Source organism: Cytobacillus massiliigabonensis (assembly GCF_900199725.1).
Lineage (GTDB): Bacteria > Bacillota > Bacilli > Bacillales > Cytobacillaceae > Cytobacillus > Cytobacillus massiliigabonensis.
In genome coordinates this window covers 1,819,275-1,934,617 of sequence record NZ_LT904904.1, presented here as the reverse complement: position 1 = coordinate 1,934,617, position 115,343 = coordinate 1,819,275, and the positions used below count along the sequence as shown (strand labels likewise).

Here is a 115,343-nt window from a genome sequence, read left to right as displayed (position 1 = left end):
GATTGAATAATCGCTTCCATTGCTAGAATTAAAGAAACGGTTCCACCCTTCATATCAGTTGAACCACGGCCATATAACTTCCCATCCTCCAGCAAGCCGCTGAAGGGATCATGCTGCCAATCCTTCCGGTCCCCTTCAGGCACAACGTCAATATGGCCATTTAATATGATGGAACGCCCGCCGCCAGTTCCTTTTAATACACCAACAACATTTGGATTTCCTGTAAAGTCTTTTCGGTCCGAACAAAAAACAGGATGCTTAAACAGAACATCCTCGCCAATTTCCCAAATATCTAATGAAAGTCCGAGCTTTCGGCATTTTTCTATAATAATTGCCTGTGCTTTGCTCTCATTCCCTCTTATGCTCCCTTCCTGCACGAGGCGCTGCAGAAAGCGTACTCCTTTTTGGCGATTTCCACGCAGCCATTCTCTTAAACTTTTTTCTTCCTGCATGACAACACTCCTTTTTTCATCCGTGGTAGAAATGTACTCTACCAGTGAATATTACAGCCCGTTTTTGTCCTAATGTCTTCAAATGAATACGGTGAAAATATTTCTTTTAAGTGTAAGCCATCAGTTGTAATTTCGAATACACCCATTTCTGTAATAATTAAATCGACACATCTTGCTGATGTTAAAGGGAGAGAACATTCTTTCACAATTTTGGGTTTCCCATGCTTATCAACATGATTCATCAATACAATGACTTTTTTTGCTTTTTGAGCAAGCTCCATGGCTCCACCCATTCCCGGCACTTTTTTTCCGGGAACGATCCAATTGGCAAGATCTCCTTTTTCGCTAACTTCCAATGACCCAAGAATCGTCATATCTACTCTCCCTCTGCGGATCATTCCAAAAGAAATCGCACTATCGCAATAAGAAGCTCCTGGTACAACTGTTACAGGAAAACCGCCAGCATTACATAGATTTTCATCCTCATCCCCCTTTTTCGGACTTGGACCCATCCCTGTAATCCCATTTTCCGCATGAAACATGACATTAATATAATCTGGTAAATGGTTAGGTACTAGTGAAGGAATACCAATCCCTAGATTTACAACCATCCCATTCTTTATTTCCTCGGCAGCTCTTCTTGCTATTTGATTCCGGACATCTATTCCCAAGCCCATGTCCAATTCACCCCTTTTGAAGAAACGATATAATCTACAAACACACCTGGGGTTGTAATTTCATCAGGTTCTAAGCTCCCTAGCGGAACAATTTCTTCCACTTCGGCAATGGTGATATTCCCAGCCATGGCAACTAAAGGATTGGTATTTCGTGCACTTTTGTCATAAATTAAGTTCCCATATGGATCTGCTTTTTTTGCAAAAATAATAGAAACATCACCCGTCAAAGCGGTTTCAACTAAGTATTCCTTTCCTTCCACTAGCAGTTTTTGTTTTCCGCCCGCAACCATATCATTATCCATGCCGATATCTGATAAAATCGCTCCCAATCCTACTCCCCCAGCACGAATTCTTTCTGCTAAAATTCCTTGGGGTGAAAATTCAACTTCCAGTTTGCCTTCAGTCATTAATTGCCCTGCAACAGGGTTTGAGCCTATATGAGAAGCGATAATTTTAATAGCTCTGCCTTCACTTACTATCTTGCCAATGCCGATATGTGGAAATCCGGTATCATTTCCTATTAGTGTTAATTTTTTTACTCCTTTTTCAAGGATGCCATCAATGATCGTTGGTGGCGATCCAATGCCCCCAAAGCCGCCAAAAATAATCGTCATTCCATCTTGAAAGTTCTCCATTGCTTGTTCCATCGTGATGATTTTATTAAAGGAGTTTTCCATTATGCATCATCCTCTTTTATTAAATAGTTTGCTGTGAATAATTGAAGTGTTTCATGTAGCCGCATCACTAATTCATCTATTTCTGGAATCGTTATCGTTAGAGGAGGAGCAATTAAGATAGCATCTCCGTTCACTCCATCTATCCCTGCACCTGCCGGATAAAGGATTATCCCGCATTTTTCCGCTTGCCCAATGAACTTTTGTGTGAATAGAAATGAGCGTGGAAATGGAGTTTTATTCGCTTGATTTTCCACAAATTCCAGACCAATCATCAGTCCTTTTCCACGAATATCTCCGATGAACGGATACTTCTTCTGAAGCTCAGCTAGTTTTTCAAAGATATACTTGCTTTTCTCGTCAATCTCTTTCATAATTTCGTTTTTATCCAAATATTCCAAGACTGCAAGCGATACAGCACACGATTGCGGATTTGCACTCAATGTATGCCCGCTCATGACAACCTTTGATCCTTGTAAAATAGGTTCCATAATTCGTTCGCTTACCAATGCAGCTGCAATCGGGGCATACCCAGCACCCATTCCTTTTCCAAGTGCGACAATATCAGGCTCAATGTCCCAATGCTCACAGGCAAGCATCGGTCCAGTCCGGCCGAACCCTGTCATTACCTCATCAGCGATGAAAAGAATGTTGTTTTTTTCACAAATCTCTTTGATCACCTTATAGTAATCTTTCGGAGGAGTGATCGCCCCGCCAGAAGCACCAATAATCGGTTCAGCAATAAATGCTGCAATTTGTTCTGCACCTATTCGTTTGATGACGGTATCAAGCTCCTGAGCACAAACATACCCGCATTCTGGTGCCTCACGATTGTAAGGGCATCTGTAGCAATATGGCGGGTGAATAACTGGGAAGTCTTCAAGAAGCGGGATGAATCTTGCTCTTCTGCCGGTATGCCCAGACATAGAGAGAGCTCCAAGCGTGATGCCGTGATAACTCATCCAGCGCGATAGAACTTTATTTTTTGTGTAAACTCCCTTTTCCTGCCAATATTGGATAGCGATTTTCATTGCTGTTTCTGTAGCTTCTGAACCGCTATTCACAAAAAAACTCCAATTTAAATCACCAATTGACAACTCAGCAATCTTTTTTGCAAGATTCTCTGCAGCTTCACTTGTAAACTGTGATCGATAGACAAAGGAAACCCGCTTCGCTTGTTCATGCATCGCCTCAATAATTTCTTCTACACCATGACCAATATTCGCAGTAATCGCTCCCGATGATGCATCCAAGTATTCCTTTCCAGTTTTGTCGTACAAGTAGACTCCTTTTCCATAATCAATGACGGGATAAATCGTTTCGAGCATTGGCTTAATTAAATTTGTTTGCGTCATAAACTCCCTCCATCCAGTTTAAGCAAGTCCAGTGCAATAATTTTCAGCTAATAAAGTATATGAAAGGATTGTCTGATTCTTTCATGGAGAATTTGAAATTCCAGTATTCTACTTATTAAAAAAATAAAAAACTGCCTCCTGAAAGGAGACAGCATCCAAGTTTTTTATTTACCAAGCACCGTAACAGCTTGCACCGATGATGATTAGCAGAATAAACAACACAACAATCAAGGCAAAACCGCCAGAGAATCCACAATTTCCTCCATAAGCACCGCCTACGGGATATCCGTAACCTGAAAAACATGGATCAATACCGCAACCACCATATCCATATTGCATCTTCATTCACTCCTCATAAATTATAGGGCATTTTCCATATTAAATTATGTTGTAGGTGCTTGACCTGTACGGGTATTAGCCCATTTATAAAGAAAAGTTCAAATTCCAATTATCAGACGGACTTTTCTATGTACAAAAATAACCTCTTCATCAAGAAGAGGCAGTGTGTTTAAAACTTATACTTTTTTATATTTCTGCTTCAAACCGCTACTGATACTTTTCCACCGTTTTTTTTCTTCAGACTGAGCCCGCTTATCTTGCTTTCTTTCAAGATAAGCAAGTTCTTTTTGAAGCTTTTTGTAACTAGTTAAGCGATTTTGATCTAATGAGCCATTTTCAATTGCATGAATAACCGCACACCCTGGTTCATTCTCATGTGTGCAATCACGAAATTTGCATTCGTCTGCCATAGTCTCAATATCAGTGAAGCTTTCAGCAAGACCATTTTCACTGTCCCATAGCTGCAGTTCCCTCATCCCAGGAGTGTCAATCAATACTGTTCCCTGAGGCAGCAAAATCAATTCCCGATGGGTGGTAGTGTGTCTGCCCTTGTCGTCCCCTTCACGAATCGTTTGCACTTTTTGTTTTTCATCACCTAAAAGGCAGTTTGTTAAAGTGGACTTTCCTACACCAGAAGATCCTAGGAGTGCAACTGTCTTACCCGGTAATAAATACGGCTGTATATCGTCAAGACCAGTCTCTTCAACCACACTGACCGATACAACCGGAACCCCCATTGCTATTGCATCAACTTCTGCAAGCTTTTCTTCTATATTATTACATAAATCAGCTTTCGTTAAGACAATAACAGGATTTGCACCGCTCTCCCAGGAAAGAAGCAAATACCTTTCTATCCGTCTAAGGTTTAAGTCATCATTTAGCGAATTCACTAAAAAGATCGTATCTACATTCGCTGCAACGATTTGTTCTTCTGTATTTATTCCCGCTGCTTTTCTTGAGAACTTGCTTTTTCTTGGCAGAACCGCATGAATCGTTCCGCGCTTTTCCCCTGCCCTCGTTGTCAAAACAACCCAGTCTCCAACAGCAGGATAATCATCCCTTGAAGCTGCTAAAAAAGAAAATTTACCTGATACTTCACACAAAAGCTCTTCCTCTTCCGTCCAAACCCGATACATTCTTTTATGTTCAAGAGCAACCCGCCCAACAGCATAGCCGGCATCTTTATATTGCTGAAACTCTTTTTCAAAATAATCGTTAAAACCAATTGTTTGTAATTTCAATGTTTGTTCCTCCATGCTATTTAAATTAAGTACAACAAAAAAACCATAGGCAACACAGCCCATGGTTTAATAAGCATAGAAAGACAAACGTAATTCTACAAATATCAAACAGAATGGAATTGGGCTGTGCAAGAATCAATTACAATTAACGTACGAACAATTAATAATTTTTCCATTACACTTCACCCGCCTTTTCATTGATATGTTTTTATTATATGGAATTTTCAGCCATAAGTAAAGCTAAATTTTTGCTTTTTCATAAAACATGTTATTTTTGCGAAAATTACTATTTTATTTGCGAAAACCGCTGTAGATTTGCAAAGATACGATTTTTTTTTGCAAATTCTATGTTTTTTTTGCAAACTGCATTTTAGTTACGAATTCTATATCGTGACACCAACCTAGATCGTTCTGCATATGTTACTAACGTATACGACCTAGATAGGAGCGAGAGGTATGTCTCTAAATAGAAATCAGGAAAATCACTTTCAAAAAGCGGCACATTATGATTTATTAGCCAATTATTATAAATATATAGATCCTGCAATGCATATCGCTTTTTATCAGAAGCACTTAAAATATATGACACTAGCTGCTCATTCTATGCGGACGCACATGAACCTTCCTCAAAACGGGGCAGTTCATCCTGCAAAAATACGTTTCGTTCATGGCTCCAATGATGCATCAAATGTTGATATTTATGTAAATGGTTCAAGGATATTAAAGGACTTCCCATTTAAAGAAGCAAGTACCTACCTATCTCTGCCAGCTGGAAAATATCAAGTAGACATCTATCCTGCTGGGAATATGGTTTCAACCGTCTTAAGCAGAAAGATTATCGTCGGACAAGGAAAAAACTATACTTTCCTATTCAGCGGGACCGGAAAAAGTTTAAAATGGCTTGCTTTGGAAGATGAGCATCACGTGCCACACGGGGAAACAAAATTAAGATTCATTCATTTAGCGGATGATGCACCAGCTTTCGATATTGCGGTAAAGGACAGAGATGTCATTTTCCCTAATATCGCCTACCGCAAATTCACGAGCTATCTCGGACTTTCGCCAATGACCGTTGATCTTGAGGCACGAATTGCAGGATCCAAAAACGTTGTATTATCCATTCCTCACGTTCGTTTAGAACCAAACAAAGTATATTCTATCTTCTTTATTGGATCAGTTGCTGACGGGCCGGAGCTTGAAGCCATAATGTTTGAAGGATAAAAGGCATGACTGCTGTCACGCCTTTTAATCTTTTACTGGGACTAATAAAGTGAAACGTATATCGTCATTTTTTAAGTTGAATTCATCAACCTTTACTTTCACATCACTCTTTAATTTCATTTTTTGCAATGAAACATAAATTTTTTCTTCGTTCGGGTGAATAGTCACCCCTTTTGGAAGTTTATATTTATCGCCAATAAATTTTAAAACATACGAGACTGGTAATTGCAGCTGCCCAACTGATATGGACTTCTGCTGAAGAACAATGTCGCCATTATCTAAAACCTGTGGTTCGAATGTAAGCTTTAGCTGGATATCTTGACTAAAAACAGGAATCAGCCCATATAGTTCTACTTCATCATTTAAAATGACTTTATAATCAATCGCTCCTGTTAAGCCCTCTTTTTTTAGATAATGATTGATTACTTGGTTTAGATCTTGTTTATCTGTTTGAATTTTAAACGGAACATAATCGTCTGTATTTAAATTTTCTGCTATATACTTCTCCTCAGTTGCTGGCGTTTTCAATAATATGAATATAACGAGTAAAAATATTACAATTAAACTAAGCAAAAGAAAAAAAAGCTTTTTCCATTTCTGATCCTTCAATTTCCATTCTCCTTGTTTTCAGCCGTAACTGGAACAGCTGAAGGCTTTTCTAGTATCTCTATATTTATTTTATCGAAAATTCGGTTAGCGATTAATTCATATCCATGATCGTTTGGATGGAAATAATCTGTATGCAGGATTTCTTCCCCTTCATCATAGAAAAGATCTGCAATCTCCACAAAATAAGTATTAGGGTATTCCATTAATACGTTTTTACTTGCATGATTCCACTCTTCAATAATTACATTAATTTCCCTTACATCTGCAAACCACTTAAAAAACGGGTTATACAGCCCAACTAATATGATTTTGCTATTCGGATTTTCGTTGCGGACCGCAGTCAATGCTCCGTGCAAATTATCTTCATATATTCTTCTTTGCGCACTAAAGACTTTGAGATTTAAGTTAGAGAAATTCTCCCGTACAACTTTCATTACATCATTGCCCCCTATAGTTACAATGACATAATCTGCTTCTTTCACAGCTTCCCTTACCTCGCTTGATGCAAGCTTTTTTAAGAGCTGATCCGATCGATTTCCCCTAATTCCGAAGTTGTCAAATAAAGCATCATTAATCGATTTGTCTTTTTCAAGCAATGCCTCTAGATATGGCACATAACCGCCACGTTTTGTAGTATCTCCAACACCTTGTGTTAATGAATCACCAACAGAAACTATTTTAATATCCTGAGGAATAAATTCTTCAGGAACATTTTCCTTGATCATTAATGCTACTTCTTTATGCTGATTTAGTTTTTCCTTTATAACTGAATTAGGATTGCATGAAGCCAAAAACAGTAAACTAAGTAGAATGAATGGCATAATCTTTCTCATTTTATCACCCGGCTTTTTAGAAAAGTGAAGCATCTAGCTGTAGGGCTATTTGACACTTAGTATTGATATTATAACACGTAAAATAGATTACATAACGCTCCAAACCTATTTGATCGTATGTAAATATTGACTAAGAAAAGGATCAAGAAAAAATAGACCTATCGTGTAGGTCTATTGCAATGTCTTTATATCATCAATAATTTCCTCATATGGAACTTCTTTATCACCGGTATATAGCTGTTGAATTTTTCCTTCTTGGTTAACTAAATAAAAATATGATTGATGAATGACAGTATCACTATTTTCAGGCTTTTGTACAATTGTTTTGAAATTTTCCATCGCAAATGCTTCTATATCCTTTTGTGCATATCCAGTAAGAAAATGCCAATTTTTTAAATCTGCATTAAATTGCTTGCTATATTCTGCTAACACTTCTGGTTTATCTACAACTGGGTCTATACTAAAGGAAACAAATTCAATATTTTCAATGTCTTCTTTTTTCGCCATTTCTTGCAATTTGCTCATATTAAAAGTCATTGGCTGACAAATATCTGGGCAGGCTGTATAGATAAAATCTGCAACCCACACTTTTCCTTCTAAATCTGCTAATCCAAAAGATTTATTATTTTGATCTGTGTAAGTAAAATCTGGTACTGGCCAGTTTTTAGCGTCCTTTAATTCCCCTTTGCCACATGCTGAAAGGAGTAGTACGGTTAAAATGCTTATGATTGTCAGTATTCGTATTTTCATTATTGTTATCCGCTCCTATCCATATACGAACCTATTTTAGCAGACGTATAAGAAAGAAGGAAGAAAAATCGGTGACAAACTTGTGAACTAAACTTTTGACTACCCTTTTTATGATAATTTCCCATTATGATTTTTCATGACATCAAAAAAGGATCTAATAAAGGACCGATAATTAAACTGTACGGCAACTTTATGAATTTTAAAATCTTTAGATTCTAAATCAGGAGCTTTTCTGAAATCGCCAATACTTTGCCCGAAAGCAATTCCTTGATCAACTACCACTTGAACAGGGGCTTCCTGATAGACAACATCTGCCTCATCAAATAAAGCCCATAAAGTAAATACATCATGTAATGGGCTACCGCTAATACCTGGATTTGTTTTTTGATAAAATTCATAATAATAATCAACCATCGGTTTTACAATCAATCCCGTTTTGTTCTGAGTTTTTTCATAATGCTGATGAAGGGTATTTATAATAGACGGTGTAATAATGGCAGACATTGTCACATTCAACGGGAGGATATGAAGCTTTTTCGGTGACTCATTAATCAGAATTTTCACTGCATAAGGATCCCCATAAAAATTTGCCTCTGCTACCGGAGTTACATTTCCTGGAAAGTTAAATGCTCCACCCATAATATAGAAATCAGTAATTTTCTTCATTAGATTTGGATACAAAATAAATGCCGTGGCTAATGAAGACAATCTGCCTATATTAACAATTATCAAATTGTTTTCATATTCTTCAATCAATGGAACAATTTCATTAAAGTTTTCAAATAAATCTGGATTCACTTCCATTTGTGGATCAATAGGACCGAGACCCTCGAATCCATGTACTTCAGGATAGTAGACTGGTCTTTCCCCCGTCAGAGGGAGTACAGCTCCTCCAAATGTTGGAATCGTCTTTACTCCCGTGACATTCTGCAAAAACGCCGCGTTTCTCAAAGCATCTTTCCTGGAAACATTTCCATAATCAGCTACAATGCCTACCACATTTATTTCATCAGAAAACAGAGCAAATATCGCAGCAACAATATCATCAATCCCAAAATCACTGAATATAAGGACATTTTTCATTTTTACGCCACCCACCTCCTATTCATAAACATATTCAGGAAGGAGGAAGAAATGGCAATATTTTCATTACTTCATTCTTCAGCTAATGGGATAAAAATTTTAAATGTAGTTCCGATGCCAACTTCGCTTTCCACCGCTATCTTTCCTTTCATTCTTTCTATAATCTGATAGCATACCATCATTCCGATGCCTGTCCCTTTCTCCTTTAATGAATAAAAGGGTGTACCTAATCTTTCCAATTCAGCTTTTGACATACCTATGCCGGTGTCACTAATTTTAAACACACCATATCCATTTTCCTTATAAACAGATAGATTTAAATTGCCACCGTCTTTCATAGCTTCAATGCCATTTTTTAATATGTTTATGAGGACTTGCCTTAATTCACTTGGATTACTCTTTATGTATACCCCATGGTTTAGACTGATCTCAATCGAAATATTCTTCGACATCATTGCATATGAGTTCATTAAATCCATTACCCTAGAAGCAAACTCACCTGCATCCACCAATTCCATATGTTCAATATCAGGCTTAGCCAAGGATAAGTAATCATTAATAATCGTTTCTGCCCTATGCATCTCTTCAATCATCAGTCTAATATACATTCGTTCTTCTTCACTCATCTGTTCTTTTGCCAAGAAAATTTGCAAAAACCCTTTCACAACAGTCATTGGATTTCTAATTTCATGAGCAACTGAGGCAGCCAGCTGTCCAATCGCATTCATTTTTTCTGCACGCTGGAGCTCACGCTGGATTTTTGTTCTATGCAGAATTTGTTCCATTTCATCAATAGCCTCTTCAAATCTATGCAATGGAGCCATATTTTTATTCCCAGTTCCAAATTGTTCAGTCGTTGCTGATAAACGGTCAAAAAGTTGTGAGAGCTGATTCGTCATTGCATTAAATCGTTCGACCAATATTCCTAAATCTGACTGGTCAGCCGTCTTTAATTTCACTTCAAAATTTCCTTTACTAACTTCGTTAAACCCAGAAATTATTTCATTCACAGGATTCAGAAATTTCCTTAAGCCTCTCTTCAATACGAAATAATAAATAATTATAAGAACAAAAAAGATTCCGATAAGATAAAGGGTAATATTCTTTTGGTATTCACTTAGGATGGCAGCATTAATATCCATTGCTAAAATAGCAGCCACTTTGCCATTATGATCTGAAATTGGCACAAAAGAGGTAATCCAAAGACCTAATTCATCCCGATACAGCGGACTAGAAACAATCTTCTCATTTTGTATAGCTTCATTGAACGATTTTAAAAATGTTCCATCAACTTTCAAGGAAGAGAGCGACTTCACGCCCTTTTTTTCGTAGTCTTCTGAGCTAACAAGAACAAATAACTCTCCAGCAGCAGAAACTTCTGGTGCAAGTAAGAAAGCGTTTGAATATGGAGCATTTTCATTGACAAGAGATATGCTATACTTCAAGGATTGAAAAGAAGGATGATCAAGACTTCTTTCCGCTTTTACATTTTTTAAGTCATCGATATTAAGGATTGTCCCCCATAATGTTGACATTTCAACAACGCGAAACCGGAGCTGCTTTTCCATTTGCTTCGTTTGAAGCAATAGACTAATTCCGGCTGTCGAAATAACTAGAATTAAGCTTACAAAAAAGGAGAATAACAAAATTTTTCTGAATAAAGGCAAGTTGTTTAATTGTTCCTTCATTATTCGTTCACCGAGTCCTTTTTCCACTTTATAAACTTTCCATTCGACAGAGGTTTACATAAATCCTCTAAAAACACAAAATTTTACGATTTAAGCACAATTATGTTTTTCAAGATTATTTAGGCTGTTTTTTAATCAATCAGCAATTTTAATTATGCTATGATGTTATTGAAGTGAATAATAAAGAGAAAATAGGTGATTATATGAAAAAAAATATATTTGCATATTTCCTAACTTTTACAACTATCTTCGTTTTACTATCGGCCTGTTCTTCAACTGAGGAGGAAACGAAAGCAAAGAAGGATCAGAACAAGCATTCCTTTCATGCAGAAAATGGTGATTTACGCGAAATGACTGCTTCTATTTCAAAACCGCCAAAATTTCTAGAAGGTCAACATGAACAAATTCAAATGGTTTATAGTGCTGTTGGAGAATACCAAGATCTTTTAGAGAATATTCCATGTTATTGTGGATGTGGCGATTCAGCTGCACATAAGGATAATTATGATTGTTTTATTCATGAAAACAAAGAAAATGGCGAAGTCGTATGGGATGATCATGGAACCCGATGCGGCACATGTCTTGATACAGCAGCAAAAAGCATTAACATGTTAAACGAAGGGAAATCAATAAAAGACATTCGTCAATATATTGATGATACCTACAAAGATGGGTATGCAGAACCTACACCTACTCCATTTCCAGGTTAAAAAGTCTGAGCAATTTGCTCAGACTTTTTTTATTAGCTAAAAAAAAGTACCGGCAAATCTGCCGGTACTCAAAAACTTATGCATTATTTTTTAGTTCTGGAGTCTTAAATAGTTTCTGATAATCAGGCCATTTTAACACTCTCTTTAAATACTCTCGATATGAGTAAATTTTGTTCTCTTTTTGAACCCCATAAATTGATGTTATGAAGGCTTGCAAACGGACTTGAATCATGAAATAATAAGGGCTATTTTTGTTTAATACAGGAATTTCTGTGATCTTTACCTTCTGTCCAACCGCATTTTTGAACTCTAGGCTTTTGAATAGCAAAATATCAATCCTCTTTTTCACCCGTTTGTCTATATTATACCCTAATTCCCGATCAAAAACTGTCTATTTATGGGGACAAAAAAATTTTTAGTTCTCGTCCAGTATTTCAAATTCGTTGTTTTCTTCCCATTCCTTTTCTTTTTTCAGCTTACGTTTGTAAACAATTTTTGATAAATTAATACTTATTTCATACAAGAACAGCAAAGGAATTGCAACAAGAACATCTGACATAAAATCTGGCGGAGAAATAACAATTGAAATAACTATTAAAATAAAATACGCATATTTTCTTATCTTTTGTAGGGCATACGGATTAATTACACCGAGAGATGTCAAGAACATAATCACTACCGGCAATTCAAAAAGAATTCCGAACGGAATCGTCATATGCATGATAAAACGGAAATACTTATCGGCAGTAAAATTAGTCTCTAGCATCTGTCCGCCCAATTCAACTAGAAAACCTAGCACTGTTGGAAAAATGACAAAATATCCGAAACAAAGTCCAATGATAAATAATATAAACAAGGCGGGTACATATGAAAGAGAGATTTTCCTTTCAATCGGTTTTAATGCTGGCTTGACAAACAACCAGATTTGCAATGCTAAAATTGGAATAGTTCCTGCAATTGCAATGACAGAGGCAATCATAAAGTAAACCCAAACAATATCACTTGGACCAAGAACAATTAATTTTACATCGAGATCCCGAACAAACCATTGATAAATATCTTTGACATATATAAACCCGACTACAAAAAAGACTAAAAAAGCACCAACTGTTATAATTAGTCTTTTTCTTAATTCATCTAAATGATCAACTAAATTTAATTCTTTATCTGCCATATTTTTCTCCTGCCAATTTGAAGTAAAGTTCTATTTAACGATGAAAAACACGATAAAAAAAGGGCAAGATATTTAATCCTGCACCTTATTTAACCGTTTTTTTCTTATCGTCATCTTCAAATTCTTCCATGACATCACTTGTTAATTCACGCGTGGATTTTTTAAACTCTCTTAACGTCTGCCCAAATGCACGACCAATTTCAGGCAATTTTTTTGGACCAAAAATAATTAATGCTAATACAAGAATTAATATTAATCCAGGAATACCGATGTTTGATAGCATAAAACATCCTCCTTAGTGTGCTTACTAGTCATTCTAGTATCATTATAGTGGTTTTAGTGATGCTTGTGGGAAAAGAATAAAAAAGTTCATATTTAGTTCACATTAAAAACCTATTTTTAAAATATGTGACTTTTTTCATTTCTATCTGGAATAATTTATATTTCTTTTCTAAAGCCGTTAATGAACCACCACTGCTACATGTACTATATTACTCCTAATACACCTATATTAGCAAATGGAAAAGGTTACTGTCCTTATTTATCTCCTTGTAAGCAAACCCCTTTTTATCCATCCGCTCAATTAAGCTATTGTAATCTCTCTTATTCTTCAATTCAATTCCCACTAATGCTGGGCCATTTTCTTTATTATTTTTTTTCGTATATTCAAAACGGATGATATCATCTGATTTTCCGAGCACTTCATCGAGAAATTCTCTTAATGCTCCCGCCCTCTGCGGAAAATTCACAATAAAATAACGCAATAATCCTTCATATAATAATGACCGTTCCTTCATTTCCTGCATCCGCTCAATATCATTATTTCCACCGCTTACTACACATACTATATTTTTCCCTATGATTTTCTCTTTATACAAATCGAGTGCTGATATTGGCAAAGCACCTGCTGGTTCAGCCACAATCGCGTGTTCATTATACAGCTCCAGAATCGTTGTACAAACCTTTCCCTCAGGAACGAGTAAAACATCATCAACCAATTCAGAACAGATATCAAAGGTTTTTGATCCTACACATTTCACCGCTGCCCCATCTACAAACTTATCAATTTCATCTAATACAGTAACTGACTTATTTTGCAAAGATGTGAGCATTGATGGTGCTCCAGCTGGTTCAACACCAATAATTTTTGTCTTTGGGGATATGCTTTTTACATACGTACTGATTCCTGCTACTAGTCCGCCGCCGCCAATGCTTGCAAAAACGTAATCAACAGGCTCCTCACAATCATTCAAAAGCTCAACAGCAACCGTTCCTTGACCAGCAATTACTTTTTCATTGTCAAATGGATGGATAAATGCACACTGTTCTTCCTCAGCACATTTAATTGCCTGTTCATACGAATCGTCAAAAGTATCTCCGACAAGAATAATTTCGACAAATTCTCTGCCAAACATTTCAACTTGTAATACTTTTTGTTTAGGCGTTGTTGCTGGCATAAAAATTTTTCCGCGAACACCTAAATGACGGCAAGCATAGGCGACTCCTTGTGCATGATTGCCAGCACTTGCACAAACAACCCCATTTATAACCTCTGCTTCATTTAATGATTTTACTGAGTAGTAGGCTCCTCTAAGTTTAAAAGATCGCACATGCTGTAAATCTTCCCTCTTTAGATAAACATTACAGCTGTATTTTTCTGAAAGGCGTTCATTTTTTTGCAAAGGAGTATGGGCAACAATATCCTTCAATTGCTGGTATGCAATCAAAATCTCCTCTAATTGCACCCATTTTTTCTTTATTATCTTTTGTTCCATCTGTCACCCTCATTTCTCTTCCGATATTAATTTGTTCATTATACCATGTGAGTTTTTGATTTCAATCATATAATTTAAAAATTTTTATTTTTCCGATATTTAACCGAATAGAAAAGAAGGATTTTTACATATACTAATCGAAAGTTAAGAAAAAAAGATTTCTATTATTTCTCGGGAGGTGGAAAGGTGGAGTTTTCATTATGCAGTCTCGACTGTGCACTGCCGGTGGAAGTAACATTGGATGAGGATAATGGGCGGTATATGGTTCGCAAGAGTGATTCAAGTGGGGAATTTTTCAACACTCCACACGAATTAATCCAATGGGTAAAAAGTAATTTTTCTCCTGAGGAATTTTGTGATCCAAATGAGTTTCAAAACATGGTGAATGTGTTAACAGATTATTTGATCAATCCCACTTACTAACACACTTGTTCAAAAGTAAAAGGGTATGAAACTGCTATAGTTTCATACCCTATTTTTTGTTATATATTTTGCACTTTTGGAAAACAATGAATACTAATTTGTCGGAACTTGCGGCTACTTCAGACAGCTTTAGTCTCTTAAGCTCGATTTTGTCGTACCTGTGGCTACTTCGGACTACTTTTGCTCTTTCAAGCTCAATCTTGTCGGAACCTAAGTTGCTTCGAGAATCGATTTGAAAAGCCATTGTATAGTATCAATTTCATTGTATCTTCAGACACACTTTAAGTAGTTTTAGACTCTTACGAAGCCTTTTTCTCGTTCTTAAAGCTATCAATAATAATATTTCTTACGTCTGCAGCAACATCCTTCATGTCCTTTTCACGAATTAGCTGAGGGTCAATTGGCTGGCAAATATTAATTTGAACATTCGCCGGCCGAACAAGCCGGTTATTCTTTTCAAATATATCTGCGGTCCCTCTTATCCCAATCGGAACGATTGGTACCCCTGCGTCCTTCGCTAATCGCAGTCCTCCAGCTTTGAAATCACCAATAGGTCCGCCCTTGCTTCTCGTTCCTTCTGGAAAAATTACGATAGAATGACCGTTCTTTAGTTTTGCTACTCCATCCCGAATAGACTGTACCGCGCTTCTCCGATCTTTACGATCAATAAAGACACAATTCATTACTTCCATCCATGATGAAATAATCGGGGCCTTTTTTACTTCTACCTTTGAAATAAAGCCAAATGGTTTATCGATAAACGCTAATAAAACTGGAATATCGAAATCACCTTCATGATTGCAAACGAACACAACTGGACCTTCAGGCAAAAATTCCTGCCCCTTCACTTCCACCGTTGAACCAGTTATTTTCATGATTGTCCTTGACCATTTACTCGGTAATCGATGAATGAGCCGATCCCTTTCAGCAACTGGCATTTCGGGACGCAGCTTCTTCACTTTTGCTAGTGTCGGCAAACTATAAATTAAATAGCTGATCATATATACTACAAATGCGATTAATCGAATCATTCTGTTCCTCCCAATCTATCTCAACCTTACCATTATATAATAGATAGGCTATTTTAACTAGAAATAACAAAAAAGCTGCTCACATAAGAGCAGCTTTTAAATACTATTTTCTTCTATAAATCATAAATTCATAATCATATGGGTTATTCTCATCTTTAATGCCTTTTTCTCGAGATAGCAAGGACCATTCTTCCAAATTTAGTGCTGGAAAAAAGGTATCTCCTTCAAATTCATCGTATATTCGAGTTAAATAAAGCTTGTCCGCATCAGGCAGAATGAGTTTAAATATCTCCGCCCCGCCGATCACAAAAATTTCTTCATCTTTTTGCTGGCTATACTCAAGAAGGGCTTCAACTGAATTTAAGGCGGTACATCCTTCACATGTGAATTCAGGATTGCGAGTGATGACGATGTTTTCTCTTCCTGGAAGCGGGCGCCCAATGGAATCCCATGTTTTTCTTCCCATAGCAATTGAATGTCCCATCGTTGTTCTTTTAAAAAACTTTAAATCTTCTGGAAGATGCCATGGAAGCTGATTATTAAAACCAATAACACGATTATTATCCATTGCCCACATAAGTGAAATCATACACTTACCACTCCTTTAATATGTGGATGTGGATCATATTCTTCGAGAACAAAGTCTTCAAATTGAAAGCCAAATAGATCCTTCACTTCTGAATTTATTTTCAATTTCGGCAGTTCACGTGGCTCACGGCTTAACTGAAGCTCTATTTGTTCGAGATGATTTAAATAGATATGTGTATCACCAAATGTATGAATGAATTCACCAGGTTCTAAATCACAAACCTGTGCAATCATATGTGTAAGCAAGGCATATGAAGCGGTATTAAATGGCACACCAAGAAATACATCTGCTGAACGCTGATAAAGCTGGCATGATAGCTTCCCGTCGGCTACATAAAATTGGAACATACAGTGGCATGGCGGCAAAGCCATTTTATCAAGGTCACCGACATTCCATGCGTTTACGATCATCCGCCTTGAATCAGGATTTGTTTTTATTTGCTGTATGAGCTCACTTATCTGATCAATCGTGTTCCCGTCTGCCCCTGTCCATGAACGCCATTGATGTCCGTATACAGGACCTAGCTCACCATTTTCATCCGCCCATTCATTCCAGATTCTTACCCCATTATCTTGAAGGAATTTAACATTTGTATCCCCATTTAAAAACCAAAGCAATTCATAAATGATTGAGCGTAAATGCAATTTTTTTGTTGTCAATAGCGGAAACCCTTCCGCTAAATTAAAACGCATTTGATAGCCAAATGTACTAATCGTGCCCGTTCCTGTTCGATCTTCCTTCTTCACCCCATTTTCAAGGACATGCTTGCAAAGCTCTAAATATTGTTTCATTTCAACCCAACCTTTTATTTTCGCATTGTTTTTATTGTATCAAATTAGGAGGGGTAAAAAAATACTTTCCCCTATTTTAAGCTTTTTATGAAACGATATGTTTCAGGTGCCTTCACCTTGAGAAGATTCCTCGAATCCCCGCCAAGAAAATACATCGCAAAGGTTTCTGCAAAATACTCCTCTGGAAAGGCTAAGAAATAATCCTGCTTAGCGAATAATGACTGTTTTTCCTTCTTCCAAATCTTTAAGAATTTCTGATTATTCCGCATACCATCATAAACATAGCGGTCAATGGAATGAGCCAGCTCATGGAGTTCCAAATTTACAGAGCTATGTCCGCTTCCCTTTTCACTGAATCCAATCTTCACAAGAACTGTTTTGGAACCTCCAATGCCAGGTACATCATCCCATGTAGTTCCTCCCTTATATCCTCTTGGAATCATACCTTCAAGATGAGCCGCCGTTGGATTATCAGTTAGCCTGCCAATAAATAATTTAAGTTTAATATTTTCTTCCCCTACTTTTGATAATAAGGAAAACGGCAAATTATCTACTCTAGAAATAATTTGTGCGGCTTCACGCTCATCAAACGGATCCGTTGGCAAAAGAATGATGCTTGCTAGAACAGCTGAGGAATTAAGCACAAGTGATTTTTTTAAAGTCGAGTGATTGGGGTAATCTTTTAGCTGGATGCCGCCCATTGCTGCTTGAGAACTGCCCATTAATGCTAGAGAAATTATCAGTATAGATAAAAATAGGCTCACTTTTCGCATTTGCAGAACACCTTCTATCATTCATTGAGGTCAAGTAATTTTACTAGAATACTATTATTATATCATGTGAAATGATCTAATTGAGTTGCAGTTATCTAGAAGAATATAGGAGGCAGCCCAATCTTATCCAAAAAAAAATAGGACACAGACTACAAAGTCTGGTCCCATATTTAAGCACAAGATTTAGTTGATTAAGAGAATGAACGGACCACATCACCTAAGCCAGGTGCAGCTGTTCCAGTTCCAACCGCAGCAAACTTCCACTCATTTCCATGTCGATAAATTTCACCAACAACTAGGCATGTTTGTCCACTGTAATCATCTGTTAGGTTAAAATGGATCATTTCCTGATTATTAGCAGAGTTCACGATACGAATAAATGCATTTTGAATCATTCCGAAATGCTGCTTTCTCTTCATACAATCATAAATATTAACTACAAACACTAGTTTATGAACTTGAGAAGGTACACGGCTTAAATCAACTAGAATTTGCTCATCATCCCCGTCTCCATCTCCTGTTAAATTATCGCCAGTGTGCTGGACACTGCCATCACTGCTCTTTAAATTCCCGAAATAAATAACATCGCTGTTGCTTCTAATTTTTCCATTTTCACCAAGCATAATCACGGACGCATCACAGTCGATATTCGCACCGCCTCCGCCTCCGCCGAATAATGAGCCAAGCAGCCCTCCGCCTCCTCGGTTTTGAACAGGATCCCATCCCAAGCCTACCATAATTTTTGAAAGTCCCGGATTTCCTTTTGTAAGATCAACACGTTGTCCTTTTTGTAAGTTAATTGCCATCATTTTCACCTCATAATTTTTTTGGTTGTATATTTATGTAAACAATTGGCAAATAGCCAATTGCCCATTAACCTTGAAGCTTAATTTTTTTGAAATTATCCTGAAGCTGTTCCAGTCTTCTTGTTCCCTCTTCACGCATGCGCTTATTTTCTTCTTCAATTGCTTTAGTTTCTTGCATCCCTTTAATAATGATGTTCCATGACTCTTCAATCGTTTCAATTTTAACGCTTGGACTGCCTGCAAGTCTTGCAATGTCAGCACTTTGAGTAGAGATATTTTGTGCGTTGCGCAAAAGCATTTCATTTGTTCTGCGATCAAGCTCGTTCATTGAGTCAGCAACAAGCTTCTGCCTTTTTGCTGCAACAGCTTGAATAATTCCATTTTTGAAGATCGGAATGGTTGTTACAAATGCTGAATTAATTTTCCCGATAAGCTTCGTGTTCCCTCTTTGTAATAAGCGTATTTGGGGTGCAGTTTGTAAGGAAACCATTTTTGCCATTTCCAGATCATATACACGCTGTTCTAGTAATTCAATACCATTTCTGAGGGTATCCAGCTGCATTGATGCCATCTGGTCGCCAGCAGCTGCACGGGATTCAAGCTGGGGAAGCTGATTGGCTTTCAGCTCATCTGCCTTCATTTGCCCAGCTACCGCATATTTTTCTAGTGCTAAATAGTATTGGTAGTTCTGCTCATACATTTGGTCCAGCATGGTTGTCGATTCAACCATTTCATGTTGGTACTTTGAAATTTCTACATATATCTTGTCAATTTCATGACCCATCGTTTGATATTTTCCAAATAGCTTATCAATAAGCTTTTCACCTTTTTTGAACAGCTTTCCAAATAATCCGCCTGAAGTTTTTTCAAAATCTTTCTTATCAAACTTATCCATGATTCGACCGAGCTGCTTTAATAATTCACCTGAATCTTCGACCTTTGTTGCCCGCATATTGCCTAAAATTTGATCGGAGAAACGGGATATTTGTGTCGCTGGCTCCTTCCCGAATTCAAGGATTTGAACTTGATCCCGTTCATCGATTGAGCGTGCTAAATTTTGCACTTCTGGATCTTGACGAAGAGCAAGCTTAATTTCTGAAGCAGTCGTTTCCGTTAATTTATCTTCTGTTGGTTTTGTTAATGTAAGATCAAGATTTGTTGGCTGCATTTGATTCATTGCTTCAATCTCCTCTTAAATTTTTGAAAATGCCCTTCACTCTATTTAATAAAGTTGGTTCTTTAAATTCCTGTTCAAAAACTACATCTTCTAGCCAATGGACATCATAGACCCCTTCATCAATAAAGTTTTCTAAATCATTATGACCTGGAGGATTATACAAGACAATATCAATGCCAAATTGATTAAGTAATAATAACAAAGCTGCGTCTGTACGCGTCATCGCGCCATTAAGCTCATTATTATAAAGAACTAGCTTTGGAATGTCCTGCGAATAATCAAACTTTTGCAGCAGCTGCAAAATACTTGCAGGTATTTGCATTCCTTGAGCAAACAGAAATGATCTTTGCTCCTCAATTTCCTCATGGTAGACAGGCTTAATGTAAGGTCTTGCGCAAATATTACGTACAGCCATCGCAATCCCATTTTGAAGACCGGTTGGCAAATGCTGGTACTTCCAATAATGGGCTGCCACCATTTTTCTGGGGTCAAGTAAGCCATCATTTCCTAGCGCATTTCGATAATGAAAACGGAAATCATTGTTAACATTATTAGTAAATGGAAACCTTTGGATAAGAAGGCTGTGATCCATTTGACTGATCGTCTGTAATCGATCCCAATATTCTTTCCGGTTCCTGCTAACCCCTTGTACTTTAGCAAAAATTGCAGGAATTTTCACTTGGCCATTCTTCACCTCAAAGTTTGGCCGTACCATTGCCTTTTCCTTAATCAAAAGAAATAGTTCATCATAGGTTGTTTTCAATGTAACCGATAATGGAGTATATTCACGCAGCTGCCATGGCTTATAGAATCCCGATCCTTCATGATTTAAAATGGATTCAATTTCTCTAGAGGCTCGGTAAGCAACGGTTGATGAGCGCCTTCTCTTTTCAGCAGGGAATGGCTCAGGCTGTTTTTGTTCCGGATAATTGTGAATAAACGCATGATCTAATTCTGTATGATCACCAATGATGATGTCTTCCCCAGATGGAGAGTAAACAATGATGTCACATCCCATTTGGAATAAATAGTATAGAAAATAGTGCTGGCTTTTATTTGAATTTCCATACCATAATAATTTTGGCATCGACTTTTCAGGGTTTGCCTCATTCCATTTCTCACCAAGATGGTTAATGGTCCACTTAATGATATCGACAAGTACACGTCTTAATTCCTGACTCTTTAATCCATCCTTTTCCTGCGCAGAAAATAGTTCGAGAACAGCTATCATCGCCTCTCTTGTTTTTCTATGCAAGGAAGGAATAGCTGATTTTAGTAAAAGCTGCTCTCCATCAAGAAAAGCAACAAATCGATTAATCGATAAATTCTGTTCCCGATTAATATTCAAAACCTTTTGAATGGATTGGAATTGCTGGTTATCAATCGTTTTATCAAGCGTATCCTCACTTAACAAGATAAGTCCCGCTGTTTCTGTATGAATGAGATCGTACAGCATGTTATAGTACTCATCTTCATCTAATGGAACACCTAAAAACCGAGCAGCCACCTGACCTATATGAATCGTTCTTTGTTCAATGGCAAATCGGGGCCTCGCTTTTATTTCTTGTTTTAAAATAGAAAGCCAATTCTCATTTGAAATCGGCAATAAATGAGGTTTCATTTGACTATATGTCTCGTTCATTTAATAATCCCTTCCCTCTATGAGCGAAAGACTGTAATAAGAATATTAAAACTACTAAAATCTAACTCCAAAACAGAAATGGAGTTTAAATAAATGTAAACTTATTACCATGATACCATACGTTCCATTAAATTCTAAAACGATTCCTCCAAATATAAAAAAAAATCATTCAGGTTCGGACAGTTCAACCTACAATTCCTTATTTCCTTTCCTTTTGTCCTTTCACCTTTCATCTTGTCCATGCATATAGTTGAGTACTATGAATAGAAGGTGAGCAGCTATGAGGTTTCTTTATAGAAGGGCAAAATATCGTACACATGAATCGGATACACAATTAGTGGAGGAAGTTTTGAGTTCAGACTTTTTTATTTTCATAGATTTGTTTTTTTGGTCACTGCTAATGACCCTACTCACATTATCCCTTCATTTTTCATTGCTTGGAGCATTTATCATCTTTACAAGTTCCTACATTTTTGGAGCGGGTCTGCATTTCTGTCTAAGAAAATGGGTGAGAGAATCGCAAAATTAAGTACTTTTTTCTGTTACTGTATTTAATATACTATGTAAGATTTCTTCCCCAGCCAGAACTCCTTGATGAGCAGTAAATAAATAATTGGAACGCCCAATCCCCTCATTTTTTAATTCACCATGGGAAGGAACATATGCGTAATCACACAGTTTTAGAAAATCATTATCTAGTATGGAGTCTCCAGCCCCAAAAACGGTTTGGATTCCTTCCCGTTCTTTAATAAACTTAACCGCTTCCCCTTTACAAACAGGCTTCGGCATTAAATACAGCTTTCTTCCTTGAATGGAAATTCTCCAGCCGTTTCTGTCTGCCATTTTTTGAATTCTATTTTTTGTCTCCAAGGTTAATGGTTCCTCTAGGAGATAATAAAAAAATAGATTTTCAACCTTTTTTAATGTACCATTTATCGGCAGCCTGAACATTTCTTCCATCATTTTCTGAAATGGGACACATTCATTTTCCAGCCGCTTTTGAACGGTTTCTCTCCATTCTTGAAGGGGAAGCCCATTATAAATGATTGTTGCCCCATTTGATGTAACTGCATACTTTAAGTGAAAGGATTCAGTAAAAATAAAAACCCTTTTATACTGTTCATATGTTCTCGTTGTAACAGGAATAAATAAAAGAGAGGCAGCTAATTCTTTTAATAAACTGTATGCATTGTTTGTCATGAAGGCTACTTCTTGTGCATCCTTTAACTCAACAGCAATTAGATCACTTATCGTATGCTGCTTAAAGTCAGCAAGGGCCCGATTGGAATAGATAAGGGTGCGGTCTAAATCAGAGGCAAACATCATCATTGGCTATCACTTACCTTTTTTATTAATCCGCAGCATGTATAGCTCATATTTGGGTAGTGGACAATTTCCACATTTCTCTCCTTAGCAAGCAGCAAGATATGCCTGACATATGGACTATCTGTGTCTTTTATTAATATTTTCCAAGGTACTCTGCGCAGCAGCACTCTCGTTGTTTCTCCAACACCCGGCTTAACAAAATGAGTGGAATCAATTCCAAACTCCTTTGCCATTCGGACCACTTCATCCATCCCTTTAAAAGTAGCCTCCATTTGATTATTTAATGTCCGTTCGAAAGCCTCAAATGCCTCTCTCTGGATCATAGGAAACTCATTTGACACAATATCAATATATTCATTTGAAACATCGGCATGAATTAAGTTTTTATAATATTTAGCCCCATGGAAATCTTCTGATCCGATCAATTGGCCGTTTAATACTGTTCTGCTGACTAAGCCAGAAACAGTAGAATTTAAGCATGCACTCGGGATGAGAAAATCCTCTCTTGTTCCATAGAGTCTAGTACATTGTCCTGGGTCAGCCAAAACAGCAAGGGTATCATCAAGAACAATTCCGTACTTTTCCTTAAATACTTGACAAGCTTTTGTTAATTCTATTGATATTGCACCTTTTCCCGTCCAGCCATCTATGAATTGAATTTGTTTGCCAGGGTGATTCTTTAGAATATAATGAATGGCATTTTCGTCGATTCCTTTATCCCGAATAATTGAAACGCTATAATGCGGAAGATTTTCCTGATATTTTGCTAGAATATACCGTTTGATTAGAATACCGATTGGAGTCCCTGCACGGGCTAAAGATACGAGAACTGTGTCTTTTCCTTTTTGGTGAAAAATTTGCTCAGCAACAATCCCAGTGCATAAAGCTACCTTCTGCTTGTACTCTTCAAGTGTTTCCCTGAAAACCTGCATGTAATGATCTGGCGGCTGATACTCAATAGGCAATGTCTCACTATAATGCTGTCCTGACTGAATTTTTTTCTCCCGATGCTCAGTAGTGCCTTCCAGCTCATAACTGCTTAAATCCTTTAATAAAAAAACAACATCATTCTCATGATATGATCCAAACTGACTTTTTTTGTTTAACAATTTATTCATCCACCATACAACTCCCATTAAAGAAAACTACTTTTATTTCAGGAATATTTGCTTTCATCAGCTCCTGAAGCATTGGCTGCAGTTTGTCCATTGAAACTGCTCTTTCAAAAAATACAAATAGCTGATCATATTCATTTGGAGGAATATTATAAACAAACTGCTTAATTCCCCCATCTTCTGGGTTCGGAAAGGTAATCCCATATTGGGCTCCATACTGTTCACTTTTTTCTATATAGATTGGACTGCGAGTTGTTGACTGGTAGCTGACTCCTTGTCCCATATAGGAAGCTAGCTTCATCGGCACATACATGAATTCACCTGTCCCAAGACAAAGCACTTTTTTTCCGGTTCTTTGAGTTGATAAAAATTGACCTATTTCCTCTAGAGTTTGATCAATCTGCTTATTCGATCCTGCACTCAAACCAAAGCGTCCCGTTTCAGCTGAAAAGGGAATGTTCCTTACCGCCCCCTCTAGGGAAATAGAGGGATAATTAATTGGTGTTAATTCATGAGGAAATCGTTCATTAATATTAATAGTTGAGACTGCCGCCGTATGACATCTACTTTCCGTTCCTTCAGTTAATTGTTCTTCAATCCCAAGATTACCTGATATTTGAATGTTCCCTTTTAGCAGGCTAACAGAATGAATGATAATTCCCAGCTCTTGTTCAAGCTTTTTATACAGTTGTAAATGTTCTTCCCCGCGCCAATCCAAAATGGAGACAACTGTATATATCTTTCTCGGAAATCTGGCATGAATGGAACGAATAATATTCACATTCGTTTTTCCTGTTGTCATTTCATCATCAACAAGGATGATTTCACGATCGTTATTAAGTATCGATTCATCGACATAGCAGCGGTGAGATGTCGCATGTGAGTGCTCTTCCTCAAAAGTAATAACCGGATCGATTCCAAGAAGTTCCTCCCTTGTTGTATGGAAGAAATCTGCCTGTTTAAAAGAATGATAGAATGCATGTCCCAGTGCAGTTGCTGTTTCAGCAAAGCCAATGATGACAGGATTTACTCGTTCATCAATAAATGGATCGTCTGTATATCCTTTTGAATCATTTAAAAAGGAGAAAAGCAATTCTTCCCTGCATCCAGTCTCAATCCCTTTCACGGTTTCTATATATCGGTTTGCCAGCAATGCCCCGGTTATTAGACCTATTGTAGGATTAATTGGAATATGCTTTCCCAATACTTTACTAACAAATAGAAACGATCTTTTCTTATTAATTCTTGCAGCCATCTGAAATAGATCATCCGGTGTTAGCTCATATGGATTTTCTGTAATTTCAATATCAACTGCTAACTGGTTCAGGACTGGAAGTGTTAATTTCATTGGTAAGCAGGTCAATGTATGTGTATTCTTCATTTAGCACCCCGTATATTTCTGATTTCAAAAGTACTTTTTGCGCCCAATAATAATGAGGCTTTATTTCATTCATTTTATTTTGGAACGCACTTTTCATTACCCCGATTTCCCCATTTGCTTGACTGACAATACTTTTTGCATCTAAATATTCTTCATATGTCACTGTATTCAATGCCTGAACCGGACGAATATGTGTCGGATGAATAATAGTCTTTCCAGTTAATCCATTCGTAATATCCATAAGAATTTCCCTAATAAGACCGTCCATATGTTTATCAATTAATTTCGATCTTAAATCTATTCCATCCTGACCGAAGCGCTCACGAAACGGTGTTTGTCTTAATTGCGGCTTCAGCATTCTTTCCTTGGAAGAAAAATACTCCCATACAGGTCCAGAAATAACATACGGATGATCGGATCGTAAAAATACATTGATAATATCTGATATACAATCCCTAATAACGGCAATATCATAAACGGTTGTATCTGAATTCCTGCGGATGCCATAAAGACCGCAAAAATCAGTTGCACCAATACGAATATTTAATATATATTCCTCATACTGATCAACAAGCCTTTTAATTGAAAGAAGCTCATCTAGCCTCGTCTCTTTTTCAATTACTTTTTTTGTTTCTAAAATAGGCAAAGCATATAACTGATGACCTCTATCATTAAGCTTTTTAATTTCTTGTAAAATTGGTTCGCCATGTTCTAAAGAAAATTTTGGGATAACAATGCCTGTTAATAGATGAAGCCCTTTTTGTATATGGTTTTTCAACCGTATAAATTGATCAATATCTCTTATCCGAATAAAAATTAACGGAAGGTCATCCTCATTTAACAGGCCTTTCTCCATCTCTACACTTAAGTTATTCAGTTCCTCAATAAGAAGGCTTTCAGCTACATGTACTTCTTCGTCCCCAATCGCATCCTCTAGATCAATCACCATGGAGGTCAGTCCAGCATGTTTCTTCGAAAGCAAATCTTGATGGATGTTGGGCCTTGTTGCCGGCATGTAAAGTGTAGCACCAAGTGCATAAGCAAGAATTTCCCTCTGGGAATTCTTAGAAAAATGAAAAGGCTTTTTATAGAAAATTCGGTCATATTCTTCTTCATGAAGATCTGAAAATAATCTCATCCTACTAACTCCGTTTCAAAATAGTAAATTATTCAATAAACAAATATCTATATAAAAGATAGAATAGCATAGTATGGTCAACAATTCCCTTAAAAAGGTAAAAAGAAAGGGAGCGGACAATTGTCTGTTCCCTTTTGGTCTATCAAGTTATGCAATTTGAATTATTCTCCACTTGCCGCTTCTTTCTTTTTATTCATGAAGTGTATAATGAATGTACCCGCGAATACAACAAGTAATAGAATGAAGAAATATATATGATCAATATGGATCCCGAATACACCCAATAACATTTTAGCAGCAATGATCAAGATTAGAACATATGCCGAAGTTTCGAGTTCAGGTACTGCATCAATCAATTTTAAGAAGACGCCTGCAACTCCACGCATCATTAGTACGCCAAGCATACCTCCAAGTAACAATACCCATACTTCCTGGCTGATCCCAAAGGCAGCAAGAACACTATCAACAGAGAAGGCAATATCCATTATCTCAACAGCTGCAACTGTTCCCCAAAAAGTTCCAAATAGTCGAATGAGAATGCCGCCTTTATTAATGCCTTGTGCTTCTTCCTCTTCTTCACTATCTGCTTCTTTTTTCTTATCAATGAAATATTTAATTGATAGCCATGCAAGATATCCTGCACCTAATACTTTTACCCACCAAAGTTCGATTAGGAAGACACCAATTCCAATTGCAATAAAACGGAAAATATAAGCGCCTAATAATCCATAAAACAATGCTTTTTTCCGCTGCTTTTCAGGTAAATGCTTAACCATAACAGCAAGAACGAGTGCATTATCAGCCGATAAAAGCCCTTCCATGATAACAAGTGTTCCTATTAATCCCCAGCTGACTGGATTTGTTAAAACCTCAACCCACATTTCCCAATTAAAAAACTGGGCATAGGTATTCAATATACCTTCTAAAATCGCCATTCTTGTATGTTCCTCCTGGTTATAAATCTATAATTTTTGGGTTGAAAAGACCCGGTTCATCCGAGCCTTTTTCAACGATTTTTTTTACTTAGCCGATTTGCAGTCCAAAATCCTTCGCGAGTGCAGCAAGACCGCCTTGGTAGCCGCTTCCAATTGCGCTAAACTTCCACTCTGTATTATGTCGGTATAATTCACCTACTACAATCGCTGTTTCAATTGAAAAATCTTCGCCTAAATCATAACGAATCAGTTCTTCTCCAGAATCTTCACTCATAATTCGGACATATGAATTTGAAACTTGACCGAAGTTTTGATTGCGGCCTTCGCCGTCATGGATCGTAATTGTAAATGTAATGCGCTGAATATTGGCTGGAACATTTGCTAAGTCTACTTTTACTTGCTCATCGTCCCCGTCGCCAGCTCCAGTGCGGTTGTCTCCTGTATGTACAACAGAACCATTTCCTCCGTTCGCATTATTATAAAATACGAAGTCGCTATCAGATGTTACTTTTCCATTATCTCCTAAAAGGAAAACAGAAGAATCAAGATCGAAATCATGTCCGCCATCATATTTGTTAACATCCCAGCCAACACCTACTACCACTTTTGTCAGTCCTGGATTTGTTTTTGTTAAGTCTACCTTTTGTCCTTTTGATAAGCTAACTGCCATTTTTTTTACCTCCATTTAATAGAATACTTTTTAATACGATAGGTTTTCAAAAAGGTTTCAAAAAATATATAAAAAATCCCTTGCCAAAATTTAACTCATCCATTTTGGCGGGGTATTTTTATCCCAAAAAATAGTTCCTAGATCATGATGTGCCTGAAATTGATCATGGTACGTATGGTAATGAAAATTAAACCAATATCCTTGCTGAGGCGGCTGGTCTCTTCTTACATGAAAACGAATTATGTCTTCATTTGTTGCTTCGTTTTTGATGTGGAAAATTTTCTCAGATTGACCGCCACCAGGACGTTCACTCACTGCCAGATTGACTAATTCTTCTTCAGGGTACTGTTCCGCTACGTTTTGAATCGCTTTTTCAATATTAGGCAGAACAACTTCAGAAAATTCATTTTCAATTACAGGTTTTATTTTTGGTCCGAACTTAGCATATGACTGGTTTTCAGCCTCATGTATCATTCTCCTAATGAAATCTTCTTTATTAACATGCCCAATTGCTTCGGAACTAGAAGTCAGTGTATTTACTGAATGGTTTTCTTCATTTGTAGGTTCAATAATATCCCTTTTCGGGTTCTTATCTGTACTAGAATTATCATCAAATATAGCATGTGAAGGGGTAACTAGTCCAAATGTTAAGATAGTTACCATAACAACGAGCGATTTACGAAGCCAATTTGGCATGATTTCAGTCTCCCTTCTATTCATTAATTATCTATTTTTCCAGACTGTCTTTTTTTATAAAAATGGGAAAACTCTCTTACTCTATTATTATACTTTGTTCTTTAGAAAAATGGAAAAATCGGCTTCATTTTTTACAAAAAATATAATCCCTGAATAAATATTTATATTTGGGGAATAGTATGGAAAAAAGACCATATATCTCTATTGAATATTAGATAAACTTGCATTCGCCAAGCATTTCAGCGAATGTCTTAGTTTTTCTTATACGTTCGGAATTTACAGACATAAATTCTGATTATCAAAGGAAAGGAGAATCCCATCATGGACTGGACTGTACTCATTGTTGTTATTTCATTTATATTGCTTGGCTATTTTGTTTATTTAGCTATTGCAGAATAAACATGAGCGGAATAGAGAGCCGGCGATTCTCTATTCCATTTTTATTTTTCAATAACCCCATAATGAAATTTTGCTGTTTTCCTCATATGTACATAAAAATTGAATTTTTCAAACCGGGAACTTCGAAAATGATCCTTTAGAACAACACATTCCTTTGCCACGCGCTTAGCTTCATCAATCAATTGTTCAGTCATTTCCTCGTATATTGCAAAACGTTTTAATGCTTTTATGCCATCAGAATCAAGCGTAGGCTCTTCAAACATCGGATCAAAGTATACACAGTCATAGGATTGATCAGGAATACTTTTTAAGAAGGACAGGGAAAATGTATTAATTACCTGAATTCTCTTCATAGCTTGATCCATTTCTGAAATGCCAGATTGCCATGAATGCAGTCCATTTTTCACGATATAACCTAAATACGGATTTCCTTCTAAGCCAGTCACTTTCCCTTCTTTTCCAACGATATAGCTTGCAACGATGCTATCTGAAGCAAGCCCTAGCGTACAGTCAAGAAGTGTTTTTCCTGCTTGAAGCCTCGCTGCATCCACAAACGGATCAGACTCTCCTCTCATCAACCTCTTCACCCTAAACATGGCAGAATTAGGATGAAAAAAGAATGGTTCAGAATCTTCCATTGGATAGAGTTCCAGCTTCTCTTTCCCTACAACGATGCAATCTTCCTTCTCCACTTGCTGAATCATTTTGACCGAACGCTTCTTCCTTTGAACAAAGCGGCCACCTAAATCTTGAGCCACTCTGATCGCTTTCTTCGCCATTTCTTCATTTGTTCTGCCTGCAGTTGTAATAATCATTGAAATGTTGTCACCTTTTCTTTCGGGTTACGAAAAAACAAAAGGACGTCATTAGACATCCTCTTGTTCTTCACTTTAATTATTCGCATCAAGTGCAGCTAGCAAATTTTCCATAATTGCTTCCATCGGATGATCTTCAATATCATGACGATGGATAAAATGGACAACTTCTTTTCCTTTTAATAAAGCCATTGACGGAGAAGAAGGCTCATATCCAGCAAAATACTCTCTCATTTTTGCTGTTGCTTCTTTATCTTGCCCCGCAAATACAGTCACTAAATGATCTGGTTTCTTTTCTGTTCTTAAAACAGCTTGCGTTGCAGCTGGACGTGCAAGTCCAGCTGCACAGCCGCAAACAGAATTAACGACAACAAGCGTCGTCCCCTCAGCCTTTTCCATAAATGCTTCTACATCGTCTGCAGTAAGTAATTCATTAAATCCAGCATTTACAAGCTCTTGTCTCATCGGTTGAACCATTTGCTTCATATATTCCTCATATGCCATAGACATATTCAATCAGCCTCCATTACAACATTTGTATTGTAAGCATACTATAATCTATGGTTATTTTGCAAAAGGAAGCATTTAAACTTTCTGTTTTACTTTCTCTTCTGTCTCTTCAAAGTAATCTGTAACCGCACCCCTAGATGAACAAGAGACAAGTCTAGCGTATTTTGCCAATGTTCCTCTTGAAAGTAATGGAGGTGCGAACCAGTTTTCCTTTCTTCTGGAAAGTTCTTGATCTGTTAAATTAACAGATAATTCCTGTGCCTCACTATCAATCGTTATCAAGTCTCCATTCTCAATTAATGCGATTGGACCGCCCACTTGTGCCTCTGGCGCAATGTGCCCAATAACAAATCCGTGCGACCCTCCAGAGAAACGGCCATCAGTTAATAAGGCTACACTTTCTCCTAATCCCTTTCCTACTAAAATACCTGAAATCGATAGCATTTCAGGCATGCCCGGTCCGCCCTTTGGTCCTTCATAGCGGATTACGAGTACATCGCCAGCATGAATGTCCCCGTTCATAACTGCAGCAGTGGCTGATTCTTCATCATCGAATACTTTTGCAGGTCCAGTCATACGAGTGACTTTTAATCCCGAAACTTTAGCAACCGCCCCAGAAGGTGCAAGATTCCCCTTAAGAACAACTAGCGGTCCATTTTCTCTCAACGGCTGCTGTAGCGGGTAGATAACCTTTTGACCTTCCTTTAAGTCTGCAGCTTCTGCAAGGTTCTCAGCTAAAGTCTTGCCAGTAACTGTCAAGCAATCCCCATGAAGCAAGCCTTCGCTTAATAGCAGCTTCATTACCGCTTGTACCCCGCCAACTTCGAAAAGATCCTGCATCACATATTTTCCGCTCGGCTTTAAGTCAGCAATATGCGGAACGGTTTTCTGCAATCGATTGAAATCATCCAGTGACAGATCAACCTCTGCCGCATGAGCAATCGCCATTAAATGCAAGATCGCATTGGTTGAGCCGCCAAGTGCCATTACAACTGTTATGGCATTTTCAAAAGCCGCTTTCGTTAAAATATCACGAGGGCGAATATCCTTTTCAAGCAGTTTATAAACAGCTTTGCCTGCTTCCACACAATCATTGCGCTTTTCATCTGTTTCAGCTGGATTGGATGAACTGCCTGGCAAGCTCAGCCCAAGTGCTTCAATCGCACTTGCCATCGTGTTTGCCGTATACATTCCCCCGCAGGAGCCTGATCCTGGACAAGCGTGGCATTCGATTTTCGTTAGCTCCGCCTTATCTATCGCCCCGCCATTGAATTGTCCAACTCCCTCAAAGACGGACACAATATCAATGTCTTTATCATGCAGCTTCCCAGGCTTAATCGTTCCGCCATAGACGAAAATAGAAGGCAAATTCATTCGTGCGATCGCCATCATACATCCGGGCATATTCTTGTCACAGCCGCCGATTGCTACAAATCCGTCCAAAGATTCACCGCCTACAACTGTTTCGATAGAATCAGCTATTAAATCACGGCTTGGAAGTGAGTACCGCATTCCTTCTGTTCCCATGGAAATTCCGTCAGAAACTGTAATTGTATTAAAAATTAGCGGGGCTCCCCCAGCTTCTCTTGCCCCTTTTTTTGCTTGAACCGCAAGTTCATCAATATGTATATTACATGGTGTAACCTCACTCCAAGTACTTGCAATCCCGATCATTGGCTTTTGAAAATCCTCATCTGTAAATCCTACTGCCCTGAGCATTGCACGGTTTGGTGCCCTTTTTTCATCATCACTAATTACATGACTGCGAATTCTTAAATCTTTCGACATCGAAGATTCCCCCCAAAATAATTTCTTTTCAATATAGACCTTTTTTGATAGAATTGCAATAATTTTCACAAAATTATTTTTATTTCACACAACGAAAAACGCCATGCTGTAAAGAGCGATGGCGTTTTGAAATTATTGCATAAATATCTTCTCTTATGAAATTTAGATTCTGAGTTTGCGAAATTGATTTCGCTAATATAACTAGGATTTACATATATAATTAATTTTTTGCAAACAACCTTGTAGTTTTGCAAATATAATTATACTTTTGAAAATACTTTCTGGGTTTGCAAATATAAGCTACGTTTCGCAAAAAGTTGTTTTTTCGCATTAAATCCTATTTTTACTATTATTTCTTTCTTGATTCCGTCATTTGCTTCCAAACGGAACCTTTTGCTTCTTCGCCTTGTTCAATTCTTTCAATCGCAAGCTTGATTTGCATACTCACTTCAAATTCAGGATCATTTTCAGCTGCTTTTAATGCAGGAATGGCTTCTTCATCCCCTACTTCGTAAAGGAACATTGCCGCCCGCCAGCGCACAAGCTTGCTCGTATCCTTCAACGCCTCGATCATAGCAGGCATTGCTTCTTTAAAACCTAGATCTGATAAACAGTCACCGGCTGTTCTTCGCACTGTGACCGTTTTATCGTTCAGCGCTTTATAAAGCAGAGGAAGAACTTTTTGATCTTCAATCATACCTAAGTAAACTGTTGCCAGTCTTCTGATAGATGCTTTTTCATCTTGTAATGCTTTTTCTAAAACAGGCAGATCCTCTAGCTCTGGATCATCCATTTGTTCAAGCTTTTGATAGCGTTCCCGCCAATCTGGATGATTTAAATCCTCTAATCTAAGTTTCATAAGCTGCCTGCTATGCTGCTCCTGCACATTGTCCGGATTTATTGCCTGATCTACAAGCATTTGTAATCTGCTTTCAGGAAAGGCTGCAATTAATTCTTCAACGACATCATGACCAATTTGTTCGAAATCGCCATAACGGACTCCAACCTCAACCCACTTTCGGACTAATACGACATTATCTCCTTCGAGCTGTGCTGCTGCCAACGCCTTCATAAACACTTCAGGCAATCCGAAGCGGCGCTCCTCTGTCCCGTCAGTCAGCTTAACTTGCATTGGAATATTTTTATACTTTTGGACAAACGCTTTGATTTCACCAAAGTGTTCGTTTACCGCGGATTGGTTTTCATTTTCTGTCTCCGCATCCTCGCCGAAAGCATTTCTCACCTGCGGCAAGAGTTCCTTCCAGTCATATTTTGCATTTCTTTCTACAGCTAAGAAGTCTGCTACATGGTAAACACCCTTCACACCTTCAATCTCAAGAATATCTTGAATCACTTTAGGTGCACCTTCACGATTATCTTTTTTATAATTATTGCTTTTTCCCATTGGCAGCTCTTCATTCAGAATAACCTTCATCGTATTCGGACTTGGAGTTGGCTCAATTGCATTTATTTTCACAGTATTTCACCCTTTGCAATATTGTCACAGTAATAACTAAAATCATTTTAACATAATAAATGCTACGAATCATAAGCTGAGCTTCAAGTATTAGAAAAACCTGGCATTCACCAAGCTTTTCCACGAATGCCTTAGTTTTTCTTATGCGTTCAGAATTTATGGATATAAATTCTGATTAACCAAAAATAGCCTGCCCATAAAGGGCAGGCTGTTGTTAAATTTATTGCTCGGCTATCTCTGAAAGATAGCTCCATCTCTCTATCAAATGTTCCAATTTTTCATTAAGAGCAGCTTCTTCCTCCATTAATGCTCTTGCTTTTTCGAAATCACTGCCCGTATTGTTCATTTCTGCAGCAATTTGCTCTAAACGTGCTTCTGTATTCGTTATATTATCTTCGATTCCTTCCCATTCCCGCTGTTCATTATAGCTAAGCTTTTTCTTCTTTGGTTTATCCTGTTCTTTGTGCATGGGAGCTGCTGTTTTTATTTGCACAACAGGTTTTTCATTTTCTTTTTCAAGATATTCACTGTAATTACCAAAGAAAGAATCAATCTGTCCCTGCCCTTGCAGGACTAGAAGCTGATCGGCTACTTTGTCTAAGAAATAGCGATCATGAGATACAGTAATAACTACTCCAGGGAAATCTTCAAGATAATCCTCAAGCACTGTTAATGTTTGAGTATCCAAATTATTTGTCGGTTCATCCAGCAGAAGGACATTTGGTTCGGTCATTAAGATTTTCAATAAATACAGGCGTCGCTTCTCCCCGCCTGAAAGTTTGCGGATCGGGGTTCCGTGAGTAAAGGACGGAAAAAGAAAGCGCTCAAGCATTTGTGCTGCGGAAATTGTTTTCCCGTCTGAGGTTTCTACAACCTGTGCAGTTTCCTTTAAATACTCAATCATCCGCTTATTCTCGTTCATATCTTCGCTTTCTTGTGTGTAGTAAGCAATTTTCACTGTTTGTCCGATGATTCGTTCTCCAGAATCTAACGGAATTTTTCCAGCAAGGATATTTAGAAGCGTCGATTTTCCTGTTCCATTCTTTCCGATAATTCCAATTCGGTCTCCAGGCTTTACAAGGAGGTTGAATGAATTCAAGATGACTTGATCTTCATATTTCTTCGATGCATTTTTCAATTCAAACACTTGCTTCCCAAGTCTGCTTCCATTTAAGGACATATCTAGCTTTTCTGATTGTTTAACAGAAGCAAGCTGATCATCTAATTGATCAAAGCGCTGGATCCGGGCTTTTTGTTTGGTCGTTCTCGCTTTCGCACCCCTGCGAATCCATTCTAGCTCTCTTCGATAGAGATTTTTTCTTTTTTCTATCGTTGCTGCCTCGTTCTCTTCACGAATCGCTTTCGCTTCAAGAAAGGCGCCATAGTTTCCTTTATAGCTATACAAGTTCCCGCCATCCAGTTCAAACATCCGATTGGTTACTCGGTCAAGGAAATAACGATCATGGGTGACGAGTAAGAGGGCGCCTTGATAGCGTCCTAAGTATTCTTCAAGCCATTTAACTGACTCATAATCAAGATGGTTTGTCGGCTCATCAAGGATCAGTAAGTCAGGTGACTGAATAAGTGCTTGGGCGAGGGCAACCCTTTTCTTTTGTCCGCCCGAAAGTTCCCCGATTTTTTTATCAAAACTTTCAATACCAAGCTTCGTTAAAATCGATTTTGCATTCGTGCTTGCATCCCAGGCGTTCAATGCATCCATCTTCTTTTGCTGCTCGAATAGCTTCTCTTGTATCACCTGATTATCAGGTGATTTATTTAATTCGAGAAGGGTCTCTTCATATTCACGAAGCAAAACAAGTACTGGTGCATCACCTGCAAACACCTGTGCCAAAACAGAAAGTTCAGGATTTAATTCCGGCTGCTGGGCTGAATAAGAAATTGTGTAGTCTTTTGGAGAACTAATTTCACCAGAGTCTGGAAGATCCACTCCCGCAACAATTTTTAATAAGGAAGATTTTCCAGTTCCATTGACCCCGATTAGTCCTACCCTATCTTTTTCGGAAATCGTAAAGGAGATATCGTTAAAAAGCTCTTTTTCTCCATATGTTTTTGTTACATGTTCAACAGATAACATTTTCATGACTGACCATTCCATTCAATGTAAAATTGCTCAAGGAATTGCTCCATAAATTGATGGCGACTCTCCGCCATTTCCCGCGCTGTATCTGTATTAAGCAGACCCTTTAGCTTTAAAAGCTTCTCATAAAAATGATGGATCGTTGATGACTTTCCAGTGCGGTATTCTTTCTCTGTCATTTCTTCCCTAACTTTTATCGATGGATCGTAAAGAAGATGCCCTTTTTTACCTCCATATGCAAAGGTACGTCCAATTCCGATCGCTCCAATTGCATCTAATCGGTCTGCATCCTGAACAATCTCAGCTTCCACACTCATTAATTTCGTTTTTCTTCCGCCTTTAAAAGAGATGGAATGTATTATTTCAATAATTTTCTCTTGAACTTCTTTTTCAAGTGCTAATAATTCCAAGAAATCCGTAAGTTTCTTCTCTCCAGCCTCTTTCGATTGGTTCAGCTTTTCATCAGGAATATCATGAAGCAGTGCAGCCATTTCAATAATAAAACGGTTGCCCTTGTTTTCTTTTTCCGCTATATATAAAGCATTTTTCCTAACGCGTTCAATATGATACCAATCGTGTCCCGTACTGTCTTTACCAAGCACTTCTTTTACGAAGCTTTCTGTTCTTAAAATCATATCTTCTTTCACTAAAAGCACCATCCTTTTTCATTCCAGATTTATTTTACCATGAAGAGGGGGATTGTTTGAAAAATAAGCAAAAGAAAAAGTGCTTAATTCAGCACTTTGTACGTTTTTTTCGCGAAAACAACTAATTTATCTTCGAAATTTATATTATATCTGCGAAATTGAGTGATATATCTACGAAAATCTAAAATATATCGATTCTTCGACAAACAAGGAGGGATTTTCCATCTTAATCCAACCCGTTAAACCAATTGATCCCCAATGTATTTTCTCCTGCATGCACACCGATGGCCGCACCGAGCGGATAATGCCCGAATTTAATACCAGGAAATTCATGTATGAGTTCTTCCTTCCATTTCAGCGCTTCCTCCTCATGCAATCCATATAAAATATATGCTTCTTTCAAAGGCTTCTTTTCATGAGCATGCCGGAGCAGCTGAATAATTTTATCCTTTGCCTTTCGTTCACTTCTAGCTTTTTCTTTCACATTTAAAGACCCATCTTCAATGGAGATGATCGGCTTTACATTAAGCATGCTTCCAAGAAAAAATTGTACACCTGACATTCTGCCGCTTCTATGAAGCTGTTCTAAACTACCAATCAATACGTACGTTTCACTCGTATTGCTTAACTCTTCTAATCTTTGTTTAATCTCTTCTGGCTTAAACCCTGAATCTGCCAGCTCCACTCCTCTCTTCAAAATTCTCGTTAATGGGTAGGTTAATATCTTCGAATCAATCGTTAAAACAGGGATATCAACTAACTGTGCAGCCTGCTCGCTTGAAGAAACGGTACCGCTTAATTTACTTGAAAGCAATACAGCAATAATAATTTCGTAATGCTCTTTCAATCGATCATATAATGCTTGAAATGCCCCAATCGAAGGCTGCGATGTTTTCGGGGGAGTTTTTAACGTTTTCAACTTTTCATAGAGTTCGGTTGGTGTAATATCTATCCCTTCTGTATACTCCTTTTCATCAAGTAAAATCGTAATTGGAATCGGATATACATGAGGGTGATTGATCAATTCCTCATCAATAAATGCTGTACTATCTATAACCCATGCGATTTTTGTCAAAACCTTTACCCCTTTTCTGTTTAATTTATATGTACAAATAGGCTTTTCAAAACATCAGGAGACTGACGAAAAAATGCCAGTCTCCAGCATATATAGCTTATGATAAAAACGGCTTAATTTTTGGGAATACTTTTAAAGCTGTATTGTAAAAAACATCCTCATGATACTGTTCAGGAATTAATGCTTTAATAAATTCAATGTATGGACCAATAGGCGCTAGCGGCCAGTCAGTGCCAAACAGCAGCTTATCATATGAATCAGAGAAGACAAGTGCATGCCTTAAATGATCCAGAAACCTGCTTTCACTATGTTTTTTCAATTCCTTTTCCGTCCCGACGATTAAACCTGAAAGGTCTGCGTAAACATTGGAGTTTTTATATATAAGTTCAGCCCCTGTCAGGGTCCACGGATCACCAAAATGAGCCATCATAAAATTTACCTTGCGATGCTTTACTGCTACCTCATCAATCGTCAATGGGTGTGCATATTTTAACAGGCCTCTTTCCGAGTACGTATCCCCTGTATGGAACACAATGGGCAGATGATATTTTTGCGCTAGTGCATACACCGGTTCATACACTTCATCATATGCATAAAAAGGGTAATAGCCTAAATATATTTTAATCCCAACCGCCCGCGGATTTTGAATTTCAAGCTCTAGCTTTTCCAAAGATCGTTCACTTAAATCATATGGATTGACCCCAGGGCAATAGACCATTTTTTCAGGAATGCCCTCAGCTAAATCAATCCCCATTGGCGTTGCTGCATCATAATCCGGAAAGCCCATTCCACTCGTTTCAGTTACCCCCATCGCTATACTTAAAGCGACATGTGCCTCGCTGTATTCCTTTACAAAACCATCAAAAGAATAGTCGACAAAAGAAAGTTCTTTTGCTGTTTGGTGAAAGGATTGGATATTTGAAAAATGTACATGTGCATCGATTATCTTCATATTTTCTCCTTTAAAACACAATCCGCCGCAGATTCTCGAGGACTGATTTCGGAATTTCTCTTTGATCAAATAAGATAAAGCCCGGTTTTGTTGTATCCTTTATTTCCTGAAGAAGGATGACTTCAAACGCCTCTTTATTCATATATCCTTCAAAGATTTCATTCTCTGCTCCTTCAATATGATATAGTTTCTCTTTTCTGATCTCTGAGGAGATATAGCTTACATTCTTCAAATTTAAACCCAGTTCTTCAATACCTGCATGTATTTTATTGTCATTGAAATCGGAAATAACAGCAAGATCCTTTAATGATTCTCCTGTTAAGTAAATGTCCGTTTCCAGCGTCTCTGATAGCAATGATTTTCCGCCAGAATTAACGACCTTTACAAAATAAGCGAGAACCGGCACACCAGGTAGAAGAGCAAAATACTGTGTATAGTGAAGCCCCTTCCAAACTGGATGATTCACTATTTTCGTGTGCAGAGCAATGCTCCTCCACTGATTTCCATGTTTATCTTCAATATCCATAAACTCAGCAGTTGTGCTCTCTTTCATTAATGAAAATGTATTTAGCTGTGCAGGGGATGTTTTCATACCACCTGCCCATGGATTCCACCATCCTTTTGCCACTCTTTCGGGAAAGGAAGAATCAAACCATTCATTCTCATTATAGACAAGTGAATATAAACCAGGATAAAATTCCGGTGCCGCTTTTATTCGGATCATGCCATTATCTAATATATAAACGCCATTCCCTTCGACTATTTCAGTATAGCCATCCACTTTGCCTTTTGGAACCAGAACTAATTGATTTAAGTTTGTCTTAGTACTGTCCATTTGAATACTTCCCGTTATTAACGAAATAGGCTGTGCACCAATTACTGGGATCAGGGCTTGATAGTTTGTTCTTTCATCTGCTGATGAAATTTGAGCAAATTGCCTTAATTCGCCATTTAAGAACAGCTCTATCGGTCCATTAATAAAACTAGTACGGGAGGTCTGCAGTACTAAAGGTAGATGGTCTTTGTACACAACTGGATTATTGCTCTCTAATTTTAGCGCTTTCTCACTAAAAGATTGGGAATGCACCACATTCGGCACTTTATTTGCAAAAGCCTCCTGCTCCTGCCATGTACGAAATGCACCAATGGATAAATAACATGGTTCCAGTTGTTTACACTGTTTTGGCTTTATAGATCCCAGTTCATATTCTAAGTAAAATTGCCAGCCTTCAAAATTCGCCTTTGTTTCTGCTGGCCAACAAAAACCAATTGGCTCTCCATGATCCAGTGTAAAATACCAATTTCCCGTTAATCGTTGAGAATGAATATCTCCAAAATCAACAGCTTTAATTTTTGAGAACTCGATTACTTCTTTTTCTAGCGGGAAAAACACATGACTTTTCTCATGATAGAGTGATTGATTTATATAAAGCTCTTGTATGGTTTCTATGCTGTTATTCTCCACCTCAGCCCACTTCTTCACTATTCCATCTCCATAAAGGGCTGTATAGAGGGTAAGAATAACCCCTGCGTATTCAGCAGAATGAAAAACCATTTTAAAAATCATTGCTGAATCATCTAGATACCACTCAACAGTTGCCGGCTTTTGCTTAGAGAATTCTGTTGAATAAGGTTTACCAAGCTTCGGCACAAAAAAAGCAAAGGTCTGATTTATTTGCTGATTTCTTCCAGCCGTTATTAAGTAATCCCGTTTTCGAATATTCACCTGATAGCTGCCATTATAAACATGCCAGTAATCCTTCGTTTCCCCGCCAAATTTTTCGCCAAAGCTTTTCAGAGCCATTCCAACTAAGTTATTTTCGAAGGTAAGCTCTGAACCACTCTCTTTTTGCACTGTGATTGCTATATGAGGCTGGTAGTAGCCAAATTTCTTCACGACAGAGGGAATCGCAATCAATTTTCGCTCATTCTTTTTTAATGAAACAGAGAAAATATATTTTTCTAATTCGACATGTTCATCATGAGAAAAAACAAGTTCAAAATTAGCATCTTCCTTTAAATTATTTTCCACCTCTAGCTCGAGAACCTTTTTCTCGCCTATGAAGCTTAAATTCCCATTGGTCTTGGCAGTTAATTTGGCTGGCTGTTTTGTTTTCACTCCAAGCCTTAATTCACATTCTTCTCCATTAATCGATACATTTACAGAGAAAAACGGGTGTGTTTTCCATTCGCTTGGTTCTTCCCCTTTTTTAAAAATCACCTGATCAGAGAGCACCGCACGCTTCTCTACTAATAACTCATCCTTAAAAGCAGATACAGTTCGCTCATGATCGTTCACGTCAACTTTTAAGATTGCGGGTGCAGCTGTTTTATTTACAAATAGCAGCTCAACTTTTTGTGGCATTTCTTCGATTACTTCGTGATCAGCTAATTTTAGTTCGAGCAGATATTCATCTGTTTCAATGAGGCTAATGCCTCTTCCGCTTCGTTCAAATCTAACACGTGCACTCGTCTGTTCATCTTTCCATTCATATTCGTAAAAAGTAAAGCCATTTTCCTTCAGTCCGTCCGGTTTTACTTCTATTTCTCTTACACTTGCATCATACCAATCTACTTTTGTGAAAACTGGCTTTAATAAGGGGGTATTTACTACAGCAGGAATAAAATTCATCAGGTGGGTTGTATCATCCCGATCCTCCCAGAAAAACCCGCATTTCTTATATAAGGGAACAGCTTTAACATTCCCTGGCCAAGTATATAGATCAACTCTTGGCCAGCCGAGCTCAATTGTTTTTTCAACTGCTTTCATAACAAGCATTTTGCCGATCTTCTTGCCATGATAATCAGGTCTAACATTAAGCAAAGGGATATACAGGGAGCCTAAATCCTCCTTATATTCAGACAAGCTGCAATAGCCCACAACCTCTTCCCCATCAATAGCTAGATATAAAACAATATTTCCTGCATTCGCTTCCTTTGTTTTGACTGATTCTTCAGTATGAACTCTTGTATCCCCACCCCAGCTGTCACGGCTAAGGTTCCACATTTTCGCAATTGCAAGTGCATGTTCTTCTCTATATTCCTCGATGATAATCGTATTCGTCATTTGACTCATCCTTTTGTCCTCCCTAACTAGGTTACTTCATTCCTTTTTCTATCGATTCCTTCACCTTTTGCCAATATCTTACTCATAACCTTCTCCTCCTTTAATTTATTTGAATGTTTTCCACATTCTTCTATATCGTAAAAGCTGTTCATCGGAATGTAAAGATAATTTTGAATCTTCCACCGCCATTTGTGATAAAAAACATCCCTGAGCATGTACTCACAACCAAGCATGTAAATGTCGGTCTTCCTAATTTCACTGCACTTATTATTACTCCGTACATTAAGGATTGTTCAATTAATCAGACCGGTCATTTATTTTTTTCCACAGAAATAGCTCTGCCTAGTCGTATACAGGCAGAGCTTGAGTTGATTAAACTATGGTCCTCAATCTTTCTAGGCTAACAATCATGTAATTAACCATTTCAAGAATGTCATCCAATTGATCTTCATATACTAAGCGGTTAAAGGAAATGAACGTCTCATTCCTTACACTATTGCCTTCATCAAAAGGATTGAAGAAGGCAGATTGGCTGATTGACCGTTCAGGACCCCAAATGTCTTTAAGACATCTTTCAATCGTTTGAAAATAGGAGCGTTCATTCGGATGCATAAAAGAAAACTTCACATACAATTGGCACCCAGCAAGAAGCTCCGATTTAGCAGATGGCAAAAGCTCTGCAGCCAAATTTTCCAATCCTGCCTCCAAAATAAATGTACAAACAACACTATCGTTCTTATGGATGGAAAAAGAAACTTCGTATCTTCTGGAAAGCTTCGCTGAATTCAATAAATCATTTCGATCAATAATCGTGATTCCGCCCGTTAGATCCTCATCATATATCGCGCCTTCAATCACAACTTTCATATTATCAAATGCAGTAGGATCAAACATTTAATCGAACCTATTAAAATAATCCAATTGCATTGCCGTTCTCATCTACATCCATTTTTAGAGCGGCTGGTGATTTAGGCAAGCCAGGCATTGTCATTACATCTCCTGTTAAAGCAACGATGAATCCAGCACCAATGGAAGGTTTAAATTCACGAATCGTGATTGTAAACCCTGTTGGCCGGCCTAGCTTTGTCGGATCGTCAGATAGAGAATACTGTGTTTTTGCCATACATATTGGCAAGTGGCTCCAGCCAAAGCTATCAAAATCTTTGAGCTGTTTTTTTGCTTTTGATGAGAATTCAACTTTTTCTGCTCCGTAAACCTTTTGGGCAATCGCAAGAATTTTATTTTCAAGTGAATCGGAAAGTTCATATAACGGCTGGAAGTTAGACTCTTTCTTATCAATGACCTCTAGCAGTTTGTTTGCAAGATCTACTCCGCCTTCACCGCCTTTTTCCCATACTTCTGTTAATGATACTGAAATGCCTGCTTGATCACATAGATCCATTAAAGTGCGCACTTCTTGATCCGTATCAGTAACGAATTTATTCACGGCAACGACAAATGGCAAGCCAAAGCTTTCAATCGTTTCTATATGCTTCTTTAAGTTGGCAAATCCGATGGTTAGTGCTTGTACATCTTCCCGCCCGAGGTCAGTTTTTGGTACGCCTCCATGCATTTTTAATGCACGAATTGTCGCAACAATAACAACCGCCTCTGGTTTAATCCCAGCACTTCTAGCTTTTATATGGAGGAACTTTTCCGCACCTAAGTCAGCACCAAAGCCTCCTTCAGTAACAACAAAATCAGCAAGCTTTGAGGCTGTTTTTGTTGCTATAACGCTATTGCAGCCGTGGGCAATATTTGCAAAAGGGCCTCCATGAATAAACGCAGGCGTGTGTTCAATGGTTTGTACTAAGTTCGGTTTAACTGCTTCTTTCAACAGCATGGTTAATGCCCCCTGAACACCTAAATCAGCTACGGTAACAGGCTGTTTATCATAGTTATAGGCAATGACCATTTGCCCTAATCGCTTTTTCAAATCCTGAAGATCAGTTGATAAACACAATACCGCCATGATTTCAGAAGCTACCGTAATATCGAAACCATCTTCACGAGGAACCCCCTGCATTGGACCGCCCAAGCCGATTACTACCTTTCTTAAAGCACGATCGTTCATATCAAGAGCACGTTTCCATACAATCCGGCGCTGATCAATGCCCAGCTCGTTCCCTTGCTGGAGATGATTATCGATGAAGGCTGCCAGTGCATTATTGGCAGTCGTTATTGCATGAAGGTCCCCAGTGAAATGCAAATTTATATCCTCCATCGGCAGAACCTGGGAATAGCCACCGCCAGTTGCTCCGCCTTTCACACCCATCGTTGGTCCAAGTGATGGTTCACGCATGGCAATAATTGCTTTCTTGCCGATTTTCGTAAAGGCATCTCCTAATCCAACAGTTACAGTTGATTTCCCTTCTCCAGCGGGTGTTGGATTAATCGAAGTTACAAGGATAATTTTCCCGCTCTTCTTTGTTTCAAGCTTTTTCAATGCCTCTGTAGATAATTTTGCTTTATATTTTCCAAATAATTCGAGGTCATCCTCATAAAGGCCAATCTGTTCTGCGACCTCTGTAATTGGTTTCATAAATGATTGTTGAGCGATTTCAATGTCTGATTTGACAACAGGTTTTACATTCATAAATATCCCCCTAAGCATTCAATTATTGAAAACGTTTTCCTACTTCTACATTGTACCATCCCATGCCATATTAGTAGATAGTCAATTTTGTGATTTTTTAAACATAAGATTGCGGCAATGATTAATCGTCTTTATAATGAATTTAATTGAATTTTCTAAAAGGGGATGATGAATTGCCAATTAAAATTCCAAAGCTGCTTCCGGCAAGAGAAATATTAGAAGCAGAAAACATCTTTGTTATGGATGAGGATCGTGCATTAACACAAGATATTCGCCCGCTCAACATCCTTATTTTAAATTTAATGCCAGAGAAGGAGAAGACGGAGGCACACCTATTAAGACTGTTAGGAAACACTCCTTTGCAGGTCAACATCTCGTTTCTGAAAACAGCTTCACATGAATCTAAAAATACAAGTTCACTGCACTTGGAGCAATTCTACACAACCTTCAGTGAGATTAAGCATCGGAAATTTGATGGGATGATCATCACCGGAGCGCCGATCGAACTGCTTGCATTTGAAGAGGTAGATTATTGGCATGAGCTTACAGATATTATGGATTGGACGAAAGACCATGTAACATCGACTCTGCATATTTGCTGGGGGGCACAAGCTGCGTTGTATCATCACTTCGGTATTATGAAATATGAGCTTCCACAAAAATGTACAGGTGTTTTCTGGCATCAAATTGATGATACCTCTGAAAAATTATTAAGAGGGTTTGATGATGTCTATTTAGCACCACATTCAAGAAATACAGATATTTTTCTCGATCAGCTGCAAGCGAACACAACTGTCAAATTACTCTCTTCCTCTGAAGAAGCAGGTCCATTTATTATGTGTGCGAATGGCGGCAAGCAAATTATGATTACTGGTCATTTAGAATATGAAGCTTGCACATTAGCAGAAGAATATAGACGTGATTTGGAAAAAGGGCTAAATATTATTCCACAGCATTATTTTCCGAATAATGATCCTTCAAAAAGCCCTACGAATAAATGGCGGTCTCATGCCCATTTATTATTCTCAAATTGGCTGAATTATTATGTATACCAGGAAACGCCGTTTGAATGGGATTAATAAGAGATAGCAAAAGCCCAGAGAAAACTAATCTGGGCTTTTGTTTTTAAACTTATGATTGTTCTGAATAATATACCTCTTCAAATGGCTGTACAACAACGAATCCATTACCGGAAAATTTCATTTGTACAGATTCGCCGCTTCCTCTTCCTAAGAAGGTTTTAAAGGAAACATCTGTTACAAATTCAGGCTGGAGATTTCCTGACCATGCAACAGTAGCATTCGGATCTGTAAATACTGGATTATCTGGTGTAACCAGCAAGGTTAACGGCTCATAATGGGAAGTAATCGCAATCATTCCTTTCCCCTCCAGACGGACGTTAAATAAACCGCCTGAAAGCATGCCAGCAACCTTTCTCATTAATTTAATATCCCAATTAATTGTTGGTTCAAATGCAAGTAAATCATTGCCGTTAACAAAAATGGAATCTCCCTGCAAATTTAATATGGATATTTTTTTACCTTGGTCGGCAACATAAAGTTTCCCATTACCAGTTGCTTTCATTAAGGCTGTCCCTTCACCCGTTAATGCTTTTTTAAATAATTTTCCTAATCCGTGTTCGAGAATTCCCTCCCGTTCAAACTTTATTTTTCCGCGGTAAGAAATCATTGCACCAGCTTTTGTCCATATTTGGTTCGTAAGATTGATTTCAAGAATTCTCGGAGATTCTAGTTCAAATAACCCTTCTCCTTTATCTTGCTGCTGTGTCTGATTTACAAAATCTTCAATTGAATAGCGACTCATCGTATTACAACTCCTCTTATTTATTATTTCTTAGCATGGTAACCCACATAAACGAGAGGGCTTGCCTTAGTTCAGCAGACAATGATCCTATAGGCATTTGATCAGTCCCTCTTTTATATACTCCTAAGCTATCAACCTTGCCCCAGCTATTTTCTTCGGCAAGCCGGTCTAATTCCCAAGGCATCATCGTATTACAAATAACTTTTTCATTATATAGGCGTCGGTAACTATTTATTCTTGGGGCAGCCGTAGGACCAAGAAGGCCAATACAAGCAAGTCCTCCAGGCTTTACAATCCGCTGTATTTCCTTTATCACTTTAATCGGATCTTCTGTCCATTCAAGTGAATTAATAGCTAATACCGCATCAAAGGAATCATTTTCAAATGGCAAATGTAAAATATCTCCTTTAATAAATTGAGCTGTATTTCCTTCATTTGTTCCTCTTGCTTTATGTATCATTTCCTCTGAAACATCAATACCGGTTACTATATACCCTAATTCAGCCAGCTTAAAGGATCCATACCCATCTCCACAGCCAAGATCACAAACCGTTCCCTTAGATGTTACATACTTTGAGAAAAACGGAGCAATCTCCTTCCGGCTTCCCGATTCCCACATTTCCTTACTCATTGAATTCCATCCAGATGAACGCTCATCCCATTGTTTTTCCGCTTCTTTACTCCAATTAAATTCGCTCATTTTATCCCTCGCTTTTCCTTCACCATTTATACGTATACGAGCAAATAAAGTTTCAGATTATTATATTCGCCAATAAATGTGAATATCCCTTTGATTATAAAAAAGAAAATAGTGCAACAATGAAAATAGAGATTGAATAGACGAGTAGTTCAAACTTGACTTAGAAGGAGTTGATCATATGTTAGGAGAGCAGTTAGTTGCTGTTCATCGCAACTATCTAGGGGAAATTATTTCTTTTCAAACTTCAGAAGGAAGAATGATTTCTTACCGAAAAGCATTAAAAGAAGTGGAAGAAGGCATTATTACTGGTGTAAACATTGAAGAAGGGCAGGATGGCACTCCCTATCTTACGCCAGCATTCACGTCCTCATTTGATGAGTTGCCAAATGTATACTAAAAGGGTCCACTCATGGACCCTCTTCTATATCCTCATTGTTTCTTTGAATTTCTCTTAACGCATCAATCCTGCTTTCATCCTCTTCGAAAAATTGAACAAGGTCCCCTACCCGGTCTATCGCGTCCCAGCTTAAATGATGCTCAATTCCTTCAACATCCTCGTATATATGTTCTTCCTTCACCCCAATTAAGCGAAGAAGCTGCTCAAGTAAATCATGGCGGTATACAAGCCGCTTGCCAATCTTCTTGCCTTTTGGAGTCAAAATCAGTCCTCTGTATTTTTCATAAACAAGATATTCATCTTTATCGAGCTTTTGAACCATTTTTGTTACAGAGGAGGGATGAACGGAAAGGTTTTCTGCAATATCAGATACACGGGCATATCCTTTCTCATTAATCAATATATATATTTGTTCAATATAATCTTCCATACTAGGTGTTGGCATCCCAAACCCTCCCATTGGAACCATGCTGAAGGTCTCTGTTAGTTCCATTTTTATCAATCATTACATTTTATTAAAACAGTCAAGTAAAAGTTTACTATATTAGGGTAGGCGAGACAAGGTTATCTATTATAGAAGGAATGTGTCTATTTATTTGGAAAAATAAACTTTAGCTTCCGCTCATTATCATCCCAAGTTAATTTAGCTGAAAATGATTTGTCCTTATTTGAAAAACCCTCAATCATATCTGTCTCATTGTCTTTCAAGAGCTGTTTGACTATTTTTTGCGTGATTGATTTTCCTAAAATCTTTTTGGAGATTGTAAAATTACATTTTGTTTTGCTGTAATATGAACAGCCATAAAAACTTCCTTTGTCAACAACCTGGCCATTACATTGCTTGCATTTCCCTAATTGAGCAGGCCGTTTAAATTTAGACTTTGCTGGGGTGAAGCTACTTTTGTCCTCCTCATCAAACGCCCAATCTCCTGCGTTTTTCACAGATACTTCAATGAGGTGTAAAATCATTTTATTCGTTTGTTCCATAAATTGTTTCGGTGAAGCTTCTCCTTCCGAAATATCCTTTAATCGCTTCTCCCATTTTGCCGTCATTTCAGGGGAGGCAAGAATTTCAGATCCAATTGCACCAATTAATATTTTTGCCTTCGGTGTAGCATAAACGAGGTTCTTATTTATATCAATATACTTCCGATCTTTTAGCATGGTAATAATTCCTGCTCTTGTTGCTTCAGTACCAAGGCCCTCTGTTTTCATTAGTACTTTTTCCAATTCTTTATCCTCTATATGCTTTCCAGCCGTTTTCATCAGCGTAATAAGCTGGCCTTCCGTATACCTTTTTGGCGGCTGTGTTTTGCTTTCTTTCACTTCTGCCTTCATTACATTCCCTTTTTCACCTATTTGCAGTGAAGGGAGAAGCGGTTCCTTGTCCTTTTCAAACGGTGGTATCACCTTTCGCCAGCCCTCTTCAAGCTGAACCTTTCCTTTTGATAGGAATGCAGCCCTTCCATCGACTAAGGTGGTAACGGTTGTATACTCGGTTACTGCCTTCCCGTAATGAGCAGCAATTAGGCTCCTTGCAATTAGGTCATAAAGAGTTTTCTCATCAGGAGAAAGCTTATTCAAGTTAGGAACTTGTTCGGTTGGGATAATGGCGTAGTGATCGGTTACCTTTTTGTCATTTACGTATCGCTTATTATCCATAATTGAGCTAGTTGGCAAAGGAAAGAGTGTTTTGTATTCATCGATCATAGCTATTTTATTTAATGTTTCAGGAAACATTTCTGCTTCCCCTTGTGTAACGTGCCTTGAATCGGAACGGGGATAAGAGACCATTCCTTTTTGATACAGCTTTTGCAGCACATCGAGTGTTTTCTTTGGCGGGAATTTGAAACGGCGATTTGCCTCTGCTTGGAGAGCTGATAAGTTATAGAGCATAGGCGGAAGAAATTCCTTTTTCTCCGCCTTAACATCTGTGATCTCAGCTGCTTTTTTCTCACAAAAAGCAGCAATTTTCTCAGCAAGCTCCTTCGTCTTAATCCTTGTTTCCCCGTCCTTTTCCCATTTACCAATATATTTTTTTCCATCGATATTAAATTTAGCCTGTACCTCCCAAAAAGGCTCAGAAACAAAGCTTTGAATCTCCAATTCTCGTTTGACAATAAGTGCAAGTGTCGGTGTCTGCACTCGGCCAACTGAAAAAACATCAGAAAAGCCTTGCTGCTGAAGAAGAAGGCTATACAGCCTTGATGCATTCATCCCAACAACCCAATCTGCGCAAGCTCTTGTATATGCCTCATAATAGAGATTTCTAGTATCTGATTCATTTAATAATGAAAGGAATCCTTCCTTGATTGCTTTTGGTGTTAAAGAGGAGATCCATAACCTTTTCATCGGCAGCCTGGATTTCGTCATTCGGAGGATATTTCGAATAATCAGCTCCCCTTCTCGACCCGCATCCCCTGCGTGTATGACTTCTGTCAGAGAAGGATTGGCTAAAAGCTTTTTAATGACTGCAAACTGCTTCGTTTTATCTTTTGTTACTTCATATTCAAATTGAGAAGGAATGATTGGTAAAGTTGACAAAGACCACTTTTTCCATTGAGAATTATAATTTTCCGGTGCAACAAGCTGACAAAGATGCCCTACTGCCCATGTTACATAAGCACCTTCAGGAAAAACATCATTGGGAAAAATTTCAACAAACCCTTGATGCTTTTTTATTTTAAAAATAGAAGCAAGAGTCAGCCCCTGGTCAGGCTTCTCTGCAATAATGAGTTTCATTGTTTTGCTCACTTCCAGTTTACAAGATTAGATACTTATTTTAATTCTACTCAATTAAACAGTAAAGGACTAGGAAAAACATAGCACAAATAGAAAAGCTCCCCATTAACATAATGAGGAGCTAACACTTAATCCATTTTTAACCTATTCACCGAAAACTTCTTTGATAGCAGCCCTTTTGTTGGAGAGAAGAAGAAGACTAGTGCGAAGATGATCCCATTAACCGTAGCCATGCTTCCTGATATTGATACATCCAGCCAGCTAGCAAGGTAATATCCGATAACTGCTGCAGTCACTCCTATTAAAGCACTTAAAAGAAGCATAATACTTAATTTATCCGTTAATAAATATGCGGAGGCACCTGGTGCAATCAGCATCGCAACAACTAGGATGGCTCCTACACTATCAAAGGAAGCCACCGTTGTAATAGAAACTAATCCCATTAACAAATAATGGATTAGCAAAACTGGAATCCCAATAGCCGCAGCCATTTGTGGATCAAAGGATGTTATTTTCAGTTCTTTATAAAATAATCCAATTATAACTAGATTAATGACTAGAACTGATGATAGCATTAAGAATGCCTTCGGAAGCTCAGGAAGAAAGCCCCATTGAACGAGATCCCAGGGAACGAATGTAATTTCCCCCATAAGTGCATGATCCACATCCAAGTGAACATCATCTGCAAACACGGTAATTAATATGACGCCTACTGCAAACAGGAAGGTGAACACTACCCCTATTGAGGCATCCTCCTGTATTCCAGCTTGGTGAAGCATCTGTACCCCAACAGCAGTGAGTAAACCAACAACGGCTGCACCGATTAGCATGTAGATTCCACTCATGCTTTGACTGATAATAAATGCGAGAACAATCCCAAGCAGGACAGTATGGCTAATCGCGTCTGCAAGCATTGAGAGCTTCCGCAAAATTAAAAAGCAGCCGGTAATACCACACGTAATCCCAGCCAGGGAACCAACAATTAATATCCATCCCTCATAGCTCATGATAACCGCTCCTTTTTTCTCCCTGCAAAAGCTTATTATTTCTTAGCTGTTTATTATTTGCCATTCTTTTAATCCACTTTGTTACTAAACCCCTTTCTGGAGCAAGTAACATCGAAATAAGAAATAAGGCAGTTGCTGTTACAACGATGAATGGTCCTGTTGGAAGCCCTACACCTATCGTACTGATCAGGGTTCCTGCCATACCCGATAAAGCGCCAAATATACCAGATATAACAATCATTTTACTTAATGAATTCGTCCAGTAGCGGGCAGCAATCGCAGGCGTAATAAGGAGAGCAGCCATTAATATGACGCCTACTGCCTGGATGCCAACGACAACAGCTGCTACTAAAAGGGAGAGAAAAAGAAAATTCAGCAAGCCTGTTGGCAAACCAAGCCCTTTGGCAAATGCAGAGTCAAAGGTTAAAACTTTCAGCTCTTTAAAAAATATGGCTGTTATAAAAATTAAAATGGCTGCTGCCCCCGCCATAAGTTTCACATCATTTCCGACTAGAGAGGCAGCCTGACCGAAAATGAAATCATCTAATCCGCTCTTATTGCCGGATGGGGTTTGCGATACCTTTGTTAATAGTACAATCCCAAACCCAAAAAATACGGATAAGACTAAACAAATTGCTGCATCTTCCTTTATTATTGACGAAGAAATAATAAACTGTATGCAATAGGCTGCCAGTAACCCTGTAATGGTTGCTCCAATTAACAAGACAAATAAAGACTTTTCCCCCGAAAGCAAGAATGCAATACATATGCCTGGCAGTGCCGCATGTGCTACAGCATCCCCTATTAAACTCTGTTTTCTTAGAAGAGCAATGCTTCCAAGAACTCCGCTCGCTACTCCTAGCAGCATCGTCCCAAGCAAAACCCACTGCGTATTCGCATCAAAAAGAATCATTATTAAAAGGTCGTTCATCATCAGCACCTCATTTTTGTTCTACAACCAATTGATCTTTTTCCAGGAAAGACAATTTTCCTCCATACGTACGATGCAGATTCGAAAGTGTAAACACTTCCTCTGTAGCCCCAGCAGCAATCGTATGAACATTCAATAAAATACAATGATCAAAATATTCTTTCACCGTCTGCAGATCGTGATGAACAACAAGTACCGTTTTTCCTTGTCTTTTTAACTCATTTAATAATTCAATGATGGCTCTTTCTGTGGCTGCATCTACCCCTACAAAAGGTTCATCCATGAAATAAACCTTTGCATCCTGTGCAAGCGCACGTGCAAGGAATACCCTTTGCTGCTGTCCACCTGATAACTGGCTAATTTGTCTGTTTGCGTATTCCTCCATCCCAACTTTCTTTAAACATTCTAAGGCGATCGCGGTATCCTTTTTTCCAGGACGCTTAAACCAGCCTACATGCCCATACCGCCCCATCAATACAACATCGAGAGCATTTGTTGGAAAATCCCAGTCTACTGAACCTCTTTGGGGAACATAACCAACAACCCTATCTTTTGCGCGATATTTTTTTTCATATATCTTTATTTCCCCTGCTGCTTTAGGAATGAGTCCCAAAATAGCTTTAATGAGTGTCGACTTTCCAGCCCCATTCGGTCCGATAATTCCAATTAACTTTCCTTCAGGCACTTCGAAGCTGACATTTGATAAAACGGGCTTTTTCTGATAAGCAACTGTTAGATTTTCCACCACAACAGGCTTCATTTTACTCCCCCCTAATTAAGTGATTCTGCAATCGTCATTACATTATGTTTATACATGCCAATATAAGTACCCTCATCCGTTCCCTCTTCACCCATCGCGTCTGAGAATAATTCTCCTCCGATTTTCACTTCATGCCCCTTTTTCTTTGCCCCCTCAATGACCGCATTAATTGATCTCTCAGAAATACTTGATTCAACAAACACCGCTTTAATATTTCTCTTAACCAATGTATCTACTAAATTTTGAACATCTCCAAGACCATACTCTGAATCTGTACTTAGTCCTTGCAGCCCCATCACTTCCATATCAAATGCTTTCCCAAAGTATCCAAATGCATCATGTGCAGTAACAAGTACTCTTTGTTCATCCGGAATTCGTGCCATTTCGTTTGCAGCATATGCATGTAATTCGTCAAGCTGTTTAAAAAAGTTTTGCGAATTTTCCTCATAATAGTCCTTATTTTTAGGGTCTATTTCAATCAGACCTTTCTTCACTTCCTCAAGAGCCTGTTTCCATAAATTAATATCGAACCATACATGCGGATCATATGCATAGCTGCCACCATTTGCGGACAATAAAGATTCTTTATCGATTGCCTCTGCTATCGCATAGGTTGGTTTTGTTTTGTTTATACGCTCTAATACATCAAGCATTTTCCCTTCAAGATGTAAACCGCTGTAAAAAATAATATCTGCTTTCTCAAGCTTAGCTATATCCCCTTGTGTTGCTTTGTATAGATGCGGATCTGTACCTGGTCCCATCAAGCTATTAACAGCTACTTTATCCCCGCCAATATGTTTTGCCGCATCAGCAATCTGCCCAATCGTAGTTGTCACAATAATTTTACCGTCATCATTTCCTTCATTAGCCGTTTGTTTCGAACAAGCGCTGACAAAGATCAAAGAAACAACAAGAAATATCCCTACTATTTTTTTCATTTTTTCCCATCTCCCTTTTTATGATTTTTGTTTCAGCCTCTTAGATGAGTGTATGCACGTTTTTTACATAAGTGCACATATTTTTGATAAATACATTTATTTTATATTAAACTATAAAAGTTTCCCCGACGCAACATTTTAGGCTTGGACAAAATAAAAAAATCGGTTTTCACCGATTTTTTTTATTTCACTTATTTAATTGATTTCAATTATTGATTTCCTTTCTTTACCCATTCTGCAACTGTAACTGTACGTTTTGCCTGATGTTTAACTGCTGCCTGTACATCTTCTATCATTTTTCCGTCCTGCCCCACTGTTACACTTGTACCATAAGGATTTCCGCCCGCAGCGAATGTGACTGGATCAGTAAAACCAGGTGCAGCAACAATGGCACCCCAATGATACATGGTAGTATAGAGTGATAAAATAGTAGCCTCTTGTCCTCCATGCGGGTTTTGAGCTGAGCTCATTGCGCTGACTACTTTATTCGCAAGCTTTCCATGGAACCACAGCCCCCCTGTTGTATCGATAAAGGCTTGAACCTGTGATGCTATATTCCCAAAGCGTGTTGGCACACTGAATATAATCGCATCTGCCCACTCTAAATCATTTAAGGTTGCTTCTTGGACATCCTTGGTTGCTTCAGAATGTGCTTTCCATGCAGGATTTGATTCAATTGCTGCTTGAGGAGCTGTTTCAGGAATTTTTACTACCTTTACATCAGCACCTGCTTCTTTTGCACCTTCCTCAGCCCATTTTGCTAATTGATGATTTGTCCCTCCTGAACTATAATAGATGATTGCAAGCTTTACATTTGTCATTGTTTTTACCTCCTGATCGTTTGTTTTGCTTTATATTTTTTATAACTCAATATTTACATCCTTATTTAGTAAGCTAATCAACCCCTTATTCTAAAAACAATATCCACATATTAAATCTTGTCCTTAAAAAGAGGGATTATTCTTTATGACTGTTCCATGAAGTAATAAATAAAGTTGGTTTAGCTGGGACTACACCTTTTTCAAAAATTAAAGGAATGTTTCTTTTTTGTCCAACATGATTAGTGTCATTTTCAAATGAAAAAAATCGGCAATTCGCCGATTTTTTTCTTCTACTTCTTATATTTTTTTAGTGTTAAATTGTTTTGAATGTACCAATTATCTTCACTGACAATATTTGAAACAGTTAACATGAAGGATGGTATTTTTTCAACATTAAATACAATAATGCCTACATGATCATTCATGATTACAAAAGACTCGCCATGTGAGTATGTTTGAAGTTCACTCCCAAGCTGGAGGATTGTGCTTACAATTGCCTGTTTGATTTCTGGTTCAATTTCGATGTGTGGTGAAAATCTCAAAATCCATTCTTGACCGCCAATAGAAAATCGATACATTGCTTCACCCTCTTGCTAAAAAAGAGTATAATTAATAATAGCTATGAAAAAATTTAATAATTATGAATAAGATATAAATCTAGTAAAGAAATTAATTTTATAATATTTCGAATTTTTAATAGTTTTTTGTGAAAATCGTGTGAAACTCCTTGACTGATAGGAAAGTATCGTGTATATTAAAGGCATCATTTAACAGAATATATTTCCGCTATTTCTAGAAAATATCTGTTGTGTAGGATGTTGAGTGATAATATTCATCTAAGACACATTAAACGTGTCTTGAAAGGTTTAGGAGGAAAAGTTACATGCAAAACGGTAAAGTAAAATGGTTCAATAATGAAAAAGGTTTTGGTTTTATCGAAGTTGAAGGCGGAGACGATGTATTCGTACACTTCACAGCTATCACTGGCGAAGGCTTCAAATCATTAGAAGAAGGTCAAGAAGTTTCTTTCGAAATCGTTGAAGGCAACCGTGGACCACAAGCTGCAAACGTTGTAAAACTTTAATCTAATAAATAATCAGGCTGGCATCCATGCCAGCCTTTATTTATTTTTAAGATAATTTACTGCCAATTTCCTTAATTTTCTCGCCAACTGTACATTTTGTAATACAAAATTTATGCGCGTACAGACGGCCTTTATCAGACCTATGATGCTTATAAAGAAAACACCCATTGCAGTAATTGTTTAATAATTCCTCAACTTCATTAAATATTTGCTTTCGTTTCAATCTGCGACACCGTCCTTTCACCTCGCACAAGCTTAAATAATTTGCATTTTACTATTGATCGCTTTTCCTTCAAGTGCTTGGGTCGCAAGCTTATCTGCTTCTTTATTTTCTGTTCTCGGGATTGGAGTAAACTTCGCATCTACCTTGAGTGCTTTCAGCTTCTCCTCAATTCGGTCGAGCCAGCGGTTTAAATTTTCCTCATAGCACGGCCATTCTCCTTTTAACTGCATTAAAACACCTTGGGCATCTCCTTTAAACTCACAGGTCATATGGTGAACACCCATTTCTTCGAGCAGATTAACTGTATAATACATGGCTGCATACTCCGCTTCACTGTTATTTTCAATTTCATCAAACAGTTCATTCGCGCGAATACGGTATTTCTTTTTCCCTTGCTTAAAATAAATGACTGCCCCTAACCCCGCTTGGAAAGTCTTTTTATTAAATCCTCCATCAAAATAAATTGTCAAGTCATGCGGATCCTCTTCAATTTCCTCTAATAGCTTTTTCATTTCTTTTGTGATCCAAGTTGTGCCACGTTCGTCTTGATAAAATAAATCTGAGGCCTTTCCACTTTTTTCGAGGTCTTCACCTATTTGTAAAGCCAGCTCACCATCCAGCCATTCTGATGTAAAAATTGCTCCTTCTGTTCCTTTTAGTTTATATTTCCATTCTAATTTATATTTCATTTTTTTCAGCCTTTCTTATGATAAACTGTTAATATCGCTGATTAACGGGCAGTAAACCACATTTATGAAAGTTTATTTTTATCTTGCCCTGATATTCCTTATGATAAAAAAGAATGATGAACCTGTATTAATCATTGGAGGAGATCCTTTTGGTAGAAGTATATATAGATGGAGCAAGTGCTGGCAATCCTGGTCCAAGCGGCGCTGGCATTTTTATAAAATATGATGGCAAAGCAGAAAAATTCTCCATTCCACTTGGAGAAATGGAAAATCATGCAGCCGAATTTCATGCCTTAATTCTCGCGCTTGAAATCTGTGTCAATAATAATTATCAGGTTGTTTCATTCCGAACAGATTCCCAGGCAGTGAACAGAGCGATTGAAAAGGAATATGTAAAAAATAAAGCATATGCCCCTTTATTAGAAAAAGCTTTGGAATTAAGCAAACAGATAGATTTATTTTTCATGAAATGGGTTCCTGGCAGCGAGAACAAAGCAGCTGATGAACTTGCTCGAGCGGCTATACGATTAAACAAGACAAAGGGTGAATACTAATTTGAAAAAAAATGTCTTATTTGCAGATGGAACACTCTTGCTTGTTGCATTTATTTGGGGAGCCACATTTGTCATTGTCCAAAACGCCATTGCCTTTTTAGAACCTCATTCCTTTAATGGATTGCGATTTTTAATCGCTGCCATATTGCTCTGTGCTTGGCTTTTCATTTTTGAAAAAGACCAGCTTAAACAACTAAACTGGAAAATAATTTCCTCAGGGATCATTATTGGGATCTGGCTATTTATTGGCTATGCCTTTCAAACAATGGGGCTATTACATACTTCATCATCAAAAGCCGGATTCATCACAGGGCTAAGCGTAATATTAGTTCCATTATTTTCATTCCTTTTATTAAAAAATAAGCCGGGAATGAACGCCATCATCGGAGTATCTGTTGCAACAGTTGGGTTATATTTACTGACAATGACCGATCGGGCTGGATTAAATATTGGTGATGGACTTGTCTTTATTTGTGCAATTGGATTTGCCATGCATATTATTTTCACTGGGAAGTACAGCAGCAATTTCCCATCTTTACTATTAACAGTTATCCAAATTACAACCGTTGCCGTGCTGTCGATTGCATCCGCATTTTTTGCAGAGGATTGGAGGCAGGCGCTTAATCCTGAGATCATTTTTCAAGGGAGCGTAGTATTCGCATTAGTCATCACTTCTGTCTTTGCAACAGCCCTTGCATTTTTTGCACAAACAAGATTTCAGAAGTTCACAACACCTACAAGAGTTGCCCTTATATTTGCAATGGAGCCTGTTTTTGCAGCTGGAACTGCTTTTCTTTGGGCAAATGAACGACTTTCGTTTAGTGCAATTATTGGCTGCCTTTTCATCTTCGCCGGGATGATCTTTGCAGAAGTCCCGCTGAAAAAAAGACAGCAGCATTTAAAAAAGAAGCAGAATGAGACTGTATAATAGAAGGCGTGTTATCTGAACACGCCTTTTAAATAGAAATCAATTCCTTTTCTTTTACATATTGTATTGCTTCAGACCTTGTTTTTATTTGATTTGATACTAACATTTCCAGCAGTGAAACATAAAAGCTTCCATCAAATTTTTTTTGCGCCTTTAATGTTAATTCAATCGCTGTATTTGTTAATTCGTCTGAAGCATTTGTGTATTGTCTGCCAAATTGGATAAACCCAATTGCATCTTCTTGAAGCTGAAAGCCTTTTCCATGCAAAAACTGTATATATTCTTCCACTGTCTTCAAAGACATGTCATCCCTCTCCCCTTACTCCCAAAGCCCTATTTATTTTATCGTAAATTTTGTCAATTATCTATTATTTTTTTGTTAATTTATGCCCGATTATTCCGGAAACAACTCCTAGCAATGCTCCGCCAATTACCTCTGCAGGCTGGTGCCCAAGCATTTCTTTCAGCTTTTTTGGCTTCTCTTCTGTAAATTCAACTGTCTCATCTTTATGGATTTTCTCCATTAATTCGCCCATGCTATTCACTTTGAGTGTTAATTCCCCTGTTTGTCTTCTAATTCCCTGTGCATCATACATAACAATTAATCCATAAATAAGTGAAAGAGCAAAATCAATGGTCGGCAAACCACGTTTCAGTGCAATAAATGTAGTTAATGATGCTACTCCTGCAGAGTGAGAGCTGGGCATTCCGCCTGTTTGAAAAAACAATTCAGGACGAAATTCCCTTTTCTTTAAAAAATGGATTGGAATCTTCAACCCTTGAGCTAATCCTATACTTAATAAAGCAATGTAAACCCCTTTATTCATAATCACTTCACCTCTGCTTTTAGTGTGAAGAAAATGGAGTGATATTATTCTTTTAGGAAATACTACTACTTGCGGGATAAACTATTGGAGGGATGACAAATGAGTAATCGCAAGAACAGAAATCGGGGAACAAAGGCACCCGGAGTGACTCCACAAGGTTATGGACAGGATGCTGAATTTGCTGAAGAACCAAAAAGCAAACTAGAGAATGCAGCGAAAAAGAAAAATACGAAATAAAAATGTGCTGTCTCAATTTGAGACAGCACAATAATCTTTTATGCATATTCTTTAATATCAAGAAAACGATGGAGTCCACGGAATTCAATTTCCTCAAATTTCCCCATTACCTTGTCACGATTAAATCGGAAAAAGGCTTCATTTATATCATATTGAATAGGAACATCGCACTTGATTTCTGCAAGCTGGCGGCTTAAATGCAGCATTTCAAGATCCTGTTCGATTTTTTGCCTTTGACCCTTTGTAAGCAGCTCTAAATTAGCTAGAACTCCTTCGATATGCTCGTATTGCTGTAACAGCTTCAGAGCTGTTTTTTCTCCAATGCCCTTTACTCCTGGATAATTATCGCTCGTATCACCCATAAATGCCTTTAAGTCGATCATCTGTCTCGGAAGAATCCCCTTTTCCTGAAAAAAAGTATCCTTAGTATGGACTACATAATTCCCATAGCCTTTTTGCAATAGAGCAACGGTAATGTGTTCGTCTATCAGCTGTAAAATATCTTGATCTCCAGTTAAGATTCTAACACTTGCATCTCCTCCGACACCTTTGGCAATCGTGCCAATACAATCGTCTGCTTCATAGCCTGCCAGTCCAATATTAGGCACATCAAAGGCTTCAACCATTTCCTTCACTAGATCGAATTGCGGAATCAATTCAACTGGAGCTTCAGGACGATTTGCTTTATATCCATTATACATATCAGTCCTAAATGTTTTACTGCCCATATCCCAGCAAACAGCAACATGAGATGGTTTAAACGTGGAGATGGCGGTTAGAAAATGTTTCACAAAGCCATATACCCCATTAGTTGGAATCCCTTTAGAATTAAACATATACTGGCCTGTAACAGCAGTGGCGAAATAAGCCCTAAATAACAAAGCCATTCCGTCTACAAGCATGAATGAAGGTTTGTTTTCATTAATCAATTTATTCTCTCCCATGTCCTTTATTTCATAGAACCTATTATAACATGGGAGTCCTGCAATGAAGAATGTAAACTTTTACAACTTAGAATAGCTGTAACGGTGCTAGTAATTACTTTATTCCCGTTTCCACTTCGTTTTCATCATAAGAGATCCAGTCACTGAAACTTCCAGCGTATAGTTTTACATTGTTATAGCCTGCCATCTTTAGTGCGATAAAATTTGGTGTTGCTGTTACTCCAGACCCGCAGTAAACAATCACATGCTTATCTTTATCGATTTCTTTAAATCTTTTCTCTTGTTCTTTTATTGATTTGATATGGCCATTTTCGAAGCCTTCCGTCCAAACTTTATTTATTGCTCCCGGAATATGGCCGCACTTTTTATCAATCGGCTCTTCAATGCCTAAATAGCGTTTGTTTTCTCTTGAATCGATAATTACTGTTTCTTCATTTTTTGCTTCAACAACTGTCTTTACCTCTTCCTGTGAAGCAAATATTTCATTGTTCAATCGGACCTTAAATTCTGCCCTCATATATGTTGGAATTGATTCATTCGCTGGATAGCCAGCATCTTTCCAGGCTTTGTATCCTCCATTCAAGATATAAACCTTTTCATGACCAAGATAATTTAACAGCCACCATAGGCGTGCTGCATATGAACCCTCTCCTCCATCGTACGCGATAACAGTTGTTTCATCAGAAATTCCAGCATGGCTAAATGTTTCCTGTAAATCTTCTATAGCAGGCAAAGGATGTCTGCCGCCATGTGCAGAAATAGAACCTGATAAATCCTTTGACAAATGGAAATAAACTGCTCCTGGAATATGATCCTTTACGTAAGCTTCGTACCCTTCCTCAGACAATCCTAGATTATAGCGGCAATCGGCAATTCGAATATTTTTATCATTTAGATGATCCTGCAGCCATTCTTTTTCAATAAAAGGATTCATTCCTTATTCTCCTCCATTCGCTTGTTGATTAATTTTTGTACATTCTTTTTCGGTGCCCAGCAATTAAATTGATAATTGGGTCTTGTTTCATAGCCTAAACGCTTACAAAAATAGCGCATTCCTTTTTGAGTCTTTTCAGCTTGGAAGTGAATGCAGGTTGCACATGCATGAAAGGCGTTAATATTCATTGTTTCACCCTTTGCCAGCAATATCCTTTTCCATTGCCTTTAGCTGATCAATCGGGAAGTCATCCCTTAAAACAGCTAACAATCCATTATAATATTCGTCTGCCTGCTCCATATGAACAGCTAGAAAACGAGCAAATTCCTCTTTCAGCATTGCCTGATAATAATCCTTCAACCTGATACTTTCCTGTTTTAAATAAGCTGCAGAAGGCTCCTGCATATTTTGTTCAAGTTCTTCACTTAAAATTTTGCGCTCGTTCTTCTCAAAAAAGGATTTTGGGTTTTTAAAATAAGCAAGTGCTTTTTTAAATTGGGCAGGATCTTCATTCTGGAAAGCTGTTTCAAAATCAATCCCTACAAGCTTTTTACCTTCAAATGGACTAAACTTAAGCTCTGAATTGATTTCTCCAGCAGAAGCAATCAGTTTCTTCTGCGCTTCCTTTAGAAGTTTTCCGATATACACTTCCATTCTAACGGTTGTCGCTCTTAACTCTTGAGCAAAATCAAAGCCGAAGGTTTGCAGAAAATCAGCGAGTGCCATTTGCAGCGCTTTCTTTAAATTTCGCCCATCCTCTTTTAGAAGAGCTGGATTAAACGCTTCTTTTACAAAATCATTGAATCGTAAAAATACGCGCTGCCTAATATAATAGACAAGCTCGTCTGCTTCCTGATTCAGCCTTTGTGTAAAAAAAGCTGCATCTTGATTGCGAATCATATTTTCAATTGTTTTTTGCTCATTTTCCAAGTGATTTCGTCTCTGGATCTTACTTTCTTTATCTTCCTGGGACGATTGGATAAAGTTTCTAAGCTGATCTAACACACGCTGCCATTCCATCTCAGCAGAAGTTACCGATATTTCCATTAATTCATTCGTTATAAATGAATAAAAGCTTTCTTCAAACAAATTTAATTTCGACTCTGCTGCTTCCTTTTGATGCAGCTTTTCCGACAATGCCAGAAGACTGGATAAGCCAAAAAGATTCGGACGGCGAATCCCATATTGGACGAGCTGGTCTCTAACATACTCAAGGACAGAATCCTTTTCTTCCTCATTATTAGCTAAATCAATGGCATTCACAATGAAAAACATTTTATCCAGCTCAAATGAATCCTTAACCCGGCCAAGCTGAATGAGAAACTCACGATCAGCCTTTGAAAATGCATGGTTATAATAAGTAACAAAAAGGATCGCATCAGAATTTTTAATATAATCAAAAGCAACCCCTGTATGGCGGGCATTAATAGAATCTGCACCTGGCGTGTCTACAAGAGTAATTCCCTGTCGAGTGAGCGCACAGTCATAATACACTTCAATCATTTCTACAAAACAAGATTTTTCCTCGATTGCAACATAATCCTTTAATTGATCCAGGTCCGTCTCTACAATTGTTCCAAGTGCTTGACGAAATACTTCAAACCCACGTAAAAAGGCATGTAAAAAGGCAAAATGTGTCTTTTCATTTGCTTCAAAATCTGTTTTTCCATTCATGACTTTAGCAATCTTTTTTAATGCATCATCGAAATCATTAGCTGTCAAATCAAAAAATTTAAGTGAACGGCATACATCATCAAATAAAATATGTGATTCCTTTATCTTTACTAACACAGTTCCATGCCCAAACTGCTCATTTATCGGCATAATTTTGTTGATTGCCGCTGTTGTTGGATTTGGTGAAACTGGAAGAACCTTTTTACCTATTAGCGCATTTGCAAACGAAGATTTTCCTGCACTGAAAGCCCCAAATAGAGCAACAGTAAACTGCTTATTCTGAAGTCTTTCCGCTTTTTGCAATAATTCCTCAGCCATTTTTTTAAAGCCTGGAACCGTTTGAACTTTATTTGCAGTAAAGTTTAGTTTCTCTATTAAAGAATGTACATCAGATTGCTCCAGACCTTTTTTATCCTTTTTTAACACATCGATTTCATCTTTAATAACCTTCTCACCATTGCCAGTATCTGCGACTGATTCCTCTATTTGATAAACAATTTCCGCCTCTTCTGTTTCACTAGATAATAATTGTTCAGTTTTGTCTTTCATTTGTTCCTTTGGAAATTCGCCAGCTAAAAAATCAGAGATTTGTTTCTTAGATTGAGCTTGTATTTCCTTTAAACCTATTAATTGTTCCCATGCATTCGCATATACTTTTAATTGTTCGAATTCTTTTTCCAGCTTTCGCTTCCCCTGCTCTTGCTTTGAACGCAATTCGTCTAGGAATAATGCTTTTAATGGCAATAAATTTTCTTTTGCCAGCTTTTTAACGAGCTCTGCTACATCATTTGTATAATGGAGAACATAGTCTCCAGATAACATAGCCCCATCCTTTACGGCTTGATTAATCAATGATTCTGGCACATCGATCTGAAAGCTTTGTGCTTTCTCTAATAGTTCGGGCTCATGAATATCAAATTGTTTCATTTCATGCAAATACAGCTCCTTTAAATGCCAATCGAGCTGTGATTGAACATTCTCAGAAAGTTCTTTATGAAATTGCTTCAAACGAGATTCTCTTTCTTGTTCAGTCTTTTGCTTTGAAAAGAAAAGGCCAACTTTAAAACTGGATTGACGTGACTCCACATATGCTTCTGCCAGCTCCCTCGTTTGAAAAGGCATTAAATAGGCATTTTTTAATACTTCATCTACTTTATTATTAAGACGATTTTCAGCAGTTGAAACGATTGCTGTCATTTCATCTAACTCATTTGTGACTGCTTCCAATTTTTCTGGCAATAACTTTCTCTCATCAGCAGAAAATTCAGCTAGAATTGCTTCGTATTTATCTCTTTCTTCCCATTGTTTTTCCTCTAAAAAGATCTGATGCTCCTCCGTCAATTTTGTCAATGATTGTAAAACGGATTCAGGAAGCAATGATTTTCTGTTCGCAATCATTTCTTCGATGAAGAGCTGCAAAGCAGAAAACTCGTTTTCTTCATGCGATAGAGACTTTAAAGAGGTGTAAAAGATTTTTGCTGGTTCCACACCCCATGAAGCAAATGAATCTCTAACGCTCGCCTTAAATTCTTCAAAGCTTAATTCATCGTCACGATGCTTATCAATCTGATTAATAATTAAATATACTTGTTTCCCTGCAGCAGTTAATTCTTTTGTAAAAAGAAAGTTTAATTCAGACTGTACATGATTATAATCCATGACATAGAATACGAGATCCGCAAGATGCAAAGCAGACTCTGTTGCAATCCGATGTGCATCATCAGTTGAATCTATGCCAGGTGTATCCATAATAACAGCATCATTTGGAAGACTTGTGTTCGCATAGCTAATTTCAATTGAATGTATTTGATCGCCGTCCTTACAGTATGATTTTACTTGCTCGTAATCATAAGGGGCAGGATAAATTCGTGACTTCCCTTCTTTAAAAATCACTTTTGCGTAACTATCGCCGGATTTGATTTTCACCAAATTGGCACTTGTTGGAATCGGACTGGATGGAAGTAAATTTTCTCCAATGATTTGGTTAATCATACTCGATTTCCCTGCGGAAAAATGCCCGCAAAAGGCAATCGAATATTCCTGTTTATCAAGCTTCAAAGCTAAATCCTTAGCTCGCTCTGCCGTTTTCTTATCTCCATTTGTATAAAAATACTCATTTAAAGCTGTAATTTTGCTCATAAGTTCCGCTGCATCTAGATGTAATACCTTTTGAACCATGAATTCGTATCCCCTTGTTCATATAATTTACTATCTATTTTAAATGATTTTTCTAATAATTCCTATGTTTAATTAGAAAAGCGGAAGCGCCTTGTTCACCCCCAACAAGCACAAGACAAGATGGCTAAAAGGTTGTTCTTTAACCTTTTGGACAGATTGGCTTGTGGCCTTGATCCTGAAGATAAACATTTAAACAAAATAAAAAACCAGGGGGGCGCCTGGTTTCCATCTATCCTATCAAATTTATCGAGTATGCGGCTTTACAATATTGTTTAAAACATGCTTCATTACTAATGCATAGGCGGTTACTGTGCCTGCAATAAATATCGCTACCATATGTAACAACACCTTCCTCGTCAATATTGAAATGAGAACAATTTTCATCTTCAATTAGGATTTTATCACGAACGATAATCATTATCAATATAAAAGATGAATTGTCACACTTTTTTAACATCATTTATTTGAGAAGAGCTTTTTGCAAATGTCTCCTTATATTCAGTTAATGACTTTAAAGCCCTCTCCTCCGCAGGAATCCGGATACTAAGGATCATTGCATTCAGTATGGTAAAAACAATGGCCGTTATATTGGCTTGAAAAAGGAGCGGGATGACAATCAGCTCAATTGCAACGATAATATAATTTGGGTGCTTTACATACCGGTAAGGTCCTTTTTTTACTATCTTCGCCTCAGGCAAGACGATAATTTTCGTATTCCAGAATGTTCCCAATGATGTTAACGCCCACAGTCTTCCAAACTGAGCAATGAAAAAGAGCAAAAGAAATATTGCCCAATATGGAGACAAATCACTATGGTAGAAAGTCACCTCAATAATCAATGAAACAAAAAACAAACAATGGACAGCCACAATGAACGGATAATGAGATTGCCCAAATTCGATTGCTCCCTTTTGTTTCATCCTGTGCTCATTTCTTTTAGCAATTAATAATTCTAATACTCTTTGGCATATTAAAAGGAACACAAAAATATAAAATAACATTTGCTATGCCTCCCATTTCAATAAGAGCAGCTCTGAGCTAAACCCAGGTCCAAGCGCTGCAGCAAGACCGTAATCACCAGCATGTCCCTCTTCCATAAATCTTTTCAATACATATAGAATAGTTGATGAAGACATGTTCCCATATTCCTTTAAAACTTGTAATGGTTTATCAGTCATTCCTGCAGGAATCCCTAATGCTTGAACATATGCATCAATTACCTTCTTTCCCCCTGGATGGGCAATGAAATGCTGAATGTCTTTAATTGTCAGCTGCTGTTCAGATAAAAAGGACGTTACGTTCGGTCTTAGCCAGCCTTCAACAATTGAAGGGATATCCTTTGAAAATACAACATACAATCCTTCATCTTTTACTTCCCATCCCATAATGTCCAAAGAATCAGACAAAAGTGTTGATTGTGCTGCAATGATTGAAGGACTGGATCCAAGTTTTTGAAAAGAAGCTTTTTCTGTATGATTACCAGTTACTAGAGCACACGCCACCCCATCTGCAAACAGAGATGTACCAATTAAATTACTTTTGGAACGGTCATTTCGTTGGAAGGTCAAGCTGCATAATTCAATCGTAAGCACTAATACTTTTGCATGGGGGAAAGCAAGGCAATATTCATAAGCTCGGGAAAGGCCAGAGGCACCGCCTGCACAGCCTAACCCCCATATAGGAATTCTTTTTGTATGCGTTGAAAAAGGAAGCCTGTTCATAATTCGTGCATCAATACTTGGTGTAGCCAAACCTGAACTTGATATACAAAAGATCGCATCAATTTCGCCCGCAGCTATTTCTCTTTTAAGAAAAAAGCTGTTTGTTAAACAGTTCTCGATTGCTTGAATTCCTAAATCGAAAGCCGCATCTATGTAAGCATCATTTCTTTCTTTAAATGATCGATCTGCTCTAAACCAATCCATCCCTTTTACAAAATGCCTTTTTTCAATTTGACCATTATGAAACACATTTAATAATCGGTTAATATCCCGGAAGGATTCTGAAAATAAGTCTTTAGCAAAATCCATGACCTCATCCTGATTTAAAATATGCTTAGGTACAGCCTCCCCTACTGAAACAATTGATGGCATATAGACCCTCTCCCTTAAATAGTTAAGGATATTTTTTCCACATATTAGATAATTATGCAAAAAAAACTTCCCCCTAAATGGAGGAAGTCTATTGTTTTGAAGGAGTTGTTGTGCATAATTATTATATGATTATTTCAGATCCTCTTCATCAACAAATATTTTCCAACTTCTATTTAATTTATAAACAATGAAAAATTTGAATAGTTTTTTAATATTCTTTACATCTAAAATTCGACAAATATGATAAAATTAAAAATAGCTCTTTAATGGAGGAATGCGGTGTGACAACAATTACGAAAAGTGTAACAGATATTTTAAACGGTACCATTCATGCAGTTAAAACTATTTTGCCGTTAGAAATTACTGTAGATAAACCATCCTTATTTACACAACCTTTCACGCAGCATTCTATTGGTGTCTTAATCGGGATGACAGGCGATGTAAGAGGCCGAATAATAATTGATGGCGATTCATTTGTTTTTGGCAAGATTGGCGAGGCAATGTTTGGGATGGCTCTTGAGGGAGAAATGCTGGAATCATTTTCAGGGGAACTAGGAAATATGATCGCTGGCAATCTTTCGACTTTTATTTCTGATAAAGGATTTGAAATGGATATTACCCCACCAACCGTACTAGTTGGGGGTGCAAAGGTATATGGATTTTCTAAAGCCTTAAAATTACCAATTCAAATTCAAAATGTTGGGGATTTAATGGTTGTTCTTATGATAGAAGGAAGTTAAAACGGTACATAACAGTACCGTTTTTTTATTTCTAAAAAACACACCGGATTACTCCGGTGCTGAATGACTATTCGAATTATTTTGCTTATGCACTTCAATAACTAATTTATTTTTCGCCATTGTACCGCATACAGTACATTTTTCTTCTTCATTATATAATACCCTGCAGTTATCACAATAATATTTCTCCATCATTTTCTACACACATCCTAATATGAGAACTATAAGCTATCATATTACTCCTTTGAAGAAGGTGTGAAGAATATTTTCATACCAATTGATTTTTTCCTTTAAGGAAACTTATTAATAATTTTTAAGCTATACTTTTTTTCAAAACCCATTATAAAAACTAAAAGGTACAAAGATACATTTAAATATGGCAAAAGCATGGTATTATTTAATGGAAAAATATAGATAACTAGTAAAATATAGTTAGAGGGAGCAGAAAAATGAACGAAAATAAAAATAAAGAAAAAGATTTATATATAAACGATAATGATCAATATCCCAAATTTTTAACTATGGTTAAACACCATTTTAACTCGAAGATAAAAAATGGATCAAAAATTTTTACAACAGATGCAGCTGGATTATATGAAACTTACATAAACAACATACTAATAGAAGCTCAACAGCATTATTCTTGCAGTGCATGCAAAGGATTTATAGAAAAATTCGGTAATTTAGCTACTATTTCAATAGACGGGAAAATTGCATCTATAATTTGGGATGAAAATGCAGTGCCGGAATTCTTTAAGAAGTCTGTCAAGGCAATGAAGGAACTTGTTGAAAAAGCAAATGTTAATGGCATCTTTATTTCTGATACACATACATTAGGGCGTCCAGTTACAAATGAATGGCACCATCTTTCTGTAGATTTGCCTAATGAACTAATAAATCATTCTAGGTTACAAACTGCAGGGCAAGCTAGAGCTGAAAAATTGGAAGAATATAGAATGCTTTCTAACGCCCTTCAAGAGTATTCAATAGGAACCGTTGAAAAAGCATTAACACTTCTACAATCAGAATCATTATATCGTTCAGAGAGGATTTTAGGAGTGGCAAAGTGGCTAAAAGAACTGCATGATACACTAAATACCCTAAGCCATTCAACTCAGAAAGCCAATATCAAATGGTTAGCCGTCGGTTCTGCACCTGCAGGTTTTACCCATGTAAAAAGTTCTATAATTGGAACATTGTTGGATGATATCGTTTCTGGAATGGCAATTGAATCTGTTGCTCGAAGATTTGAAGAAAAGATGAATCCATCAAACTATATGCGATCACAAGCAGCTCCAACTCAAGGCAGCATAGAGCAGGCAGAGAAGGTCATTGAAAAATTAGGAATTGCCAATTCCCTACAAAGAAGATATGCAAATTATGAAGAAATATATTCGTTTTTATGGGAAAACCGTACGATACAAAATTCATCAGAACAAAAGTCTGGAGTATTTGGTCATCTAATTCCTAGAGAAAAAACGACAGCGAGAAAAATGGATCTGCCAAGTACAGTTATGACATGGGAAAAATTCCAAAGAACGATCTTACCATCCGCCGAAAATATAGAAGCTTTGATAGATAATCCTAGCAGATTAATGGCTTTAGTTACTGCATCTGATGATACATCTGAAAATATTTTACAATGGGATAATCCATTTAGCTGGTACTATCATGGCGGGATTGATGGAGAAATCAAAAGAAGGGTTGAACGTGCAGGAGGAAGGTATGAGAACAATGAAATTAGATGCTCTTTAATCTGGGAAGGTTATACTGATTTGGATTTACATTGCATTACTCCAAGGGCGCAGCATATTTATTATGGGGAGAAACAAGATAAAATTGGCGGATGGCTAGATATTGATATGAATGGTGGATCACATAGGGATTCCTCACCTGTTGAAAATATTAGATGGATTCAGAATGCACCAGAAGGGCATTACAGATTTTATGTTCACAACTATTGTGAAAGAGGAAATGGATATACACCGTATAAGGTTGAGTTAGAAGTAAACGGAAAAGTCTACATTTACAATGGTGTTGCCGGAGCAGATGGATATCAAGCAGATGTATTTGTCTTCAACTATGTTAAAGGACAGCATCCTACTATCATTAGTCATTCTTACTCCTCTGACGACTCATGGAGTGTTTCCGCAAATACTTTTGTCAAGGTAAATGGGATAACTAATTCACCTAATTTATGGGGAGAAAATCCCGTTCCTCAATCTGGAACTCATATTTTTTTCTTGTTAGATGGAGTGAAAGATCTGTCAGAAGGGAAAGGTCGAGGATTTTTTAACGAAACATTAAAATCCGAACTTCGTGAAATAAGAAGAACTTTAGAAGCATATACAGCTAATACCCCTATTGAAGAGGCTGAAAAGGCAACTGCTTGTGGAGTAGGCTATTCTAAAGACATTGAGTGGAATTTAACCTTGAAGGTAACTTCAAATGACACTACTAGAATGATTAAAATCGATAGATGGGATTAAAAATAAAAATCCTATTTACATCTGTATTCCAATTTTTATTAATCTTTTTAGCACACTTTTCCTAAGAAACGATTGCGCCCTTTTGCAACTGCAATACGTCCATTGTAAAAAAACCAGCTAATCGTTTGATCAGCTGGTTTTTTTGGAAGAAATAAATCTGAAACCTATTCGCAAAGCCACATTAAAACTAAAAGTACTTTAAGAAGCTTTCGGCTCTTCAATGATTTCAGGCTTTTTTTGTTTTATTTTCAATTCATTAAATAAGATATTAAGCATGATAGCAGTCAAGCTTCCTGCAACGATTCCATTCTCTGTTAAAATCCGAATGTTTTCTGGCAGCTGCGAAAATAACCCAGGTACAACAGAAACTCCGAGTCCCATCCCGACAGAACAAGCAATAATTAATAAATTTTCCTGTGAAGCAAATTCTACCTTACTCAGCATTTTAATCCCAGAAGCAACAACCATCCCAAACATTGCGATCATTGCTCCGCCTAGAACAGATGGAGGGATAACAGTAGTGAGTGCACCAATTTTCGGAACAAACCCAAGCAAAATTAGCATCCCAGCAGCAGTATAAATGACATTGTTCGTTCTTACACCTGAGATTTGGATAAGACCAACGTTTTGTGAATAAGTTGTATAGGGGAATGAGTTGAATATCCCGCCAATAATACTCGCTAAACCTTCCGCACGATAGCCTTTAACTAGATCTTTTTCTTCAATTTTCTTCCCGCAAATATCCCCTAGTGCAAAATAAACTCCAGAAGACTCAACTAAGCTTACCATAGCAACAAGAATCATTGTAATGATTGGGGTAAATTCGAAAGTAGGCATTCCGAAATAAAATGGCTGTGCCACATGTAACCACGAAGCATCCACAACAGCACTAAAATCAACCTTCCCCATAAAGAAGGCAACAATTGTTCCAGCAATTAATCCAATTAAAATCGAAATAGACCGAATAAAACCTTTCGAAAAACGGAAAAGGAGAACAATAAATACTAACGTGCCAAACGCAAGTCCAATATTGGACAATGAGCCAAAGTCTGGGCTGCCTTGACCGCCAGCCATATTGTTCATAGCAACTGGAACAAGAGTAATCCCGATAATTGTAACAACAGAACCTGTTACAACTGGAGGGAAAAATCGAACAAGCTTGCCAAAGTATTTACCTATTAAAACGACAAATATGCCTGAAACAATAATGGCTCCATAAATCGCTGATATCCCATATGAATTGCCAATCGCAATAATTGGAGCTACTGCAGTAAACGTACAGCCGAGAACAATCGGAAGACCGATGCCGAAATATTTATTTCTCCAAACTTGCAGGATAGTTGCCAATCCGCTTGTCATAATATCGATTGATACTAAGTATGTCAGCTGCTCTCCTGTTAATCCAAGTGCTCCCCCGATAATTAACGGAACGATTACAGCACCTGCATACATAGCTAGTACATGCTGGATCCCTAATGAAGCAATTTTAAACGGGTGCTGTTTCATCTTACTGCCTCCTCTGTTTTATCCGATGTAAATCTCACTTTTCCTTCATCTAATGAATGAATGGTTGCTAGTGATTCAACTCTGTAGCCTTGTTCCCGAAGAAGCTTGCCGCCAGATTGGAAGCCTTTCTCAATGACGATCCCAATTCCAGCAATTTCAGCATTTGCCTGCTTAACAATATCTGCTAATCCTATCGCAGCCTGCCCGTTCGCAAGAAAGTCATCAATAATAAGAACTCTGTCATCCTCATTTAAATATTTTTTCGAAACGGATATATCATTTGATTCCTGTTTTGTAAATGAATAAACTTTTGCCGTTAATAAATCATTCACTAGTGTCAGTGATTTCTTTTTACGAGCAAAGATAACCGGAATGCCTAATTGTAAACCTGCCATAACAGATGGAGCAATCCCAGAAGACTCGATTGTTACAATCTTTGTAATCCCATCTTCCTTAAAGCGGTCTGCAAATTCCTTACCGATCTCAAACATTAGTTGAGGGTTAATTTGATGATTTAGAAAGGAATCCACTTTTAATACTGAATCTGACAGTACAATTCCTTCCTCTTTGATCGTTTTAATAAGTAAATCCATGTTGTTTGTTCCTCCTCTAATGATTCCTTCAGGTTATAGAAACTAAAAAAGCCTGAGGGACATTGCATTCACATCATAAAAATGAGTGAAGCAATGACCTTCAGGCTTTACAGAGTAAAGTGAATGGCAAGAAAGAGACAAACCATCTCTATCCATTGCTCACTCATAGTCAAGTTATTTACGGTAACTCGGTAGAAACTTGCAGGCCATATCCCCGCGATTATATGAGTGAAAGACTATTAAATTAATAAAGTTATTATACCATCCTTTTATAAAAAATCAATAGTTTCACAAAAAACAAAACGAACTATATTAAGATCAGAACCACAAATGTTCGTGTTTTTTAAACTATCCAAAAACAAGGGTTGTTCGTTGATTTCACGAAATATTCTGTTCGTTTAATCATCTTGTCAAGATACCATAAAAAGCTTCACAATTTCTTCACATTTATCACACCCAAGACGTGATATTTATCACTGAAAAATCAATTTTTCACTATTAGTATAGTAATTAAGTTAGGAATGAACATTTTGTGAAATCCCAATAACGGTGTAGATTCTTAGCGATTGTCTTGTATTATGAAACTGTAATCATTTACTTTTTTCAAATTTTCGAAGGGAGTGAAGGGAAATGGCGAAAACAGAACTCGATAGTAAGAAAGAAACGAAAATTGAAGCAGAGGATAGCTCTTCTCTAAAGGGTACGGCAGCATCAGTCGCCATATTAGGAGCGTTCCTAGTAGTTTCATGGGTAGCAGTTTACTTTTTATTCTTAAGCCGTTTTTAGTTTTAATATCATTGAGAGGAGAAAAAAGCCATGCATATGCATAAGTTTGAGAAAATTTGGCTCATTTTTGGAGTAGCCATGCTGATTGTATTTCTTACAGTTATTGGTGTTAGTGCATTCTACCTTGGCAATCAGCCCCCAAGCTGTCTAGCAACCATTGACCCTGTGAAAGTAGATACAACAGCACCATTTAACGAGCCAGGACTTAAAAAAGTTGAAGGTAAAGAATGGGATTATGAATTAGTTTTTGTCGCTTCCGCATTTTCTTACAGTCCAGGAGCGGTTGAAGTACCGCTAGGAGCAAAAGTGAAAATCATCGCGACTACGAAGGATGTCATACACGGATTTGAAGTAGCAGGAACAAACATAAATATGATGCTCGAACCTGGTTATATAAGTGAACATATTACAACATTTGATAAAACAGGTGAATACTTAATTCTTTGTAATGAATATTGTGGTGTTGGACACCATATGATGACTTCAAAAATTGAGGTGGTTGAATAATGCTTAAAGATAAACTAAAAGTTGACCGCCGAGATGGCAAATTATCAATGGCCCATTTTTATGTGGCATTTATCGCTTTAGCAATTGGCGGACTTGCAGGTTTACTACAAGTTCTAGTACGTTCTGGTAAATTTGAATTACCGGCAGGCATTGGGTACTACCAAATTTTAACTGTTCACGGTGTTGTTTTAGGCCTTGTACTTACTACTTTCTTTATTATGGGTTTTCAAATTGCCGCTGTAAGCAGAACTTCAGGAACACTTACCAACCGTCAGCGCATGTTTGGCTGGATTGGTTTTGCGGTAATGACAATTGGTACAATCATGGCTGCTACCATGATTCTATTAAATGAAGCATCTGTCCTTTACACTTTTTATGCACCATTACAAGCACATGCTCTCTATTATATTGGACTGACACTCGTAATTGTTGGTAGCTGGATTGATGGTGCAGTTATCATTATGAAATATATTGAATGGAGAAAGAAAAATCCAGGTCAAGCAAGCCCACTTTTAACATACATGTCACTTATTAATACTTTGATGTGGATCGTTTGTACAATTGGTGTGGCAGCTACTGTTCTATTACAATTATTGCCTTGGTCTTTAGGTTTAGTAGAAACTGTAAATGTTGGAGTGAGCCGGACATTATTCTGGTATTTCGGTCACCCACTAGTATACTTCTGGTTATTACCTGCATATATGGCATGGTATGTTATCATTCCTAAAATTATTGGCGGAAAAATTTTCTCAGATTCATTAGCACGTTTATCATTTGTCCTATTTTTATTTTTCTCAATTCCAGTTGGGATCCATCACCAATTATTAGAACCAGGTATTGATCCGGCTTGGAAATTTTTACAAACCATATTAACATTCTTAGTAGTTATTCCTTCATTAATGACCGCTTTCTCATTGTTTGCAACATTCGAAAGCTATGGCCGTTCTAAAGGAGCAAAAGGATTGTTTGGATGGGTTAAAAAGCTTCCTTGGGGCGATGCACGATTTGTTGTACCATTCATTGGTATGCTGTCATTCATCCCAGCTGGTGCAGGTGGAATTATTAATGCTTCCTTCCAAATGAACCAAGTTGTTCATAACACGATATGGGTTACAGGCCACTTCCATTTAACTGTTGCAACAGCAGTAGTATTAACATTCTTTGGTATTGCTTACTGGCTAATTCCACATTTAACTGGACGTGTACTAACAAAGAAAATGAATAAGCTAGCCATTATTCAAGGTGTTACATGGACAGTCGGGATGACATTCATGTCTGGAGCTATGCACGCGGCTGGTTTACTAGGTGCACCACGTCGTTCTGCTTTCTCAGAATACGGCGGTTCAGCACAAGCTGCTGAATGGATCCCATATCAAATTGCCCAAGCAGTTGGCGGATCAATTCTATTTATTGGTATTATTCTTATGCTTTACATCTTTATCAACCTTGCATTCTTTGCTCCTAAAGGAGAACAAGACTTCCCTGTTGGTGAATCAATGACAGGCGAAAAAGTACCAATGGTATTTGAAAACATGAAATTATGGCTTGGTATTACCGTTCTATTAATCTTGTTTGCTTATACCGTTCCATTTATTGATTTAATACAAAATGCTCCTCCGGGATCAAAAGGTTTTAAACTTTGGTAAACTGGAAACACTCCGATCAATGGACCGGAGTGTTTTTTATTGTGCCAAATCCGTATTTCCGCTTGTATTCATGCTCTTTTTCCGGAAAGAGATATTGACGATTAATACGGATCCTAGAATGCATAATGCGCCAATGATTTGATAAACCCCAAGCTTTTCCCCATAAAGAAATACTCCTAAAAATGTTGCAACAACCGGTTCTACTGTGGCAATAATAGCTGCTTTGCTTCCCTCTGTTTTCTCAAGTCCCCATGTATATAAGAAATAAGCTAATACAGTTGGAATCAGCCCTAAGCCAATGCTATACAGTAAAACATTCATATCCATTAATATGTCAAGCTTAGTCCAAAGCCTAGTTACAGGAATGAGTGCAATTGCTGCAATAAGAAATGTATATAGTGTAATTGTAAATGGCTGGTATTTTTCGAGAGCAAACTTCCCAAATATCGTGTATAAAGCATATCCTAGTCCTGAACCTAATCCGGTGATAATTCCGATAAAAGTAATATTGCTGTCTCCCATTGTTATCCCTGCAATTAAAACACAGCCTAAAATGGTCCCTGCCACTGCTGCAATCTTCTTTATAGTTAAGCTTTCTTTTAGAAAAATAAAGGAAAGGATTGTCACAAAGGCAGGAGAAGTATATAGAAGAATCACGGCAACAGAAATATTCATTTGACTAATAGTTGTAAAATAACAAAAGTTAAAAAAGACAATACTCAGGATTCCTGTCCCAATAAACAGCCTGACATCTTTCACTTGCTTAAGTTTCATTTCTTTTTGGTAGCGGATAAAACCTATAATCAGAAGAAAAACAGCAGCAAAGATAACCCGAATTGCCACAATTTCCATCGCTGTAAAGTCATATGCTCCTAACCCTTTAACAAAGAACGCGATCATCCCCCAAAGGCTAGCTCCAGATGCAATCATGATATAAGGTAACATTTTCTTCAAGGCATTCTCTCCATATATGATGGAAGAGGATGACAGACGTCATCCCCTTCATCGTTGTTAGTTTATTTGATACACATTGCTATATTTTTCATATAAATAATCAATTAAATAATTCGCATTTAACTCTTCACCGGTAACATCCTTTAAAATATCAAGCGGTTTTTTCATCTTGCCATATTTATGAATATGTTCAGTAAACCATTCTTTAATTGGCAGCAGATTTCCTTCTTCTAAAAGATGATCATAGTTTGGAATGTCATTCAGCATGGTATTCTTCAGCTGCGCCGCATACATATACCCTAATGCATAGGAAGGGAAATACCCGAAGCTTCCGCCTGACCAGTGAACATCCTGCAGAACCCCTTGCCCATCTTTTTCTGGCTTAACACCTAAGTATTGCTCATATTTCTTATTCCAAATTTCAGGCAGATCCTTCACTTCTATTTCATCGTTAAACAGCCCTTTTTCAATTTCATAGCGAATAATAATATGAAGTGGATAGGTTAATTCATCTGCTTCAATCCGAATGAGTGAAGGTTTTGATTCATTGATTGCCCTGTAAAAATCATCTAAGCTGACTTCATCGAACTGTCCTTCAGAATACTCTTTTAATAAAGCGTAATTCTTTTTCCAGAAAGAATAATTACGTCCAACGAAGTTTTCATAGAATAGAGATTGAGATTCATGAATCCCCATAGAGGTTCCGCTGCATAAAGGTGTACCGATTAAATCTGCAGAAATATTCTGTTCATATAGCGCATGACCGCCCTCATGGATTGTTCCGAATACTGCTGTCCTAAAGTCTTTTTCGTCATATTTAGTTGTTACACGAACATCCCCAGGATTCAACCCTGTCGCAAATGGATGAACAGTTTCATCAAGGCGGCCAGCATTAAAATTATAGCCCATTTGTTTAAGAACTTCTAAACTAAAGTCGCGCTGCTTTCCCTTTGGAAAATGTTTAAACAAAAAGCTTGTTTCTAATTTATGCTCCGATTGTGAAATGCTTTGTACAAGCGGGACGATTTTTTCTCTTAACTTGCCGAACACCTGATCAAGCACTTCCACTGTTACACCAGGTTCAAACATGTCCAATAATGTATTATATTTATTCCCTTCATAACCCCAATACTGAATAAAACGCTTAGTCATTGCAACAAGCTTCTCAAGGTACGGGCGAAACATGTCAAAATCCGATTTTTCCTTTGCTTCTTCCCAGACACTTTCTGCCTTTGACTGAAGAATCACATATTCCTTATACTCTTCAGCAGGAATCTTTTTATTGAGGTCGTATTCCTTTTTACATTCAATAAGTGTTTTCTTCGTTATTTCTGAGAGGATTGATTCATTGCCAGTTAATTCAGCTATGTACGAGGCCATCTCTTCTGATGTAGACATTTTAAAGACATCAGTAGATAACATACCAATAACTTCCGAGCGCTGTTCCACTCCTTGTTTTGGAGCACCTGTCCGTAAATCCCAATAAATTAATCCTAAGGCTTCTTTATATGCTTCCATCTTTTTCACGTAATCCAAAAATTCTTTTTCTACTAGTCTTACAGTCTCGTTCATTCGCTTTCCCCCTCTTAATCATTTGAACTCCTTTATATTATCACATTCTTTCGAAAAATGGAAAAAGACAACAGCGTAATCTGTTGTCTTCCTTTGTTCCATATAATAAATTAGATAATTATTTTTTTCCGATTGCTACTCTCCAAGTATCAGGACCTTCTTCAAGATATTCCCAAGTAAATTGATCTTCTCTTTCCATCATAAATTGGTATTGTAACGGTCTAGGGTCATGATCATTGATTAATTGCATACACTCACCTGATTGCAATGAATCAAACGCTTTAAAAATCGTTGGATGCTTTTCTCTTGGCGGATAATCAGGCGCGTTGACTGTTTGAGCAAATTCTTTCATTTTTCTTTCCCCCTAATTATTTATTAACAACCTCATTTTATATAATTAACAGGAATTAATTAGTGAGAGGGGTCACATTAATCCTATGATATTTTCCCCATAGCCAAAATTTCACTTCATTATGTACAATCATCGTTTTATTTTTTAGAAACAGTTATAATAGGAATAAGTAAATTTATATAATTAGGAAGAGATTAGTTTATATGAAACAATTTATATTAATTATCGTTTTAATTTCTTTTTTCGATATGTTCTCCCAATTGCCGATTATGAGCCCTTTTGCGAAAAGTTTAGGTGCATCACCTGCTTTCATTGGTTTAATTGTCGGAATGTACTCATTCTCAAATATGTTCGGTAATATATTGGCCGGTTATTGGATTGATAAGCAAGGGGGCAAAAAGGTTTTATTATTCGGCTTTTCTCTAACCGCTGCCATTTTGCTTCTTTATGCGGTTGTAACTACACCTGGTCAGCTAATGATAGTAAGATTCTTTCATGGATTATTTAGCGGATTTCTCGTACCCGCGGCCTTTACCGTTCTTGCAAATAGAGGAACAGAGAGTAAGCAGGGAAAATCCATGGCAATTTCAGGTGTTGCAGTCGGGATATCTGCTATTATCGGTCCAGCTTTTGGAGGAATAGTCGCATCCAAATACAATATTGAGTATGTATTTATTATCATTGCTTGTGTGATGCTCCTAATTGCTGTTTGTTCAGCATTCATTTTGCCAGCTCGGTCAGTTTCAAAGAACAAAAAGGATCAATCATCTTTCTATACACTATTTTCTATTTTAAAGACTCCTTTATTAGCCTTTAGCTTCATTGGTGCTTTTTCCCTAATGTTTGCTCAAGGTGTTTTAGCATATATGCTGCCATTACAAGTTGAAGCACTTAACTTTGGGACACATTTTAGCGGGATGCTGCTTAGTACATTTGGAATTACAGCCATATTAATTTTCGGGCTGCCGACAAATCGGTTGTTTGATAAATACCAGCACCATCATACGATGGTGCTTGGAATGATCATCATTGGCTTTGCTCTAATTCTATTAAGCAGAGCAGCTTCTCTTCCATTTCTATTCTTTTGTATGGTTTTATATGGAGCTGGCTTTGCCTTTTTGTTTCCATCTATATCTGCTATGCTCGTTGAACAAACGGATGAAGAAACAAGAGGAAAAGCTTTTGGATTGTTCTACGCATTTTTCTCTCTCGGGGTTGTTGCTGGATCTTCATTAACAGGTATTTTATCTGTTACCTTTAGTACAGGATTTATTATTGCAGCCTGTCTATTATTAGTTAACAGCATTTGGATATTCTTTTATTTCAAAAGAAAAACAGCTTTACATAATCGAATGGAGTGATCACTTTGAGAGAACTCGTAAGTAAATGCCACTTATGCGGGAAGGACCTCTATTGTATTGATGGTTTTTTTAATGGTATTCATACAGAGGAGCAGCAAACACTTTGTTTTGATTGCGCAGAGGAAAAGGAATCCACTTAAATGCGGGTTCTTTTTTTCTTTTTTTATTAGTTGAGAATGAGAATCAAAATATTTATTTTCTATGATTCAGGTCACTTATTTTCCGAAAATATCGTGCTACACTTGGTTTATATTAAGCTAGAAAATTGTAAGAAGGTGAACTAATTGAGAATTGAGGACATTGAAAAACGCCTCAAGGCAGTTCCTCTATTTAAAGATTTAGAGAAGGAGGAGCTTTCCCATATTGTAGATATCGCCCAAACCCGACTGTATAAGTATAAATTATATGTATTTATGCAGGGTGATCCGCTTGATCGCGTGTTTTTTATCCATTCAGGGAAAATAAAGATTTATAAAACTGATACATCTGGCAGAGAGCAAATTGTTTCCGTTCTAGAGGCAGGAGAAATGTTTCCCCACGCAGGTTTTTTTAGACAAGGGAATTATCCAGCACATGCGGAAGTAATTGAAGAAGCACAACTAATAACAATCCCAATCGATGATTTCGAAAAAATCCTTCTTACTAATCCATTGCTTTGTATCAAGCTATTCAAAGTATTGGGGGAAAAGATCGTTGATTTGCAAAATCGGCTGGAGGAACAAATTCTTCATAATACGTATGAGCAAATTATTATGCTTTTCTTAAGGCTTTGCAAAACGAATGGAATGAAATTAGATGATTTATATAAAATCACTACTCATTTCACCAATCGAGAACTAGCAAATATGATTGGAACTTCGAGGGAAACAGTGAGCAGAACAATCAGCCAATTAAAGAAAAAAGATTTCTTGTTAACAGACGAGGAAGGATTCTTTTTAGTTAATCGAGATGGTCTCAAGCAAGAAATTCTTTAATAATAAATTACACATTTAAAGGAGAGAGTATAAATGGAAAATAAAGTAATCGAGCTAGACGTTAGGGAAGATATAAAAAACAAATTAGAGCCATTTCAAAAGATTATGCAGGCAATAAACGGGCTTGAAAAAGGGGATGTATTTATCCTCCATGCTCCATTTAAGCCTGCTCCCCTATTTACTGTTTTAAAAGCAAAAGGGTTTGATCACGAAGCAGAAGAATTAGAGAAAAAACATTGGAAAGTCACTTTTACGAAAAGAGGGTAATTACTATGATTCTAGATAATCGGGGACTTGAACCGCCTCAGCCAATGATGAGGACGCTTGATGCACTGGAATCCTTATCCGCAGGTGAAACATTATCAATTATTAATGATCGAAGACCGATGTTTTTATATGAGCAATTAGATGAAAAAGGATATAAACATGTAACATCTGAACGGGAAGATGGAAGCTATTTAATAGAGATTACAAAATAAAAACTAATGCGGAAGTGCCTTGCTCAGCCTCAGGCATAGCATAAGACGAGCCTCACGGAAAGGTGTTCTCTACCTTTTTGGGAGGATTGGCTTATGACCTCGAGGGGGTAGGCGCTGGAGCTGGACGTAGAACATATTATTCAAAGATGCAAGCTACATTCACTTATAAATTTTCCTTTAAAAAGAAGGTGATGAAGATGGGTCCTTCAGCTTCAGGCAATGAAACAAATATTAAACTCCCATTTTCTTTTATTTTTGTCAGCATGGCCGCTTTGATGGCATCACAGATTTTACTTTTGTTTCAAGGCGATTTTTTAATGGATGGCCAATTCCGCGTTCCTGGCATCTGGTCAGCAGCTCATCTGTTCATTTTAGGCTGGGCGCTAATGATTGCAATGGGTGCTATGTATCAGCTCGTTCCCGTCGCTTTCCTGACTCCAATTTGGAATGAAACATTTGGCTTTATTCAATTTGGTGTGACTGCCATCGGGACTTTTGCATTTGCACATTTCTTGTTTCATGATCCACAAAACGCGCTCATCCCTGGAATCATCACATTAATTGGGATACTCATGTTCCTTTTTCAAATGTTTATGACCTTACGTAAACAAGCAAAGCCAAATATATTAACCTTATATGTTGGCAGCGCATTGGTTTGTCTGCTTCTTACGATTGCTCTAGGAATAACCATGCTATATAGCATGAAATCAGGAGCGGCAGCCAATCAATATTTCGCAATCTTTAAAAGCCATTTACTGCTTGGAACGGCTGGCTGGTTTACGATGCTAATTTTTGGCTTTTCATATAAAATGGTGCCAATGTTCTCGCTATCCCATGGATACAGCATGAAGCCTGCAAAATTTGTTTATCCGTTTTATGCTGGAGGATTACTAGTTGCAATTGTCTCCTTCTTTACAGAGTCAAACGCCGCTTTAACAACTGGTCTATTGCTGCAGCTCATTGGATTTTCCATATTTATTTATCATATTTCACTCATCCTAAAGAAAAGGGTTAAAAAGAAGCTGGACCGCTCGTTTACTTTTGCGCTGATCGCCATTTTAAGCGGCGGATTGATTCATTTGGCAGCTGTTATCACAGCTCTAACTGGTGTTTTTCCTAAAGCAATTGGTCCTTTACTAATGATGTATCTTTTCTTTTGGATAGCCTTTAGTATCATTGGCTACTTATATAAAATTGTCCCCTTCTTATGGTGGACAGCAAAATACAGCAAGGAAATTGGAAAAAAGGATGTTCCTGCACTTAAGGATATGGTTAATGATCGTGCATCCACACCTGTATTTGTATGTCTCGTAATCGGAATTATTGGTGTTGCTCTTTCTCTTTTCATCGGCAGCAAAGCAGTTTTCATATCTGGTCAGTTATTATTTACAATCGCATGCTTCTTATTCTGTTTTGCCATTGCTAAAGTAGTTACTAAATAGGAGGGTTAAACATGATGACATTAAAAGAAAAAGTACTAAGCAATTTAAAAAGAGTAATGGATCCTGAACTTAATATAAATGTAGTTGATTTAGGGTTAATTTATGATATCGAGTTTCCTGAAGAGGATTCTGTTTACGTGACAATGACATTAACAACGCCTGGATGCCCCTTGCATGACAGCATTACTAGCGGTGTAAGATACTGTCTAGAAGAGATGGAGGAAATTTCCAAGGTAGAGGTTAACCTCGTATGGGAGCCTGCCTGGTCTCCAGAAAAGATGACTCCAGATGGATTAAAGCAGATTGGACGTTAATAAAAAAATCCCCTCAAACGAGGGGATTTTCTTATTACACTTTTAATACAGTTGGCAGTACACTTTTAACTAATTCAATTACTTCTTGTTTTTCATTCTCATTTATTAGAATATGAACAGTTCCTTTATCCTCATGTGTACGAATTAACCGACCAATTCCTTGCCTTAATCGAAGAATCATGTATGGCAAATCCACTTCTTTGAAAGGCTCTTTTACACTTTCGCGTTTTGCTGTAAAAACCGGGTCATGCGGCGGAAAAGGCAATGCAAATAGAATGACATTTTCAAGTGATCTTCCGGGAATATCCAGCCCTTCCCATAGATGAACCGAGCAAAGGACAGAATGCTCATCATTTTGGAAACTTGACACCAATGTACTAATTTCAGCATCCCCTTCAAAATATAAAGAAAGGGTGGTCTTTCCGGTTATATACTTTTTAAAGCTTAGCAGTTCTTGTTTATTAGTAAACAATACTAATGCTCTGCCCTCAGATTGTTCAATTTGCCTATGGACATATTGCATTTTTGCATCGAGTTTGTTTTCAGAAAAACTCGGCATGGAAATGACCATATTCTCCTCATAATCAAATGGTGAGGCAACGGAAAAAGATAAGTAATTGTCTATCCCAAGGCTTTTTGCCATATAATCAAATGATTTATTCTCTGATAGAGTAGCTGAAGAGAAAACGAAAGGTTTCTTTTGCGAAAAGACTTCTTCCCTCATTATATCCTCAACCATTCGCGGCATTATGACGAGTGTTCTTTCCCCATCATGTTCCTCAAACCAGGTAATTCCTTTTAAATCCTTTAAGAAAAGCGAAAGTGAATAAGAAATCTGCTCCAAATATTCTTCAACAATTTTTAAATCATATTCATTAATTACATACATTTCACTTTCAAACACAAGCTCTTCTTCTAATGAACTTATTAGATCAAGCAGCCTTCTTCCTTGCTTCAAGACCTCTGCAGTTTTTTGAATGGTTCTTTTATCAGATCCTTCAGTAACAGAAGAGGCGTCCGTTAAAGCAGAAAAGAACCGTTCATTTTGAATAATTGCATCATCAATTATATTTAATGTCTTTTCCCTTACATAATTTTCCATTAATCTCGTTAAAAGTGTTTCAAGTGTTTGTTCAGTAAGTCTATATGTCAGTGCTTTTTGAGAAGCATATTCAAGCAAATGCCCTTCATCAAATACAACACAAGAACTATCTGGCAGCAATGGCAGCTGCCCTTCACGCTTTCTTGATTCCTTTGTCCAAATATGCTCCATGTAAAAATCATGGGAGCATATGATAATATCTTTGGCATTTCTATAGTAGTCCCGATTAAGTGTTTGTCCACAACGATGGCGCTTTTCACATGTGAAGCAATCCTGAAGCGGATCCCAAGCAATATTTCCCCATTTTTCATCAGGAAGTTCAGGAAATTCCTTGCGGTCACCATATTTTTCAAACACTTGCATGGAAGAACCAGAATGAACGAATTCTGGAAGTCTATCATAGATGGAATTATAGGCATCCATATCTTCTGTTGCAATAAGCCTGTCTAACTTATTTAAACACAAATATTGATCTCTTGATTTTGCAAGCCTTACATCAATCGTTAACCCTAATGCTTTTTCAAGCTTAGCAATATCTCCTTCTTTTTTCACAAGCTGCTCAATTAATGTTTCATCTGCACATGCAATAATCGCAGGCTTGTTTACATATCTAGCATAGGCAATACAATATAGTAAATAAACAAGTGTTTTCCCAGTTCCCACACCTGCTTCTGCAAAGATAACCTTCTTTTCTTTAAATGCCTTTTCCACCTGAAAAGCCATAAAAATTTGTTCATCACGTAATTCAAAGCCTGCTTCAGGCAATATATCGTAAAAAACATCGCCAATCCATTCACTTAATTTTTCAAAAAATGATTCACTTTTGGACAATGCAAATGGCATCCTGCTTTGCATAGTATCCCTCCGTTCTAGAGTTCGGAGGTTAGAGCTGCAATCTATGGTTGGGAAGATCCCCAACACTCCGAGTTCTCTACTTCTATCCGCTCTAGGAATTTAAATTTCTCAATGGTTATATAAACAAAAGACCAACAACCATTTTATCGCATATTGAGTCAGTGTCAAGTAATGTTTCTGGATAGTTAATAAATAGTGAAAGAGCGTGCTTTCTGCCCGCCCTCTTATCACTAGCTATATTAACTGTTATTGTGTACACGATTAAAAGAATAACTGCTGACTAGTTTTTAACTATCTTATCTATATATATAATGGACACCGGTACGCATATTTAAACTAGGATCATAATATCTGGAGGTTCATTTATGACAAAATTTTTACTTGATTTTGGAAAACCCCTTCCATTTTTTATTATAATAGACTTGGAACTTCAAAAAAAGAAAGGATGTTGACAATGATTTATAAACCTCGAATGGAATCTATTGAATTATTAATACTGAAAGCCTTAGATTCCCGAATATGTTTATCTTCCAAGGTTAAACAGCTCTATTTTAATCTAAAAAAAGGATATGAGGGCGAAATACTGTTTGATTCACTAACAGAACAGCTTCAATGTGAATGTTTGATCTTAAATGATCTGCTGCTCAAACAAAATAATACTCTCTTTCAAATTGATTCACTCATAATAATGTCTGATACTATTTATCTTTTCGAAGTGAAAAATTATGAAGGTAACTATTATTATGAATCAGATAAATTATATAAGATTCCAAAATCCGAAATAAATAACCCATTGATTCAATTAATAAGAAGTGAATCTTTACTGCGTCAGTTCCTTCATTCCCTTGGAATTACAATCCCCATTCATTCTTCTATCGTATATATCAATCCCGAATTCACCTTATACCAAACACCTCTCGACAAACCATTTATTTTACCAACACAAGTGAATAGCTTTTTGAAAAAACTAAATAAGAGCTCCACAAAGCTAAATGAAAAACATAACAGAATGGCTGATAAACTAATCCTTCATCATATTCAAGATCCTCCTTTTAATCAATTACCATCTTATAAATATGAGGAAATGCATAAGGGAATTACATGTGTTAATTGTACCTCCATTACAGTTTCTAATATGGGTAAAATATGTATTTGTCATAAATGCGGGTTCGAGGAAGCAGTTGAAGCTGCTGTGATGAGAAGTGTAGAAGAATATAAACTTCTTTTTCCTGAAAAAAAAGTTACTACAAATATCATTCATGAATGGTGTAAGGTAGTGAAGTCTAAAAAAAGAATAAGAAGGATTTTAAGTGAAAATTTCAAAATAATGGGGGTTCGTCAATGGACATATTATGAATGAAAAATACTTTCGGTTCTCTGGGGCATAGTTTCAGCCTTCTTTCATCTTTTGAAGCACCTTTTTTCGGTTCTCTGGCTTAGGTTTGGCCTTCATTCATCTTATGAAGCACCTTTTTTCGGTTCTCTGTCTTAGGTTCGGTCTTCATTCATCTTTTAAAGCACCTTTTTTCGGTTCTCTGGCTTAGGTTCGGTCTTCAACCATCTTATGAAGCACCTTTTTTCAGTTCTCTGGCTTAGGTTCGGTCTTCATCCATCTCATGAAGCACCTTTTTTGGTTCTCTGGCTTAGGTTCGGTCTTCATCCATCTTATGAAGCACCTTTTTTCGGTTCTCTGGCTTAGGTTCGGTCTTCATTCATCTATTGAAGTACTTTTTTTCAGTTCTCTGGTTCATATTTGACCTTCATTCATCTAAAAAAGGGTCCTATCCTCAGTTATCTGGCTCAATAATAGCATTTTTCCATCTTATGAAGGGCTTCTCTTCATTGCTCTTACTCGATTTTAGTATTCATCCTTCATACAGAATACTTTTTAAAAACTATGCGCCCCCGTTGATCCGTCCTTACGGGGACGCTTACTTAATACCGCATATTTTTATTTTCTATTTATGTAAGGATGAGAGTGAGTAGGACATTGCTTGATGGAGCTCATTTTGAGCATGTTGAAGCTGTTCGAGAGCCGTAGATGATAATACATTCTTATCTGCCTTTAGTGCTTCGATCGTATCAGTTAAAGATTGAGAGATTTTATTGAAATCAATTTTTGAATCATACATATTAAAGAGCCCTCCTGACCATTTTTGATATAAATATATCGTATTCATGATCAGGAGAAAATATGCTCATTATTTTATTCTTGGCGGACGCTTTCCCCAATACTGATAATAATCTGTGCGAATAAAGCCATTAAATAGCTTTCTCTTCTTAGTTGCAGGTTTTCCATAGTATTGTTCAAATTGTTCATTAGAAGTAAGAATATAAATAGACCATGTATCTAATGGTGCCAAGGCAGCACCCATTTCTGCATACATTTTTTGGACCGCATCCTTGTCTCCTAAACGTTCTCCATATGGCGGATTCCCTACAATCACGCCGTATTCCTTTGTTGTAGTGAAATCTCTCACCTGCATTTGCTTGAATTGAATTAAGTCACCAAGTCCCGCTTCAAATGCATTTTCTTCAGCGATTTTTACCATTCGGTGATCAATATCTGTCCCTGTAATATCTAATGGCTGGTCATAGCTGGCAAGATCTTCTGTTTCCATTCTCGCTTCTTCCCAAACCTTTTCAGGAACCCAATGCCACCCTTCGGAAACAAATTCACGATTGAAGCCAGGAGCAATATTTTGACCAATTAAAGCTGCTTCAATAGGTATTGTGCCAGAGCCGCAAAATGGATCAACAAACGGCTTGTCAGGTGTCCAATTTGTCAGCATAACTAGGGCTGCAGCAAGTGTTTCTTTTAATGGTGCTTCCCCTTGCCCCGCACGGTATCCCCGTTTATGGAGCCCGCTACCGCTGGCATCAATTGTTAATAAAGCAACATCCTTATGCAAGGCAACTTCGATTTTAAAAAGTGGACCGTTTTCATCAAACCATCCTGATTTCTTATAATGTTTTCTCATTCTTTCTACAATCGCTTTTTTAACAATTGCCTGACAGTCAGATACACTAAACAACTTGGATTTAACTGATTTTCCTGTAACAGGAAATTCTGCATCTTCAGGCAAGAAGTTTTCCCAAGGAAGTGCTTTTGTTTTTTCAAAAAGCTCATCAAATGTTGTTGCCTTAAATTCACCAATTTTTATTCGAATTCGGTCAGCTGTCCGCAGCCATAAGTTTGAGCGTGCAATTGCTGATGCATCACCCTTGTATGAGATCCTGCCGTTTTCAACTGAGCATTCATATCCAAGATCACGAACTTCCTTTGCTACTAAGGCTTCAAGCCCCATAGCTGATGTTGCTATTAAATCAAACATAATTTCACCCTTATATAAAATTGTTCCCATCCCAATTTTGCAATAATGCTAACAGCTTATGCTTTGGGAGTGGTTTTGTAATGTAATAACCTTGGATAAAGTCACACTTTTCCTTCTTCAACAGTTCATATTGCTTCTTATTTTCTACGCCTTCAGCAACCACTTTTAAATTCAGACGATTAGCCATCATAATGATTGCTTGAACAATCGAACGATTCTCTTTATACAAAGCAATCCCTTTAATAAAACTTTGGTCAATTTTTAGTGTATCAAGAGGAAAGCGACTTAAATAACTTAATGAGGAGTAACCAGTTCCAAAATCATCTATTGATAATTTTATACCAAGCTGCTTTAATTTAACAAGCTTATCTACGGTTTCTACTGCATTTGGCATAATCATGCTTTCAGTTAGCTCTAGTACAATATGTCGTGTACTAACATTTGTCCTTTGAAAAATCTCATTTAAAGACTTAACAAATCCGCCCTGATTAAAATGGAGTGCTGAAACATTAATATTCATTCTAATTTTTGCGCCGTTTAAATGGAAGCTATTTAGGTCTTCGCAAGCCTTCTGAATAATCCACTCACTTAATGGAACAATTAATCCTATTTCTTCCGCAAGAGGGATAAATTCTGATGGAGGAATGTCGCCTAGTTTTTTTTGTTTCCATCTAACAAGTGCTTCCACGCTTACTATCTCCAATGAATCTGTATTTACAATTGGGTGATAAACAAGGTATAATTCATTTCGTTCCAATGCCTTCCGTAAGTATGTCTCTAAAATCATTTGCCTTGATTCATGCTGATGCATTTCCTGATGGTATAGCTCATACTGGTTTTTCCCGCAAGATTTTGCATCATACATCGCTTTATCTGCATTCTTTAGCAAGGTATCCGTGTCGATTCCATCAAGCGGATACAGGCTAATACCGATACTTGCCGTGACGTACACTTCATGACTTTCCAGCAAAAATGATTTGGATAGAGACTCAATGATAAGTTCGGCGATATGAATAGCTTCTTTCGGGTGCTTCAGATTTGGTAAAACGATGACAAACTCATCTCCACCGAGACGGGCAATCATATCTTTATTTTTTATTAGACCTTTCAGCCTGGAGGATACTTGTTTTAAAAGTATGTCCCCATAGTTATGCCCTAACGTGTCATTCACTTGCTTAAATCGATCAAGGTCAAGAAACAGAATGGCCAGCTGCTGTTGATATTTTTCGGCCGTTTGCAATAATCCTTCTAATCGCTTATTCAAACTGTAGCGATTCGCAACTCCTGTCAACGAATCATAATGTGCTAAAAACCTAAGTTGTTTTTCTGCACATTTTTGATCTGATATATCACTAAATATCCCAACATAGTTTGTTACATCCCCACTATCGTCTTTAATGACGCTGATGGTTAACCATTCAGGATAGAGCTCATCGTTTTTACGCTTATTCCAAATCTCACCCTTCCATACACCTGTATCATATATTTGCTTCCACATGGATTGATAGAAATTTTCATCATGCACACCAGATTGAAGAATATTTGGATTATTGCCCATTACTTCTTCGGCATTATAGCCTGTGACAATTTCGAATGCTGGGTTAACTGAAATAATTCTGCCGCGGGCATCAGTAATCATTACTCCCTCACTCGTATTTTCAAATACTTTCATTGCTATCTTAATGATATTTAGTGAATCTCGTTGTTTAGTAAACTCCAACATAATCTATTCATCCTTATTCGCCTAACTTTATGAGCCTTTTAGGTTTCTTCTATTAGTACGTTTGATAAGTTATTCACATACTTTTATCATATATGTATTTATGCTTAAATACAAGAAAGCTCCCCTTAAAAAAGGAGAGCTTCATTCATGTTTCATAAATTATTCACTAATAACGTTCTGTAAGCCATGTTTTGTTCCTTTGTACTCCAAACGGCTGAAAGCCTCGTACTAAGGTGGTAATCATCTATCTACAGGTTAACTATCGTCACCTGTCCTTCTCCTTGTTCAGTTCCTCAGAGAAAGTGCCCCTACCATTATTTGGGTTTCTCGCTCGTGGGGTTTACCTCGTTCCACCCTTTTCATTTCTGAAAAGGCTCCGTCACTGTGGCACTTTCAAGGTAGTCATGCCATATCCAAAGGACTTAGGCATTTTCCCTGCCGTCAGTCCAGCTTATGCCAAACTGCCCTAGCTTATGAATTGGCTAGGCACGATCACTACGGGCATCTCAGCACCGTGCGAGCATGGACTTTCCTCTACAATGCAGCATAAAGCTCATTGCAGCGATTACCCGAACGTCATTAATGAGTACAAAAGATATTATATGCAACTTTCGATCAGATAGCAATGGTTTTTGACTTGTAAATATAGGAAACTCGATCAATCGTACAATTTGCTGCCAAAAACATGCTTTTCTAAATTTGAAAGCCGCTTTAAAATATCAAAGTTCGTCGTACCTGCTGTTTGCGATGTTGTTGGTCGCCTAGAAGCATCATCTAATTGTTTCTTTAATCTCAAGTTTTCCTGCTGCAAATCTTCAATTTCCTGATAGAACACTTCATAATCCTTAATAACTAAATCTAAAAATTTGTCAACATCCTCTGGTTTGTAGCCTCGCATGCCTGACTTAAATTCTTTCTCTAAAATATCTTTTGCCGTTAAATTAATTTTATCCGAATGCATGACACTCACCTCAATATACACCAATCAGTACTTATATTTTTTCAAAGATATGCATATTTGTCAATTTTTCTTACTATTTTTAATAGATGTCCAGCTCCAGCGCCTATCGCCTATCAAACTTCAGGCCCCTCCCTACGATAAGTCAACATCGAATCGCTATCGCTCTTCGTGTTTCCTTTATCTCAGTCGCGGTCCTTCCAGTTTGTACGGCGATGATCAAGGCGCTTCCGCTTTTCTTAATAATTGTCCTGCTCTTTCATTTGTTCCTCTTCAACAATGACTTGTAAATCATAAAAATTGATTAAGCGAATATCATAATCGTTTCTTTCCTGCTGTCTTTTGGCAGTCTCATATAAGTACTTTGGACTTCCTTCTTTTTCTGTATCATAAAACAGCAGAAGAACATCACTTTTTTCTACAAAAAATTGATTTTTCAAGCGAAATTGCCAAGGGTTTTCATAGGGCTTCCTGGAAACAGAGTCAATAAAGTCAGCTTGAGCAAGAATTGACTCATACCATTCCTTATTCTGTTCTTTCCAAGTTTCTTCCTGATTTAAAAAAGGTGTAATCACACCAAGCTGCAGTTCAGGATAGTCATCTAATTGCAGCTCAAAAACAACCTCAGCAGCCCATAATTCCGTTCCAAGCTGACCGCTGATAATCACCCACTGCAGCCCTTCCTCCAATAAAGAAATAAGCTGATTTCTAATTGCTTTCTTGATAAATGCAACTGCAGGATCATCATGCTTAAAGATTCCAATTTCATAAGGCTTATAACCAGAAATAATCGCAATCTTTGCCAATTTTCATATGCCCCTCTATGTATGCTCTAATAATTGAAATTCTGCCTTAAAAGGGAATGAGAGTCAATTATTATTTTAATTACGAAAATTAGCATTTCTTAATTATACTGTGCAAGGAAACAAGGACCCACTTGTCCTTGTTTCCAAACAAAACCTTAATATTGCTTATCATTGTCTAGCACTTGCTATTCTACCTATCTACCAAAAAAGCCTGGTCTTGGTACACCAAAGCCGCCTGCTGGGCCTCCAAAGCCGCCAGGTACTGGTCCACCAAAGCCACCTGCTGCTGGGCCTCCAAAGCCACCAGGTGCTGGACCTGGAGCCGCAACAAACTGCTGATTTGTTACTTGATTCACAGTTGATTGCGTTTGAGGGAAATAATGTTGATGCTGGAAGTTAATGTGGTTTACATTTGTTGTATGAGTTGGATGAATATGTGGAACCACATTATTTTGAAACGTATTGTTTACACAGCATTTTGTTGGATGGACAATTGCTGGCAACACATTTGTTGGTCTTGGTCCGCAATGCATTTAAAGATCCCCTTTCTTCATAGATTACTTACATTAACAGCCTATGTTAAAAGGGTTACTCTTGTACTAATGAAAAAGTCTAATTTAAACCCAATTTAAAGAAGATTTTAAAACATGCTATAAAAACTATCTCTAAAGTTACTAAAAAGTACTGCTGTAAAGATAATAACGATAAAAAATATGAACAATATTGTCTTATACATGCTTGTCAGCCTCACACTAAATTATTCCTGGCTAATTACACCACACAATAATACATTTTACAGCTTTCGTTATGGACAAACAACTAGGAAATAGTGGGTTTATAAAATATATTGCCCAAATCCCGGAGCCACTCAAAATGATCCATATAATCTCTTGTTGAGCCTCGCTAATCTTTTCGTGATTTCTTGTTGACTAATTGTTATTTTAATGTAGTTTTCACTCTGTAATTTTTGAAGAAATGCTTCGGCATTATTAGTAAAATATAACGCCTTTTGCAGGTTTTTTTCTCGATGTTCGTAAATCTTCGCTAATTCAATACAAGCTTCAAGCATGATTAACTCTTCTTTTCCTTTTCCCACAATGTCTTCCCAAAGGTAAATTGCATCCATCCATTTTTTCTGCTTCTTGTATTCAAAAGCTAGTGCATGCTTAGCTGCAGTTGTTTCACTATTCGTGCTATAAGCCAAACGAGAAAATGATTTTTCCGCTGCTTCTGCTTCTCCTAGGTGCGAAAACCATCTTCCTATCTCATACATTTCTTTTGCTGATCGTTTTTGATCAAGTCCAAGAATTTGAAATGAAAGATGCGTGTATAGACTGATAAGCGATAATATATCTGTTTCATTATGCTTTAAAATCCCTAGCATCCCTTGCGGATCTTTTCTTTCCACAAAGTCAAAATAAATCATTGGTGCTAAAAAACCTGGAAGATCATCCTTTCGTTCAATTCCCAGCACTTCTTTCTCGACAATGGACAGCTTCATTCGTTCTAATTTATGCTTCCACATTCTTCTTGATGCATGATACAAATCAAAGTGTCCAAACGATGGGAGTTTAGGGACATGTTCTCGTATCAATGTATGCTGAGTTTTCACTTGCGGCCAATCAAAGGACTTACCATTATACGTAGCCATTGTTGTATAATCTGCACTTTCAAGAAAGCTTTGATATAAAGGGATCTCTGCACCGGGGGAGGGTAGAATATGCTGTTTCAAATGTATTTCATCTCCTGACAATCTGGCATGTCCAAGAATAAAGATTGAATTCCCTACCCCTCCGCCTAAGCCTGTTGTTTCTGTATCAAAGAAAACAAAGCTTTCAGGTTTAATACCTGAAGCTGAGAGAGGATGTTTCATCCCGCTTTCATTCCAGGCATTCACCGCTGTTGAAAATTGTAAAAATGAATATATTCCATGTTGTTGATCAATCGGAAACCTTCGTTCGCGAATTAGGCAATAGCTTCCATCAAAAAAATAAGGAGTCACGCCTTCGTTTTCCCAAACGTCCCAGAAAGGAATTTCACCTACGGGATGACTAGCTGTGAGGACTTTCTCTTTGCTCACTTCGTGTGACATATGGGATTTAAGTCTATTGAGTTTCTTTTTAATTGACATGAATCTCACCATTCATGAAGGTTTCAAATACTTTTAAAACATCAGTCTTTGCAGTCTGAGAAGTGGAATCTATACCAATGCATGAAGGACATCCATAGGCACATTGGCACCTTTTAACGAGATCACAAGCCTCTTTCAAAACATGCTGGAATCCATCAAATATTTTTTCACTCAATCCAACTCCTCCAGGGTAACGATCATAAAAGAAAATCGTCGGTTTTTCATTATGAGATGCTTTCACTTGTGGAACAACATGAATATCCTGTGGATCACACATAACAAATAAAGGAGCAATCGATTTAAGTGCATGTGATGTCCCAATTAGCCCTTGCTCCAATCTCTCTTGGTTAAATTGTCCGATATCATTATTCAAAGAAATCCAAGCCGCACTTGTGTGCAGTTCCTCTTCTGGCAGCGAAATCGGACCTGAACCGATATTTTCATGGGTTTCAAATTTAATTTTTTTAAAGATGGTAGCCATTGCAGTGATACTTACATCCCCATAGCCGATTTCACCTGATGGCATGAATTGCTGCTTATCCTGTTCTAGGACTTTTAACTGAACAGCAAGATTGGCATCCGTGAAATAATCTGCATCTACTTCCCTAACAAATGCTTTCTTTTCCTCCCAGTCAAGCAGCTCTACCTGAAATTGAGTGCCTTGATGGAGGTAAATTGCCTCCTCATGCAATAAAGTCAATGCTGAAAAACGATCCATTTCACCAATCACTTTTACATTCGCCACATCGGTTTGATCAATAATGACTACATTTTCTTGAGAGGCTGAACGAAGACTTATATTGTGTGCTGGAAAGGAATCATTCATCCAATAGTATTTATCGCCATTTTGATAAAGAACCCTTTCCTCTGCCAAGTATTCCAGCACTTCTTCTGTTTCAAAAGAGCCGAACCGATCACCAGTCTTGAATGGAAGCTCATAAGCCGCACATTTTACATGATCGATTAATATAATCAAGTTATCCGGATTAATTCTTGCCGTTTCTGGACTGCGTTTAAAAAAATAATCAGGGTTTTGGATGATAAATTGGTCAAGAGGACTGCTTGATGCGACCATTATTACAAGCGATTCACTATGCCTTCTCCCTGCTCGGCCAGCTTGCTGCCATGCGCTTGCAATCGTTCCAGGATAGCCTGTCATAATACAAACCTGCAGCTGGCCAATGTCAACACCTAATTCAAGAGCATTTGTACTCACAACCCCAAATATCTCTCCTGAACGGAGACCTTTTTCAATCTCCCGCCTTTCCGTTGGCAAATAGCCTCCTCGATAACCCCGAATCGCTTTTGTTCCTAATTTATGTTTGATGAGCTCTTGTAAATAAGTGACCAATATTTCCACTCTCACGCGGCTTCTAGCAAAAACGATCGTCTGGACCTTATTTTTCAATAACTCACTTGCAAGCTTTCTTACCTCTAATGTAGCACTTCTTCTGATGTTCAAGGGGTGATTAACGATTGGAGGATTGTAAAAGACAAAATGCTTCCTCCCGCTCGGGGCTCCATTATTATCAATAAGTGAAACACGTTTCTCAGTAAGACTTTCTGCTAATTCCAGCGGGTTTGCAATAGTGGCTGACGTACAAATAAAAGCAGGATCACTTCCATAAAAATGGCAGATTCTTTGCAGTCTCCTAATTACATTTGCCACATGGCTACCAAACACACCTCTGTATATATGAAGCTCATCAATTACAACGTATTTCAAGTTTTCAAATAGGGAGACCCATTTCGTATGATGAGGCAAAATAGCAGAATGAAGCATGTCCGGATTTGTTATCACAACATGTCCCGCTTTTCGCACCTTTTGGCGAATATTCGAAGGGGTATCCCCATCATATGTATAGCTGTTAATCGGCAAGCCTGATTCTTCGATGATTTCATTAATTTCACTTTTTTGATCCTGCGCTAAAGCTTTTGTTGGAAATATATATAACGCCCGAGAATTTGCGTCATTTATGATCGTTTGTAAAACAGGCAGGTTATAGCACAACGTTTTACCTGAAGCAGTTGGAGTAACTGCAACGATACTTTTTCCTTGAATGGCTTTTTCATAAGCAGATTTCTGATGGGTATATAATCTTGTAATCCCCCTCTTCTGTAATGCTTCCTTAAGGGCTGGGTGTATGTCTAAAGGCAGCTCGGCAGTCTTTGCTTCCTTTTCCTCTATTGTTTGCCAATAAACAATATTCTCTTTAAACGATTGGTCTGTTTTTATGTGTTTCATTATTTCGTTAAGGTCTTTTCGCACTTTCATTTCATTCACCTCATATCTATCATTCTAGCGAATAAGCGTTCGTTAAAAAAGAGAAACCTTGCATTTTTTTCTCATTTCCATTGCCAAATTTATCCTATATCCCCTTCCTTTCATATAACGTTCAAACTTTTGTCATGAATTCGCTTTTTTCAAAGGTTTTTTTTGTTACAATATTGGTAATAATGGCTTTTACCAGTAGAGGTGAAAATATGGAAACAATCGAAATTAAAAAAATGCTTTCTCAATTTACCCTTTTCCGCGGGCTTAGTGATAAAGAGATGGATAAAATTGTCGAGATTTCAATCTCAAGAGAATGGAAGAAAGGAAGCCATGTCTTTATGCAGGATGACCCGCTTGAAAATGTTTACTTCATTCAAAGCGGCCGCATCAAAATATATAAAAGTGATATAAACGGAAAAGAGCAAATTGTTACAATTGCTAAAAGCGGGGATATGTTCCCTCATGTGGGATTCTTCCGTAAAGGCGGGTATCCTGCATTTTCGGAAGTACTTGAAAATGCCAAACTAGTCGTTGTTCCAATTGATCAATTTGAGAATGTATTAATCGAAAACCCTGAATTATGCATAAAAGTATTTAATGTTCTGGGGGAAAAAATAGTTGATTTACAAGAACGATTAGAAGCACAAGTATTAAATAATACGTATGAACAAATTATCAAATTGCTCGTGCGTTTAGCAAAGCTGCATGGAGAGGTGCTTGAAAACGGTCTATTCCTTTTAAAAGCTGAATTTACGAACAAAGACCTTGCCAATATGATTGGCACGACGAGAGAAACTGTCAGCAGAACATTAACCAAGCTGAAAAAAGAGAAATTGATTGAAACAGACGCCAATGGCAATATCATTATCGATTCCGAAAAGCTTTTAGAAGAAATAATTTAACTAGAACCGTGATTCCTACGGTTCTTTCTTTTTTTCCGCCAACTGGAACAATTACCCACCATTTTTCATAAGATATCATGGCGTTAATACTACAAATTAGGCCTACGCTTTTCTATGAAAGGAGCTGGAAATATGAATGAGCGGAACAAAAAAGAAAAAAATGAGCCTTTTGGGGATTTAATGAAATCAATGAATCAATTTTTCCACGAAAAGCCTGTAAGGGGATTTTTACAAACGATGGATGAGTTTTTCAAAAATCCGTTCACTTCTTCTGCATCTTCATTTCAGGTAAGTGTGAGTGAAACGGATGATGAGCACATTATCTCCGCAGAGCTTCCAGGTGTAAAAAAAGAGCAAATTCAACTTGATGTGATTGATAATTATGTCACGATTACTGTCCTTCACTTAGAATCCATCACAGAAGAAAATGATAAACAAGAAATAATTAAAAAACAGACCTCAATGAAAAAATCGATTAGAAGTATTCCGCTGCCACAGCCAATAGATGAAAATAAAGTAAAGGCTTCCTATCAAAATGGATTATTAAAAATACGTGTGCCTAAACAAAAAGGGAAAAAAATAATGATTGATAAAATCGAATAAAAAACAAGCAGCATTTTGAACTGCTTGTTTTTTTGTTTACTTATTTAGCCATGCATTAAAATATCCAGATGGAACTTGGAAATAATCCTTTGTAAAACGGATAAATTCTGAAGTATCTACTTCCTTATACATAAAGTGATGATAGTAATCAGAAAGGAATTGCATGCTCACTTCCTTTACGTCATCCCCTTGTAATCGATACTTAGCCTTCATCATTTTTAACATTTCGACTGCAGGCTGGCCATACATATAGCCAGTGTTTTTCAATTCATGCACTGGAACGTTGGAGTATTGTCTGCCTAGACCAGCTTCTTTAATCATCTCCAGCCGGTGTTTAGGCAGGGCAAACGCTTGTCCCTCCGACTCATTTTCACCTGCATAGAAATACATTGATGTTGCAAATTCAGTTATCCCTTCATCAATCCATCCCTCATTGTATTGATCATTCGAAACCACGCCATAGAAATATTGATGGGCAATCTCATGGACAATCGCGTTGCGGTAAAAATACATATCTTCAATATACGGATTGATCGTTACAACTCCAGGGTATTCCATGAAAGGCCCATTATCAAGAATGATATCCAATTGTTTATGAGGATACTTGCCAATTTTTTCTTGATAAAATGTTAAAGCATCTTTAGCAAGCTTTAATGAATCGTCAATGTTCATATTATGGTCATTTTTTGTAAGCAGGCGGATTGTCACTCCATCATTTGCAGCCGTTTCATGAATTTCCATGTCCTTCGTAACTGCAATGAAAAAGTCCCTAACTCTTTTAATTTTCACATTTCCCTCATTCACACCAGGTTTAGGATCCTTTTCTGCCGAGGAAATAAATGAATAGCCTTCTGGAAGCTTATAATCTATTTCATAATTAGCAAAGTCCACATGATAGGTCTCTACCCCATCTGAATAATCCTCTTTGTTCCACTTTCCATTCTGATAAGCAGCAAGCATGGGATACCATTGTGCTAAATAATAATTATCTTTTTCTTTTGAAAAGCGAACTCCCTGCTCTGGAGGGGTAAATTCATATTCAACCTTTACCGTATGTTTACTTTTATCTTTCATATCTGTAGGGAGATCTATCTTTAATGTATCCTTTTCCAAGCTGTAATCTGCCTTTTCTCCATTTACTTCAATTTCCTTCACATTCACTTTGCCATTGCCTTTAACTAATTCAAAAGCATGTCCCTCTTTAAAGACATTCGGAATAAAATAAAAGACAAGCTCATCCCAATCATCTTCCGATTTGTTCTTCACTTGAATGGTTGCTGTTGTATCAAATACTCCATTCTCATCCATTTCAAGCTGCATGTCGTATGCAGCTTTACTAAAATTCTTCACACCCACATCAGAATCTTTCGTTAAATAAACATATGTGCCTGCTCCAATAAAGATTAAACACAAGGCAAAAAATGCTAATTTTTCACCGCTTGGAGACCAAAATTTACGTTGTTCGCCAAACTGCCTTCTCACAGGCTTCATACGTGGCACTTGTCCAATCCTTATCCAAGGAGTCCGTGCATAATTCGATTGAAAACGATTCTTCAAGCCATTTGCCAGCAAACTGAATGAAATGGTAGTAAATAACAACACGATTAATGGAACAATGAGGATATGGGTATTTCCATATATATTTAATCTTGCCTGCCCAACTAAGCCTGACAATTCCTTCGTCACAGAAAGGTAAATAAGCGGGTCAAAACGCATGAGCGTTCCTCCGACAAAAATATTAACTAATGCAAGCTGCCCCATAATAGTAATGACATAGACAATTTCAAGAATAAACATAACTAAAATGGTTTCTTTCAATTGGGGAAAAATATGCTTCCAAATTAGTCTGTTCCTGCTTGCACCTAATGCTCTTGCTGCCTCTATATAAACAGATTTATTTAATTCAGCTGTTTTAAGCCTAACTGAGGAAACAATACTCGGTATACTTATTATGGAAGCAATAACAATAAAATAGCCTAACAGTGTACTCGTTTCTAGCTGACTATTGAAATTGATCGGTCTCATAAAAAAATAAAGAATCAAAAATAATGGCACATAGCTCCATGCATTTTCAAAGGCAATCATCCAGCTAGGGGTCCTTTTCCATTGCCCTATATATAAGCCTAGTACCGTACCAAAGAGCATTTTTATTAATGTAATAGCTAATGCAATAATCACTGTATAACGAATGCCATGTAAAATCATTGACAGTAAGTCATAACCCCATTTATCAGTTCCTAATGGATAGTCCTCTGTTTCAAACGGCTCCATTGGAGGTGATATGACTTTTCCATCCGTATATTGAGTTTCTAATGTTTCTGTCAATGAATGCGACGACATCATCGGTCCAAAAAGACATAGGAAAAGTAAGATTGAAACACATATTATTCCTATATATAATGAGAAGTTGAGTTTAAATAGTTTATTCATAAATAAATCCTCGTTTAAATAGATAGAATACTAGTCTTACCGATATATAGACAATAGCGGATATTAGCAGCATGGCAAATAGACCAATGGCAATCGGCTGAATCTCATTGCTTTGAAAAATAAACTTTGTAATGCCTGAAACATTTAGTATGTATTCAATAATAAAAAGATTGCCAATCGCTAAAGAAATGACCTTCACTAATTCAGCTGTAATGAAAGGCTCAATATTTTTATACACATGCTGGAAGTTAATATAATTTATACTCATCCCTTTTGCGACAGCTGTTCTAATATAGTCTTCGCCGCTCGTTTGAAAATACTTAACAGCAATTAATTTAAATAAATAGAGCGTTGGTGCGATGGCAACAAGCAGTGTGGGAAACCAAGTATTTAATGCACCTGCATCTGGCCTCAACGAGATCACTCTTATACCTGTCCATCTATAAATTTTCACAGCAAGAATCATTGACATAATAATGATAATAAAATCAGGTATAGCAGCTAAGATATTTATAAAAAAGTTGAATATTTTTGTTAGCCGAAAACGGCTAAGGAAAATACCAAATAGCAAACTGATGATTATGCTAGCATTTACTCCAATAAGCATGACTTTTAAACTAGTAAAAAAGTTGTCTCCAATATCTTGTTCAATTTCCCTAACCTGTGTGCCCAATTGGTATGATCCGAGACTTCCTTTGCTTACCTCACTTATAAATGAGCCATATATTTTAGGCAGCTGTTCAAAGTTCCATTCTAGCTTGTTCTCAGCCGTGTTCACTTCTATAATCATAGGCAGTGCAGCTAATGAAAGTATTAAGAGGAAGATAATAATAATTTGCTGTATGATTCTTAACACATCCACTCCTCCTTTCTTATCAAAATCTATTTTTTCATTTTACGTTAGTAATTGTCAATAAAATTATGTGAATTCATATTATTCCACAAATAGAAAAATGGCCTTTCAGCCATTCTTCTACATTTTATTAAAATAATATACTATCTGCTTATCTTACTAAACTTTTATAATTCCCCCTAATCCTTTCACCATCGACGAAACCTGGCTCACAGCATTCATCATGGTGCCTGCTGTATCAACCATTTTATTAATGTCCAGCGTACCATCCTGACCTTTAAAAGAGTTCATAATCGATTTAACTCCTGATGGCTGTTTCGCAATAAAAGATTGTTTAGGATAAGGGTTCATATATGGATTTACAGAATAATGCTGATTCGAATTAGTAAATTTAGGGTCTGGTTCAGGCTCTAACGGATTTTGAAAAATACTTTGTACATGATTATGCTGTTTTTGCTGTCCATACGGCTGCAAGCCATAATTGTGGTAAGGACCCAGGTATGGATTAGCTGTTGTATGTGGGTAAGGATTATATCCATTGTGCGGCATCTGATTAAACGGGACATGCTGCGGGGAAAAAGAATTTCCCCAAGGTTCTGAGAGATTCGGGTGAAAACCAGACGGCTGCTGACGATCAGAATAATAATTATACATGCTCGGTCCATAACGATTCCTGTTTGAGTAGGGCTGCTGAGCTGTATATTGTGCGACATATGCCGGATGTCCTCTTCGTCCAAACATGGGCAGACTTCCTCCTTAAAGTATTATGCATTACTGTAATTTATGTTCAGAACGCCTATCATGTGAATATAAATGAACCTTAAACACTTTGTCAGATTATGAAATATACTGTCGGAAGTCTAAATTTTTTAAAAATAATGGACAGCTTTATTTATGTGATAGTATATAAAAAAAGAAAAAAGCATTTTTATACAATTTTGAGGAGGGAATTATAATGAATGTTCACGAACTAAACATGAAGTTTCTTCAAATGCGAAATTACAGTCCTGAAAATGTAAATGAATTGCTAGATTTTACAAAGAAGGCGTATATTCAAAATGATATTTGTATTAATGTTTATCGGCAGCTTGTTCGTGAGCTTGAAGCACAAGGTGCAGAAGTTCCTGAAAGCTTCTAATTTAGTTCCCATATGTCCGCAAGATTAAAAGGGAGTCCTTATTTCAAGGACTCCCCTTCTATTCCATGAATGATGGTAGTTAGGATGAATTTTGCAGAAGCTATTACATCATTAAATCTCGAACGGCTCGTGTTTGGGAAAAATGCCTGTACTGAAATGGTTTCAATATGTTCATAGGCAGAATCAATTTGCTGATTATATATATTTTTTGGTCTCACATCTTTAATCCATTCGTATGCTTCCTTTTTCCATGCATCATTTACTTCCTTTACTTCATCAGCAAAAGGCTTTACTTCTCCGAAAAAGTCTCCGCTTTTGCCTGTTTCCCTCACTTCAAGATATTTCATTAAAAGGGTATCCGCGTAAGAAAGTAATTTTTTTGTTAATTGTAAAAGCTCATAATAATCTTTCATTTTTTCAGCTCCAAAAATAAACGCAGCTTAATTTTTCAAGCTGCAGCTAATTTTATTCTAATTTAATTAGTATCCTAATTCAAGCTTTATGCTATTTGGGCGATGTAATTGACTGGCAGTACAAAATCCTTCATTTTCTTTTAGGGTGTTCGCTGCCTCATTTTCAAGTGCAGTAATTTTTTCTCCACATTCGATTATTTTTGCTGTATATTCGTCTCGGGCATGTTGCCGAGCTTTACAAAGACTCGTTTCTAAAATCCCTTCCAATTCTTCCAATTGGTCAGAAATCTCCGCAAGCATGCTTAACAGTTCTTCTTTTGCAATGATTTTTTTATCCATCAGTTTGGCCTCCTTATTAATGCAAAAGTTCAAACAATCTAACCCAAATGTATGTTGTCTTATACCACTCTATTCGTCTTGTCTTTTATCAATCCTTCACCATTGACAAAACTAGAAGTGATTCGGCAAATAAAGAAGTATTTTTCAATCCATTAGCACCATATTCGACAAGATCAATAAAGAATAATAATGATAAAAACTAAGAACACTAACTAGTGGAGGTGCAAAAATGAAAAAGCAGCAAAAACAAAATAAAACGCATCCAAAGAATCGGGAAGAAACAAAAATAGGGTACGGCGATAAAAAACTTGAAGGACCTGACCGCCCTTCTACATAAAACCCTTGGCTTGCCCTAGAAATAAAAGAGCTGAAATCTTCACAAGCCGATTTCAGCTCTTTTATTTAATCGAATTGACCCATTCACTTAAATAGATGCCTTTTTTTAGTTGATCCTGCTTCTTTAAATACCAATCAGATATTTCAATGGGATGTTTGTGATCTGCCCTCTCGTTTCTCCATTTTCTCTTTATGCGGATAGATTTTGACCAGTCCCTAAAATTATGGCGTTGATGCTTCACTACAGGAAAGGTACATCGTAAAAATGGAGTTGATCTTATTCTCTTAGGATTAAAATAACATTCATAGTCAATTCTTGAACCCGTATGCTCTGTACTACATGCGAATTCATAAAACATAGGGTAAAGCGTATTTTCAAACAAAATATCTGCTAATCTTTTCCCTAAATCAATTCGTTTGGAAACAGATTTAAACCCATTCACACTTGCCCCAAATAATTCACCTTCACATGTTGGAAAAATAACAGAGTTAAAATGTAGCCAATCTTGAAAAATAAATAAAAAAGAGCGGAAAACAGTTGATTGATATACAGGGTGCTTAATAACTGGCTTTTGAATTACATTTTGTTCATTAATAATTAACGAAACCATCAGCCTGCTTATCTGGCGATCATGCCAAAACTTTTGCCATTCTCTTTCCATAAACGAAGAAACATAAAAAAACTTTAATAAATGAAACATTGGACGTTTTATTTTCGTCGAATACTGATAGAGCAGCAATTGTGGAAATGCATCTTGAAAAATAAGCCAGTTGGCACGCTCATACGCAAAAAAAAGTTTTTTCCGAAAATTTTTATCCAATGCTTTTGAAAATAAATTTCCTTCAAGATCACACATGCTCCATCCCGCATTTCGAGATACCATACTGGCAAGAAAAGCCCATTTAATTTCGGGATTTTTACTATAATAATGAAGGTATGCTTTTGTTCTCGATATGTTATCCATGTTATATCGGTTGGTCTTTTCATTAATCTGGGTAATTAATTCAATTTCCGCTGTTGAAAGCTGTTCTATAGTTAGTCCTTTTTGATAAAACATCATTCAGCCTCACCTCATGCATTTAGCTTAACTTTTGCAAAGTCATACTTTTTATTCAACCAAATCGAACAAAGTTTTGGTATGATAAGAAATAGCTTGTGAGGTGAGTAAGATGAATTTCAATTATCCTAACGGCAAGAGATATATACCGGAAAAAAAGGAGACAATAAAATTAAAGAAAGAGAAAAAATGGTCCTATAGCAATCGCGGAATGACTTTGGAGGAAGATATTAACACAACTAACGAATATTATCTAGAACAAAACATTGCTGCTATTCATAAAAAACCAACACCCGTTCAAATCGTTCAAGTCGATTATCCAAAAAGAAGTGCAGCAGTCATTAAGGAGGCCTACTTTAAACAAGCTTCCACAACTGACTATAATGGAGTCTATAAAGGGAGATATATTGATTTTGAAGCAAAGGAAACACAAAATCCAACATCTTTTCCATTAAAAAATTTTCATGACCACCAAATTGACCATATGGAAAAAATCCTTATGCAAGACGGAATTTGCTTTGTCCTGCTCAGGTTTTCACTTACTGAAGAAATATTTTTTCTTGAGGCGCACCATTTGCTCACCTTTTGGAAAAGAATGAAGGACGGAGGAAGAAAATCGATCACAAAGGAAGAAATTGAAGCATTTGGCCATCTGATTCCACTCGGATATCAGCCTAGAATTGACTATATTAAAAAAATCGATTATCTTTATAACCTCAAATGAAATGCGAAAGGCGACTGTTTAGTGGCGACAAGATTAAGACGAGCTGGCAAAGGTTGCTCTTTAACCTTCTTGACGGATAGGCTTAAGACCTTGAGCCCTAGAAGCCTGAGCTAGACAATAAATAATGAAAAGCGCCTTGATCAGCCCCATCAGAAAGGATGAATAGATATGGCAGAGAATTATCAATCAAGAGAGGAGCGCAGAAAACAGCATGCTTCTAAACAAAAGAGAAAAGGCGGAAAAGGAAAACAGCCTTCTAAAGGAATTTTCAAACGGATCTTTTTAATATTAATAGCCCTTGGCATTATAGGTATGTTAGTTGGTGCTGCTACCTTTGCCTTTATGGTAAAGGATGCACCTAAGCTTGATGAAAAGGCGTTGAAGGATCCTATCTCATCAAAAATCCTCGATATTAATGGTGAGCTTATTACCGAAGTTGGCTTAGAAAATCGGGAATATGTTAATTATGAGGACGTTCCTAAATTAGTTGAAGATGCATTTCTCGCTACAGAAGATGTCCGGTTCTATAAGCATAACGGTATGGATTTAATTCGCTTAGGCGGAGCAGTGCTCGCTAACGTCACACGTGGCTTTGGCTCAGAGGGAGCTAGTACGATTACACAGCAGGTTGTGAAGAATTCCTTCCTTAATAATGAAAAAACATTAAGCAGAAAAGCACAGGAGGCATGGCTTGCTTTCCAGCTAGAACGAAAATATACAAAACAGCAAATTTTTGAAATGTATGTCAATAAAATATGGATGTCGGAACGAAGCCATGGTGTATTAACCGCTTCCCATATTTATTTTGGCAAAGAACTTGATGAATTAGAACTGCATGAGGCAGCACTGCTTGCTGGGATGCCGCAAAGCCCTGAAAACTACAATCCATTTAAGCATCCTGACCGTGCGGAAAAGAGAAGAAATATTGTTCTTTCATTAATGAATCAGCACGGGTTTATTACGAAGGAAGAAATGGAGGCGGCTCAAGCCATCCCCGTTGAATCAAGTCTAGTCAAGGAAGAAGACCGAAAAAGAAATGATGCACCATATGACTCTTTTGTTGATGTTGTAATTGAAGAAGTAGAAAGTAAATATCCTGATTTAGATATCTCTTCTGATGGGCTAACCATTTATACAACACTAGATACGAAAGCACAGGACTATGTCGAAAAAATGCTTGATTCAAACGATATTGTTCAATTTCCAAATGATGAATTTCAAGCAGGGATTACGCTTCTTGATACAAAAACTGGGGAAATTAGAGCAATTGGCGGCGGCAGAAATCAAGAAGTAAAAAGAGGATTTAATTATGCTACCGATTCAAAACGTCAAGCGGGCTCGACATTTAAACCAATTATGGATTACGGTCCAGCAATTGAATATTTAAAATGGGGAACTTATCATACGCTTGATGATAAGCCTACCACCTATTCAAGCGGTCAGCAGATGAATAACTGGGACCGAAAACATATGGGGAAAATGTCATTACGGGAAGCGTTAGCGCGTTCGCGTAATACGGCTGCCCTGCAAACCTTGCAGGCTGTAGAAAAAGAGGTCGGCTTAGATAAGGCAAAGGAATTCGTTAATAATCTGGGCATTGATATGGATGAAGTCTATGAATCCAGTGCGATTGGTACTGAGGAAGTTTCATCATTAGAAATGGCTGGGGCTTATAGTGCTTTTGGCAACGAAGGCTTCTATACCGAGCCGCATTCCATAAAGAAAATTGAAATGCGAGACAAAACAACAATTGATGCAACACCGAAGTCTGAGGCAGTTATGCAGGATTATACAGCGTTCATGATCACTGACGTCTTAAAAAGTGTTGTGAAAGATTCCTTTGGGACTGGGAAACGAGCAAATGTGCCAAACCTTCATTTAGCAGGAAAAACAGGTACAACAAACTATTCTTCTAAAGAAAAGAAAGAGTGGCAGATCCAAAGCGGCGGTGTTCCTGATATTTGGTTTGCTGGCTATACGACAAATTATACAGCAGCCATTTGGACAGGATATCCTAACATGAAGAGTTCGATTGCTCCTAATGATCAAAAAATTGCGCAAGAATTATTCAAGAATTTAATGGCATATGTTTCAGAAGATATAGATACACCTGACTTTAAAATGCCAAACAGTGTTGAAAAGGTCGCAATTGAAAAAGGATCCATGCCTGCAAAGCTTGCTAGTGAGTTTACACCAAAAGATCAGATCATTTACGAGTATGCGGTAAAAGGCGAAGCACCTAAAGAGGTATCTGATAAATTTGAAAGACTTGATTCGCCTGTTAATGTAAATGGTTCTTATGATGAACTGACAAATGAGATCGCATTAACATGGGAATATCCTGAGGAATCTGGGGATGTTCAATTTGAAGTATCCGTTGCACTAAACGATGGAACGGAGCAACCACTGCAGGTTGTAACTGAAAAAGGCATAAAAATTGCCAACCCTGTACCAGGAGGCATCTATCAATTTAAGGTAATTGCCATTCGTGGTGAAATGCGCAGTGATCCAGCTACTGTAAAGGTTGAAATACCTATTCCAGATTCTGAAATTGATGATGGATTTGGGGACGGTGATCCTATGGACGACTTTGATGATGAAGAAGAGATAGAAGACGGAACGCCAGGAAATAACGGAAATAATGGAAATAATGGAAACGGAAATGGATCCGGCTCTGGCTGGGGTGACGGAAACAATAATGGAAATGGAAACAATAACGGAAATGGGAATAGCCAAGGTGACGGAAACAGCTCAGGCGGAGAAGGATCTGACAACGGATCAACGAATCCAGATGGCACCCAAGGCACAGATGGACAATAAAAAATGAATATCAAAAAAGCGTCATAAGCTATTGCTTTGACGCTTTTTTGATGGCCAAATACTTGACATATTGCTTTTCCATTTCTGTCATGAGCTCATTTAATTGGATAAAGGAATGGTAAAGAGCTGGGCGCTGAATGATGAAACCGATTCTCTCTCCCAAATTAACAGGCTGTACCTTTAATGATTTACTTAATAATGGCAGACCAAAATTCACAGGCTGTCCATTTGCCCAGTAAACAAACTGAAAAAAGAGGCCAACTCCTTTTTGCATTGGTAAAATGGCATCTTTATATCTTCTTTCTTTAAAGATTTGCTCTAGGTTATTTTTTTCGTTTTCCCACTCATTTTTTATTAGCGGAACAAAGTCTTCATGGAATTGCCAAGGCTTTAGCGCCTCAATATTTGCATAAAAAGCTGCTTCATATAGAAAAGGAATATTTAGTACCTTATTTTGCAATTGATCCTTTTCAACAATCATTTCTTCATTTGCAGAAAAAAAGAAAGGATTATTCAATTCATCAGGAATGGATAATTTTATCTGCTCACTCATTATTGACCTTTCTCCTTCATCCGCTTTTTCCCTTCTCTACAAAGTTCAAGCAATGGACATACAGGACATTGGGGGTTTTGTGCCTTACAATGATACCTTCCAAAAAAAATCATGCGGTGATGTGTAACAGACCATTCATCCATTGGTACTTTTTTCATCAATGTCTTTTCTACTTCTAAAACAGAGTCCTTCCATCTGCAAAAGGCTAATCTTTTGCTAACTCGCTCTACATGTGTATCAACCGCGATTGCTGGAATACCGAAAGCCACTGAGACAACAACATTTGCTGTTTTCCGTCCGACTCCAGGCAATTTCGTTAATTCATCCCGATCATGCGGGACGATGCCTCCGTATTCATCGAGAAGCATCCGGCATAATTTCTGTATGTTCTTTGCTTTATTTCGATACAATCCGATTGAACGTATATCCCCTTGCAGCTCCTCTAAGGAAACATTTAAATAGTCTTCAGGTGTTTTATATTTTTGAAATAGATTTTTTGTTACTTTATTTACTAAAACATCCGTACATTGTGCAGATAAAGCGACGGCAATGACTAGTTCGAAAGGATTGGAATGATTTAATTCACAATGTGCATCAGGAAACATTTCGCCCATTTGATCAAGGCAAAATCTAATTTGCGTTTTATTTAACATGTATCTCACCACTTACTTATTCTAATTATTGTTCAAGCCAATTATAAAACGGAACGGATTTTAAAGTTGGATTCGATTCCTCACTTTGTTTGTTTCGCTGCGGTGCTTGATTTTGTCTGAATTTCTTCCCATAGCTTTTTGCTTGTTCAATCGTTTTAATTCCATTCTTTTTCCATTCAAATAAAATTCGATCAATATAACGGAAATTTAGCTTGCCAGAAATAACTGCTTCCCTTAAGGCTGCTTTAATAATATGCGGGTCATGATGATCATCATCCATCCACATAGCAAGTGATTCACATTCGAATGGAGATAACGGGCGACCGAATTCTTGTTCAAAGCAAGTATACAAATCTGTTTCATTTTGTTGATTTGCAATCACAGCTTCCTGTTTGCTTCGAAGCAGAAAGTAATCAATTAGCTTTTCCCATAGCGGTTCCACATCATATCTTTCATATCGAACATCGTCTCCCGAATAGCTTTCTTTAATATCAATAAATCCTTTTTGAACTAATTTTCGGAGAATTTCAGTACAAACCGAAACGGATATTGTCATGCGGGAAGATAATTCAAAGGGAGTAGGAAATTCATTTCCATTTTCAATAAAGGAGATTACTTGCAGTATAAGCACAAGCTCATTTTCATCTAAATTCATCTCTTTATAATGAGTGAGCAATACTCCAGGGATTGTTACATTTCCTTCCTGGATCCACTTTAATAAACTTGTTTTTGACATTCTAGACACCTCTTCATAAGTATAGCATGAACACCCCTAGCTAGTAAGGAGAATATGAAAGGCAATCCTTCCTATTAATTGCTACTTGACATTCAAGTGCTTCTTCGCTTTAATAGAAAAAATCCGCAAGAAGCGGATTTTCTATGATTATGAATATAATCGATTTAATAAACATGGGAATGGGATCGTTTCACGTACATGTTAAACTCCACTAATGCAGGCAACTGTTCTTTCAAGTCCAAGTTCAAACCCTTAATGTGGAACAGGGCCATATTGACGCAATTCTAAATACCATTTTATATTATTTCGCCGTAACAGCTGATATATTTGCTGCTCATTCAATTATATTCGCCGTAACAGCTGATATATTCGCCGTTCATTCAATTATATTCGCCGTAACAGCTGATATATTTGCTGCTCATTCAATTATATTCGCCGTAACAGCTGATATATTCGCCGTTCATTCAATTATATTCGCCGTAACAGCTGGGATATTCGCCGCTCATTCAATTATATTCGCCGTAACAGCTGATATATTCGCCGTTCATTCAATTATATTCGCCGTAACAGCTGATATTTTCGCCGTTCAGTCAATTATATTCGCCAAAGCCATATAAAAAAGCGGCAGCCCCATGCGGCTGCCTGCTCGCTATTACTTCAGTTTACCTTCAACAAATTGATGCATCCGGCGAACAGCCTCTTCCAATAAATCAAGAGATGTCGCATAGGAGAGACGAATATTATTAGGCGCACCAAATCCAGAGCCAGGAATCACTGCAACCATCGCTTCTTCTAATAAAGCTTGAGAGAAATCATCTACATTTTCGTATCCTGTTAATTCACACGCCTTGCTTACATTTGGGAACAAATAAAAGGCTCCCTGAGGCTTTATGCATGTAAAGCCAGGAATGGCAATTAATTTATCATAGATAGTATTGAGTCTATGCTCGAACGCTTCACGCATTTCTTGAAGCATTTCCTGTGAACCTGCGTAAGCAGCAATAGAGCCATACTGAGCTGTTGTCGTCGGATTGGATGTGCTATGGCTTGCTAGATTTGTCATCGCTTTAATAAGCTCTTTGTTTCCTGCAGCATAGCCAATTCTCCAGCCAGTCATTGAGTGTGATTTCGACACACCATTAATAATAATTGTTTGTTCTTTCAATTCTGGTGAAAGTTGGGCAATAGAAACGTGTTTATTGGTTCCATATATCAATTTTTCATATATCTCGTCAGAAATAATTAAAATTTCATGTTTCAAACAAACTTCACCTATTGCTTCCAGCTCAGCTTGAGAATAAAGCATTCCTGTTGGATTACTCGGTGAGTTGATGATGACTGCCTTTGTTTTCTTAGATAGTGCCGAAGTTAATTGCTCAGGAGTGATTTTATAATCATTTTCTTCTTTTCCTTCAATATAAACCGGTAGCCCTCCTGCAAGCTTCACTTGTTCAGGATAACTAACCCAATAAGGTGTAGGAATAATGACTTCATCCCCCTCATCGAGCAGGGCTTGGAATAATGTATATAAGGCATGCTTAGCACCGTTAGTTACAATAATTTCACTTGAATCATAAGTAATGCCTTGATCTTGAGCAAATTTATTTACGATTTCCTTTTTTAAAGCCGGAAGTCCAGCTGAAGGTGTATATTTCGTGTGCCCTTCATTCATTGATTGGACCGCGGCATCGATTATATGCTGCGGAGTATTAAAATCAGGTTCCCCTGCACCTAAACCAATGACATCAAATCCTTGTGCTTTTAATTCCTTTGCCTTTGCTGTAATTGCCAATGTTGAAGAAGGGGTTAATGATTTCACGCGATGTGCTAATTTGATCTCCATTTTCTTCCTCCGTCTATAAGTTTTCGATTTTTTTCAGCCATTCACCTGTTTGAAAGTCAACGTAATAATAATTTATTAAATCACCTTCGGAACGGTAGTAAATTTCCCATAATGGGATATTTTTTTCCATGCCTAAACGGACAGAGATAATTTCCTTCGGATTTTTTTCCTCAAGAAGCTTACTTACCGCTTCTTTTTCAGAAACGCCATCTGACTGTTTCCGAACAATAATTCTGCCTTCTTTTTCAGGAATCCACACATAAATATTTTTGCCTTTTTCATTTTTACCTTTAACGACATAATAGGTTTCCTGACCATTGTATAAATAAAAGTCTTCAGCTTTCGTAAGTTCCGTTTCCTCCATTGCTGTTTGAACGGCTTTTTCCTCAGCTGATTTCACAGGCTTTAATGCCTGTTGATAAATAAAAATCCCAGAAACTAAAACAATGAGAATAATGAATATACTTATAATAATTATTTTTTTCACAAATGTCACTCTTCTTATGTACGATAAATTGAAAATACAGCTTTATTTTGATCTTCTTTGTCAAGTGCTAATCCAAACATTAAATCCTTTTCTTTTAATGTTCGATTCAACACATCAACCACCTTATAAAGATCCGGGCTTAACTGAATTTTCACTGTCGATATGACTTCAATCTTACTTTCCATTATGGAAATCCTCCTCATAGGCAACAAATTTTGTAACTTATATGTTTGATTTAAACGGATAAACTATATGTACGTAACAGTTCAAACCTTTAAATTAGTATAACAGCTAAATGATTTGCATTGAATATCTACTTAAAATTTCTTCTAATCCATCTACGTCTTTTGGCTGCGCTAAAATTAGCGCAGCATTTTTTTAAAAGTGGAGAAAGTATAACTTGGGAGATAGAGAATTGTCTAGCTCCAGCGCCTATCAAACCTCAGGTCCCTCCCTACGATAAGTCGAGGCCTTCCAGTTTGTACGGCGATGACCAAGACGCTTCCGCTTTTCTTAAATCCACTCTTTAATCATGGGAATTATTTCATTTATCCCGCTTCTTTCCACCGGCACCTCCGGAATCGATTGCAAAAATGCTTTTCCGTATTTTGTTGTTACCAGCCTGCGGTCAAAAATAAAAATGAGTCCGCGGTCCGATTTCGTTCGTATTAATCTGCCGAAGCCTTGTTTAAAACGAATAATTGCTTCTGGCAATGAGTATTCAGAAAAGGGGTTGCCGCCGCTCTGTTTAATTTGATCACACTTTGCCTCTGTTAGTGGTTCATCTGGAGGCGAGAAAGGCAAACGAACGATAATTAAACAAGATAAATCCTCCCCAGGAATATCAACACCTTCCCAGAAGCTGCTTGTTCCTAAAAGGATTGCTTTATCAAACTTTTGAAAATTCCTAGTTAATCTTGACCTGCTCCCACTTGAAATTCCTTGGGCAATAATCGCATAATCATTTAGAAATCCTGATTCCTTTATCAGCTCATACGTTTTTCTCAGCATTTCATGAGAAGTAAATAAAATCAGCATGCGTCCTTTTGTAACTTCCGCAATGGAAATAATATGTTCCGTAATAGATGCCACATATTCTTCTAATGATACAGCATTTATCTCAGGTAAATCATTAGGAATAATAAGCTTAACTTGTTCTTTGTAATTAAATGGTGATTGAATTTGCTGTGACGAACAATCTGATGGCTGTAAGCCAAGCTCTGTTAACATATAATTAAACGAATTTTTCACTGATAAGGTTGCAGAAGTAATGACTGCACACTTCTTTTTCTCAAAAAATTGTTCTTTTAAATAATTTTCAACAGTTACTGGCTGAGCATAAACCGTTGTCGCATTTTGCATAGCACGTTCATCCATTTCAATCCATGATACAAATTGATCCGAAGGATGTAAAAAAATATTTTTGACAACTAAAGAGAGATCCTTTAACTCTTCTATAAGGGTTGTTAATTCTTCCATTGACGACTTTTCCCTTGCGGATAACGATTCCTGAACTGTTTTGATGAAATTAAGTCTTGCTGAAATCATTTCAACAAAATCCTTAATAAAGAATATAAATCGTTCAGCAGAAATTTGAACAGCTCTCCATTCCTTATTCGAATCGTCCACGATAATACGGCAGTTAATTCGATTATAACCTTTTTTCGACTTCTTTCTTTTTATTGCATAATAGCTAATCACTTTAAAGAGTTCATCTGCTTCAAGACTCAGTTCACTCATCATTTGGTTCACTTCAAAAGAATGAATGAGTTCATGCTTGTTTACCCATTCCTTTTCCAAAATTTTCTCTAGCTTATGAAGCAATTGCTTTTGTTCGATGAGACCAATTTGACTAAGAAGCAATCGGGTAGATAAATAATCAAAAGTAAAACCGAAATGCTTTCCTGATACTTTCATAAAATGATGTCCCTCATCAATTACAACGTGGGTATATTCAGGCAATATTTTATGATCTGCTACAAGATCGGTTAATAGTAAGGAATGATTCGTAATAATTATATCTGATTGCAAGGCTTCCTTTCGTGCTCGCATATAAAAATCCCTAGAAAGCCAAGATTTATTTTTCAAAAAGACGGTCTCATCATTTTTTATCTTATTCCAGTAGAGCATGCCCCCACTGGATAAATTCAACTCATCAATATCCCCGTAATCCGTTTCTGTCAGCCAAACAAGGATCTGCATTTTTGTAAGAATCGTATCGTAATTGTCGTCTTGATCCTTTAATGTTTGCTCAAACTTGGCTAGGCTTATATAGTGGCTTCTTCCTTTTAATAGTACTGCTTTAATTGAAAAAGGAAGCATTTTCGCTAGTCTTGGGATATCATTTGACAGCAATTGTTCTTGAAGCTGTGTCGTATATGTACTAATTACGATCGTTCGGTTCGTTTCTTTTGCATAAATGGCAGAAGGAATCAAATAAGCAAGTGATTTTCCAACACCAGTACCAGCTTCAATCATCGTATGTTTCTCTTGATTAAATGCCTTATAGACTGAATCCATCATAGAGAATTGCCCTAAACGTGTTTCAAATGCTGGAAAAGCTTTCCGAAACAGCTCCTCTTTTTCCTCCATGCCCACGGGGTAATTTATTTGTTGTGCTTCGTAAATTTCTGCTTGGTTAACATACTTTTTAAGCGCAATCCCATGATGAATTTCAAGAATATCTGATATGGCTTCTATCGTGGATTCCTTTTTTATTATAATATTGTCAATAAGAAGGTCTAAATCACTTTTTAAGCCGCCAGAAAGCTTGTGAAGCTGTTTTACCGTATTTAATGGCAGATGTTCAAGTCTTTCTAAAAGACGCAGCAGAAGCTCTGCTGTAACGTATGCATCACTGTCAGCTTGATGTGGACGTTCATGGTTCAAACCTTCTCTTAGTGCTAGTTCAGATAGTTGAAAGCTATCTGCGGTTGGCATAAGTACTCTTGACATTTCCACTGTATCCAGTATTGGACCATAAAAGCCATTATACCCTGCCTCAATTAATTCTTCTTGTAAAAATGAAAGGTCAAAAAGTACGTTATGGGCAACAAAATATGCTCCCTCTAAAAGGGTTAGTACTTTAGGAGCAATTTCTGAAAAATCCGGTGCATTCTCAACCATTTGATCATTTAAGCCTGTTAATTCCTCAATAAATGGCGGAATCGGTTTTCTAGGATTGACAAAAGAAGAATATTCCTCAGTAATTTTTCCATTTTCAATGACAACTGCAGCAAATTGTATAATTTTATCGCCCTTCTTTGGAGCATTGCCAGTAGTTTCTAAATCGATTACAACATATTTATTACCCATCCTAAACACCTCTAACATTCAGTCAATCAAACGGTATCACAAAAATGGAAAAAGAAAAAGGCATAAACTCTTCTAATTATATTTTTAGCTATATTTACCTGTATCCATACCTAAACTGGACAAGAAGAAAAGCTGACTAGATTATCCAGCCAGCTCTTAATTATTTCTTTTAGAAAATCGTCTTTTCCGGTTCATGGTTGATCATGTTTTTGATTCGATTGTTTTCATCCATGATGGCTACTTTTGGTTCATGATTC

Annotated in this window: 115 protein-coding genes, 1 other RNA gene, 1 pseudogene and 1 riboswitch (2 of these 118 cut by a window edge); of the genes and pseudogenes, 27 read left to right on the top strand and 90 right to left on the bottom strand. The window is 37.3% G+C overall.

Going from position 1 to position 115,343, the window contains the following annotated elements; genetic code table 11:
* From C1726_RS20695 to rsgA, 6 genes are all read right to left on the bottom strand, one after another.
* Window positions 1-452: the 5' portion of a peptidase gene (locus C1726_RS20695; protein WP_102274879.1), read on the bottom strand. The gene continues 814 nt to the left of window position 1, outside the view; the window shows 452 of its 1,266 coding nt (coding positions 1-452); its start codon is at window positions 450-452; its stop codon lies beyond the left edge, outside the window.
* A 38-nt stretch (window positions 453-490) separates the two neighbouring features.
* Window positions 491-1,129, bottom strand: coding sequence for a 3-oxoacid CoA-transferase subunit B (locus tag C1726_RS20690; RefSeq protein ID WP_102274878.1), 639 nt, complete (start codon window positions 1,127-1,129; stop codon window positions 491-493).
* Complete coding sequence (locus C1726_RS20685) at window positions 1,114-1,806, bottom strand: CoA transferase subunit A (RefSeq protein ID WP_102274877.1); 693 nt, start codon at window positions 1,804-1,806, stop codon at window positions 1,114-1,116. The genes C1726_RS20690 and C1726_RS20685 overlap by 16 nt, the downstream gene beginning before the upstream one ends.
* The gene (locus C1726_RS20680; protein WP_102274876.1) at window positions 1,806-3,158 is read right to left on the bottom strand and encodes an aspartate aminotransferase family protein; all 1,353 of its coding nucleotides are present in this window, start codon (window positions 3,156-3,158) and stop codon (window positions 1,806-1,808) included. The genes C1726_RS20685 and C1726_RS20680 overlap by 1 nt, the downstream gene beginning before the upstream one ends.
* Before the next feature lie 168 nt (window positions 3,159-3,326).
* Window positions 3,327-3,497 carry a YjcZ family sporulation protein gene (locus C1726_RS20675; protein ID WP_102274875.1) on the bottom strand — a complete coding sequence of 57 codons (171 nt, stop codon included), beginning with the start codon at window positions 3,495-3,497 and terminating at the stop codon, window positions 3,327-3,329.
* Window positions 3,498-3,673: 176 nt separating this feature from the next.
* Window positions 3,674-4,738 carry a ribosome small subunit-dependent GTPase A gene (rsgA, locus tag C1726_RS20670; RefSeq protein ID WP_407642048.1) on the bottom strand — a complete coding sequence of 355 codons (1,065 nt, stop codon included), beginning with the start codon at window positions 4,736-4,738 and terminating at the stop codon, window positions 3,674-3,676.
* Window positions 4,739-5,194: 456 nt separating this feature from the next.
* On the opposite strand from rsgA, the gene C1726_RS20665 reads away from it, so the two are divergent.
* The gene (locus C1726_RS20665; protein ID WP_102274874.1) at window positions 5,195-5,959 is read left to right on the top strand and encodes a DUF4397 domain-containing protein; all 765 of its coding nucleotides are present in this window, start codon (window positions 5,195-5,197) and stop codon (window positions 5,957-5,959) included.
* A 24-nt stretch (window positions 5,960-5,983) separates the two neighbouring features.
* On the opposite strand, the gene C1726_RS20660 is transcribed toward C1726_RS20665, so the two are convergent.
* From C1726_RS20660 to C1726_RS20640, 5 genes are all read right to left on the bottom strand, one after another.
* Entirely contained in the window at window positions 5,984-6,568 is a 585-nt protein-coding gene (locus C1726_RS20660; RefSeq protein ID WP_102274873.1) for a YpmS family protein, read from the bottom strand.
* Window positions 6,565-7,401, bottom strand: coding sequence for an SGNH/GDSL hydrolase family protein (locus C1726_RS20655; protein WP_102274872.1), 837 nt, complete (start codon window positions 7,399-7,401; stop codon window positions 6,565-6,567). The genes C1726_RS20660 and C1726_RS20655 overlap by 4 nt, the downstream gene beginning before the upstream one ends.
* A 171-nt stretch (window positions 7,402-7,572) precedes the next feature.
* Window positions 7,573-8,151 carry an SCO family protein gene (locus C1726_RS20650; RefSeq protein WP_102274871.1) on the bottom strand — a complete coding sequence of 193 codons (579 nt, stop codon included), beginning with the start codon at window positions 8,149-8,151 and terminating at the stop codon, window positions 7,573-7,575.
* Window positions 8,152-8,259: 108 nt separating this feature from the next.
* Complete coding sequence (locus tag C1726_RS20645; protein ID WP_102274870.1) at window positions 8,260-9,234, bottom strand: nucleoside hydrolase; 975 nt, start codon at window positions 9,232-9,234, stop codon at window positions 8,260-8,262.
* A gap of 71 nt (window positions 9,235-9,305) precedes the next feature.
* Window positions 9,306-10,922 (bottom strand): sensor histidine kinase, encoded by a 1,617-nt coding sequence (locus tag C1726_RS20640; protein WP_102275880.1) that lies wholly within the window; start codon window positions 10,920-10,922, stop codon window positions 9,306-9,308.
* Between the two features lie 203 nt (window positions 10,923-11,125).
* On the opposite strand from C1726_RS20640, the gene C1726_RS20635 reads away from it, so the two are divergent.
* Window positions 11,126-11,632, top strand: a complete 507-nt coding sequence (locus C1726_RS20635; RefSeq protein WP_102274869.1) for a PCYCGC motif-containing (lipo)protein — start codon at window positions 11,126-11,128, stop codon at window positions 11,630-11,632.
* A gap of 76 nt (window positions 11,633-11,708) precedes the next feature.
* On the opposite strand, the gene C1726_RS20630 is transcribed toward C1726_RS20635, so the two are convergent.
* The 4 genes from C1726_RS20630 to ilvA form a co-directional block, all read right to left on the bottom strand.
* Complete coding sequence (locus C1726_RS20630) at window positions 11,709-11,960, bottom strand: DUF2535 family protein (protein ID WP_102274868.1); 252 nt, start codon at window positions 11,958-11,960, stop codon at window positions 11,709-11,711.
* Between the two features lie 87 nt (window positions 11,961-12,047).
* Window positions 12,048-12,806 (bottom strand): twin-arginine translocase subunit TatC, encoded by a 759-nt coding sequence (gene tatC / locus C1726_RS20625; RefSeq protein WP_102274867.1) that lies wholly within the window; start codon window positions 12,804-12,806, stop codon window positions 12,048-12,050.
* Between the two features lie 85 nt (window positions 12,807-12,891).
* On the bottom strand, window positions 12,892-13,089 hold the full coding sequence (locus C1726_RS20620) for a twin-arginine translocase TatA/TatE family subunit (RefSeq protein ID WP_066395167.1): 198 nt from the start codon (window positions 13,087-13,089) through the stop codon (window positions 12,892-12,894).
* Between the two features lie 223 nt (window positions 13,090-13,312).
* Window positions 13,313-14,581, bottom strand: coding sequence for a threonine ammonia-lyase IlvA (gene ilvA, locus C1726_RS20615; RefSeq protein WP_102274866.1), 1,269 nt, complete (start codon window positions 14,579-14,581; stop codon window positions 13,313-13,315).
* A 186-nt stretch (window positions 14,582-14,767) separates the two neighbouring features.
* On the opposite strand from ilvA, the gene C1726_RS20610 reads away from it, so the two are divergent.
* A complete protein-coding gene (locus C1726_RS20610; RefSeq protein WP_102274865.1) occupies window positions 14,768-15,004 on the top strand; it encodes a hypothetical protein in 237 nt (78 codons plus the stop codon).
* 299 nt (window positions 15,005-15,303) lie between these two features.
* Here C1726_RS20610 and C1726_RS20605 read toward each other — a convergent pair whose 3' ends face one another.
* From C1726_RS20605 to C1726_RS20475, 25 genes are all read right to left on the bottom strand, one after another.
* Window positions 15,304-16,035 (bottom strand): lysophospholipid acyltransferase family protein, encoded by a 732-nt coding sequence (locus tag C1726_RS20605; RefSeq protein ID WP_102274864.1) that lies wholly within the window; start codon window positions 16,033-16,035, stop codon window positions 15,304-15,306.
* A gap of 103 nt (window positions 16,036-16,138) precedes the next feature.
* Complete coding sequence (locus tag C1726_RS20600) at window positions 16,139-16,624, bottom strand: dihydrofolate reductase (protein ID WP_102274863.1); 486 nt, start codon at window positions 16,622-16,624, stop codon at window positions 16,139-16,141.
* Window positions 16,621-17,415 carry a thymidylate synthase gene (locus tag C1726_RS20595; protein WP_102274862.1) on the bottom strand — a complete coding sequence of 265 codons (795 nt, stop codon included), beginning with the start codon at window positions 17,413-17,415 and terminating at the stop codon, window positions 16,621-16,623. The genes C1726_RS20600 and C1726_RS20595 overlap by 4 nt, the downstream gene beginning before the upstream one ends.
* A gap of 71 nt (window positions 17,416-17,486) precedes the next feature.
* A complete protein-coding gene (locus C1726_RS20590; RefSeq protein ID WP_102274861.1) occupies window positions 17,487-18,188 on the bottom strand; it encodes an anthrax toxin lethal factor-related metalloendopeptidase in 702 nt (233 codons plus the stop codon).
* 191 nt (window positions 18,189-18,379) lie between these two features.
* Window positions 18,380-18,994 carry a TerD family protein gene (locus tag C1726_RS20585; protein WP_102274860.1) on the bottom strand — a complete coding sequence of 205 codons (615 nt, stop codon included), beginning with the start codon at window positions 18,992-18,994 and terminating at the stop codon, window positions 18,380-18,382.
* A gap of 67 nt (window positions 18,995-19,061) precedes the next feature.
* The gene (locus tag C1726_RS20580) at window positions 19,062-20,162 is read right to left on the bottom strand and encodes a toxic anion resistance protein (protein ID WP_102275879.1); all 1,101 of its coding nucleotides are present in this window, start codon (window positions 20,160-20,162) and stop codon (window positions 19,062-19,064) included.
* 13 nt (window positions 20,163-20,175) lie between these two features.
* Entirely contained in the window at window positions 20,176-21,813 is a 1,638-nt protein-coding gene (locus tag C1726_RS20575) for a YceG family protein (protein WP_102274859.1), read from the bottom strand.
* A gap of 525 nt (window positions 21,814-22,338) precedes the next feature.
* Window positions 22,339-23,142: an HAD family hydrolase gene (locus C1726_RS20565; protein WP_102274857.1), complete on the bottom strand. Its 804-nt coding sequence runs from the start codon at window positions 23,140-23,142 to the stop codon at window positions 22,339-22,341.
* Window positions 23,139-24,257: a cysteine protease StiP family protein gene (locus C1726_RS20560; RefSeq protein ID WP_102274856.1), complete on the bottom strand. Its 1,119-nt coding sequence runs from the start codon at window positions 24,255-24,257 to the stop codon at window positions 23,139-23,141. The genes C1726_RS20565 and C1726_RS20560 overlap by 4 nt, the downstream gene beginning before the upstream one ends.
* Entirely contained in the window at window positions 24,250-25,635 is a 1,386-nt protein-coding gene (locus tag C1726_RS20555; protein WP_102274855.1) for a phosphoribosyltransferase family protein, read from the bottom strand. Before C1726_RS20555 ends, C1726_RS20560 begins: the two co-directional genes overlap by 8 nt.
* The gene (locus C1726_RS20550) at window positions 25,562-26,773 is read right to left on the bottom strand and encodes an HpcH/HpaI aldolase/citrate lyase family protein (RefSeq protein WP_102274854.1); all 1,212 of its coding nucleotides are present in this window, start codon (window positions 26,771-26,773) and stop codon (window positions 25,562-25,564) included. The genes C1726_RS20555 and C1726_RS20550 overlap by 74 nt, the downstream gene beginning before the upstream one ends.
* Before the next feature lie 161 nt (window positions 26,774-26,934).
* Window positions 26,935-27,708, bottom strand: coding sequence for a TerC family protein (locus C1726_RS20545; protein WP_102274853.1), 774 nt, complete (start codon window positions 27,706-27,708; stop codon window positions 26,935-26,937).
* A gap of 88 nt (window positions 27,709-27,796) precedes the next feature.
* A complete protein-coding gene (locus C1726_RS20540) occupies window positions 27,797-28,378 on the bottom strand; it encodes a TerD family protein (RefSeq protein WP_102274852.1) in 582 nt (193 codons plus the stop codon).
* A gap of 90 nt (window positions 28,379-28,468) precedes the next feature.
* Window positions 28,469-29,074 carry a YpjP family protein gene (locus C1726_RS20535; RefSeq protein ID WP_102274851.1) on the bottom strand — a complete coding sequence of 202 codons (606 nt, stop codon included), beginning with the start codon at window positions 29,072-29,074 and terminating at the stop codon, window positions 28,469-28,471.
* 440 nt (window positions 29,075-29,514) lie between these two features.
* On the bottom strand, window positions 29,515-30,288 hold the full coding sequence (locus C1726_RS20530) for a class I SAM-dependent methyltransferase (protein ID WP_102274850.1): 774 nt from the start codon (window positions 30,286-30,288) through the stop codon (window positions 29,515-29,517).
* 75 nt (window positions 30,289-30,363) lie between these two features.
* Window positions 30,364-30,798 (bottom strand): BrxA/BrxB family bacilliredoxin, encoded by a 435-nt coding sequence (locus C1726_RS20525; protein ID WP_102274849.1) that lies wholly within the window; start codon window positions 30,796-30,798, stop codon window positions 30,364-30,366.
* A 75-nt stretch (window positions 30,799-30,873) separates the two neighbouring features.
* A complete protein-coding gene (ilvD, locus tag C1726_RS20520) occupies window positions 30,874-32,586 on the bottom strand; it encodes a dihydroxy-acid dehydratase (RefSeq protein WP_102274848.1) in 1,713 nt (570 codons plus the stop codon).
* A 349-nt stretch (window positions 32,587-32,935) separates the two neighbouring features.
* Window positions 32,936-34,063 carry a conserved virulence factor C family protein gene (locus C1726_RS20515; RefSeq protein WP_102274847.1) on the bottom strand — a complete coding sequence of 376 codons (1,128 nt, stop codon included), beginning with the start codon at window positions 34,061-34,063 and terminating at the stop codon, window positions 32,936-32,938.
* A gap of 220 nt (window positions 34,064-34,283) precedes the next feature.
* On the bottom strand, window positions 34,284-36,164 hold the full coding sequence (locus C1726_RS20510; RefSeq protein ID WP_102274846.1) for an ABC-F family ATP-binding cassette domain-containing protein: 1,881 nt from the start codon (window positions 36,162-36,164) through the stop codon (window positions 34,284-34,286).
* The gene (locus C1726_RS20505) at window positions 36,161-36,820 is read right to left on the bottom strand and encodes an HD domain-containing protein (RefSeq protein ID WP_180968255.1); all 660 of its coding nucleotides are present in this window, start codon (window positions 36,818-36,820) and stop codon (window positions 36,161-36,163) included. Before C1726_RS20505 ends, C1726_RS20510 begins: the two co-directional genes overlap by 4 nt.
* A 214-nt stretch (window positions 36,821-37,034) precedes the next feature.
* The gene (locus C1726_RS20500; RefSeq protein WP_102274844.1) at window positions 37,035-37,883 is read right to left on the bottom strand and encodes a DegV family protein; all 849 of its coding nucleotides are present in this window, start codon (window positions 37,881-37,883) and stop codon (window positions 37,035-37,037) included.
* Between the two features lie 97 nt (window positions 37,884-37,980).
* Window positions 37,981-38,835 carry an amidohydrolase family protein gene (locus C1726_RS20495; protein ID WP_102274843.1) on the bottom strand — a complete coding sequence of 285 codons (855 nt, stop codon included), beginning with the start codon at window positions 38,833-38,835 and terminating at the stop codon, window positions 37,981-37,983.
* A gap of 10 nt (window positions 38,836-38,845) precedes the next feature.
* On the bottom strand, window positions 38,846-41,911 hold the full coding sequence (locus C1726_RS20490; protein WP_102274842.1) for a GNAT family N-acetyltransferase: 3,066 nt from the start codon (window positions 41,909-41,911) through the stop codon (window positions 38,846-38,848).
* Between the two features lie 363 nt (window positions 41,912-42,274).
* Window positions 42,275-42,796 (bottom strand): hypothetical protein, encoded by a 522-nt coding sequence (locus C1726_RS20480; RefSeq protein WP_102274840.1) that lies wholly within the window; start codon window positions 42,794-42,796, stop codon window positions 42,275-42,277.
* A gap of 13 nt (window positions 42,797-42,809) precedes the next feature.
* Entirely contained in the window at window positions 42,810-44,498 is a 1,689-nt protein-coding gene (locus tag C1726_RS20475; RefSeq protein ID WP_102274839.1) for a formate--tetrahydrofolate ligase, read from the bottom strand.
* Between the two features lie 173 nt (window positions 44,499-44,671).
* Between C1726_RS20475 and metA the strand changes: the two genes are divergently transcribed.
* Entirely contained in the window at window positions 44,672-45,577 is a 906-nt protein-coding gene (gene metA, locus C1726_RS20470) for a homoserine O-acetyltransferase MetA (RefSeq protein ID WP_102274838.1), read from the top strand.
* Window positions 45,578-45,629: 52 nt separating this feature from the next.
* Here metA and C1726_RS20465 read toward each other — a convergent pair whose 3' ends face one another.
* Window positions 45,630-46,322, bottom strand: a complete 693-nt coding sequence (locus tag C1726_RS20465) for an AIM24 family protein (protein ID WP_102274837.1) — start codon at window positions 46,320-46,322, stop codon at window positions 45,630-45,632.
* A 16-nt stretch (window positions 46,323-46,338) separates the two neighbouring features.
* The gene (locus C1726_RS20460; RefSeq protein ID WP_102274836.1) at window positions 46,339-47,022 is read right to left on the bottom strand and encodes a class I SAM-dependent methyltransferase; all 684 of its coding nucleotides are present in this window, start codon (window positions 47,020-47,022) and stop codon (window positions 46,339-46,341) included.
* 178 nt (window positions 47,023-47,200) lie between these two features.
* On the opposite strand from C1726_RS20460, the gene C1726_RS20455 reads away from it, so the two are divergent.
* A complete protein-coding gene (locus C1726_RS20455; RefSeq protein ID WP_102274835.1) occupies window positions 47,201-47,419 on the top strand; it encodes a DUF3892 domain-containing protein in 219 nt (72 codons plus the stop codon).
* 10 nt (window positions 47,420-47,429) lie between these two features.
* Here the strand turns inward: C1726_RS20455 and mntR are convergent, their stop codons facing one another.
* The 8 genes from mntR to C1726_RS20415 form a co-directional block, all read right to left on the bottom strand.
* On the bottom strand, window positions 47,430-47,864 hold the full coding sequence (gene mntR, locus C1726_RS20450) for a transcriptional regulator MntR (protein ID WP_102274834.1): 435 nt from the start codon (window positions 47,862-47,864) through the stop codon (window positions 47,430-47,432).
* Between the two features lie 143 nt (window positions 47,865-48,007).
* On the bottom strand, window positions 48,008-50,161 hold the full coding sequence (locus tag C1726_RS20445; RefSeq protein WP_102274833.1) for a DNA topoisomerase III: 2,154 nt from the start codon (window positions 50,159-50,161) through the stop codon (window positions 48,008-48,010).
* A gap of 128 nt (window positions 50,162-50,289) precedes the next feature.
* Window positions 50,290-51,168, bottom strand: a complete 879-nt coding sequence (locus tag C1726_RS20440; RefSeq protein ID WP_102274832.1) for a metal ABC transporter permease — start codon at window positions 51,166-51,168, stop codon at window positions 50,290-50,292.
* Window positions 51,158-52,099 carry a metal ABC transporter permease gene (locus tag C1726_RS20435; RefSeq protein WP_102274831.1) on the bottom strand — a complete coding sequence of 314 codons (942 nt, stop codon included), beginning with the start codon at window positions 52,097-52,099 and terminating at the stop codon, window positions 51,158-51,160. The genes C1726_RS20440 and C1726_RS20435 overlap by 11 nt, the downstream gene beginning before the upstream one ends.
* Before the next feature lie 10 nt (window positions 52,100-52,109).
* The gene (locus C1726_RS20430) at window positions 52,110-52,859 is read right to left on the bottom strand and encodes a metal ABC transporter ATP-binding protein (RefSeq protein ID WP_102274830.1); all 750 of its coding nucleotides are present in this window, start codon (window positions 52,857-52,859) and stop codon (window positions 52,110-52,112) included.
* A gap of 11 nt (window positions 52,860-52,870) precedes the next feature.
* A complete protein-coding gene (locus C1726_RS20425) occupies window positions 52,871-53,797 on the bottom strand; it encodes a metal ABC transporter solute-binding protein, Zn/Mn family (RefSeq protein WP_102274829.1) in 927 nt (308 codons plus the stop codon).
* 209 nt (window positions 53,798-54,006) lie between these two features.
* Window positions 54,007-54,618, bottom strand: coding sequence for an NAD(P)H:quinone oxidoreductase (wrbA, locus tag C1726_RS20420; RefSeq protein WP_102274828.1), 612 nt, complete (start codon window positions 54,616-54,618; stop codon window positions 54,007-54,009).
* A gap of 290 nt (window positions 54,619-54,908) precedes the next feature.
* Window positions 54,909-55,196 carry a hypothetical protein gene (locus C1726_RS20415; RefSeq protein ID WP_102274827.1) on the bottom strand — a complete coding sequence of 96 codons (288 nt, stop codon included), beginning with the start codon at window positions 55,194-55,196 and terminating at the stop codon, window positions 54,909-54,911.
* A 305-nt stretch (window positions 55,197-55,501) separates the two neighbouring features.
* Here C1726_RS20415 and cspD point away from each other — a divergent pair, with 305 nt between their 5' ends.
* Window positions 55,502-55,702, top strand: coding sequence for a cold-shock protein CspD (gene cspD / locus C1726_RS20410; protein ID WP_053476725.1), 201 nt, complete (start codon window positions 55,502-55,504; stop codon window positions 55,700-55,702).
* A gap of 46 nt (window positions 55,703-55,748) precedes the next feature.
* Here cspD and C1726_RS20405 read toward each other — a convergent pair whose 3' ends face one another.
* Complete coding sequence (locus C1726_RS20405) at window positions 55,749-55,946, bottom strand: zinc-finger domain-containing protein (protein WP_407642047.1); 198 nt, start codon at window positions 55,944-55,946, stop codon at window positions 55,749-55,751.
* A gap of 11 nt (window positions 55,947-55,957) precedes the next feature.
* Complete coding sequence (locus C1726_RS20400) at window positions 55,958-56,614, bottom strand: reverse transcriptase-like protein (RefSeq protein WP_102274825.1); 657 nt, start codon at window positions 56,612-56,614, stop codon at window positions 55,958-55,960.
* A 149-nt stretch (window positions 56,615-56,763) separates the two neighbouring features.
* Here C1726_RS20400 and C1726_RS20395 point away from each other — a divergent pair, with 149 nt between their 5' ends.
* A complete protein-coding gene (locus C1726_RS20395; RefSeq protein ID WP_102274824.1) occupies window positions 56,764-57,168 on the top strand; it encodes an RNase H family protein in 405 nt (134 codons plus the stop codon).
* Between the two features lies 1 nt (window position 57,169).
* Window positions 57,170-58,096: a DMT family transporter gene (locus C1726_RS20390; protein ID WP_102274823.1), complete on the top strand. Its 927-nt coding sequence runs from the start codon at window positions 57,170-57,172 to the stop codon at window positions 58,094-58,096.
* Window positions 58,097-58,124: 28 nt separating this feature from the next.
* Here the strand turns inward: C1726_RS20390 and C1726_RS20385 are convergent, their stop codons facing one another.
* Together C1726_RS20385 and C1726_RS20380 are read right to left on the bottom strand one after the other, a co-directional pair.
* Window positions 58,125-58,394 (bottom strand): DUF6123 family protein, encoded by a 270-nt coding sequence (locus C1726_RS20385; RefSeq protein WP_102275878.1) that lies wholly within the window; start codon window positions 58,392-58,394, stop codon window positions 58,125-58,127.
* A gap of 70 nt (window positions 58,395-58,464) precedes the next feature.
* Window positions 58,465-58,923: a divergent PAP2 family protein gene (locus tag C1726_RS20380; RefSeq protein WP_102274822.1), complete on the bottom strand. Its 459-nt coding sequence runs from the start codon at window positions 58,921-58,923 to the stop codon at window positions 58,465-58,467.
* A gap of 99 nt (window positions 58,924-59,022) precedes the next feature.
* Between C1726_RS20380 and sspL the strand changes: the two genes are divergently transcribed.
* On the top strand, window positions 59,023-59,160 hold the full coding sequence (gene sspL / locus C1726_RS20375; RefSeq protein WP_053476731.1) for a small, acid-soluble spore protein L: 138 nt from the start codon (window positions 59,023-59,025) through the stop codon (window positions 59,158-59,160).
* 38 nt (window positions 59,161-59,198) lie between these two features.
* Here sspL and C1726_RS20370 read toward each other — a convergent pair whose 3' ends face one another.
* The 6 genes from C1726_RS20370 to C1726_RS20345 form a co-directional block, all read right to left on the bottom strand.
* Window positions 59,199-60,086 (bottom strand): 5'-3' exonuclease, encoded by an 888-nt coding sequence (locus C1726_RS20370; protein ID WP_102275877.1) that lies wholly within the window; start codon window positions 60,084-60,086, stop codon window positions 59,199-59,201.
* Between the two features lie 112 nt (window positions 60,087-60,198).
* Complete coding sequence (locus C1726_RS20365) at window positions 60,199-61,038, bottom strand: sulfurtransferase (protein ID WP_102274821.1); 840 nt, start codon at window positions 61,036-61,038, stop codon at window positions 60,199-60,201.
* A complete protein-coding gene (locus C1726_RS20360) occupies window positions 61,035-61,226 on the bottom strand; it encodes a hypothetical protein (RefSeq protein ID WP_102274820.1) in 192 nt (63 codons plus the stop codon). The genes C1726_RS20365 and C1726_RS20360 overlap by 4 nt, the downstream gene beginning before the upstream one ends.
* Before the next feature lie 4 nt (window positions 61,227-61,230).
* Window positions 61,231-64,890: a dynamin family protein gene (locus C1726_RS20355; RefSeq protein ID WP_102274819.1), complete on the bottom strand. Its 3,660-nt coding sequence runs from the start codon at window positions 64,888-64,890 to the stop codon at window positions 61,231-61,233.
* Between the two features lie 440 nt (window positions 64,891-65,330).
* Window positions 65,331-65,891 carry an isoprenylcysteine carboxyl methyltransferase family protein gene (locus tag C1726_RS20350; protein ID WP_102274818.1) on the bottom strand — a complete coding sequence of 187 codons (561 nt, stop codon included), beginning with the start codon at window positions 65,889-65,891 and terminating at the stop codon, window positions 65,331-65,333.
* Window positions 65,892-65,894: 3 nt separating this feature from the next.
* Window positions 65,895-66,983: a type III polyketide synthase gene (locus C1726_RS20345; protein ID WP_102274817.1), complete on the bottom strand. Its 1,089-nt coding sequence runs from the start codon at window positions 66,981-66,983 to the stop codon at window positions 65,895-65,897.
* Window positions 66,984-67,249: 266 nt separating this feature from the next.
* Here C1726_RS20345 and C1726_RS20340 point away from each other — a divergent pair, with 266 nt between their 5' ends.
* Both C1726_RS20340 and C1726_RS20335 read left to right on the top strand, forming a co-directional pair.
* Window positions 67,250-67,723, top strand: coding sequence for a chemotaxis protein CheX (locus C1726_RS20340; RefSeq protein ID WP_102274816.1), 474 nt, complete (start codon window positions 67,250-67,252; stop codon window positions 67,721-67,723).
* Between the two features lie 449 nt (window positions 67,724-68,172).
* Complete coding sequence (locus tag C1726_RS20335; protein ID WP_102274815.1) at window positions 68,173-70,212, top strand: hypothetical protein; 2,040 nt, start codon at window positions 68,173-68,175, stop codon at window positions 70,210-70,212.
* 198 nt (window positions 70,213-70,410) lie between these two features.
* On the opposite strand, the gene C1726_RS20330 is transcribed toward C1726_RS20335, so the two are convergent.
* On the bottom strand, window positions 70,411-71,718 hold the full coding sequence (locus tag C1726_RS20330; RefSeq protein ID WP_102274814.1) for a nucleobase:cation symporter-2 family protein: 1,308 nt from the start codon (window positions 71,716-71,718) through the stop codon (window positions 70,411-70,413).
* Complete coding sequence (locus C1726_RS20325) at window positions 71,715-72,311, bottom strand: xanthine phosphoribosyltransferase (RefSeq protein ID WP_102274813.1); 597 nt, start codon at window positions 72,309-72,311, stop codon at window positions 71,715-71,717. Before C1726_RS20325 ends, C1726_RS20330 begins: the two co-directional genes overlap by 4 nt.
* A 146-nt stretch (window positions 72,312-72,457) precedes the next feature.
* Window positions 72,458-72,559: riboswitch (purine riboswitch) on the bottom strand.
* Window positions 72,560-72,941: 382 nt separating this feature from the next.
* Between C1726_RS20325 and C1726_RS20320 the strand changes: the two genes are divergently transcribed.
* The 3 genes from C1726_RS20320 to C1726_RS20310 are packed head-to-tail and all read left to right on the top strand — an operon-like array spanning window position 72,942 to window position 75,250.
* Window positions 72,942-73,097, top strand: a complete 156-nt coding sequence (locus C1726_RS20320; RefSeq protein ID WP_102274812.1) for a cytochrome c oxidase subunit 2A — start codon at window positions 72,942-72,944, stop codon at window positions 73,095-73,097.
* Window positions 73,098-73,127: 30 nt separating this feature from the next.
* Window positions 73,128-73,604 (top strand): cytochrome c oxidase subunit II, encoded by a 477-nt coding sequence (locus C1726_RS20315; protein WP_102274811.1) that lies wholly within the window; start codon window positions 73,128-73,130, stop codon window positions 73,602-73,604.
* On the top strand, window positions 73,604-75,250 hold the full coding sequence (locus C1726_RS20310) for a b(o/a)3-type cytochrome-c oxidase subunit 1 (RefSeq protein WP_102274810.1): 1,647 nt from the start codon (window positions 73,604-73,606) through the stop codon (window positions 75,248-75,250). Before C1726_RS20315 ends, C1726_RS20310 begins: the two co-directional genes overlap by 1 nt.
* Before the next feature lie 36 nt (window positions 75,251-75,286).
* On the opposite strand, the gene C1726_RS20305 is transcribed toward C1726_RS20310, so the two are convergent.
* From C1726_RS20305 to C1726_RS20295, 3 genes are all read right to left on the bottom strand, one after another.
* A complete protein-coding gene (locus C1726_RS20305) occupies window positions 75,287-76,195 on the bottom strand; it encodes a DMT family transporter (RefSeq protein ID WP_407642077.1) in 909 nt (302 codons plus the stop codon).
* Window positions 76,196-76,261: 66 nt separating this feature from the next.
* The gene (locus tag C1726_RS20300) at window positions 76,262-77,776 is read right to left on the bottom strand and encodes a carboxypeptidase M32 (RefSeq protein WP_102274808.1); all 1,515 of its coding nucleotides are present in this window, start codon (window positions 77,774-77,776) and stop codon (window positions 76,262-76,264) included.
* A gap of 118 nt (window positions 77,777-77,894) precedes the next feature.
* On the bottom strand, window positions 77,895-78,128 hold the full coding sequence (locus tag C1726_RS20295) for a DUF2249 domain-containing protein (RefSeq protein WP_057763941.1): 234 nt from the start codon (window positions 78,126-78,128) through the stop codon (window positions 77,895-77,897).
* A 203-nt stretch (window positions 78,129-78,331) separates the two neighbouring features.
* Between C1726_RS20295 and C1726_RS20290 the strand changes: the two genes are divergently transcribed.
* The 6 genes from C1726_RS20290 (at window position 78,332) to C1726_RS20265 (ending at window position 82,698) form a co-directional block, all read left to right on the top strand.
* Window positions 78,332-79,489 (top strand): MFS transporter, encoded by a 1,158-nt coding sequence (locus C1726_RS20290; RefSeq protein WP_102274807.1) that lies wholly within the window; start codon window positions 78,332-78,334, stop codon window positions 79,487-79,489.
* A gap of 284 nt (window positions 79,490-79,773) precedes the next feature.
* Window positions 79,774-80,463: a Crp/Fnr family transcriptional regulator gene (locus tag C1726_RS20285; protein ID WP_053476747.1), complete on the top strand. Its 690-nt coding sequence runs from the start codon at window positions 79,774-79,776 to the stop codon at window positions 80,461-80,463.
* Window positions 80,464-80,496: 33 nt separating this feature from the next.
* A complete protein-coding gene (locus C1726_RS20280) occupies window positions 80,497-80,730 on the top strand; it encodes a DUF2249 domain-containing protein (protein ID WP_102274806.1) in 234 nt (77 codons plus the stop codon).
* A 5-nt stretch (window positions 80,731-80,735) separates the two neighbouring features.
* Window positions 80,736-80,942 (top strand): DUF2249 domain-containing protein, encoded by a 207-nt coding sequence (locus C1726_RS20275; RefSeq protein WP_102274805.1) that lies wholly within the window; start codon window positions 80,736-80,738, stop codon window positions 80,940-80,942.
* A gap of 197 nt (window positions 80,943-81,139) precedes the next feature.
* The gene (locus tag C1726_RS20270; protein ID WP_102275876.1) at window positions 81,140-82,384 is read left to right on the top strand and encodes a hypothetical protein; all 1,245 of its coding nucleotides are present in this window, start codon (window positions 81,140-81,142) and stop codon (window positions 82,382-82,384) included.
* Window positions 82,385-82,398: 14 nt separating this feature from the next.
* On the top strand, window positions 82,399-82,698 hold the full coding sequence (locus C1726_RS20265; protein WP_102275875.1) for a metal-sulfur cluster assembly factor: 300 nt from the start codon (window positions 82,399-82,401) through the stop codon (window positions 82,696-82,698).
* A gap of 34 nt (window positions 82,699-82,732) precedes the next feature.
* Here the strand turns inward: C1726_RS20265 and C1726_RS20260 are convergent, their stop codons facing one another.
* Window positions 82,733-84,655, bottom strand: a complete 1,923-nt coding sequence (locus tag C1726_RS20260) for an ATP-dependent DNA helicase (RefSeq protein ID WP_102274804.1) — start codon at window positions 84,653-84,655, stop codon at window positions 82,733-82,735.
* Window positions 84,656-85,109: 454 nt separating this feature from the next.
* Here C1726_RS20260 and C1726_RS20255 point away from each other — a divergent pair, with 454 nt between their 5' ends.
* Window positions 85,110-86,015 (top strand): nuclease-related domain-containing protein, encoded by a 906-nt coding sequence (locus tag C1726_RS20255; RefSeq protein WP_102274803.1) that lies wholly within the window; start codon window positions 85,110-85,112, stop codon window positions 86,013-86,015.
* A gap of 598 nt (window positions 86,016-86,613) precedes the next feature.
* Here the strand turns inward: C1726_RS20255 and C1726_RS26305 are convergent.
* From C1726_RS26305 to C1726_RS20215, 9 genes are all read right to left on the bottom strand, one after another.
* A complete protein-coding gene (locus tag C1726_RS26305; protein ID WP_180968253.1) occupies window positions 86,614-86,787 on the bottom strand; it encodes a hypothetical protein in 174 nt (57 codons plus the stop codon).
* Window positions 86,788-86,856: 69 nt separating this feature from the next.
* Window positions 86,857-87,990, bottom strand: a complete 1,134-nt coding sequence (locus C1726_RS20250) for a THUMP domain-containing class I SAM-dependent RNA methyltransferase (protein WP_102274802.1) — start codon at window positions 87,988-87,990, stop codon at window positions 86,857-86,859.
* A 10-nt stretch (window positions 87,991-88,000) separates the two neighbouring features.
* Window positions 88,001-89,713, bottom strand: a complete 1,713-nt coding sequence (locus C1726_RS20245; protein ID WP_102274801.1) for a putative bifunctional diguanylate cyclase/phosphodiesterase — start codon at window positions 89,711-89,713, stop codon at window positions 88,001-88,003.
* A gap of 175 nt (window positions 89,714-89,888) precedes the next feature.
* Window positions 89,889-90,290, bottom strand: an RNA gene (gene rnpB / locus C1726_RS20240) — RNase P RNA component class B.
* Window positions 90,291-90,371: 81 nt separating this feature from the next.
* Window positions 90,372-90,674, bottom strand: coding sequence for a cell division regulator GpsB (gene gpsB / locus C1726_RS20235; protein WP_102274800.1), 303 nt, complete (start codon window positions 90,672-90,674; stop codon window positions 90,372-90,374).
* Window positions 90,675-90,910: 236 nt separating this feature from the next.
* Window positions 90,911-91,477, bottom strand: a complete 567-nt coding sequence (locus C1726_RS20230; protein WP_102274799.1) for a DUF1273 domain-containing protein — start codon at window positions 91,475-91,477, stop codon at window positions 90,911-90,913.
* A 194-nt stretch (window positions 91,478-91,671) separates the two neighbouring features.
* Window positions 91,672-92,010, bottom strand: coding sequence for a CotD family spore coat protein (locus tag C1726_RS20225; protein WP_102274798.1), 339 nt, complete (start codon window positions 92,008-92,010; stop codon window positions 91,672-91,674).
* A 335-nt stretch (window positions 92,011-92,345) separates the two neighbouring features.
* Complete coding sequence (locus tag C1726_RS20220; RefSeq protein ID WP_102274797.1) at window positions 92,346-93,608, bottom strand: ribonuclease H-like domain-containing protein; 1,263 nt, start codon at window positions 93,606-93,608, stop codon at window positions 92,346-92,348.
* Window positions 93,598-95,883 (bottom strand): DEAD/DEAH box helicase, encoded by a 2,286-nt coding sequence (locus C1726_RS20215; protein ID WP_102274796.1) that lies wholly within the window; start codon window positions 95,881-95,883, stop codon window positions 93,598-93,600. Before C1726_RS20215 ends, C1726_RS20220 begins: the two co-directional genes overlap by 11 nt.
* Window positions 95,884-96,092: 209 nt before the next feature.
* On the opposite strand from C1726_RS20215, the gene C1726_RS20210 reads away from it, so the two are divergent.
* On the top strand, window positions 96,093-96,785 hold the full coding sequence (locus tag C1726_RS20210; RefSeq protein WP_102274795.1) for a Crp/Fnr family transcriptional regulator: 693 nt from the start codon (window positions 96,093-96,095) through the stop codon (window positions 96,783-96,785).
* 132 nt (window positions 96,786-96,917) lie between these two features.
* Window positions 96,918-97,388: an Hsp20/alpha crystallin family protein gene (locus C1726_RS20205; RefSeq protein WP_102274794.1), complete on the top strand. Its 471-nt coding sequence runs from the start codon at window positions 96,918-96,920 to the stop codon at window positions 97,386-97,388.
* 36 nt (window positions 97,389-97,424) lie between these two features.
* Here C1726_RS20205 and C1726_RS20200 read toward each other — a convergent pair whose 3' ends face one another.
* The 3 genes from C1726_RS20200 to C1726_RS20190 all read right to left on the bottom strand — a co-directional run bounded on the left by C1726_RS20200 (window position 97,425) and on the right by C1726_RS20190 (window position 101,412).
* Entirely contained in the window at window positions 97,425-99,818 is a 2,394-nt protein-coding gene (locus C1726_RS20200) for an ABC transporter permease subunit (protein WP_102274793.1), read from the bottom strand.
* Complete coding sequence (locus C1726_RS20195) at window positions 99,811-100,674, bottom strand: ABC transporter permease subunit (protein WP_102274792.1); 864 nt, start codon at window positions 100,672-100,674, stop codon at window positions 99,811-99,813. Before C1726_RS20195 ends, C1726_RS20200 begins: the two co-directional genes overlap by 8 nt.
* Before the next feature lie 156 nt (window positions 100,675-100,830).
* Window positions 100,831-101,412 carry a YppG family protein gene (locus tag C1726_RS20190; RefSeq protein WP_235822810.1) on the bottom strand — a complete coding sequence of 194 codons (582 nt, stop codon included), beginning with the start codon at window positions 101,410-101,412 and terminating at the stop codon, window positions 100,831-100,833.
* A 214-nt stretch (window positions 101,413-101,626) separates the two neighbouring features.
* Here C1726_RS20190 and C1726_RS20185 point away from each other — a divergent pair, with 214 nt between their 5' ends.
* Entirely contained in the window at window positions 101,627-101,809 is a 183-nt protein-coding gene (locus C1726_RS20185) for a YppF family protein (protein WP_053476764.1), read from the top strand.
* Window positions 101,810-101,847: 38 nt separating this feature from the next.
* Here the strand turns inward: C1726_RS20185 and C1726_RS20180 are convergent, their stop codons facing one another.
* The 3 genes from C1726_RS20180 to C1726_RS20170 all read right to left on the bottom strand — a co-directional run bounded on the left by C1726_RS20180 (window position 101,848) and on the right by C1726_RS20170 (window position 103,958).
* Entirely contained in the window at window positions 101,848-102,222 is a 375-nt protein-coding gene (locus tag C1726_RS20180; protein WP_102274791.1) for a YppE family protein, read from the bottom strand.
* Window positions 102,223-102,288: 66 nt separating this feature from the next.
* Entirely contained in the window at window positions 102,289-102,561 is a 273-nt protein-coding gene (locus C1726_RS20175; protein WP_102274790.1) for a hypothetical protein, read from the bottom strand.
* A 398-nt stretch (window positions 102,562-102,959) separates the two neighbouring features.
* Window positions 102,960-103,958: a DUF2515 domain-containing protein gene (locus C1726_RS20170; protein ID WP_102274789.1), complete on the bottom strand. Its 999-nt coding sequence runs from the start codon at window positions 103,956-103,958 to the stop codon at window positions 102,960-102,962.
* Window positions 103,959-104,067: 109 nt separating this feature from the next.
* Between C1726_RS20170 and recU the strand changes: the two genes are divergently transcribed.
* Complete coding sequence (gene recU / locus C1726_RS20165) at window positions 104,068-104,679, top strand: Holliday junction resolvase RecU (protein ID WP_102274788.1); 612 nt, start codon at window positions 104,068-104,070, stop codon at window positions 104,677-104,679.
* 168 nt (window positions 104,680-104,847) lie between these two features.
* Window positions 104,848-107,499, top strand: coding sequence for a penicillin-binding protein 1A (locus tag C1726_RS20160; RefSeq protein ID WP_102274787.1), 2,652 nt, complete (start codon window positions 104,848-104,850; stop codon window positions 107,497-107,499).
* Between the two features lie 28 nt (window positions 107,500-107,527).
* Here C1726_RS20160 and C1726_RS20155 read toward each other — a convergent pair whose 3' ends face one another.
* From C1726_RS20155 to C1726_RS26645, 4 genes and pseudogenes are all read right to left on the bottom strand, one after another.
* Window positions 107,528-108,052 carry a YpoC family protein gene (locus C1726_RS20155; protein WP_102274786.1) on the bottom strand — a complete coding sequence of 175 codons (525 nt, stop codon included), beginning with the start codon at window positions 108,050-108,052 and terminating at the stop codon, window positions 107,528-107,530.
* A complete protein-coding gene (gene nth, locus C1726_RS20150) occupies window positions 108,052-108,705 on the bottom strand; it encodes an endonuclease III (protein WP_102274785.1) in 654 nt (217 codons plus the stop codon). The genes C1726_RS20155 and nth overlap by 1 nt, the downstream gene beginning before the upstream one ends.
* A 25-nt stretch (window positions 108,706-108,730) precedes the next feature.
* Window positions 108,731-109,441, bottom strand: coding sequence for a DnaD domain-containing protein (locus tag C1726_RS20145; protein ID WP_102274784.1), 711 nt, complete (start codon window positions 109,439-109,441; stop codon window positions 108,731-108,733).
* Window positions 109,442-109,642: 201 nt separating this feature from the next.
* Window positions 109,643-109,738: pseudogene (locus tag C1726_RS26645) on the bottom strand (amino acid--tRNA ligase-related protein); the annotation flags it as partial.
* Between C1726_RS26645 and C1726_RS26300 the strand changes: the two are divergent.
* Complete coding sequence (locus C1726_RS26300) at window positions 109,699-110,058, top strand: hypothetical protein (RefSeq protein WP_180968333.1); 360 nt, start codon at window positions 109,699-109,701, stop codon at window positions 110,056-110,058. The pseudogene C1726_RS26645 and the gene C1726_RS26300 sit on opposite strands and share 40 nt — an antisense overlap.
* Window positions 110,059-110,093: 35 nt before the next feature.
* Here C1726_RS26300 and C1726_RS20140 read toward each other — a convergent pair whose 3' ends face one another.
* From C1726_RS20140 to panD, 5 genes are all read right to left on the bottom strand, one after another.
* Window positions 110,094-111,278: a pyridoxal phosphate-dependent aminotransferase gene (locus tag C1726_RS20140; protein ID WP_142385121.1), complete on the bottom strand. Its 1,185-nt coding sequence runs from the start codon at window positions 111,276-111,278 to the stop codon at window positions 110,094-110,096.
* Between the two features lie 19 nt (window positions 111,279-111,297).
* On the bottom strand, window positions 111,298-111,771 hold the full coding sequence (locus C1726_RS20135; protein WP_102274782.1) for a cell wall elongation regulator TseB-like domain-containing protein: 474 nt from the start codon (window positions 111,769-111,771) through the stop codon (window positions 111,298-111,300).
* A 14-nt stretch (window positions 111,772-111,785) separates the two neighbouring features.
* Window positions 111,786-111,956, bottom strand: coding sequence for a YpmA family protein (locus C1726_RS20130; protein WP_075209175.1), 171 nt, complete (start codon window positions 111,954-111,956; stop codon window positions 111,786-111,788).
* 328 nt (window positions 111,957-112,284) lie between these two features.
* Entirely contained in the window at window positions 112,285-115,086 is a 2,802-nt protein-coding gene (gene dinG, locus C1726_RS20125) for an ATP-dependent DNA helicase DinG (protein ID WP_102274781.1), read from the bottom strand.
* A gap of 169 nt (window positions 115,087-115,255) precedes the next feature.
* Window positions 115,256-115,343 carry the final stretch of an aspartate 1-decarboxylase gene (gene panD, locus C1726_RS20120; RefSeq protein ID WP_102274780.1) on the bottom strand. It continues 296 nt past the right edge of the window, so the window shows 88 of its 384 coding nt (coding positions 297-384); the start codon falls outside the window, past its right edge — the gene reads right to left on this strand; it ends in the stop codon at window positions 115,256-115,258.

Bases quoted from the DNA above. Each gene is read 5' to 3' on its own strand.
- C1726_RS20290 (WP_102274807.1), top strand. From the start codon at position 78,332: ATGAAACAATTTATATTAATTATCGTTTTAATTTCTTTTTTCGATATG.
- C1726_RS20540 (WP_102274852.1), bottom strand. From the start codon at position 28,378: ATGGCAGTTAGCTTATCAAAAGGACAAAAGGTAGACTTAACAAAAACA.
- C1726_RS20605 (WP_102274864.1), bottom strand. From the start codon at position 16,035: ATGATTCGATTAATCGCATTTGTAGTATATATGATCAGCTATTTAATT.
- C1726_RS20495 (WP_102274843.1), bottom strand. From the start codon at position 38,835: ATGAAGATAATCGATGCACATGTACATTTTTCAAATATCCAATCCTTT.
- C1726_RS20250 (WP_102274802.1), bottom strand. From the start codon at position 87,990: ATGTTTGATTTAATAGCAACATCAGCTATGGGGCTTGAAGCCTTAGTA.
- C1726_RS20620 (WP_066395167.1), bottom strand. From the start codon at position 13,089: ATGCTATCAAACATCGGTATTCCTGGATTAATATTAATTCTTGTATTA.
- C1726_RS20510 (WP_102274846.1), bottom strand. From the start codon at position 36,164: ATGAAAATGTTATCTGTTGAACATGTAACAAAAACATATGGAGAAAAA.
- C1726_RS20640 (WP_102275880.1), bottom strand. From the start codon at position 10,922: ATGAAGGAACAATTAAACAACTTGCCTTTATTCAGAAAAATTTTGTTA.
- C1726_RS20665 (WP_102274874.1), top strand. From the start codon at position 5,195: ATGTCTCTAAATAGAAATCAGGAAAATCACTTTCAAAAAGCGGCACAT.
- C1726_RS20245 (WP_102274801.1), bottom strand. From the start codon at position 89,713: ATGTTGGAGTTTACTAAACAACGAGATTCACTAAATATCATTAAGATA.
- C1726_RS20330 (WP_102274814.1), bottom strand. From the start codon at position 71,718: ATGAAACAGCACCCGTTTAAAATTGCTTCATTAGGGATCCAGCATGTA.
- gpsB (WP_102274800.1), bottom strand. From the start codon at position 90,674: ATGCATTCGGATAAAATTAATTTAACGGCAAAAGATATTTTAGAGAAA.
- C1726_RS20575 (WP_102274859.1), bottom strand. From the start codon at position 21,813: ATGAACGAGACATATAGTCAAATGAAACCTCATTTATTGCCGATTTCA.
- C1726_RS20565 (WP_102274857.1), bottom strand. From the start codon at position 23,142: ATGATGATGTTTGCCTCTGATTTAGACCGCACCCTTATCTATTCCAAT.
- C1726_RS20415 (WP_102274827.1), bottom strand. From the start codon at position 55,196: ATGTATCGATTTTCTATTGGCGGTCAAGAATGGATTTTGAGATTTTCA.
- C1726_RS20460 (WP_102274836.1), bottom strand. From the start codon at position 47,022: ATGAGCGAATTTAATTGGAGTAAAGAAGCGGAAAAACAATGGGATGAG.
- C1726_RS20590 (WP_102274861.1), bottom strand. From the start codon at position 18,188: ATGCGAAAAGTGAGCCTATTTTTATCTATACTGATAATTTCTCTAGCA.
- C1726_RS20145 (WP_102274784.1), bottom strand. From the start codon at position 109,441: ATGTCAAAAACAAGTTTATTAAAGTGGATCCAGGAAGGAAATGTAACA.
- C1726_RS20300 (WP_102274808.1), bottom strand. From the start codon at position 77,776: ATGAACGAGACTGTAAGACTAGTAGAAAAAGAATTTTTGGATTACGTG.
- C1726_RS20430 (WP_102274830.1), bottom strand. From the start codon at position 52,859: ATGAAGCCTGTTGTGGTGGAAAATCTAACAGTTGCTTATCAGAAAAAG.
- cspD (WP_053476725.1), top strand. From the start codon at position 55,502: ATGCAAAACGGTAAAGTAAAATGGTTCAATAATGAAAAAGGTTTTGGT.
- C1726_RS20595 (WP_102274862.1), bottom strand. From the start codon at position 17,415: ATGAAACAATATTTAGAGCTTTGCAAGCATGTCCTTGAAAATGGGGTG.
- C1726_RS20530 (WP_102274850.1), bottom strand. From the start codon at position 30,288: ATGATTATTACAACTGCAGGCAGAACAAATGAAGAAATGGCGAAGAAA.
- C1726_RS20525 (WP_102274849.1), bottom strand. From the start codon at position 30,798: ATGTCTATGGCATATGAGGAATATATGAAGCAAATGGTTCAACCGATG.
- C1726_RS20305 (WP_407642077.1), bottom strand. From the start codon at position 76,195: ATGTTACCTTATATCATGATTGCATCTGGAGCTAGCCTTTGGGGGATG.
- C1726_RS20440 (WP_102274832.1), bottom strand. From the start codon at position 51,168: ATGAGCTATGAGGGATGGATATTAATTGTTGGTTCCCTGGCTGGGATT.
- C1726_RS20580 (WP_102275879.1), bottom strand. From the start codon at position 20,162: ATGCAGCCAACAAATCTTGATCTTACATTAACAAAACCAACAGAAGAT.
- ilvA (WP_102274866.1), bottom strand. From the start codon at position 14,581: ATGGAACAAAAGATAATAAAGAAAAAATGGGTGCAATTAGAGGAGATT.
- C1726_RS20265 (WP_102275875.1), top strand. From the start codon at position 82,399: ATGACATTAAAAGAAAAAGTACTAAGCAATTTAAAAAGAGTAATGGAT.
- C1726_RS20310 (WP_102274810.1), top strand. From the start codon at position 73,604: ATGCTTAAAGATAAACTAAAAGTTGACCGCCGAGATGGCAAATTATCA.
- C1726_RS20175 (WP_102274790.1), bottom strand. From the start codon at position 102,561: ATGGATAAAAAAATCATTGCAAAAGAAGAACTGTTAAGCATGCTTGCG.
- C1726_RS20130 (WP_075209175.1), bottom strand. From the start codon at position 111,956: ATGGAAAGTAAGATTGAAGTCATATCGACAGTGAAAATTCAGTTAAGC.
- C1726_RS20170 (WP_102274789.1), bottom strand. From the start codon at position 103,958: ATGATGTTTTATCAAAAAGGACTAACTATAGAACAGCTTTCAACAGCG.
- C1726_RS20545 (WP_102274853.1), bottom strand. From the start codon at position 27,708: ATGGCGATTTTAGAAGGTATATTGAATACCTATGCCCAGTTTTTTAAT.
- C1726_RS20225 (WP_102274798.1), bottom strand. From the start codon at position 92,010: ATGCATTGCGGACCAAGACCAACAAATGTGTTGCCAGCAATTGTCCAT.
- ilvD (WP_102274848.1), bottom strand. From the start codon at position 32,586: ATGTCGAAAGATTTAAGAATTCGCAGTCATGTAATTAGTGATGATGAA.
- dinG (WP_102274781.1), bottom strand. From the start codon at position 115,086: ATGGGTAATAAATATGTTGTAATCGATTTAGAAACTACTGGCAATGCT.
- C1726_RS20210 (WP_102274795.1), top strand. From the start codon at position 96,093: ATGGAAACAATCGAAATTAAAAAAATGCTTTCTCAATTTACCCTTTTC.
- C1726_RS20475 (WP_102274839.1), bottom strand. From the start codon at position 44,498: ATGAATGTAAAACCTGTTGTCAAATCAGACATTGAAATCGCTCAACAA.
- C1726_RS20690 (WP_102274878.1), bottom strand. From the start codon at position 1,129: ATGGGCTTGGGAATAGATGTCCGGAATCAAATAGCAAGAAGAGCTGCC.
- C1726_RS20200 (WP_102274793.1), bottom strand. From the start codon at position 99,818: ATGAATAAACTATTTAAACTCAACTTCTCATTATATATAGGAATAATA.
- C1726_RS20315 (WP_102274811.1), top strand. From the start codon at position 73,128: ATGCATATGCATAAGTTTGAGAAAATTTGGCTCATTTTTGGAGTAGCC.
- C1726_RS20505 (WP_180968255.1), bottom strand. From the start codon at position 36,820: ATGGTGCTTTTAGTGAAAGAAGATATGATTTTAAGAACAGAAAGCTTC.
- C1726_RS20655 (WP_102274872.1), bottom strand. From the start codon at position 7,401: ATGAGAAAGATTATGCCATTCATTCTACTTAGTTTACTGTTTTTGGCT.
- C1726_RS20650 (WP_102274871.1), bottom strand. From the start codon at position 8,151: ATGAAAATACGAATACTGACAATCATAAGCATTTTAACCGTACTACTC.
- C1726_RS20560 (WP_102274856.1), bottom strand. From the start codon at position 24,257: ATGAATAAATTGTTAAACAAAAAAAGTCAGTTTGGATCATATCATGAG.
- C1726_RS20275 (WP_102274805.1), top strand. From the start codon at position 80,736: ATGATTCTAGATAATCGGGGACTTGAACCGCCTCAGCCAATGATGAGG.
- C1726_RS20325 (WP_102274813.1), bottom strand. From the start codon at position 72,311: ATGGATTTACTTATTAAAACGATCAAAGAGGAAGGAATTGTACTGTCA.
- C1726_RS20635 (WP_102274869.1), top strand. From the start codon at position 11,126: ATGAAAAAAAATATATTTGCATATTTCCTAACTTTTACAACTATCTTC.
- C1726_RS20295 (WP_057763941.1), bottom strand. From the start codon at position 78,128: ATGAAAGAATTTGCTCAAACAGTCAACGCGCCTGATTATCCGCCAAGA.
- C1726_RS20345 (WP_102274817.1), bottom strand. From the start codon at position 66,983: ATGCCATCAATTGTTTCAGTAGGGGAGGCTGTACCTAAGCATATTTTA.
- C1726_RS20350 (WP_102274818.1), bottom strand. From the start codon at position 65,891: ATGTTATTTTATATTTTTGTGTTCCTTTTAATATGCCAAAGAGTATTA.
- C1726_RS20190 (WP_235822810.1), bottom strand. From the start codon at position 101,412: ATGTTTGGACGAAGAGGACATCCGGCATATGTCGCACAATATACAGCT.
- sspL (WP_053476731.1), top strand. From the start codon at position 59,023: ATGAGTAATCGCAAGAACAGAAATCGGGGAACAAAGGCACCCGGAGTG.
- C1726_RS20280 (WP_102274806.1), top strand. From the start codon at position 80,497: ATGGAAAATAAAGTAATCGAGCTAGACGTTAGGGAAGATATAAAAAAC.
- C1726_RS20180 (WP_102274791.1), bottom strand. From the start codon at position 102,222: ATGAAAGATTATTATGAGCTTTTACAATTAACAAAAAAATTACTTTCT.
- C1726_RS20480 (WP_102274840.1), bottom strand. From the start codon at position 42,796: ATGTTTGATCCTACTGCATTTGATAATATGAAAGTTGTGATTGAAGGC.
- C1726_RS20680 (WP_102274876.1), bottom strand. From the start codon at position 3,158: ATGACGCAAACAAATTTAATTAAGCCAATGCTCGAAACGATTTATCCC.
- C1726_RS26305 (WP_180968253.1), bottom strand. From the start codon at position 86,787: ATGTATGATTCAAAAATTGATTTCAATAAAATCTCTCAATCTTTAACT.
- C1726_RS20685 (WP_102274877.1), bottom strand. From the start codon at position 1,806: ATGGAAAACTCCTTTAATAAAATCATCACGATGGAACAAGCAATGGAG.
- C1726_RS20555 (WP_102274855.1), bottom strand. From the start codon at position 25,635: ATGAAGAATACACATACATTGACCTGCTTACCAATGAAATTAACACTT.
- C1726_RS20320 (WP_102274812.1), top strand. From the start codon at position 72,942: ATGGCGAAAACAGAACTCGATAGTAAGAAAGAAACGAAAATTGAAGCA.
- C1726_RS20185 (WP_053476764.1), top strand. From the start codon at position 101,627: ATGAATGTTCACGAACTAAACATGAAGTTTCTTCAAATGCGAAATTAC.
- C1726_RS20155 (WP_102274786.1), bottom strand. From the start codon at position 108,052: ATGAGTGAGCAGATAAAATTATCCATTCCTGATGAATTGAATAATCCT.
- C1726_RS20400 (WP_102274825.1), bottom strand. From the start codon at position 56,614: ATGAAATATAAATTAGAATGGAAATATAAACTAAAAGGAACAGAAGGA.
- C1726_RS20335 (WP_102274815.1), top strand. From the start codon at position 68,173: ATGAACGAAAATAAAAATAAAGAAAAAGATTTATATATAAACGATAAT.
- C1726_RS20355 (WP_102274819.1), bottom strand. From the start codon at position 64,890: ATGGTTCAAAAGGTATTACATCTAGATGCAGCGGAACTTATGAGCAAA.
- C1726_RS20445 (WP_102274833.1), bottom strand. From the start codon at position 50,161: ATGAAACTCATTATTGCAGAGAAGCCTGACCAGGGGCTGACTCTTGCT.
- C1726_RS20380 (WP_102274822.1), bottom strand. From the start codon at position 58,923: ATGAATAAAGGGGTTTACATTGCTTTATTAAGTATAGGATTAGCTCAA.
- C1726_RS20435 (WP_102274831.1), bottom strand. From the start codon at position 52,099: ATGAACGACCTTTTAATAATGATTCTTTTTGATGCGAATACGCAGTGG.
- C1726_RS20220 (WP_102274797.1), bottom strand. From the start codon at position 93,608: ATGTCAATTAAAAAGAAACTCAATAGACTTAAATCCCATATGTCACAC.
- C1726_RS20255 (WP_102274803.1), top strand. From the start codon at position 85,110: ATGATTTATAAACCTCGAATGGAATCTATTGAATTATTAATACTGAAA.
- C1726_RS20535 (WP_102274851.1), bottom strand. From the start codon at position 29,074: ATGCCAAATTGGCTTCGTAAATCGCTCGTTGTTATGGTAACTATCTTA.
- recU (WP_102274788.1), top strand. From the start codon at position 104,068: ATGAATTTCAATTATCCTAACGGCAAGAGATATATACCGGAAAAAAAG.
- C1726_RS20550 (WP_102274854.1), bottom strand. From the start codon at position 26,773: ATGAGATTATTTTCAGATCTTCATGAAGAAGAATATGACCGAATTTTC.
- C1726_RS20490 (WP_102274842.1), bottom strand. From the start codon at position 41,911: ATGAGTCAAATGACGAATACGATTATCATCGAGGAATATAGAGAAGAA.
- tatC (WP_102274867.1), bottom strand. From the start codon at position 12,806: ATGGCAGATAAAGAATTAAATTTAGTTGATCATTTAGATGAATTAAGA.
- wrbA (WP_102274828.1), bottom strand. From the start codon at position 54,618: ATGACAAATGTAAAGCTTGCAATCATCTATTATAGTTCAGGAGGGACA.
- C1726_RS20425 (WP_102274829.1), bottom strand. From the start codon at position 53,797: ATGAAAAAAATAGTAGGGATATTTCTTGTTGTTTCTTTGATCTTTGTC.
- C1726_RS20205 (WP_102274794.1), top strand. From the start codon at position 96,918: ATGAATGAGCGGAACAAAAAAGAAAAAAATGAGCCTTTTGGGGATTTA.
- C1726_RS20455 (WP_102274835.1), top strand. From the start codon at position 47,201: ATGTTAGGAGAGCAGTTAGTTGCTGTTCATCGCAACTATCTAGGGGAA.
- C1726_RS20360 (WP_102274820.1), bottom strand. From the start codon at position 61,226: ATGAATATTAACGCCTTTCATGCATGTGCAACCTGCATTCACTTCCAA.
- C1726_RS20645 (WP_102274870.1), bottom strand. From the start codon at position 9,234: ATGAAAAATGTCCTTATATTCAGTGATTTTGGGATTGATGATATTGTT.
- C1726_RS20160 (WP_102274787.1), top strand. From the start codon at position 104,848: ATGGCAGAGAATTATCAATCAAGAGAGGAGCGCAGAAAACAGCATGCT.
- C1726_RS20675 (WP_102274875.1), bottom strand. From the start codon at position 3,497: ATGCAATATGGATATGGTGGTTGCGGTATTGATCCATGTTTTTCAGGT.
- C1726_RS20340 (WP_102274816.1), top strand. From the start codon at position 67,250: ATGGAGGAATGCGGTGTGACAACAATTACGAAAAGTGTAACAGATATT.
- nth (WP_102274785.1), bottom strand. From the start codon at position 108,705: ATGTTAAATAAAACGCAAATTAGATTTTGCCTTGATCAAATGGGCGAA.
- C1726_RS20260 (WP_102274804.1), bottom strand. From the start codon at position 84,655: ATGCAAAGCAGGATGCCATTTGCATTGTCCAAAAGTGAATCATTTTTT.
- mntR (WP_102274834.1), bottom strand. From the start codon at position 47,864: ATGCCAACACCTAGTATGGAAGATTATATTGAACAAATATATATATTG.
- C1726_RS20465 (WP_102274837.1), bottom strand. From the start codon at position 46,322: ATGAGTCGCTATTCAATTGAAGATTTTGTAAATCAGACACAGCAGCAA.
- C1726_RS20600 (WP_102274863.1), bottom strand. From the start codon at position 16,624: ATGATTTCACTTATGTGGGCAATGGATAATAATCGTGTTATTGGTTTT.
- C1726_RS20215 (WP_102274796.1), bottom strand. From the start codon at position 95,883: ATGAAAGTGCGAAAAGACCTTAACGAAATAATGAAACACATAAAAACA.
- C1726_RS20270 (WP_102275876.1), top strand. From the start codon at position 81,140: ATGGGTCCTTCAGCTTCAGGCAATGAAACAAATATTAAACTCCCATTT.
- C1726_RS20585 (WP_102274860.1), bottom strand. From the start codon at position 18,994: ATGGCAATTAACTTACAAAAAGGACAACGTGTTGATCTTACAAAAGGA.
- C1726_RS20365 (WP_102274821.1), bottom strand. From the start codon at position 61,038: ATGAATCCTTTTATTGAAAAAGAATGGCTGCAGGATCATCTAAATGAT.